The organism is Silvibacterium dinghuense (assembly GCF_004123295.1).
In the GTDB taxonomy this organism is placed as follows: domain Bacteria; phylum Acidobacteriota; class Terriglobia; order Terriglobales; family Acidobacteriaceae; genus Silvibacterium; species Silvibacterium dinghuense.
Genome location: NZ_SDMK01000001.1, coordinates 864,749 through 978,563, shown reverse-complemented (window position 1 = coordinate 978,563; position 113,815 = coordinate 864,749). Strand labels below are relative to the sequence as shown.

Below are 113,815 nucleotides of genomic sequence, written 5' to 3'. Positions count from 1 at the left end.
GCCATCCGAGCCATCGCCCGGCTCCGTCCAGACGATCTCCGCGCCGTAGGCCTGCAGGATGCGCTTGCGTTCCGGCGAAACATTCGACGGCATGCACAGCGTGACGCCAAAGCCCATGGCCGAACCGAGCATGGCGTAGGCGATGCCGGTGTTGCCGCTGGTTGCGTCCAGCAGCCGCTTGCCCGGCGTCAGCAGCCCGCGTGCCTGCGCGTCGAGAACAATCGACGAGGCCGCGCGGTCCTTGACCGACCCGCCCGGGTTCGCCCATTCGGCCTTGCCCAGAATCTGGACGCCAGGCAGGTGCGCCGTCAGACGCTCGAGACGAATCAGGGGCGTGTTGCCGATGCGTTCCAGCAGCGGTGTTCCCAGCCGGGATGTGGTTGTAGCGCTCGCCAAACTCATGCTTTTCTTCGGCCTGCCTTGATTCCTGCTCCCGCTCCGTTGCAGCCCATGCTGCCGCTGTGCGAGAGTGTTGGTGAACTCGGACGCCGGCTTTTAGTGTATCGTTGGCGCCCCGGCATCACAAAACTGGTACCCCTGCGAGACTCGAGAAGCTATGCCGAAGAAAGTCGCACCGCGCTCCTACGACGAGATCCTGAATCAGTTCCGCAGTTCACAATTTGATGTGCAACCCGTCCCCGGCGTCGCAAACCAAATCCGGGTTTCGAAGTACGGCGCTGCCGCCATCATCGCTCCCGGCCCCAGCGGCAAAGGCGCGGCGCTGGTTGCCCGTCCTGGCCTGGTTTTTAATGGCGAAATTGCCTACGTGCTCGATCGCGGATTCCAGAAGTTCTTCCGTACCAGCCACTTCGAGTTTCCGGCTACGGCCGAACGCCTGCGTACCGAGCATAAATTCTCGGAAGAGTTTGGCGAGATTGCTGGCGAAACCAGCCTCTATAACGAGTCCCTTGGCTCGGTCAGCGATGAGTATATGTACGACCGTGTAAAGGGCCGCGACCTCGATGGCCCCAAGAAGGCCGGAGCGCCCTGGGATTCGGCGGCGCACTAAGGATTGGCCGTCCAGGCCCTTTGCCTTCGGCCCTCGCCACCTTTGGTCGCGATTTGGGATTTTCGCAGTGGATCGGAAACGGGTGCCCCATCCAAGCTCCGCTTGGGTGGGACGATACGCTGTCTGCTTATGAGCACAACCCCGGGTGCCCATGTCTCGATTCTGTGACGTGGGATGCAGGCCAGTCCGCGTAGCAGCATCTATGATGGTGTCCCGAGAGGTGTCACCCGGATGATCCGCTTTGCCGCCTTCTGCCTCGCGCTGTTTCTGCCGCTCTCTCTCGCTGCGGATGCGGCTCTCGAGCCTATCCCTGCTGAGCGCGCTGCTGACACCTATGCTATTTACTCCCTGCTGCTTCCCGGCGAGCCCTTCCGCAGTCTGCCTCCGGATCAGGTCAAGCAGTGGGCGATTGCCGATACGACCGTATCCATCGATGACATGAATCCGGCTATCCCGCCGGACGGCCAGCTCAAGGCGCCGCCCGACAGCCCGCGCGGTTTCAATGAGGCTCTTTCCGATTATCAGAGGCGCCGTCATCAACGCTTCCAGCTCACCCGCCAGTTTCAGCTGAGCCACGACTACGCACTCTTCACCGCCTCTCAGGTTGCCGACTATCGCAACCTCCGCACCCATCCCGCGATGGGCTCCGATTTCGCATCGAAATATCAGGGCATCCCCGGCATCACCTTCGTCAGCCAGGTTTTCTTTGACTCCACGCAGTCCGCCGGTCTCGTCTATGTGCACAACTGGTGCACGAATCTCTGCGCCGCCGGCCAGTGGGTCTATGTCGAGAAGCAGAATGGTACGTGGGTACGGCGTTCGGGGATCACGTCAAAGCTGTCGTAGCGCAAACCAGAAACCACTCACTTCCGCCTATCCCATCCTTCAGATTTCATCGGTGCTTTCGGCAGTATCTGCCAGAGTCGCCAGCCTTTTATCGATATGGCAGGTATAGATATGAATGTCCGCAACCTGACCGAGGATGACCTCGATTTGATTTGCCGCCACCGGGAAGAGATGTTCCGCGACGCCGGGCGCGACGAAACAGTGCTCAACCCCATGACCGAACATTTTCGTGCATGGCTGCAGCCGAGGCTCCAGGATGGCTCCTACTTCGGATTTGTTCTCTCAGACGATGAGCATCCGGTAGCCGGGGTTGGTTTAATGCTGATCGATTGGCCGCCACACCCTTCTCATCCGACGCAGGACCGCCGAGGCTATGTGCTCAACGTGTATGTGGAACCGGCGTATCGGAGACGTGGCCTGGCTCGCCGGTTGATGCAGCTTGCCGAAGCTGAGTTTGCCCGCCGGGGAGTCCAGTACGCCGTGCTGCATGCTACAGAAAAAGGACGTCCTCTCTATGCCGATCTTGGCTGGGGTACGACGACGGAGATGGCGAAGGAGTTGGGCATATAGCGCGGAGTGGATTTACAGCAGGCAGCATGGGTTGAAAGTCATGGCTGACTGTGACCGGAGGTCATACTGCTTTTATCTGGATATGAGCCCGAAGAGCGCGGCAACGTGCGCTGTGCTGGCTTCCAGCGAAAGCCTGCTGGTGTCGAAGATCTCCGCGCCCAATGCTTCAGCCTCTTCACGCAGATAGCGTGCCCATCCCATCATCTGGGCAGTCGCCAGCTCGGGTTGCCAGCGCTCGCCGGTAAGCCGGGCTGCACGCGTGGTATCGTCGCAATCGATCAGCACGATGTGCGGTCGCAGATTCTGTTCTGCCATGGCCTCACGGATAAAGGCCAGTCGCATCTGTCCCTCGAAGAGCACTTGCTTCCCTTGCCGGATGTGCGGCTCGATGCGCGCGAACCATTCCAGTGTCATGGCCCGCTGCCATGAGCCACCGGGCTGATGCCCGGGACCATAGGTGGCCATTATCTCTGCGGAGGGCACGCCGATCGTATCGAAACGGAAAACTCTCACCTGCGGATACAGCCGCTCGAATTTCTGAGCGATCGCCGTTTTGCCCGAGCCGGAAGCGCCGGTCAGCACAACAAAGGAATGCCTCATTCGCCGCAGTCTACACACATCCTCTGCCTCCGGTGCTGAAGGACTACACTGTTTCCATGAGCACAGCCACCCTCGAAATCGCCGCACTTACGCACGAACAGAAGCTCGATCGCCTCGCCGAAGTTGCCATCCGCGTCGGCCTGGGGCTCGCTCCTGGCCAGGAGCTTTTCATGACGGCTACCACCGACACGCTGCCGCTCGTCCGCCTCATCACCGAGCACGCCTACAAGGCCGGCGCGAAGCTCGTGACCACGATTCTCACCGATGAAGCCTCCACGCTCGCCCGCTATCAGTACGGTGCGGATGAGGGCTTCGATTACGCTCCCACGTGGTTCTACGATGGCGTTGCCGAGGCTTTCAAGAACGGAGCCGCCCGCCTCGCCGTAGCCGGTGGCAATCCCGCGCTGCTTGCAGGGCAGGACCCGGAAAAAGTGAGCCGCGCCAGCCGCGCTGTTTCGAAGGCTTATCGCCCCGCGCTCGAGTTCATCACTCGTCACGACATCAATTGGACGATCGTTGCCGCCGCCACGCCCGCATGGGCCGCGAGTGTCTTCCCCAAACTGCCCGCGGACGAAGCCCTCGCCCGGCTCTGGGACGCAATCTTTGCCGCTTCGCGCTGCGACCAGCCCGATCCTGTCGCGGCCTGGAGAGTCCATGACGCGCGCCTGCATGAGCGCTCGAAGTTCCTGAACGAGAAGCGCTACGCGGCGCTGCATTTTTCCGGTCCGGGCACCGATCTCCGCGTCGGCCTCGCCGACGATCACATCTGGCATGGCGGCGGCACCACGGCCGGCAACGGCATCTACGCGGTCGCGAATATGCCCACCGAAGAGGTCTTCACCACGCCGCACAAGGACCGCATCGAGGGCACGGTGAGCAGCACCAAGCCGCTCTCCCACCAGGGCACGATGATTGAGGATATCCAGGTTCGCTTCGAGGGCGGACGCATTGTCGAGGCGAAGGCCTCGAAGGGCGAGGCGGTTCTCCTGAAGCTGATCGACACCGATGAAGGCGCGCGCTGCCTCGGTGAGGTCGCGCTCGTGCCGCACAAGTCACCCATCGCGCAGAGTGGCCTGCTCTTCAATAACACCCTGTTCGATGAAAACGCCGCCTGCCACATCGCCCTCGGCCAGGCCTATAGCACCTGTGTGAAGGATGGCGACAAGCTTACTCCGGAAGAACTCGCCGCACGCGGAGCGAACGAGAGCCTGATCCACGTGGACTGGATGATCGGCTCTGCCGAGATTGCGGTCGACGGCATCACGGCAGAAGGGAAGTCCGAGCCGCTCATCCGCAACGGTGAGTGGGTGTAAGCAATTTGTAACCGTATTTGAAGTAAAAGAAAACGCCCGATCCAGTTGCGGATCGGGCGTTTCTGTTTGATAGACCTGTGCGGCCTGTTTGGGCCGCGCAGAGGGTTGGTTAGAAGGTGTACTTGAGCGCCAGTTCCATGTAGCGGTTCTGGGCGCTTGCCTTGTATTGCGCATTACCGTTGGTGGTGGAGTTCTCATTGGTGCCGCCGAGATCGCAGCCCTGTGCGGTGCTGGAGCTCTGGCTGCAGGTCATGTGCAGGTTAACGTCGCTGCCTTCGCCAAGTTCGGGCAGCGGGTGGTTGAGGAAGTTAAAGGCCTGGACGCGGAACTGGATCTGCTGTCCTTCACGGACGTTGAAGCTCTTGTAGAGGCCCAGGTCCGAGACGAAGAAGGCTGGTGTCTTGATGTATGGCATCACCGAGGGGCCGTTGACACCCATCGTGCTCGGTGTCTGGAAGCAGCTGGTGTTGAAGTACCGTCCGCCGCCGACCCGGGGATCGCAGGTGAGGTACGGTACCAGTACCTCGGCCGTGGTGCCGAGCAGGTAAGCTGCGCTGCCCGCCGTGCCGTTGGAGTTGGTTTCGTAGGTAGTGTTGAGGTTGCCCCCCGTGTTCGGCTGGATCGGTGTACCGCTCTGGAACTGCGTATCGCCGGAGAGCTGCCAGCCGTTGAGCGCAGTGCGGATCACGCGATTCGTGCCCTTCACGCTGGGAAGGTTGAGGACGTAGGCCGCATTGATCAGGTGCGTGCGGTCATAAGCCAGCGGACCATAGTTGGCGCGAACACTGAACGGGTTGACGGTGGTGCCGTCGCCGTTGCCGTTGTCCGACTGTCCATCGCGGATACCCATGACTTTGCTGAAGGTGTAGTTGAACAGGAAGGTGGCCGGACCGGTCTGCTTCTGCAGGGCGGCGACCATGCCGTTGTAGTTGGAGTAGCTGCCGTGCCGGATCACATTCAGTACGCCATAGTTGTGGTACGGGCGATAGCCGTTGTAGTAGGTGCTGTTCGGCGCTGCGCAGGAGCCCGCTGCGCAACTCGTGTCCCAGTAGTTCACGCCGGTCAGCGGGTCGGTGCCATAGAACGCGCCGACAGGGATCTTGTTGATGTTAGAGATGAAGTTTTCTGTCGTGCCGTTTCCGGTGAACAGGGCATTGTCCGTGTGGTTGCCGATGTACTGCAGCTCGAAGGTGACGTGCCCAGGCAGTTCCTGGTCGACCATCGCATCCCAGTTCATCGTGTAAGGAGTCTTGTCTTCGCCCATTTGGATGGCGTCAGCGCCGGTGGTGCAGCTGGAGCTGAGAGCGCACCACGATGAGCTGGTGCTGGTGGTGCTGTAGTCGGCCAGCGTAGAGAAGCCGATCTCGCCGGCCGAAGGGGATGCTGCGATGCTCTGCACGTTCAGCGGCGGGTTCAGCGCCGAGTCTACGTCGCCTTCGGAGAATTGCCAGCGGTAGATACCGAAGCCACCGCGGACCACCGTCTTGCCGTCGCCCTTGGTGTCGTAGGCAAAGCCGGCGCGGATATCCGGATCGACAACCTTCGACTTGAAGCCGGACTGCGGAATCTTGCTGTCGATCTGGTGCCACTCCATGCCCGTCCAGGTAGTCGCGCCAGAGGTGTTGTCATAGGTCGCCGGGTCCCATACGGCGAGACCGGGGCTGTGGATGGGATACCACTGGCCGTCGTGATCCAGGCGGATACCGTAGTCGAGGGTAAGCTTCCGGTTAACATGCCACTGGTCCTGCGCATAGAGCGCCCACTCGTGGTAGACCAGGGTGTGTACCGGTGCTGAGCCATACTGTGTGAAGCCCTGGTAGGCGCCGATCAGCATGTCAGCCAGCGGATTACCGGTGGTGTTATAGCCGTAGTTGTCAAAGTCCAGCATCCCCTGCGGATAGCTGCCGGAACCAGTGGTCTGGGTCTGCTTGTTGGCATCCCAGAAGAAGCCGAACTTCAGGCTGTGGGTGCTGACAATTTTGGTGAGATTGTCCTGGATGGATTCGACATACTTTTTGTTGCCGAAGGAGTTATTGAAGGCCTTGATCATGGGAGGCGAATACATGCCAGGGAAGCTGCCGGTGTAGGAGCCGATGTTCGAGCCCCAGCTGATGATGTTGGGCAGCTGATCGAAGGCCAGCGTGCTGCTGGTGTTGAAGGGGGCGTAGGTGGTGTAGCCAGCGGTCGATGCTGTCATCGCCGTCGGATCACTGAACTTCGCCGGGAAGGTGAAGTAGGTATAGGCAGCGTTGAGCTGGTTGGTGGTCGTCGAGTTCAGGATCTTGACGTAGTTGAAGGTGTAGAGGTTGGCCAGCGTCTCCGCGATGATGCTGGAGGGCATGGGGGCGGTTTCGCCCGGCCACCACCAGACGCCATAGTGGCTCAGGTCCGACTCGTTCTGCTTGGTATAGACGAGCGAGAATTTATCGTTCGGCGTGGGATCATAATCACCGCGCAGGCGCAGTTCCCAGCGATTGGTCGGCGGATGTTCGAGGTACTGGAAGTTATAACCGTTGTGGGTTGCAGGGTCTACGTTGGGCGTATCGACCTTGTTCAGGTAAGAGAGCAGCGCCTGGCCGTCGGCGTCCCAGTAGGAGGCAGGGATCTGGCCATTGGGAAACAGTCCCTGTTTTGAGCCACCAGCAGGGCAGAAGGCAGTCCAGCTGGGTGCATCGGCGCAAGGTACTGCGGCGGTCGGCCACCAGGTCGTCGATGAGGTCTGGTCGCCCGGCAGTGTCGCTGAGCTGAAGTCGCCATTGACCATGTTGGTTGTTGGCGTCACGGTCTGGTAGAGATGCGCTGCCGGGTTCTGGAGCATGTATTCGTAGCCGGCAAAGAAGAACAACTTGTCGCGGTGCTTGTTGAAGCTGGTGCCGGGGATGATGACCGGACCGCCGATGGTTCCGCCGGGATAGGTCTGGTGCGAGATGACGCGACCTTGCCCTGGGTCAGCTTCTTTAATGTAAGGATCGTTGGCGTTCATCTGCCAGTTGCGAAGGTAGGTGTAGAGGTCGCCGTGGAAGCCGGCGCCTCCACCCTTGCTGGTGACCTGGATGATCGTCGGACCGCGCGGCGTGTCCGCGCCGAAGGCCGCGTTCATGTAGGTGAACTCCGCCGTCTGGTCGCCATTGACGTTGGCCAGCTGGGTGCCCATGTTGCCGATATCGACAAGGTTGGCGCCGTCGAGCGTCATCTGCATGCCGCCGTAGGGCTGGGTGCCGCTGGCAGCAAAGGCGCCGATCGGGCCGCTGTTGGTCGAGGTCGTCTGGCTATTGAATTCGCTCTGTCCCAGGCCGGTGTTCATGGCCATGCCGGGCATGAACTTCACCAGTTCGGCCGCGTCGCGTCCCTGGATCGGCATGGAGTTGATCATCTCGGTGTTCAGCGTGGTGGTGCTGGCGCCGGTGTCGAGCGGAATCACGCCGGCCTGCGAGGCAATGACGGTGACATCGGACTTGGCTGTGGCCACCGGAAGCGCGATCTGCGGGATGGTGTGGCTCTCGCCGAAGTGCATGATGATGTCGGTCGCTTCCCAGTTCTCAAAGCCGGAAGCGGTGATGGTGACGGTGTAGTCTCCCGGAGGAAGATCGGCGAAGCTGAAGAAGCCCGCGCCATTACTGGATACGTGTGTCTTGACCTTGGTCTGCGTGTCAGTGAGTGTGACGCTGGCGTGCGGAATGACAGCGCCGGTGGTGTCCATGACCGTGCCGCTGATACTGCCGTTCGCAGCCTGGCCATGCAGCAGAGGAGCGCAGGTGGCCAGTAGCAGGAGCAGCGCGAAGGTCGCGATCCGGCATGTTTTCGTTTTGCAGGTGAAACGGGTAAAACACTGCTCCAGACGCTGGCGCAGAGTGCTCGTTGCATTCATATGGAAGTGCCTCCAAATGGAACGTGGGCTACTTCGCATTTCCTGAAGCTCGTTCGGTGCGTTTCGCTGGAGGGGGTGTGCGCAAACGTTTTAGTTCATGGCGTCAGGAATGCGAAATTTTTGTTGATCGTGATAAAAGCATTTAGTGAAAACCACTGTCAAGCACCCTGTGCGGCGGTTTGTGTAAATGTCTTATCCGCGCATGGAGACTTGTTCCAGGAAGGCTTGGCGGTAGCGTTACCACTCGGAAAAGCCCGTTTGGGAAGTTCCTTGATCTGTGTCCGCAAGCGCGATGAGAGAGGTGGCTGAAAACGCTGAAAGGGAAGCCGGGAGGCGGGAATCACGTGCGGGATTGGTGCAGATGGTGAAGCGCGCGAGAAGCTTGAATTCGGCCTTCTCGCGCGCTTCGGAGATGTATCGGTTTTACTGCGCGAGCGTTTTCTCGATGGCTCCGGTCACCAGCGCATCCTCAGCGGTCACTTCCGGAGAGAACCGCGCGACGACTTCACCTGCGCGATTGAGCAGAAACTTCTCGAAGTTCCAAAGGATGCCGGGTTCGGGATTCGCTTTCAACCCGTAGCCCTCCAGCTTGGTGCGGAACTCGCCCGGTGTCGGCGTCTGAGCCTTGGGCTCGGCCGCGATCAGCGCCTTGTAGAGGGGATGCGTTTCCTGGCCAGTGACGGCAATCTTTTCGAAGAGCGGAAAATCGACGTGATAGGCCAAGGAGCAGAACTGCTGAATCTCTTCGTTCGTGCCCGGCTCCTGCCCGGCAAAGTCGTTTGCCGGAAAGCCCAGCACCACGAAGCCCTGCTCGCGGTACTTCTGGTAGATCTTCTCGAGACCCTCATACTGCGGAGTCAGTCCGCACTTCGAAGCCACGTTCACCACCAGCGCCACCTGCCCCTGGTAGGCGCCAAGCGTTGTCTCCTCGCCATCGATCCGATTTACCGGAATGTCATATACGGATGCGCTCATCTGCTCTTGCTCCTTGCTGGAATCGTTGCGACCTCACAGCATAGAGCATTTCGCCGCAGGCTGTGGAACGGTGGCCAGTCGCAAGAATGGCTGGTAAAAAGCGGCCAGTAAAGATACGGCCAGTGAAAGTGCGAACGGCTTCGCAAAAAAAAAAGAACGGGCAGGGAAGCGAAGCTCCCTGCCCGGATGAAAAAGAGGCTGGCCGTCTTGTGACTGATCACTGGCCGCTTTATCGCTGCTTCTTACGCCTTCCCAATCCCCACATGGCTCTGCAGCGGGATACCGGCCCGGCTGGTGATGTTGAAGCGCAGCTGGTCTTTCTGCGTATCGGCGTCGATCGTGACATGATCGCCGTGCAGTATCTCGCCATCGAGAATCTTGATGGCAAGAGGATCCTGCACCAGCCGCTGCAGTGCCCGCTTCAGCGGACGCGCTCCATAGGCCCGGTCATAGCCGCTGGTAAACAGCAGATGCCGTGCTTCGGGCGTCAGCGTGATCGTGATATCCCGGCCTTTCAGTAAACGCTCCAGGTCCTTGAGCCGCAGGTCGACGATGTGTGTAAGCTGCTCCTCGCCCAGCGGACGGAAGACCACGATATCGTCCACGCGATTCAGGAACTCCGGCCGGAAGTGCTGCTTGAGTACGTCGAGCACCTTCTCGCGCGCCTCCTCGTATCCCTTCTCTGTCTCCACGGCCTCGCCCTGCAGCGCATGCGCGCCCAGGTTCGAGGTCATGATCAGCACCGTGTTCTTGAAGTCCACCGTGCGTCCCTTCGAGTCTGTCAGCCGGCCGTCGTCGAGCACCTGCAGCAGCACATTGAATACGTCCGGATGCGCCTTTTCGATCTCGTCGAAGAGCACGACCGAGTAAGGACGCCGCCGAACCGCTTCGGTCAGCTGACCGCCTTCATCGAAGCCGACATAGCCCGGAGGTGCACCAATCAAGCGCGCCACGGCATGCTTCTCCATGTATTCCGACATATCGATGCGCACCATCGCCGACTCATCGTCGAAGAGGAACTCGGCCAGTGCACGTGCCGTCTCCGTCTTACCTACGCCCGTTGGGCCTAGGAAGATGAAGGAGCCGATGGGCCGCTTCGGATCGCTTAGCCCTGCGCGTGAGCGGCGAATGGCATTGGCGACGATCTTCAGCGCCTCGTCCTGGCCGACAACCCGGTCGCGAAGACGGTTTTCCATGTCGATGAGCTTCTGTACCTCGCCCTCGAGCATCTTTGAGACCGGAATGCCGGTCCACTTGCTCACGATGCTCGCCACGTCTTCCTCGTCCACTTCTTCCTTCAGCATGCGTGGACCGGTGACGCCTTCCTGCTGGGCAGTTAACTGTTTGAGCTCGGCTTCGAGCTTCGGCAGTTCTCCGTACTGGATCTGCGCCGCGCGCTCCAGGTTGCCGCGCCGTGTCTGCTCCTCCATGTCGAAGCGCAGAGCTTCCACCTGCTTCTTTAGGTCGCTCAGCCGCGTGATGGCTTCGCGTTCTTTCTGCCATGCGGCGCGCAGGCCGGTAGCTTTCTCCTGCAGCTCAGCCAGTTCTTTCTCGACCTCGGTGAGCCGCTTCTTCGAGTTCTCGTCGGTCTCGCGCTTCAATGCCGTGCGCTCGATTTCGAGCGAAGTAGCCTCGCGCTCGATCTGATCGATCTCCTCCGGCACCGAGCCGATCTGGATTGCCAGGGCCGCTGCTGCCTCGTCGACGAGGTCGATGGCCTTGTCTGGCAGGAAGCGGTCGGAGATATAGCGGTGCGAGAGCGTGGCCGCGGCCACAATCGCCGCGTCTTTGATGCGCACCTTGTGATGCGCCTCATAGCGCTCCTTCAGTCCGCGCAGAATCGCGATCGTGTCTTCCACGTTCGGTTCACCGACGAAGACAATCTGGAAGCGCCGCTCGAGTGCCGCATCCTTTTCGATGTACTTGCGGTACTCGTTCAGCGTGGTCGCGCCGATGGCACGCAGTTCGCCGCGCGCCAGCGCCGGTTTCAGCATGTTCGAGGCGTCGATTGCGCCTTCGGCCGCGCCAGCGCCCACCAGCGTATGCAACTCATCGATGAACAGAATGATCTGCCCGTTCGAGTCCTCGATCTCTTTGAGGATCGCCTTGAGGCGGTCCTCGAATTCGCCGCGATACTTCGCGCCGGCGAGCATCGAGCCGAGATCGAGCGAGATCACTTTCTTGTCACGCAGAATCTCCGGCACGTCACCCTGCACGATGCGTCGCGCGAGCCCTTCGACGATGGCTGTTTTTCCTACGCCGGGTTCGCCGATCAGCACGGGGTTGTTCTTCGTGCGCCGTGACAGCACCTGCACCACGCGGCGAATCTCTTCGTCGCGGCCGATCACCGGGTCGAGCTTGCCGCGCCGCGCCAGTTCGGTGAGGTCCTTGGCATACTTCTTTAGCGCCTCGTACTTCGCCTCGGGATTCTGGTCGGTCACGCGCTGCGTGCCGCGCACCGTGGTCAGGCTCTTCAGGATCGCCTCATGCGTCGCTCCGAAGCTGGCCAACAGCAGTTGCGCGCCGTCATTCTTCGCATCGGCCAGCGCCAGCAGCAGGTGCTCGGTGGACACGTAGTCGTCCTTGAAATGTTCCGCTTCCTTAAAGGCGCGGTCGAAGACCTTGTTCAGCGCGCCGGACATGCCGGGCTGCGCCGATGCGCCTGAAACCTTGGGCAACTGCGCGACTGCTTCCTGCGCCTTTGTGATTAATTGCTTGGTGGGCACGCCCACCTTTTCGAGGACGGGCACGATGATGCCCTCCTTGTCCTCGACGAGTGCAGCCAGCAGGTGCAGCGGCAGAATCTCCGGATTTCCATTCTCCGTCGCCATCTGGCTCGCCGCCTGGACTGCTTCCTGCGACTTCACCGTAAATTTGTCCCAACGAATTGTCATATCTCTTTACCTGCCTGCCTTGAGTGTGTTCCTGCCTGTCCCGCTGCTGATTCTTTTGATCCCGATAAGGGTACGGAGGGTGTCCGTCCCTCGCTGCTTACTGCGTCTATCCCGGCCCGTAGTCCTGAATTGCAACCACCGGGAGCGGGCAAGCAGCCAGCTCCCGGCAAGGATGCGCCGAAGGCGCGAGTGCCCCAATGGCTAATTGACCTTGATCTGCTTGGGCTTGGCTTCGGGCCGCTTGCCGAGCTCGATGCTGAGCACGCCCGCATCATAGCTCGCCTTCACACTTTCCTGGTTAACCGTCACCGGGATCGAGAAGGAGCGAGCGAAGCTGCCGTAGCGGCGCTCGATGCGGCGGAAGTCCTCTTCCTTCGCCTCGGCGGAGAGCTTGCGTTCGCCGCGTACCGTCAGGGTGTCGTTTTCCAGCTGAATGTCGAAGTCTTCCTGCTTGAGCCCCGGGGCTTCGAGCTGGAGAACGATCTTCTGTTCGTTCTCGAAGATGTCGACCGCGGGGACGAACGAGGCCGGTTTTTCCGCCGTGTCGTTCTGCTTCCCGTTAGCGCGCTCGGAGAAGAGGGCGTTCAGGCGGTTCTGCAGAGCGATGACGTCGCGCAAAGAATCCCGATGAGTGATAACCATGTTGCACCTCCCAGTGCATGTTTCCGGATCAGGTGATCCGTATCTGGGCGGGGATTTCCCGCCTGCACTTCATCTGATGGAGCCCATAGCATGAAAGATGCATAAAACATGAGTGATTTATTATCATATTTTGCAATCTCAATATGAGACAGGGAAGTGTTCTGTTTTCAATCGCTTGGAGAAATGGCGGGGAAACAGCGTTTTTTCTCTTTCCTGGCCAGGTTTATCTAGCTAAGATGGTGCGGTGAGAGAGGAGGGCTGCCATCATGGCTTCAGCAACTGTTTTTGAGGCAAAGACTCGGTTGTCCGAATTGATCCGCAAGGCGCTGGCCGGCGAGACGGTCATCATCACCTCCGGACGCGACAAGAAGCCGGTGGTGCGGCTGGAGCCGATTGAGCCGGTGAAGAAGCCGCAGCGTCTTGGTTTTCTCTACGATCCCAACTTCAAGCTCGGCGATGCCTTCTGGGAGCCGCTCTCGGATGTGGAGATGGGCATCGCATCCGATCCGTTCGATGAGGTGATCCGCGCCGGCATGAGGAGTTCGGAGAGCGACCGCGACTCCGAATGAGATATCTGCTCGATACGCACACCTTGATCTGGGCAGGTGAGTCTCCAGAGAAACTCACCCCCCGCGTGCGCGCGATTCTTGCCGACGAGACCATCACTGCTGTCGTCTCCGCGGTCTCGGCCTGGGAAATCGCGACCAAAGTGCGCCTCGCCCGTCTTCCCGAAGCTGTCAGGCTGGAAGAGGACTTTCTCGGCCATGTCAGCCGTGCGGGCTACGAATTGCTCTCCATCACCCCGGCTGTGGCTCTCCGCGCCGGGCGGCTCTCGGGCGACCATGGCGACCCCTTCGACCGCATGCTGGCCGCGCAGGCGCTGGCCGAGGATATGCCCATCCTCAGCCTCGATGCCGGGCTGGACCTCTTCGGCGTCCGCCGGATATGGCAGTAATCGCATTTCTGTATCGGCCGCTGCCTGATCCGTCAGCCCTGATACCCTAAGAAGGTCATGATGAAAGGCATTACGGCGATACGGCCCGCCAGCTCTCCGGCCGTCTTTGATACGCTCGTCAGCTTCTTTTCCGTCCTTGGTTTCGAGTCCGGCAAGGGCTGGCAGGACGAGGCTGGCCGCGGCCGTCCTTTCCTTGCTCCCATCGGCAACCTCGAATTTGTCGATGGCGAAGTGCCGCACACCGCCGGCGAGGCCGACATCTATATCGAATGCACCCAGCTCGACGAGGTCCGCGGGGTGATCGAGCGCTGGATGGTCCAGTACGAAACCGAGAGCGCTCCTTTCCTCTCTTCGACCGTCGAAACTACCTGGAAATCCCGCGTTTTTGTCGCCGAGCCGGTACCCGGATACCGCTACGCCTTCTGGGAGCACACCGAACCTCTGGCTGGCAGACCGGTCGCGCTCGAAGGCGATCTGGTCGCATCGGACATGAAGTTCGCCATCATCCTTGCCCGCTGGAACGCCGTGATCACCGATCGCCTGCTCCAGGGCGCGCTCGACTGCCTCTACCGGTCCGGCGTCCGCAAGGACCAGGTCAACATCATCCGCGTGCCCGGCGCCTGGGAGATTCCCTCGGCTGCCCGCGCCGTGGCTGAGACCAAGCTGGTCGACGGCATCATCACGCTGGGCCTGCTGCTGCGCGGCGAAACCGCGCACTACGAGGCCATCTATAACGAGGTTTCGCGCGGCATCGGCCAGTCCCAACAGGAGACCGGCATTCCCCATGCCTTTGGCGTGCTCACCTGTGAAACCCTCGAGCAGGCGCTCGACCGAGCCGGTCTGAAAGCCGGCAACAAGGGCTTCGAGGCCGCCTCGGCCGCAATTGAGATGGTGTCGCTGCACCGCAAGCTCGCCCAGCAAACGGCGGAGAAAGTCGAAGCCGCCCAGTGAGCGTAACCGGAAAGCGCCGTAAGTCCCGCGAACTCGCCATGCAGATGCTCTTCCAGGCTGACATGGGCAAGCAGAACCCCGACGAGGTCCGCAAGACCTTCTGGCAGGCCCGCGAAGAGGTGGACGACGATGTCCGCGACTTCACCGAGGACCTCTTCCGCGTGGCAGTTGCCCGCGACGAAGAGATCGACACCATCATCGAGAAGCACTCGCAGAACTGGAAGCTGGCCCGCATGTCAGCCGTCGACCGCAACGTGCTGCGCACCGCAGTAGCCGAAATGATCGGCTTCACCGGCACGCCCGCGCCCATCGTGATCAACGAAGCTCTCGAGATTGCCCGCCGCTACTCGTCGCCCGAGTCGATCAACTTCCTGAATGGCGTGCTCGATGCCATCAACCGGGCTTTGCTGAACGCTCGCAGTTAAAGACAGAAACGAACCTGGGTGCTCCATCCATGACACGTTGTTCGTCATGGATGGAAAGGCGCAGGTCCTCTCATGGCCTCCGAGGTGAATAGGTCCCTCACGCATGCCCAAACTGGGTTTGTATGGCTACCGTCCCTCTGCCTTCTTCCGTATGTTTCCTCGCGCTTCTGCGGTATCCAACCGAAATAATCTTCTGCGCTATCCAACCGAAGTATGGATGCTGCAGGGTTGATCGAGTTCGCCGGTGTTTGGCAGACTGGATGCCGTTTGCCATCTCTATGTCTTTTGACCGGAGGAATACATGCAACAGAGCGAAACGGTTTATTCCGCGCCTGGCCGCCTGAATGGATTGCCGTCCAGGGTTTTGACTGAGCTGGATGGCGCGCACCTGGAATCGCGGGCGGGAGAGGCGATCCGCCTGTCCACGGTCGGTGAGGATGGATGGCCGCATGCCGCGCAGCTGAGCATTGGTGAGGTGCTTGCCCTCAACCCGACGGAACTGCTGGTAGCGATCTGGCCCGAATCGAATACCGCGAAGAACCTCAAGCGAGATGGCCGCCTCACTCTGTCACTCGTATCGGAGGGCGGACTGCTGGAGATGCGGGGCCGCGCTGACGGCCCCGTTTTGTCTAGAGGGCGTGCAGATTCTATTCCTTGCCGCTGTCCTTGGCCTCGGGCACCGAGGGCAGATCCTTGCCATGTTCCGGATCGTAATCGTGTTTGGTCATCCAGTCCTTGAACTTTGCCGTCGGCTCGGTCACCAGGTTGCCCTCGTGCTTCACGTAGACGAAATCCTTAACCATGACTTTCAGATGGCAGCTGTCATAGTTTCCCGGCTTGCCGAATTCCGGCTGCAGGATGATCAGTTCTTCGCCCGGCTTCTTCCACTTCGCGGGAAAGGTCTCGTAACCCGACGAGGTCAGCAGCCGGTGCGTGCAATCGAACTGGAAGTCGAGGCCTTTGGGCTGACCGTTCTCGAAGAGATCTGCGCGTCCCTCGCCCTTGGCCTCATCGGCTGAGCGCATATGGTAGAAGGTGGTTTCGTTCCGCGTGAAAATATGAACCCGCAGCGGATAGTCGGAGGGGGTGTGGCTGTCGGCGAGGATCACGGCGGGCGCGGCGGCAAGCAACACGGCAGTCAGGGTAAGAGAGCGGCGAAGCATCGAGGTCTCCTGCGACGAATCGAGGTGCAGATCATCCTGAGAAGGCCGTGGGTGCGCTTCTCTGGAGAGAGCCTACCACTCTTAGGCATCGTTCGTGGTGAAAAGAAAAGGGCACGATCGCGGATGCGATCGTGCCCGGAGTATTTCCTTGCAGCCCGGTTTAGAAGGTCAGGCGGCCTGCCACTTCAATCGTGCGGGCGTTGGGCAGCACCGTGCTGAAGCGTGTCTTGGTGATGTCGCCGGCTGCTGTGCCGGTGATCGAGTTATTCGGATCGCCGAAGGATGGGTGGTTGAAGACGTTGAAGGCATCGGCGCGCAGCGTGAAGGCCGAGTGGCGATAGCCGAGGTTGAAGGTCTTGAACAGCGACATGTCCGTGCGGTCCAGGCCCGGGCCGGGAACGGTGAGGCGTCCCTGTCCGAAAGGCTTGGTGCCCGCCTGGCTGACCAGGATCACGTTGTCATCGGTGGTCCAGCCAGTAAGCGAAGAGACCGCGGTCGGCGCCTGCGCGAAGGCGCAGGGGTTGAACCAGTGGTCCAGGGTGCGGACCTTGCTGGCGCAGGTAACATTGTGCTGGTTGATGGCGCTCGGCGTGCCGCCGGTGCCGAATGGGTCGCCGACCTTGAACAGGCCGTTGAAGGCCACCGGAGTGCCAGTCTGCGCCTGGAAGATGGCGGCCAGCTTCCAGCCACCGACCACCTGGTTGACTACGCCGCCGTGGTTCAGGAAGTGCTGACCCTGGCCGAAGGGCAGATCGTAGGTAGGCGAGAAGGTGAAGCGGTTACGGACGTCGGTGGTGCTGGCGCCGTAGTTGAAACGCAGGCCAGTGAAGGCCGGGTTGCCGGAGGTCTGGCCGTCCGTGCCCTGGATCGGCTCCACGGCGTCATCGAGGCTGTGCGACCAGGTGTAGCCGGCCAGGAAGTAGAGGCCGTTCGAGTACTTCTTCTCGATCTTGGCCTGCAGCGAGTTGTAGGCGCCCACGCCTTCGTTGATCACGCGATCGATCGTGCCGAAGTCGTAGAACGGCTGGTAGAGCTGCGAGTTTGCGCCCGAGGGAACATTGCCCGGGTACTGGTTGGCGTTGTAGCTCACACGCAGGCGGCGGGTGAGGTTGCCCTGGTAGCTGAGGGTGAAGGAGGTCGTCGAGGTAATGGCCTGCTGCACGCTGGCGTTGTAGCTCATGGTGTAGGTGCTCTTGGCCTTCACGTCCTGCTGGTAAAGCGTCGGCAGGTTCACGTTGGCCGCCAGGCTGGCTTCCGAACCCGGATCCGAGCCGAAGCCGGTCTCGAGCGTCTGGCCGTTGGTCGGACAGACTACGCCGGTCGCAGCGGTGTTGTAGCACTGGTCGGGTGAGGGGTTATAGGTGCTGCTCAGGAAGAAGGGCGGGTTGTTGGCCAGGTTCAGGCCGAGACCGATGTTCTCCTGTCCGCCATAGAAGAAGCCGAAGCCGCTGCGGATCACCATGCCGTCCTTCGGCTGGTAAGCCAGGCCGAAGCGGGGAGCGAACTCCCAGTGCTGCGGCTTCACCAGCGAACGGTCCGAGGTGTACGCCACGTTGATGTTGTCCTTGGCGAAATACGTGGAAAGGGTGCTCGGAATTGCGTAGCCGCTCTGCGACTCGGGAATATACAGCGTGCCCGAACCTTCGTTCATGCCTGTGTAGTCGCCCACGAAGTTCGCCTGCTCGTCGTGCAGCTCCTCGAAGGGCTGCGTGTACTCCCAGCGCAGGCCGAGGTTCAGCGTCAGGTTCGACTTCACCTTCCAGTCGTCCTGCACGAAGGCAGCGTCGTACCACCGCAGGTCGGTGAAGGGGGTATGACTGTTGATGCTCGAGGCGTTCATCATGTCGAGCATGAAGTCCGCCGCGCCCGAACCAGTCACATTCACGAGATCGCCCGGGTCCGAAGTGTAGAGACCGGAGAAGCTCTGCGAGCCGATCGGGTTTGGGGTCTGCAGGCCGTAGAAGCGGATGTGCTGCAGGTTTACGCCGGTCTTGAAGGTGTGCTTGCCCCAGACCTTTGAGACGTTATCGATGAACTCGATTACGTCCTGCTTCTCATCCGAAGGCATGTACGACGGTACGCCGATGCTGTTGATGTAGCCGCCGAAGCTGATATCCGGGAAGCCGCCCAGATCCGTGCTGTAGGGGATGCCACCCAGACCATACTCCGCTGCCAGGTCTTCGGTGCTGTTGTCCTGCAGGTAGGAGGCGTGCAGGTAGTTGTAGCCGATGCGGAATTCATTCGACATCGTCGGCGAGAAGAAGTGCGTTTCGCTGAAGACGCCGCTCTTGGCGTAGTTCGATTCCTGGCCGTCCGAGCCATAGCTGCCGCCGTCGAGAATCGGGAAGGGCGGCGTGTAGGTCTGCGGGTTGTTCGAATAGCTGTAGCGGCCGAAGGCCTGGTCCTTGGAGGTCGGGTTGAAGTCCACCTTCACGTCGTACTGCGTGGTGTCGTTCGTGGCGGCCGTCGCCGGGATGGTGTAGTTGTCGAAGACCTGATGGGATGCGCCCTGGTTTGGCTCGGGAAAGAGCTTGAGGATGCGCTGCGCCACCGAGTTCACCGAACTTGGGCAGATTACGTTTTCTCCCGTGACCGTACCTGTGTAATAACCGGCCGTCGTCGAGCAGGCCAGGTAGCGCGTGGGGTCTTTGGCGGTCTCGCCTGTGCCCACCGCCGAGGTCACGTTACCGCCTGTCTTGTACAGGGCGATGGCGCCATTGCCTTCGGTGTTGGCGGAGTCCAGCATTTCCGAGAAGTCGCCGGTCCGCATCAGGTCGGTCGGCACCGTCTGATTCGGTTCCTCCGGCACAAAGCTCGAGATGCGCGTGCCCTGGCCGTCGGCGAAGACGAAGAGCTTGTCCTTGATGATCGGGCCGCCCAGCGTCGCGCCGAAAGTATTCGCGTGGTACGCGGTGCTGCCGCTGGTATTGAAGTAGTCGTTCGCGGTCATGCGGTCGCTGCGGAAGAACTCCCACAGGCTGCCGTGGATCTGGTTGGTGCCCGACTTGATGCTGGCGTTCACTGCCGCGCCGGTCGAGTGGCCGAGCTCCGCGCTGTAATCGCTCGACTGCACCTTGAACTCCTCGAGCGCATCCGGCGGAGGCGCCACGGCGTAGGTCGCGCCGTTGAGGAAGTCCTGCATGTTCGAGTTGTTGTCCACGCCGTCCAAGATGAAGTTGTTCTGCGCCACGCGGCTGCCGTTCGAGGAGAAAGCACCTGAGCCGGCGGTCTGCGTGTTGCCCTGGTTGGGCGCGTTCACGCCCGTCGTGATCTGCGCGAGGAACAGGTAGTTGCGTCCCTGCAGCGGGCTGTCCTCAATCTGCTGCGTCGAGAAGACCTGCCCCGTCGCAGCATCCTGCGTCTGCAGTTCGGTGGTCGCCTTGACCTGCACCACCTGCGAGACTGCGCCCGGATTCAGCTTCATGTTGACGCCGACAAAACCGCTGACGTCCACGCGGATGCCGCTCCGCTCCACGCTCTCAAAACCATCCGCCGAAATCTTCAGTGAGTAGTTGCCCACCTTCACCGGGGTGAAGTTGTACTGACCTGCGCCATTGGACTTCTGCGTCAGGCTCAGCCCGTTGTCGGTGTTGGTCAGCGTGACTGTTGCGCCGGGGATCACGGCACCCGTCTGGTCGGAGATCGTGCCAGACACGCCACCCTGATCGACCTGGGCGAAGAGCGGGGAAACCGTACAGGCCAGCCCCAGCGTCGCGGCTGCCAGAAGTCGGCCGGCCGGCAGCGTATGGAAAGGCTTTCTCAAACCAGCGGCCAATCCGGTTCGTAAAGCGATTTTGCGTATGTGTCTCATGAATCCTGTTTCTCGTTTTGTCCGCATGGGACTGTGAACTTATATGGATGTCTAGACCGGTAAAGCTCTGCCGAACGCAGAATCCCGGAGAGGAACTGGAGAATACACACAAGGGTAAAGAAAAAATGCTTGAATTGTCACGGAGAATTCACGGGCTTGCTTGAATTTGACTGTTTTGCTAGGGCACCTCTATAAAATCGCTTTATATAGGACAATGATTTGTTCCTGTTACACTCACCGGTCATGACTTTCGAATCCCTGCTTGTCGAGACTCACGAGGCTGTTGTCCGCGTAACCCTCAATCGTCCGAAGGTCCTCAACGCCCTCAATCGGCATCTTCTGGCCGAGCTTGATGCGGTGATCGATGCCATTGCCGCAGATTCGGCCATCCGTGCCGTGATCCTCACCGGAGCCGGCGAGAAAGCCTTTGCTGCCGGGGCCGATATTGCCGAGCTCGCCCGGCTGGGAGCTGCGGAGGGCCAGCAGCTCGCTCTCGAGGGGCAGCGTATTCTTGCCAGGCTCGAAACCCTGGGCGTGCCTGTCATCGCCGCGGTCAACGGTTTTGCCCTGGGCGGAGGCTGCGAGCTGGCCATGGCCTGCACTCTGCGCATCGCTGCCGAAACGGCAAGGTTCGGCCAGCCGGAAGTAAAGCTCGGTCTGATCCCCGGCTATGGTGGCACGCAGCGCCTGCCACGCCTGATCGGGCACGGGGCAGCCCTCCGCCTGGTCCTCACCGGTGAAATCATCTCTGCAACGGAGGCTCTGCGCATCGGTCTTGTCGATGAAGTCGTTCCCGCCGCCGATCTGCTCGCCCGGGTCGAGACCGTGGCCGCAACGATTGCCGCCAACGCGCCGTTTGCCGTGCGGCAGGCGATTGCTTCTCTCTATGGAGGAGCCGATCTGCCTCTCGATCGCGCCCTGGCTCACGAAGCCGCGCTATTCGGCCTCTGCTGCGCGACCGAAGACAAGCACGAGGGTACGGATGCTTTCCTGGCCAAGCGCGCGCCGCAGTGGAAAGGGCGCTGATCTGTGACGGTGGTCTATCGCAGCTCGCGACCAGAGGGAGCGGAGGCCGAAGGCGGGACGCCGGGACGGCCAGTCCTCGAAGGCGGATCGCCCTGCGCGCAGCCGCTGACGTCTGTGATGCCTCCGGCTTTTTTCCTTGATTTCTCTTGATATGCTCAAGCTGGGCCACGGGCCTGCCCATTACTCCATGAAACGATCGCTTCCGCTCGCCGTCGCCTCTGTTCTTTTTCTCGCCCTTTCTGCCTGCTCCCGTGGAAGTCAGAATGAGCCTTCGACCCCGGCTGCCACGCCGCAGGAGAAGAAGGCCGCGCAGCTGGAAGAGAATAATGACCGCCAGCAGCTGGACCAGATTCCCCCGCCTTCGAAGAGCCGCTACCTGGCCATTCACACACGCGAGAGCTGGGCGAATCCCTTCCTGGTCGTCGGCCGCAAGACGGTCGCCATGCGCATGATGTATCCCGAAGGCCCGCAGGCCAGCGCGCTGCCGGGCACCATGCTGCATCCGGCCGGAGCCCGCCGCCGTGATCTCACTCTGCGTCTTTCCGAACTCCCCGAGGCACTGGCTGCGCTGCCCGAAGATGCGTGGCCATACGGTCGAGTCATCGCTCTCGAAGAAGACCCCGCCGCTCCCCGTGCCGACCGCATTCAGGTCCGCCGCAATGTCGAGACCACGATCCAGGTGCTCAACGATCTCGGCGTCGTCGTTTATGAGTGGCCCCCGAACGGCGCTCTGCGGTAGGTCGAGGGCCGGGGGCCTAGCCTTTCGGCTCTGCGGATTTCCGCAACTGGGACTGCGTTCTGATTTGAGATTTACGCATGCCCGGAGGAGAATCTTTTCTTCGCAAGGTGCTGTTCCCTGGGCTCGATTGAGGCATAGTCGAGCTTCGGGACGCGTTCACTCGATGGATTCTGCTGGCGATCGATGCATTCCGAGTCTGTACGGAGGCTGGTCGATCCATGCATTGCAGAAAGTTTGTGTTCTCTCTCCTGCTGTGTTCCGTCGCTGTTCTGGTTTTTGTGCCGCTCGCATTTGCTGAGCTGCCGTCCGCAGCCGCTTCGCCGGCGGAGCCGGGTGGTGGAGTCTCGTCCGGCAGAGTGACGGCACCGGCGCAGGAGAAACCTCTTTCGGAGATGGCGCTGGGCGTCGGGATCTCCCCCCTCGGGATCGGGATGCAGGCGGTAACGAATCTGAAGCCGTACATGAACCTGCGCCTTACCGGCAACGTCTTCGCATACAGCGTGAACAACATCTCCACGAATGGCTTCAACCTCGATGCGTCGCTGAGTCTTGCCTCGACGGGCGTTTCGCTGGACCTGTACCCGTTCCCCGGGCACGGGTTTCGCATCAGCCCTGGGCTGCTGGCGTATAGCGGTAATCAGGCGACGGCAACCGCCAGCGTGGCTGGCGGCTCTGAGCTGACACTGGACAACCAGACCTTCTATGCGGCCAGCAGCAATGCGGCAACCGGAGCGACTCCGCTGGCCGGATCGGCATCGCTCAAGCTGAACAGCAACAAGCCGGCATTCACTATCACGCTGGGATGGGGAAATCACGTGCTTGCGAAGCATCATCTCTCCTTCCCGTTCGAGATCGGAGCGGCGTTTATCGGCTCGCCGGCAGTGAGAATGAACCTGAGCGGCTGGGCATGCACGGATGCGGCCCAGCTTAACTGTGCCAGCGTAACCGGCACCAGCTCCCTGGCCACTCAGTTTCAGTCCGCCCTCAAAACGCAGGAGGCGAAGTGGGACAGCGACCTGAATGTGCTGCAGTGTTATCCGATTCTTTCGATCGGCGTGGCCTATCGCTTCGCCATCCGTTAAAACCGCAAAGGCGCACTCTCATGCAGATGGGAGTGCCGCTGTCAGGTTGGAAAGGCTTGCGAGGCAGGCGTATGGCGCGGTTTAAGATAAGCGCACCGTATACGCTATGCCCCAGACCTCGCACGCTATAGCTCTGATCGTCTTCTGCGTCTGCTTCGCGCTGGTGACCATTGCCGGCTTCTTCGCCTCGCGCTGGCGCCCGGCCGACCTCAACAGCCTCGAGGAGTGGGGGCTGGCCGGACGCAGCTTCGGCACGCTCATTACCTGATTCCTCATTGGCGGCGACTTCTACACCGCGTATACGGTCATTGCCGTCCCTGCCGCGCTCTACGGCACAGGCGCGCCGGGCTTCTTTGCCATCCCGTATTGCATTTTCATCTATCCCTACATGCTGGTGGTGCTGCCGCGGCTCTGGAATGTCTGTCACCGTCACGGTTACGTAACCCTGGCCGACTTCGCCCGTGGGCGCCATGGCAGCCGTGCGCTCTCGATCGCGCTGGCCCTCACCGGCATTCTCGCCACCATGCCCTACATCGCGCTGCAGCTGGTCGGCATGCGTGAGGTCATCAGCGCGCTCGGCATCTACGGCGAGTGGCCGCTCATCGCGGCCTTCGTGATCCTTGCCGCCTATACGTGGACCAGCGGACTTCGTGCCCCGGCTGCCATTGCCATCGTGAAAGACGTGATGCTCTACATCATGGTGATCGCCGCGGTGGTGATTCTGCCGGCGAAGCTCGGCGGCTATGGACACATCTTCGCTACGGCTTCAGCCGCGCTCTCCACGCATAAGCCGGCCGCGTCCATCGTTCTGAAGCCCGCGCAGTACTGGAGCTATTCCACGCTGGCGCTCGGCTCGGCCATTGCCATCGTTCTTTATCCGCACACGGCTACGGGCGTGCTCAGCGCCGGCTCGGGCCGCATCATCAAGCGCAACGCCGCGCTCATGCCTGCTTACAATCTGCTGCTCGCGCTGATCGCGCTGCTCGGGTATATGGCGATTGCCGCCGGCGTCCATACCGCGGACACTTCGAGCGCGGTGCCGCTGTTGTTTGTGAAGATGTTTCCCGGCTGGTTCTCGGGCTTCTGCCTCGCCGCTATTGGTGTCGGTGCGCTGGTGCCCGCGGCGATTATGTCGATCGCTGCATCGAACCTGTTCACGCGCAATCTCTGGGCCGAGCTGCGCCGCACGCCCATGACCCCGCGGCAGGAGTCGTCGGTTGCGAAGGTCGTCTCGCTGTTTCTCAAGTTCGGAGCGCTGGCCTTCGTGCTCTTCGTCAAGGCGCAGTACGCCATCGAGCTGCAACTGCTCGGCGGCATCTGGATCGCGCAGCTCTTCCCGACCATCGTCCTCGGGCTCTTTACGCGCTGGCTCCATGGCCGCGCGCTCTTCTGGGGATGGGCTGCGGGCATGGCCACCGGCACCGGCCTGGCCATTACTCGCGATCTCAAGAGCTCGATCTACCCCTTCACCTTCGGGACGCATATCATCGCGGTCTATGTCGCCATTCCGGCGCTGCTCGTGAATCTCATCGTTGCCGCAATGGTCACGCTGCTGCTCCGTGCCATGGGCAGACCGCATCTGCCCGATGCAACCGAGCCGGAGGATTATCTGCCGGTTGAGGTATAGCCCCATCGCACAGCAAAAAATCTGTCATCCCAACCGAAGCTTTGAAGTCTGCGATTTTTTCTTCCATGTGCAGCCACTTCGCTCTTGCCATGACACATCCATGCGTTAAGCCTTAATCTGACCACGCATGTCTTCATCGTTCCCCATCCTCGGCAGTACTTCGCATCCGCACGAATCCTTTTCCGCCGCACGCGAGCTCGAAGCGCGTCTTTCTCGTGTTGTTCGAGGAGAAGTTCGCTTCGATGCTGGTTCCCGCGCGCTCTACGCGGCCGATGCTTCGAATTACCGGCAGGTGCCTATCGGGGTGGTTGTTCCTCGTGATGCGGCGGATGTCGAGGCGACCCTTGCGGCCTGTCGTGAGCTGGGAGCGCCTATTCTGTCGCGTGGCGCAGGAACCTCGCTCGCCGGCCAGTGCTGCAATGTGGCCGTCGTGCTCGACTTCTCGAAGTACATGCGCAATATCGTTTCACTGGATGCAACGATGCGCAGTGCTGTGGTTGAGCCGGGCATCGTGCTCGATCGCGTGCGCGAGGCCGCTGAATGGCATCACCTTACCTTTGCGCCCGACCCGGCCACACACTCGCGCTGCACGCTCGGCGGCATGATCGGCAACAACTCCTGCGGCACGCATGCGCTGATGGGGGGCAAGACCGTCGACAATATCCACTCGCTCGATGTGCTGCTCTACGACGGCACGCGCCTTACCGTCGGGCCTACGAGCGACGAGGAGTTTCATCGTATCGTTCGTGGCGGAGGGCGCGCCGCGGAGATTTATCGCGGCCTCGACCGCATTCGCCGGCAGTATGCACAGCTTGTTCGTGATCGATTCCCGGATATTCCGCGCCGCGTCTCCGGCTACAACCTCGATGAGCTGTTGCCGGAGCGCGGCTTTCACGTAGCCCGCGCGCTGGTCGGCAGCGAGGGCACCTGCGTCACCGTGCTCCATGCCACGCTCGATCTCAAGCACAGTCCGCCGTGCCGCCGTCTCGTTGTCGCTGCGTTCGACGATGCGTTTATCGCCGCCGATCATGTGCCCTTCGTGCTCGAATTCAAGCCCATCGGCCTTGAAGGCATCGATGATGTACTCACCAGCTTCATGCTGCGCAAGGGCCTCGCGGTAGAGGACGTGAAGCTGCTGCCGCCTGGCCGCGGTTTTCTGCTGGTTGAGTTCGGCGCGGACACGGAGGCTGAAGTTCTCACCCAGGCTGAGGCCTTTGTTGCAGCCGCGCGGAGCCTGCCTTCGCGTCCGGCCGTCGAGCTGTACTCGGTCGCCGATGCCGCCCGCATCTGGGCGGTGCGCGAGTCCGCGCTCGGCGCCACGGTCTTCGTTCCCGGTGAGCCGCATGGCTGGGAGGGATGGGAAGACGCGGCCGTTCCTCCGGAAAAGCTCGGCTCTTACCTGCGCCAGCTCTTTGCGCTCATGAAGGAGTACGGCTATCGCAGCCCGATGTATGGCCATTTCGGGCAAGGCTGCGTGCATCTGCGCATCAACTTCGATCTCGAGAGCCAGGAAGGTGTACGCAACTTCCGCGAATTTCTCGATCGCGCAACGGACATCGTCATCGCGCACGGCGGGTCTATCTCCGGAGAACACGGCGACGGCCAGGCCCGCGCCGCGCTGCTGCCCAAGATGTTCGGGCCTGAGCTGATGCAGGCCTTCCGCGAGTTCAAGGCATTGTGGGATCCGGAGAACCGGATGAATCCCGGCAAGCTCGTCGATCCCATTGCCGTCTACGAGCCGACGGAGAATCTGCGCGTCGGCCCTAAGACAGATCAGGATCGCAAGCCGAACCCCGCCGCGAAGGACACGACCTTCTTCCGCTTTCCCGATGACGGAGGCTCGCTGGCCGAGGCCACGCTGCGCTGTGTCGGCGTCGGCGCCTGCCGCAAGGAATCGCACGGCACGATGTGCCCCAGCTACATGGCCACCCGCGAGGAGCAGCACTCGACGCGCGGGCGTGCCCACCTGCTGTGGGAGATGCTCGAAGGCGATGTGCTCCCGGGCGGTCCCTCCGGAGGCTGGACCAGTGAGCCGGTGAAGGAGGCTCTCGATCTCTGCCTCGCCTGTAAGGCCTGCAAGACCGAGTGCCCGGTCAACGTCGATATCGCCACGTACAAGGCCGAGTTTCTTGCTCACTACTACCGGAAGCATCGCCATCCGCTGCGGGATTACGCCTTCGGCTTCATGGATCGCTGGGCCTCGATGGCCCATGCGATTCCCGGACTTACGCCTCGCCTCGCCAACCTGCCTCTGCAGATTCCCGGTGTGAGCCATGCCATCAAGGCCGCTCTGCATATCGCGCCGCAGCGCAGCCTTCCGCAGTTCGCAGCGCGCAGCTTCCAGGCGGGGCGAGCATGGCGGGTGCCCCAGTTCTCGCATTTGAGACGTGGGAGTGAGGCCGTGCTTCTCTGGCCCGACACCTGGAACAACTACTATCATCCGCATGCGTTGGATTCCGCCGAAAGCGTTCTGGCCTCCGCAGGATTCGAGGTCGAAGTCCCCGCCGGCCACGTTTGCTGCGGCCGCCCGCTTTATGATTTCGGCTTTCTCGATCAGGCTCGCGCCTATCTTGAGCGCACCATGGCGAAGCTCGCGCCCCAAATCGATGCAGGTCTGCCCATCGTCTTCCTCGAGCCCTCCTGTGCTTCGGTCTTCCGCGATGAGCTGCGCAATTTCTTTCCTCATGATCTCCGCGCTGGCCGCCTCCGCGAGCAGACCTGGCTGCTCGCCGATTTCCTCGTGCAGCGCGCGCCTGGGTATCAACCGCCTGACTTAACCGGCCGTACGCTGTTGCTGCACGGCCACTGCCATCACAAATCGGGAAGCGCGTCGGCAAAAAAGATGACAGCCGAAACGGAGCTGCTGCGCCGCACCGGCGCGAACGTCACGCTGCTCGACTCCGGCTGCTGCGGCATGGCCGGACCGTTTGGCTTTGAAAAAGAGAAGTACGAGGTTTCGCAGACCCTTGGCGAGCGCGTGCTGCTGCCGGCCTTTCGCAATGCTGCGCCCGAGACCATTCTCGTCTCCGACGGTTTCAGCTGCCGCGAGCAGGTGGCGCAGAATCTGACTCGCCACGCACAGCATCTTGCCGAGGTTCTGGATAGCGGGAGAGGGGTTAAGCCGTAACGGCTTCGCCTTCGAATTCTTCCGCCTGCTTGGCTGCGAGAAATTGCGGAAACTGCTGCGGCCGTTCGTCGCCGTTCAGGATGGTTCCCGCCCATCCCAGGAAGCGGTGTCGCTGGTGCGCCAGTTCGGCTGCCCAGCGCAGTGTTTCTTCCGGTGCCTCGCTCACCAGCCGGGTATCCAGCAGCAGATCTTCGTGCTGGCGGCCGCCCATCCGCGCGCAGACATCGGCGGCCCAGGCTGATTGCTGCTCGCTCGATGCCTCAAAATACCCGCGCACCAGGCCCTCGGCGTAGCAGCGGTAAAAGTACTCCGCCGCTGCTTCCTGTCCGCGCTCGAGCCCTTCCAGCGAAATCAGCTCTTTCCCGCTGTACACGCTCTCCGGCGCGTCGATCAGACTGTTTGCCGCCTTGTAATCCACCTTGAGCTGCTGTCCCACCACGGGCAGATAGCTATCGATGCGCAGCATCCAGCGCAGCAGCCGCACCCGTTCCCCGGCCAGCACCGCCATGTTGATCTGTTCCCACTGCCAATGCCCATCGGCGGCCATCAGCGCCTCGCGGTCGGCGCTGGAGAGCCGGTCCCAGATATTCCGGCTGCGCAGCAGCTCGAGATGCACCCGCCGGGAGATGACCTCCACGCCCTCTGGCACCACCTTGGTCTTCAGGTAGCCTTCGCTGCCGCTGCGGTTCAGCAGTACGGCATAAAACAGTGCCAGGTCGGCAAGGTATTTCCGGATTTCTGCCCGTTCTTCGGCGCTCAGCTCTCTGCGCACCGGCTTGTTGTCCGGCAGGATGCTCAGCGATTTGGCTGCTTCCTTGGCGCGCCGTCCCTGCCACAGGGCAATGGCGATGAGGACCGGCAACAGGAACACGGCGCTCCTGCCCAGCAGGATCGCCACGTATGCCCCCACCAGCATGGGAATCGAGATCAGGTAGAGAAATTGCCCGAACTGTTTGCGGGCGCGCCGATCTTTGTGGAAGCGGCGCAGGTTCAGGAAGGCGTTCTTCCAGGTGTGTGGCCGGAAGAGCATCTGCCAGTAGGACCTGGTGAGGAGTAAGCGGATCAGCGAGAGCATGGTTCTGGCAACATGCTATCCGTGCCGTGGGATGGAATGAGCGGATCGAGCCAAAATTGCGCACCTGGGCAAGGTAAAAAGGTGACGCCTCCTGCCCGGAGTGTCATTTTTACATAGCCTTCGGTGGCGGAAGTTATGCACCTTAATTTGTGCAATACGCCAATAAGTCTTTTATTTGCAGCGCAAAAATAATTCTTAACGTGCGTTGGCAAGTTTGGCATGGTGCTTGCTCTTATTCTCCACGTACGGGACGCTGCGCAGCTTCCGACGTGTGCTCTTAGATCATGCCGAGGAAGTTAAAAAACATGAGCGATAAGAAAACGATGATCGGAATCCCCAAACCCATGGCTCTTTCGGCTCTGCTCGTTGCAGCCAGCCTGGGTATGCCTGCGATGGCCCAATCTTCGGGTACGGCGCAGGTGAATACCGGCGCGACCGCCGGTCAGGCGACGCAGGGGCAGTCTGCTCAGCCGAATCCGAATGACAACAGCACCTACGCCACCGGGCAGCCTCTCCAGACGAAGTCGAACGAGGGCTTCTGGGGGCATATGAACCCCTTTGCCCGCAAGAAGTGGGTAAAGCGGCAGCTCGATCCAGTCAAGGATCGTCTGAATGAGCTCGATCAGCTTCAGGCGAAGAATGCCAACGATATTAAAGACGTAGATGCCCGTGCTCAGGCCGGCATCCACCAGGCGCAGTCCACCGCCGACCAGGCCAATCAGACCGCAGTGGCCGCGAATAACACCGCGACTCAGGCGAATCAGCTGGCTACGCAGGCAAGCGACCGCACCGGTCAGCTCACCACAACTGTCAATGGTCTTGACCAGTACCAGAAGGTCAACGACACCGAAATCCGCTTCCGTCCCGGCCAGACTGTGCTGAACGCCAAGGCCAAAGACGCCCTCAGCCAGATCGCAACCCAGCTGCAGGGGCAGAAGGGTTACATCGTCGAAGTCGCCGGTTATTCCCATGCCCGTGGGCAGGCCGGTATCCAGAACTCACAGCATATGGCCGATGCGGTTGTCCGCTACCTGGCCGAACAGCAGATTCCGGTCTATCGCATCCACCAGGTTGCGATGGGCAACGCCCCTCTTGACGATGCAGAAGGCACGCACGGCAGTGTTGTACGCGTGACCCTGATGCAAAACAGTTTAGCGACCTCGAATACGTCATCCTCGAATGGCGGTTCGCCGATTGGTGCGACGCAGTCGTCCACGCAGCCCTCCCCCCAGGGTGCTGCGTCGCAGCAAGCGGTTTCTCAACGGTAACTGGAGAGAACAACAAAAATACCCAGTTTCAAAGGTCGCCACCAAGCTCTCACACAACGAGAGAACCAAGGCAGATTGGCCCCTCACTCGAGGGGCCGTTTTTTTTGCTGTTTTCAACCTGTTCACAACGAATAAGGCGCAATGACTCCGGGCGTGCCCGGAGGGAAGTCTCGCGTGTTTCTCGTGAACAGCGTTCTTCCATCGCCCTGTGCTGTGGCCTGAATGATCGCGTCCGGCAGTTTTATCCGCGTATGCTTCCGTATGGCAAAGGCGCGTTCGGCTACGGCTGTGTCTACTCCCAGAACCGCAAACTGCTGCAGAAAACTCCGCGTCTGAACTTCGTTCGCGGCTGTGGTTCCGGCCATCACCTCCATCCAGGAAATGATGCTGATGGCGCGGTTGCCGTGCTGTTGGCAGACCCGGCGGGCGGCCAGGATGCCGTTCAGGTAGTCGATCAGGATATTCGTATCGAACAGGACAGGAGCGTCTACCACTCGGATCGCATCCTCTCCTGGTAGGCCACGCCGTCTTCGCTCTCGCCGCTATGGGAAGAGGTCCACAGGCCAAAGGCTTCGTGGGTCATCTGGCCGCGATAAGGCGCAAGGTAAGAGGTGATCGCACGCCGTACCAGTTCAGCCCGCGAAATGCCCAGCCTGCCCACAATATCGTGCATGAGATCCAGATCTTCCGCTGGAATGTCGACGAGTGTGCGCATGGAGAGATGATATCACTTGCAGATATCAGTTTAGAGTGCATGACGATATCGATTGCCGTTCCGCCTGCTGGCTGGAAGAATGGTCCCATTCGAGCCGATCCCATTCCAGATGAGGATTTTCCAGCCATGCCGCTGCGTTCTGCCCTGGTCGCTCCCCTTGCCGGTTTTCTTGCGCTGGCCCCGTTCGCATCCGCGCAGTCCTTTACCCTGCAGCAGGTGCTCCGTGCGCCGTTCAGCTCGAACCTGACCGCCGCGCCCCAAGGACACAGCTTTGCCTGGGTTTCCAACGCAGAGGGACGCCGCAATCTCTGGGTTTCGGTCGACGATCAGGCACGCCAGCTTACGCACGATACTGCCGACGATGGCATCGATCTGGGCAATCTGACCTGGACGCCGGATGGCGCATCGGTCGTCTACGTGCGCGGCGGCGATTTCGAGTTTCCGGAGAAGCCCTCGCCGAATCCGGCGCGGCTCAAGGACGGAATCGAGCAGCAGATCTGGATTGCGCCGGTCCATGGCGGAGAGCCTCGCCTGCTCACCAGCGGGCAGGCGCCACAGGTTTCCCCCGACGGTAAGACGCTGGCCTATCTCCTCAAGGACCAGGTCTGGACTCTCGACCTGACTCAGACCGGGGCAAAGCCGGCTCAGCTCTTCGTGGGGCGCGGCAAGGAAGACGATCTCCAATGGGCTCCCGATGGGCATGCGCTTGCGTTTGTCAGCCGTCGTGGAGACCACAGCTTCATCGGGGTGTTTACTCTTTCGGTCGGGCAGGTTTCCTATCTCGATCCGGGCACGGAGGAGGACAGCAATCCCGCCTGGTCGCCCAATAGCCGCCAGGTAGCCTTTCTCCGCGTTCCGCCCGAGGTCGGCAACTCTTACTTTCGCGCCCATCGCACCGATGTGCCATGGTCGATCTGCGTTGCCGATGCCGAGACAGGCCAGGGGCGCGAGCTATGGCGCGCACAGGAGGGACAGGGGAGCGTCTTTCACGACGTCGCCACCGATCGCCAGCTCTACTGGACCGCCTCAAACCATCTCGTCTTTCCATGGGAACGGACGGGATGGCTGCATCTCTACGCGGTTCCGGTGACCGGCGGTGAGGCGACCGAGCTTACTCCGGGAAGCTTCGAGGTAGAGCATGTCGCGCTTGGCTCCGATCACGATTCGCTCGTCTATTCCTCGAATCAGGGCGATATCGACCGCCGCCACGTCTGGCAGGTCGCTGCTGCGGGCGGCACGCCGAAGCCGATCACCACCGGGCAGGGAATTGAGGTCTTTCCTGCTGTTTCCGGCGATGGCGCGATCGCCGTTCTACGCTCGGATGCGCGTCTGCCCATGCGTCCGGCCACGATCGATGGAGACGGCCTGCACGATCTTGCCCCGCAGCTCATTCCTGCGGATTTTCCTGCTGCGCAACTCGTGGTGCCCGAGCCGGTGATGCTCACCGCCGCCGATGGTCTCGAGCTTCATGGTCAGATCTTTCTGCCTGCTGCTGCGCATGATGGCAAGCGCCATCCCGCGCTGATCTTCTTCCATGGAGGATCGCGCCGCCAGATGCTTCTCGGATGGCATTGCATGGACTACTACTCCAATGCCTATGCGATGAATCAGTATCTGGCCAGCCTTGGCTACATCGTGCTCTCGGTGAACTATCGCAGCGGCATCGGGTATGGGCTCAACTTCCGCGAGGCGCTGCACTATGGCGCCAGCGGCGCGAGCGAGTTCAACGATGTGCTCGGCGCCGGGCTCTACCTGCGCGGACGGGCGGATGTCGATCCGGCGCGCATCGGCGTGTGGGGAGGCAGTTATGGCGGCTATCTCACTGCGCTCGCGCTCTCCCGCGCCTCCGATCTCTTTGCGGCAGGTGTTGATTTCCATGGCGTGCATGACTGGAACCTGGAACTTGAGAACTGGCAGGAGCCGACCTACGATCCGAATGCCGATGCCAACGCGGTGCGTGTCGGCTGGGAGTCTTCACCGCTCGCGACGGTGAAGGACTGGCGTTCGCCGGTGCTGCTTATCCAGGGTGACGACGATCGCAATGTGCAGTTCTCGCAGACGGTGCGCCTGGCTGCGGCGCTGCGTGCGCAGCACACGCCATTCGAGGAACTGGTTTTCCCCGATGAAATCCATGGCTTTCTTCTCTACCGCGACTGGCTTGCCGCCTACACGGCCGAGGCGAAGTTCTTTGCCAGGTACTTCCATCCTCAGCCTTAGAAAAGAAACCGCGACGGAGCCGGCGACGACTTGGTCCTTCGGCCGCGGAATCATATCCTGAACATGGATATGTTCGACGCGTGGAATAAGCCGTTTGCAGGTGCGGAACGATGATCATCCGCAACTTTGAGTACCTTCTTGCGCTTGCGAAGGAGCGCCATTTTGCGCGGGCTGCCGCGGCATGCGGTGTTTCGCAGCCTACGCTTTCCGGCGGCATCAAGCAGTTGGAAGAAGACATGGATGTGCTCATCGTGCGGCGTGGCCGCGCGTTCGAGGGCTTCACCGTGGAAGGCGAGCGGGTGCTGGCCTGGGCGCAGCAGATGATGAACGACTGTCTGCGCCTGAAGCAGGAGCTGCGGACCTTCCGCGAAAACGGCATGCAGGGCGCGTTCCGCATTGGTGTGCTGCCGGCGACCACGCCGCTCGGTTCGACACTCAGTGTTCCTTTCGCTGAGCAGGCGCCTGCGCTCGATCTCTCCATCCGCACGGCGAGCGCGCCGGAGCTGTTGAACCTGCTGCGCGCCGGAGAGCTGGACATCGCACTTACCTATGTCGATGAGTCCGCCAGTGAAGGGCTGGCCACGCATCTGCTCTACCGCGAGCGCATGTTCTTTTTCACCGCTGCGCAGGAGCCGCTGGCGGCACGCATCTCCTGGGAGGACGTGGTGACGCAGCCGCTCTGCCTGCTCGCTTCCAGCTTTCCCGCATCGCTGGCCGAGCACCTGGCGCAGGCCCCGAAGGTGCTCTATACGGATTCACCCTCCGTGCTGGCTGCGCATGTGCGGTCGGGGAAGTGGGCGGCGATTCTGCCCCAGTCATTGGCCGGAGCGCTGACGCCGTCACCGAAGCTGCGCGCGATTCCTCTACGCAAGAGCGCGGCGACGGAGGCGAATGTCGGCTTTGTCACCACCCGTCTCACACCGCTTCCCGCGCCGGTGCACGCGTTCATGGAGCTGGCGCACTCGCCGAAGGTGGTCAGCGCGATTCGTGAGATGCTCGATGCGCACAGACCGTATCTGGCTTCGGTGAAAAGGCCCATCGCTCGATAGGAAATGCCGATCGAACATCCGTATTTCCTGTTGGATCGAGCGGATGCTCCGGTGTCATGCTCGTCGAGTGATGACTGTTGCAGAACTCGCTCTTGAACCTCGCACGCTGATTCTCGAAGAACTGCAGCGCTGCATGGATGCTGTTGCAGAGACGGAGCTGCTGGAAGCGCAGCGTGCGATCCTGCATGCGCCGCGCATCTTCACCGCAGGCGCAGGCCGCAGCGGACTTGCTCTCAAGATGGTTGCGATGCGGCTGATGCACCTTGGGCTTACCGTGCATGTCGCGGGTGAGGTGACGACTCCGGCGATCAGCGCAGGAGATCTGCTGATCCTCGCGTCCGGCTCCGGCACGACGTCGAGCGTCGTGCATGCGGCGCAGGTCGCCAAGCATGCCGGCGCGAAGCTGCTCGTTTTCACCACGGCTCCCGAATCGCCGCTTGGCCTGCTGGCCGATTTCCGGATCATCATTCCCGCGGCAGCCAAGCAGGAACATGACGGCGTGCTCTCGCGGCAATATGCCGGCGCGCTTTTCGAGCAGAGCGTGCTGCTGCTTGCCGATGTCCTCTTTCACCAGATGTGGCGCGAGCACGGCGAATCCGCCGCATCTCTCTGGACGCGCCACGCCAACCTTGAATAACGCAACACAACATGGAGTCATATATGAAACTGCAAGTCGCTATCGATCTTCTTTCCACCGCTGATGCGCTTTCTCTGCTGCACAAGGTTGCCGAGCACGTGGACATCATCGAGCTGGGAACACCGCTCATCAAGCAGCAGGGACTCACGGTCGTTACGAATGTGAAGGCTGCCTATCCTGAGAAGCTGGTCTTTGCCGACATGAAGACGATGGATGCCGGAGAACTCGAAGCCGACCTGGCCTTCAAGGCCGGAGCGGACATCATGACGGTGCTCGCTTCCGCGGCCGACAGCACCATCGCAGGCGCGGTGAAGGCAGGCAAGACGCACGGCAAGCATGTGGTCGCCGACATGATCGGCGTGGCCGACAAGGCCAAGCGCCTGCAGGAGCTGAAGGACCTCGGCGTGAGCTGGGTGGAATTGCATGCGGGGCTGGACGAGCAGGCCCAGGCCGGTTACAGCATCGAGACGCTATTGGAAGCAGGCCGCGCCGCGGAGGTGCCGTTCTCGGTCGCCGGAGGCATCAACACCGAACGCATCGGCGCGGTGGAAGCCGCCGGCGCCACGATCGCCGTGGCCGGTGCTGCGATCTATGGTGCGAAGGACCCTGCCGAGGCTGCGAAGACGCTGCGCAGCAAGATTGAGAAGCTCGGCTAGTTCCGGCGTCATCGATAGCTTTCATCGAACAGTTGTCATTTCGACCGGAGCAGGACGGCTTTATCGTCCTGCGGAGTGGAGAAACCTACAGTTCTGCCTGTACCGGCGAAACTGCAGGTTCCTCCACTTCGGTCGGGATGACAATTTTTTAGGGGATAGATTCTCGTTCCATCTCACGGTTCGTCGACAGCCGTGCGCACGTCCTTGTTTTCCTTCGCGCGCGGATTCACCCCGAACGACCACACATCCAGGTTGATCTCACGCGTCGAGAGCCGCTCCATCAGGGCATACTCGCCGATCAGCAGCGGCGTGACCGGCGTCAGCTTCATCCAGCGCGCGCCGGGCAGCAGCTCCTTCTTCGTTTCGATGATCTCTTCGGTATGTCCTGGCTCGGCCATGCGATAAATCTGCGCTGCCGTGGCCGTGCGCAGGTTGTGATTGCTGGTCAGACGCACAAGAACGTAGCTGCTGTCCGGCGAACTGTGCGCATTCTTGCTCTTCATCGCTGCGCTGGCTCCGTGGGTGTCCACGGTCATGGCCGAATCCGGCGCCTCATCTTCACCGGGCACATCCAGGCTTACGTAGATCACCGGATCGTTCACATGCAGCTGTACCGCGGCATACGCGCCTTCGATGCGGATCAGCTCCTTTGCTCCGCCCGCTGCGCCGGTCTGTGTTCTGATCTGGGCCCGCACCACACTGTGCTCGTTTGTCCGGTCCAGATCGCCGTTGGCCTGTAAGGCATGTACCAGCTCCGGCTGGCTTTCGTAGGTGTCCAGAATCCATACGCCGGTCTCATCCGGAAGACGCAGTCCGGGTGAGATGAGCGGCATGCGTGCCATCTCGTCGTTGCGCGCCGCTGTTTCCTCGGCATCGAGCCGCGCGGCTTCGGCGGCGTCGGGATTCTGCGTGTCCCCGGCCTGTCCGGGCTGCTGGGTGAGCTTCGCCGCGTCCGGATCGTGTGCCCGGTTCCATGTTTCCGTCGCCTTCCAGTCGACGAGCGAGGTAGGCAGCTCTTCCCACTGGTCGCGCTCGGCGCTGAAGTAGCGCACCCGGTCACCCTTGATCTCGTAGCGGGTGATGAGCTGATAGCTGCCGTCCTTCAGGATCAGCCGGTCGCGATTCGGCTGCGCGCCGGCACACAGGCTACCCGCGAGCAGCACTCCTGCCAGTCCCCAGCCCGCCAGCTTTCCTGTCTTGCGCATTGCCCGGTCCTTTTGCTCCAGATATCCGCTCCTATCCTACGTCCATGAGGAGCCTGTTTCACGCGTCCATGAGGAGCCTGTTTCACGCGTCCGCGAAGAGCCTGTTTCACGGATATGGTGACGCCTCCTCGCCTGCCGCGTCTTTAGCGATGAAGGCTTATGTCCCATCCCACGAACCCACTCTTTCCTGCTCGGCCAGGCGACTCTCTCTCGCCCCGGACCGGGCCAGCTGACCCCGGCGCAGTATATCCTCGAAGCATGCGTTTTTCTTCTGTTCTGCTGGCAGGCGGCGCGATGCTGTCGCTCTGCACTGTTTCGTTTGCCCAAACGGCCACTGACCCCGCTGCTTCCACTGTTCAGAACACGCAGACCACTACGGCGGCTCCTGCCACGTTCGGAACTCAGTCTGGAACCCCGGCCAACACGAATACCGGCTCCATGCCGGGCCTGCATCTCCAGGATCTGCCCTCCGATCCGCACACCCTCACGCCCGAAGAGAAGGCTGCCCAGGAAGCCGAGCTCCAGCGTATCCGCATCCAGCAGATCGCCGTGGCCATGAACAAGTGGGGGCCTGAGGATTCGACCACGGGCAACGCGCTGACCCTCAAGGAAGTCAACCGCGCCAAGGTGGGTGACGCGACCCAGATCACCTACCAGCTTCAGGCCACCGGATTTACCCCGGACATGAAGCTCAACCTCCTGCGCTGGCCGCTCAATTCCGCGATCGGTACGGTGATGGATGGTGTGGTCATCAATGCTGCCGGCATTGCTGTCTGCGATGAGGCTGTCACCAGCTCTTGCACCAAGGTCGTAAAGCCGCAGGCTCCCGTTGAGGTCACGGTCTCCGTCGCCAAGGGCGAGGCGGTCCGGCTGGCGCTGACCACGGGCGACAAGAAGCACATCGCCGCTGCTTCGCTGGTGCCTTTTCCTATTCGCTCCGAAGATCGCGGCTGCAGCCTCGAGATTATCCGTGGGGCGAAGGATGACGAGCTGGTGCTCGTAAGAGGAGACGGCTTCAAGGATGTCGCCAACTTCAACGGCGGCTCCGAGTCCTTCGGCGAGAAGCATCCCATCACAGGCAAGCCGACGGCGGATGGACACATCGCCGTCGCTATTACTCCCTGGGTGCAGGGACATGACGCCGGCGACACGGTGATCTACGCCCAGACGTCCACCTGCTCGCCGACTGTCTCCTTCCACTGGGGCAAGGACACCTACAAGGTGGAGTAACTTTCGTTTTGCCGGACAGACGGGCGCGTGCGGAATTCCCGTGCGCGTCCGTTTTGCGTTTGCCATAATCGCCTCCTCCGCGCACCCGTTCTTCCGGCGGCAGATGCGCGTGCAGGAGCGACTGCGATGGCGAGCTTCGAGCAATTTCTTCCCATGCTGCTGAAGTTCGAAGGCGGCTACGTGATGAATCCCGATGACCCGGGCGGGGAAACGAACAAAGGCATTACCCTGCGCACCTTTACCTCCTGCGCGCGAAGCCTGCTCGGCCTGGAGCCTACATCGGCCAACCTCCGTGCCCTGACGGATGCCCAGGTGGGGATCATCTACCGCGCGCAGTATTGGAATGCCATCCTTGGCGACGAAATCGCCAGCCAGGAGCTGGCCAATATTGTTTGCGATTTCTATGTGAATGCGGGTGAGCACGCGACTCTGCTGCTGCAGACGGTCATCAACGAAGTTGGCAGGGCCGGCGGCATCGCCGTCGAAACGGATGGCTCGATCGGGCCGGCCACCCTCAAGGCGCTGCAGGCGCTCGATCCGGCAGCCGTCTACCGCGCCTACAGGAGTGCGCGCATCGCCTACTATCAGCAACTCGGACAGAAATACCCGATGTTTCTCGCCGGATGGCTGAAGCGCGTCGAGTCCTTTCCGGATATCTTGCCGGCATTGGAGGCTGCGGCAGCCGATATCCTGAGTCTCGCCTGATCTTAAAACTGCGGCGTTGCACCCGGCAGAAGATGCTCCAGGGGGATTCGGAGAAACCCTGCTTCCATTCCCCCGCCTCCCCGGCTATACTTGATTGTGCCCGCCAGGTACGCCAATCAAAAGACATTCAGGGAAGGTGAAGCAGAAATGTCTTCCAAGTACATTTTTGTCACAGGCGGCGTTGTGTCCAGCCTCGGAAAAGGTCTGGCTGCGGCCTCCATCGGATGCCTGCTCGAAAGCCGTGGTCTCAAGGTCAACCTCATGAAGTTTGACCCCTACCTCAACGTCGACCCGGGAACCATGTCGCCCTTTCAGCACGGTGAGGTGTTCGTCACCGACGACGGCGCGGAGACCGATCTCGACCTCGGCCACTACGAGCGCTTTACGCACGCCCACCTCACGCGCGACAACAACCTCACCACCGGCCGCATCTACGAGCAGATCATCACCAAGGAGCGCCGCGGTGACTATCTCGGCAAGACCGTGCAGGTCATCCCGCACGTCACCAACGAGATCAAGAACGCCATGCGCAAGGTGGCCCCGCATAACGACGTCACCATCGTCGAAATCGGCGGCACCGTCGGTGACATCGAATCGCTGCCCTTCCTCGAAGCCATCCGCCAGATGCGCCAGGAGCTGGGCCGGGAAAACACGGTCTTCGTCCACGTGACGCTGGTGCCGTGGATCGCCGCGGCTCAGGAGCTCAAGACCAAGCCCACGCAGCACTCGGTCAAGGAGATGCTCTCGATCGGCATCCAGCCCGACATTTTGCTCTGCCGCACCGACCGCTTCCTCTCCCGCGAGATGAAGGGCAAGATCGCCCTCTTCTGCAACATCGAGGAGCGCGCCGTGATCACGGCCAAGGACGTCGCCTCGATCTATGAGGTGCCGCTCAGCTTTGCCGAGGAGGGTGTGGACGAGCTCGCGCTCAAGTACCTGCACATTGAGGCGAAACCGCGCGATCTCTCCCGCTGGGAAGAAATTGTTCGCCGCGCCTACAACCCGAAGGACGAAGTCTCGATCGCCATTGTCGGCAAGTATGTCGAGTACGAGGACAGCTACAAGTCGCTCAAGGAAGCGCTCGTGCACGGCGCGCTGGCCCATAACCTCAAGCTGCGCGTGACCTGGATCGAAGCCGAGGGCCTCGAAGTCGAGAACTACCAGGAACAGCTTGCCGGATTCGACGGCATTCTCGTGCCCGGCGGCTTCGGCAAACGCGGCATCGAGGGCATGCTCAACGCCATCCGCTACGCGCGCGAGAACCAGGTGCCGTATTTCGGTATCTGCCTCGGCATGCAGACCGCCTGCATCGAGTTCGCACGCAACGTCTGCAAGCTGGCCGATGCGAATTCGAGCGAATTCGATCCCGCGACCGCGCACCGCGTCATCTACAAACTGCGCGAGCTGACGGGCGTGGAAGAGATGGGCGGAACCATGCGTCTTGGCGCGTGGACCTGCGTGTTGACCCCCGGCACCCTGGCGCATGAAGCCTATGGCGCGACCGAGATCAGCGAGCGTCACCGTCATCGTTACGAGTTCAATCGCGAGTACGAGTCTCTGCTGACCGGCGCGGGCCTGCGCATCTCCGGCACCACGCCGGACGCTACCTACGTCGAGATCGTCGAGATCCCCGGCCATCCGTTCTTCCTCGGCTGCCAGTTCCATCCGGAATTCAAGTCGAAGCCGCTCGAGCCGCATCCGCTCTTCAGCGCGTTCGTGAAGGCGAGCTATGGGAACCGCACGAAACAGCTCTCAGCCGCGCAGGAGACTGTTGCTGCCAAGGCATAAGCACTTTTGGGGAATGAAACTGAAAAGCCCGGCCAATCTGGCCGGGCTTTTCAGTTTCTATGAGGTTTTAGCGCGGATGGACCGCCGCCTGAACCGCCAGCAATGTCTCCAGAACACCCTTCAAGTTCTTCAGATCCAGCGCGTTGGCGCCATCCGACTTGGCCTCGGCCGGGTTGTCGTGGACTTCGAGGAAGACGCCGTCCACGCCTGCGGCCACGGCTGCGCGCGCCAGCAGGGGAATGAACTCCGGCTGACCGCCGGAGACGCCGCCAGCAGCCGATGGGGTCTGCACGGAGTGCGTGCCGTCGAAGATCACCGGCGCGAGCTGGCGCATGATGGCCAGCGAGCGCATATCGACAACCAGGTTGTGATAGCCGAAGGTGGTGCCGCGCTCGGTCAGCGAGACACGGGCGTTGCCGCTCTCAGTCACCTTTTCGACGGCGTGCTTCATGTCTCCCGGCGCGACGAACTGGCCCTTCTTCACGTTCACCGCCCGGCCGGTCTCGGCGGCGGCAATGAGCAGGTCGGTCTGGCGGCAGAGGAAGGCCGGAATCTGCAGCACATCCACGCCCTCGGCGGCGATGGCGCAGTGACCCGGCTCGTGTACATCGGTGAGCGTGGGCAGGCCGGTGGCCTCCTTCAGGCGCTTGAGGATGGCCGTGCCCTCGACAATGCCGGGGCCACGGAAGCTCTTCACCGAAGTGCGGTTCGCCTTGTCGTAGGAGGACTTGAAGATGTAGGGGATGCCGAGATCGGAAGTGATGCGCTGGATGGCGTCGGCCATCTTGCGCACATGCGCTTCGGACTCGATAACGCAGGGTCCGGCGATGAGGAAAAGCTGGCCCCGGCCAACGGGCACGGGTCCGATATCGAATGCATGGCTCACAAGCAAGATTTTAGTTCACCAGCGGGGATGCTCCACCTCGTGGATTTGGAGGCTGGTGGACTTAGTTTACTAAACTTAGTTTACTGGACTTAGTCCACTTGTGCCTGGTCGAAGCCGAGGCTCAGGAGCAGCCGGGTCACGGTCGATGCCGCATTGGCGTGTGCCGTGGCCAGGATGCCGGCGGCCATCGCCGAGTCATGCAGCTCCTGCTGCGCCTTCTCGCGCACTTCGCTTTCGAGGTTCGGATCGGCCTGGATGAAGAAGCCCGTCGCCCGCGAGAAGACCTTGGTCTTCGAGTCGTCGAGTGCGGTGACAAAGATCTGCGCCGGCGGCAGGTGCACGTGCACGCTTTTGCCGGTTACCGTCACGTCGGAGGGCTTCAGCTGGCCGAGATCGACCCCGGCGATGGCCTGTCCGTGGACATTGAGCAGCAGCTTGTCGCCGACCAGGAAATCCGGCAGGATCGCGCTTGTCCGGTCGCCTTCCACGGTCTTGTCCATGGTGTAGGTTACCGATTCCAGCCGGGACAGCTTCTGAATCCGGTCCACCACCGTGGGTTGCGAGGTGTCGATGCTCAGCGCTCGCCCTGTCACCTTGGTCGCCACCTGGTTCCAGATGCCGTAGGTCGCTTCGCGTACGAAGACTGCCAGTGCTCCCATGCCAATCAGCAGCCCCAGGAAGACCGCCAGCAGCACTGTGCCCGCTCCTGAGGAGGCGCGATGGGCGGTTTGCTGTCCTGTCGAAGAACGGGTTTCGATCGCCATACTGGTTTAGATGCGCTTCCGGGAACTGTCCGTCCAGGCCTTTTGTGCCTCCGCTCCGCATGACCAGAAGCAGAAAGCGGTCCTGCGGAGTGGAGAAACCTGCGGTTCTGCTGCGCGCAGGGCGAATGTGCCTTCGGCCTCCGCTTCCGTTGGTCGCGAGTTGGAGTGTTGCGGGCTAAACAAAACCGCAGGCCCCTCCACTGCGCTTCTCCACCCCAGTGCGCCAACATCGGGCGCGCCGGGGACCCCGGTTCGCTCCGGTCGGGATGACAACGATAAGGGCAAGTTCTTTAGTTTCAGACCAGCTCTATGGGGATACGAACTAGACCGGCAGCATACCCATTCCTGCGATCGCGACGCTGTCCCGGGTCATTCCTTTGACGAGATACATCATTTGATCGGCTGCCCGGATGATCTCCTGTGCCGTCGCGCCATCTTCGGGATAGGTGGCAACTCCCATGCTCGCCCGTATCTGCAGTTCGGGACCGTCGCTCATGGGGAAGGCTTTTTCCCGCAGGAAGCGATTGAGGCGGATGGCTGTCTCCCGTGCTGCGAGCTTGTCGGAGCCGGGCAGCAGGACGGTGAATTCGTCGCCGCCATAGCGGAAGACCGAATCCACGCCGCGGACCTGGCTGCGCAGCGCCTGGCCGACCTCGGCCAGCAGCTCGCTGCCGATCAGATGTCCGTAGTGGTCGTTCACATCCTTGAAGTGATCGAGGTCGATGAAGATCAGGCTGAACATGGAGCCGAAGCGCTGGGTGCGCTCCATCTCGGCCTCCATCTGCCGGTAGAGATAGCGCAGATTGTAAAGCCCGGTGCAGTCGTCGGTGATGGTGAGTTCCTGGATGCGCTCGACCGCGCGCGCATTTTCGATGGCAATCGCGGCGTAGTCGCAGAGCAGATGCAGAAAGGAGATGGTGTAGTCGCTGAGTGTCTCCACCCGGCAATTGATCAGCTGGATCACACCCAGCGTCTCCCGGCGCACGCGCAGCGGCATGCAGATCGCCGACCGCACCCGGGAATTGTCGTCTGTGCGCCCGGCCAGATGCATAAAGCGGCCGTCCAGCTCGACCTCGGGCACGATCAGGCTTTCACCATGTTCGGCAACCCAGCCGGCAAAGCCTTGTCCGATGGGGATGCGCATCTCGCGCAGCGTGGCCTCGGTCGCGTCGGTGGGCATGGTGCCACCGGCCACTGCGTAGAAGAGCTCGCGACGCTGTTCATCCACCAGTAACAGGGACCAGGTCTCCGCTTCGAAGAACGGCTCCATCTGCTGCATGATGGTGCGCAGGATTGTGTCCCGGTCCAGCGAAGAGGTAAGCGCTCTCGCCACACTATGGAAGATTTGCAGGTCTCTCAAGCTTGAATCTGGGGGAGCCGGATCGTTCTTGGCCATAACTGCGCTCTCGTTATCTGCTGATTCTCACACACATCTGCGGAAGCGCCATGATCGCGTGTTCCCCGGCTGGTCGGTGCTCCGGTGCGGTGATCGGGCCGGAAACGCTCCCTCTTGGGTATGTCTTTATTGGGCGCGTTCCTGTTCGCTGTGTCAATTCTTCATTTTTGGTTTTTCATTCCTGTCTCGTTGGTATGCGGGGCGCAGTTTGTATTCTTTTCTGCATATCGCGCGGATTTTTCTCGTCTATCCCAGCATGCCCACATCCTCCAATCACCTACTGCACCGCTGGACCCGGCGCCGCGTACTGACTGCGGGTGCGGCGGCCGCCGGTCTTGCTTCGCTCCGTCTGGGCGCGCCCGGTTCCGCGCTTGCGTTTGCCGCTGCTCCCTGCACGCTTACCCCGGAGCTTGAAGAAGGCCCCTTTTACGCCGACTATGAGCTGCTCCGCAACGATATCCGTGAAGGCAAGCCTGGTCTTCCGCTGCATCTTTCCATCGTGCTGCAACACGCCCGTACCTGTGCTCCGATTTCCGGAGCGGCCATCGATATCTGGCATTGCGATGCCCTCGGTATCTACTCCGGTTATACGAAGGTCAAGATGGAGCAGATGGGCGCCGGTGGCCCTCCAGGCGGCCCTGATGGTCAGGGTGGTCCACCTCCGGGTGGTCCGCCGGATGGCATGCAGGGCCCGCCTCCCGATTTCAACGGTGGAGGCGACCATCATGGACCTCCCGGCATGGGCCGCACCGACAACGAGACCTTTCTGCGCGGTGTCCAGCTCAGCGGCACGGATGGCTCTGTCGGATTCCTGACCATCTATCCCGGCTGGTACGTGATGCGCGACACGCACATCCACGTGAAGGTGCATATCGGCGGCAGCGAGGCAGGGAAGAAGTATGCGGGTGGGCACGTCTGCCATACAGGGCAGATCGCTTTCCCGGATGAGCTCAGTGACCGCGTCGGACAGCTTGAACCCTACGCGCAGCATAAGGTCACGCGTACCCGTATGACCCAGGATATGGTCTTCCACGGCGATGCCGATACCTTCACGCTGGCGTTGACGCAGCTCGATGCGAAGAACCTGGCTGCCGGTTTCCGTGGCGTCATCACCCTGGCTGTCGATCCCGATGCGACGCCTGCGCCTACAGGCCCGGGCGGACCCGGAGGGCCAGGCGGTCCGCGACCGGGTGGTCAGGGGCAATCCGGCGATGCGGGCGGCATGTCGGAACCTGCTTCGGGGTTGTAGCGATTTGTTTTTTTAAAGAGAAAGAGCGGTGCAGAACAAGACTGGGATACGCTCCAGGCCTTGTTCTGCACCGCTCTTTTCTCCACCTGCGATTCGCCCTGGAAGCGGTCGCACTTCTTTTGCATTCGATTGCGGCCCGCTCTCATCTAAAAACCGATACGGAGAACAGAAACGCTATGGACCCGCTCTCTGACGTGCTTTCGCTCCTCCGCCCCCGCAGTTATACCTTTGGCGGAATGGACATTGGCAAGCCGTGGTCGGTGAGTTTCGGCCGGCATCAGGGCATCAAGTGCTATGCCCTCTACTCCGGAGAGTGCTGGCTGACCGTGGACGGGATCTCCGAGCCTACCCATCTGGTTGCGGGCGATTGTTTTCTGCTGACGCATGGTCGCCCTTTCGTCCTCACCAGCGATCTCACGCTTCCTCCCGTCGATGTGGTCCAGTACTTCAGCCGTCCGGCGAACGGAACGGTACGCACGTTCCACGGCGGCGGCGATTGTTTTTCTGTCGGCGGTCATTTTCTTCTCGATGGCCCGGCCGCGGGTTTTCTCCTTGAAGTGCTGCCACCGGTTGTCCATCTTCGCAGCGAGCAGGATCGCGCCAGCCTGCGCTGGTCGCTGGATCGCATGCGTCAGGAGCTTCGCAACCCTCAGCCCGGTGGCCTGCTCCTTACCCAGCACCTGGCTTCCATGATGCTGATTCAGGCTCTGCGCCTGCATCTGAACGAGGGCACCGGCACCGGCTGGCTTGCCGGCCTCGCCGACGCGCAGATCGGGCAGGCTCTTCGTGTCCTGCACGGCCGTCCCGCACATCGCTGGACCTTGCACGAACTCGCAGCGGAGGCCCGCATGTCGCGCTCTTCCTTTGCCCAGCGCTTTCGCGAACTGGTAGGCGCGTCGCCCATCGACTACCTTGCCCGTTGGCGGATGCTTCTTGCTGCTGACCGTCTCCGGACGACGACCGATTCCATCGCCGCCATTGCCTTTGGGCTGGGGTACGAATCGGAAAGCGCCTTCAGCACCGCTTTTCGCCGCATTATGGGCAGCTCCCCGCGCCGTTATGCCCGCGACGGGCTGATCTCGGATGAGGCTCAGATCCACGAAGCGGCACGGAAAAGCATCGAAGACCTGCCTTCGCACGAGCCCATTCCGCTGGCCGGCTGAACGGGTAAGCGCATCGCTACGCCATCACTCGCTTTTCCCCCTTTCCGCATGCCTGTTTTCTTTTCCTCTTGACCATCGAGATGAGTCATCGTAACCTCTCGATTATCAAGAGGAGAGTGCAGGGTGGGCGAAAGAGATGTGGTGCAGGGCACGCTGGAGATGCTGATTCTGAAGACGCTGGCTCTGGAGCCGATGCATGGTTACGGAGTTGCCGCGCGTATCGAGCAGGTGAGCCAGGGCGTTTTTCGCGTCAACCCCGGATCTTTGCTGCCTGCACTTGCCCGCATGGAGCGCGCCGGCAGTGTGAAGAGCGAATGGCGCGCCAGCGAGAATAACCGCCGCGCGAAGTACTACCTGCTTACCGCACGGGGCCGCAAGGCGCTGGCTGCCGAGTCCGAGAGCTGGAACCGGCAGGTTTCGGCGATCGCCCGCATCATGGAAGCCTAGCCGGGAAGCCTGACTCGTTCGGGAGAGTTTGTCATGTCCATGGTTACGAATATGATCCGCGCACTTCGCGCGCTCTTCCGCAGCGGCGAAGTCGAGCGTGAGCTCGACGAAGAGCTTCAGGATTTCCTCGCTGCTTCCATTGCCGAGAAGATGCGCCGCGGCATGACTCCCGAAGAGGCGGCCCGCGCCGCGCGCGTTGAAATGGGTAGCAGCAACGTAGTGAAGCACCGCATCCGCTCGATTGGCTGGGAGGCCACGATGGAAAATCTCTGGCACGATCTTCGCTACAGCCTGCGCACGCTGGCCAAGAGCCCGGCCTTCACGCTGGTCGCAGTTCTTTCGCTGGCGCTCGGCATCGGCGCGAACACGGCGATCTTCACCCTGGTGCGGCAGGTGATCCTGCAACAGCTTCCGGTGGGCGACCCGGAGCAGCTTGTGAGCTTCGGCAACCTGCATGCCAGCGGCATGCTCGGCGGCGTAGACCTGAGCTTCCTCGACATGTACACGTATGACTTCGCGCGGCAGCTGGAGGCCGCGCCCGGGCCATTTGCCGGTGTGGGTTCCTACGCCAGCATGTCGCCCCGCGTGAACCTGCGCGTGCCGGGAGCGGCGCTCGCGATCCAGCGCGAGGCCACGCTGGTCTCCGGCAACTTCTTCCAGGTGCTCGAGGCCCGGCCGATGCTCGGCCGCACCATCCAGCCCTATGACGCCGACGCGCCCGGCCGCAGTCCGGTCGCTGTTGTGGGATATCGTTTCTGGCAGCAGTCGCTCGGCTCGGACCCGAATATCGTCGGCAAGACGATGGACCTCAATGCCGCCCGCTTCACCATCGTCGGCGTGATGCCGCAGGGTTTCCACGGCCTCAAGCAGGAGGCCGACCCATCCGATCTCTGGGTGCCGGAGACCATGGCCGACGCGGTGTTTCTCTCGTCGAACCTGCTCGAACCGCGCTCCAACTACTTCCTGCAGATGTTCGCCCGCAGCCGGCCCGGGGTTTCGATGGCCGCCGAGAGCGACTGGCTCGACCGCCAGATCCGCGCCTACGTGCGCGCCGGCGAGAGCAAGACGCCGACAGCGGACCGTGAGAAGGAGATCGGGCGCCTGCATCAGCCGCTGGTGCCAGCCGCCGAGGGCGTCTCCGAAATTCGTAACCGTTACAGTGACGCATTGGGAATCCTCATGGCGATCGTGGCGCTGGTGCTGCTGATTGCCTGCGCGAACCTGGCGAACCTGCTGCTGGCCCGCACCGTGATCCGCGAGCGCGAGATCGCCACACGCCTGGCGCTCGGCTCGAGCCGCTTGCGCATCGTGCGCCAGAGCCTGATGGAGGCGCTCGTGCTCTCGCTCACCGGCGGCGCGATGGGTCTGGCCGTCGCATTCCTCGTCACCCGCGGGCTGATCGCCTTTGTCTCCCGGGGTACCAACGGCATCCCGCTCTCGGCCGTGCCGGACGCGGGCACTCTTCTCTTCACCCTGGGTGTTTCGCTCTTTGCCGGGCTGCTCTTCGGGCTTGCGCCGGCGCTGAGGATCGCGCGCAGTTCGGCTGGTCCCGTGCTCAACGCGGGCACGCGCACTGCGGGCAGCGCCGGCGGTCGCGACGGCCGCTGGTGGCCGCGCGCGCTGGTTACCGGGCAGATCACGCTCTGTTTGCTGCTGCTGGTTGGTGCGGGGCTCTTCCTGCGCACGCTCGCCCGGCTCGAGGGGCAGAACTTCGGCTTCGACAACACGCACCTGGTTTTCGCCAACGTGGACGCTACGCTTGCCGGCTACAAGCCCGAGCAGGCCCCGGCGCTCAACCGGCGCATCCTCGAGCGGCTCGCCGCGATCCCCGGCGTGCGCGCGGCCGCGCTCTCCGATACACCGCCGATGAGCTACGGCTCCTGGAACTCGAGCATCCATCCGCAGGGCTATACGCCGGCTCCGCACGAGGACATGTCGCCCATTCTCAAGCGCGTCTCCGGAGACTACTTCGCCGCGACCTCGACGCCGATCGTCGCCGGCCGCGCCATCACGCCGGAGGACACGGCCTCGAGCCAGAAGGTGGTCGTCATCAGCCAGGCCGTGGCCCGCCACTACTTTCCCAAGGGCGATGCGCTGGGCCACACTCTCACGATCGATATCGACACGGCAGGCCCGTGGATGATCGTCGGCATCGCCGCCGACACGCTCGGGCTCGGCCCGCGCCGCGACCGCGCGGACACTCTCTATCTGCCGCTTGCGCAGCTCGTCGGCCCGCACGGCGAGGGCACGCAGGAGAGCTTCGCCTCGTCGGTGACGCTGCGCACCACGGGCTCACCGGACCAGGCCGTGCAGGGGTTGCGCGCAGCTATCGCCTCCATCGACCCGAACCTGCCGGTGCTCGACGTGCGCACGGTGCAGGAGCAGATGAGCCTGTTCCTCAGTCAGGAGACGCTAGTCTCACGGCTGGCCGCGCTCTTTGCCGGCCTCGCAGTGCTGCTGGCGGCCATCGGCCTTTATGGCGTGATGAGTTTCAACATGGTGCGTCGCGTGCATGAGATTGGCATCCGCATGGCGCTCGGCGCCGGCACCGGCGCGGTGCAGTGGATGGTGCTGCGCGAATCGCTGGTGCTTTTCCTGGCGGGTATCGCCATCGGTCTGCCGGCTGCGCTGGGGCTGGCGAACCTGCTGCGCCATCAGCTCTTCCAGATGAGCCCCTTCGATCCGGTGACCTTCGCCGTGGCTATCGGCGGCATCGCCCTGGTCACGCTGCTCTCTGCGTGGCTGCCCGCACGCCGGGCGGCCCGTGTCGATCCTATGACTGCTTTGCGTTGCGACTAGTTCAGAACAGGGTATAGGGGGGTAGGGTGTAGTAAAAGCGGGCCGGTGGGGCACGAACCCGGGTTCTCTCCTCCCGCCCAAGCAGAGCTTGGACGGGGCACCCTCATCCTCAATACTTCTATCTGAGCCTTCAGCTGAATTTTGTCCGCTTCCAGAGCAGGCTGCCGCCCCAGATCAGCATGGCCAGCACCGCTATGGTGAGCATCGAGACCCATGCGAGGTTGAGCGTCAGCGGAGGCCGCTTTGTGCCGATCGCCAGCCAGGCGAAGAGCACCAGTCCCAGTGCGACGATCAGGTAATCCCACCATGCCCGCGCGTTTCCGTGCTCTTCAAGACCGGCCTGCAGCAGGACGGCTTCGTCGTAGTCGAGGCCATAGCGCTCGCATTCGCGGGCGATGGCGAGATTACGCGAGTGGTGTTCCTTGGCTGCGGCCGACGCGCTGCCGATGGCGATCGCTCCTACGATCATCAGGAGGGAGCTGGCTACGATCACGATGCGGTTTGTGCCGCTGACTCCGTGCAACTCGCCGAAGACCATCGCTCCCCAGGCGAGACCCCAGAGCTGATTCGTGTTGGCCAGCGGAATGCCGCGTCCGATGCCTACGTATTTCGCAGCGTACTGCTGGAACATGTCCCCGATAACCCAGCAGAAGCCGCCGAGAAAGAGCCAGAAGATGGCCGGACGCAGCAGGTGCAGCTGCGTGCTGAGCGAGGCGCCCTGTCCGGGCATGAGCCAGGCCAGCAGGGACATGGTGCCCAGCTCTCCGACGGTGAAGACGGTCACGAAGGAGAGCGGATTCATGCCGCTGAGATAGGCCTTGCGATAGGGCAGGTACATCGTGCCCCACATGAGGCTTGCGCCCAGCGCTGCCATCACGCCTGCTCCGCCGCGGGCGGCGTGCTCGCCCGCGGCCGGATGGACGGAGGCCAGGCCCAGCGCGATGGTGGCTGCGACCACGGCCACGCCGCCGCCGACCACCTTGATCCAGTTCTTCATGCCGCCGCCGCGCAGCTCACGAAAGAGCAGGCAGCCCCACAGCAGGCCGACGAGCGAATTGGTGTTCCAGAGAGGAAAGGCGATGGAGAGGCCGACGTCTTTGATCGCGTACACGGTGAGCGTGTTGGCTACGGCCCACAACGCTCCAGCAAGGATGCCCCACACGATCAGGTGTGAGCGCTTGCGCAGGTCGGAGAAGACGTAGCGCGTGCCTTTCATCAGCGTGGGCAGCGTCCAGCGCGCGACGAAGACACCGGCCACCATGCAGAGCGAGATCACCATGGGCGAATAACCCGCGGTTACCAGCTTGGTCGGCGCCTCGGCCGTGCCCAGCCACGCACCCGCGGCTACACCGCAGGCAACTCCCAGTCCGTGCATGGAGCGCAGTGGTCCCTGGTTTTGTGGTCCCAGGTTCTGCGGTCCCAGGCTCTCTTGCTTGTCATTCATGAATGGTCACTCAACTCAGGTGCGCCAGCAGCGCGATGCCCAGCAGCAGTACTGCCAGAGGAATCCAGAAATGGCTATCCGAGAGGATGGCCCGTGTCATGCCGCGCTTCATCTGTGCACCTGTTTCTATCTCCGGAAGGCAAAAGGCGAGTCTACGCGAATCACAGGACGAGGCACAAAGGCAGGGTATGGGAGACCGGGTGTGGGGTGTAGAAGAAACCGGGTTCCTACCCTCCCGCCCAAGCAGAGCTTGGACGGGGCACCCTCATTTTTCCTTGTTCCCGAGAGAACAGGTCCTTCGATCGCGACCAGCGGGAGCGGAGGCCGAAGGCGGATCGCTCTGCGCGTAGCAGCCTCTTACTTCTTCACCGCGGCTGCTGCGGCGTCCGCGTTCAGCATGTCCGGCGGCAGCAGGACGTTGTAGCCGCCCTTGAAGACATAGCGCTGGCTGGTCTGGTCGCCGTTGTGGAAGCGCGTGACGCTGTAGGGAGTCGGAATGCCGTCCACTGGATGGTAATCGTCGTACTCTTCGCGTTCCTCGTTCTTGTCCTTGTAAAGCGGGTCGCGCCACTGGAAGGTTCGGCTGCGCGGCAGGTGCGTGTCGGCGTCGACCTGGATGGTGATCGATTCATTCTCCGCCGAGATCAGCGTGACCTGGTCGGTTAGGTGACGCTCGCTGAGCGTCTGTCCCTCGTCGATGAGGATCGTCTTCGGGTTCTGCAGCCATTGGCGCACGGCCACGTCGATGGAATGCGCGCGGCGGCGCTGGTAGTCCTCGCAGACATCCTTGGGCAGCGCCTTCTTGCCTTTGTAGGTCGCCTCCCAGCAGTTGCCGGCGGTAAAGATCTCGATGTCGTCGTGCTTCTTGCCGAGTTCGACGCGCTCGTCGCCGTTGGTCATCCGCCATTGGCGATAGTTCATGATCATGCCTGTCGGCTTGCCCTGGTAGTAGCCCGAGACCCGGCCTTCGATATAGACGTTGCTCAACGCGAGCCACTGGTCGCCGCCGAGGGCTTTGACCATGGCATCGAGCACCGCGCGGGCTTTCTTCGCATTGGCGTCGCCGGTGGGGTCGCTCGCCTGCCCGGCGGTCGATTGCGCGGGTGGTTCATCCTGCGCGCAGGCCCGCGTGGCCACTCCGCTCAAGATCATGCCTGCCGCAATCAGGAAAAACCACGCCCGCGTCTTCATCCGACCAGCACCGCGCCTCCGTTTACATTGACGATCTCGCCGCTCATAAAGCCTGCATAGGGCGTGCATAAAAACACTGCCGGACCTGCAATTTCGAGGGGTTTCGCCACACGCCCCAGCGGAATGGTGGCGAAGATGCGCTCGCGCACCGGAGGATCATTCAACGCGGGCGCGGACATATCGGTCTCGACCCAGCCAGGAGCGACGCAGTTGACATAGATGCCCTTGCCTGCGAGCTCGGAGGACAAACTTTTTGTCAGGCTGATGAGCGCGCCCTTGCTGGCGGCGTAGTCGGCGTGGTTCGCCTCGCCGCGCTGTGCGGCGGTGGAGGCGATATAGACGATGGAGCCGGCGCGGTCACCTTCCCCGCGATCCTGCCTGAGCATTGCGGCGACGGCGGCCTGCGTAAGGCCGAAGACGCTGTCGAGGTTGATGGAGAGTGTCGAGCGCCACTGCGTCTCGGCCATCTCGGCGATAGGGGCGTCGACCGGCGGCCATACGCCGTGGTTCACCACCATGGCGTCGATGCGTCCAAAGGCCTCGACCGTTTTGGCGACGAGCGCGCGGCCCTGCTCGGGCGTGCTCAGTTCCTGCTCGACGGCGACGCAGTATTCAGGACCGCCGACTTCGGCAACCAGTGCATCGGCTGCGGCCTTGGCCGACTTGTAGTTGAAGACGACCTTCGCCCCGGTCTCGCGAAAGAGCCGGACCGTGGCTGCGCCGATGCCGCGCGATCCGCCGGTGACCAGCGCGACCTTGTTCTCCAGATTCAGACGAACCCCATTCATGGCTTGAAGCTATCGGAGGGGTGTGTCGTAGCGCAAGCAGGCTGCGAAAAGGGTGTAGGGGATGGGGTTTAGGGTGTAGAAGGGCTTTGCGGCTGCGTGCGGCACCTACTGGCTCATTTGCAGATAATGACAGAATCGTCTTCTGCACGGGCCGACTGATACAGGGTCACCGACATAGTGTCAGCCAAATGGAACAGGCGTGGGTAAAGCTGTGGATCGAAAATCCTTCCGACACCGAGTTCATCCCAATAGAATTCCTGCGTATCACTCAGTGGCTTTTCAGTGATGTAGTCGACCTGAACGATTTCCTTCTTTAGAAAGGTCGTCGCGTTCCCAGATTTGTCCGCAAGTGTAATCTGCTCCGCAGATACTCCATTAAGAATGCCTCGATGAATTCTTCCGTCTTTTGTGGTTAGCGTGAAACGGAATGCGGCGTATGGATGCACTTTTGATTGAAAGGGTACGAAGGCCAAGATGTCTGACCAAGAGCTTCTACCGCTGTAGAGGGTGAAAAGCGGCAAATTAGGATTGTCGTTCGCTACTGCGTGTCCACCAAATCCATATCTAATTCTCATCAAATCTGCTTTATGAATTATCTCGGTACCTTGTTTCGTCTTGATCGAAACATTCGTATCCGTGACTTTTTCAAGTTCGCCATACTGACAAGTCAGGCTGCGCTCGATGAACACAAAACCGAGGCCCGGCTTCAATTGTTTTAGTGACTGCCATGGGTCACTCTCACCAAAACAAGGCTTGGCTAGCATGAGAGAACAACATACATAAAAGGAAATTCTTAACAGCCGCAGGTTTCCGAAGAGTGCCAGCTTCATAAGGCAGAGCATAGATCCTTCGACAGAAAGACTACAGACATTTCTATCTTTAGAAGTTTGATTTGCTCTGTCGAAAGCGTATGTTCCCCACTCAAGCAACAGAAGCTTGAGTGGGCCACCGTCGGGATTTGTGGAGATAGAAAAGACAACGGTCACGGAAGCTGACGCTTCCGTGCCCGTTTTACTGAGCCCTGTGCTCTGAGCCCTGACTACTTGCCTTTCGCGAAGAGCTCTTCGATCTCCTCGAGCGTCTTGCCCTTGGTTTCGGGCAGGAAGAACGTTACGGTGAGGAAGTAGATCACGGTGAATCCTGCCGAGAGCAGGAACATGGCCGAGTAGCCGTACTTGCTGGCCACCGGCAGGAAGAGAACCTGCAGGGTTGCTGCTACGACCTGGTTGAGGACCAGTGCGATGCTCATGCCGTTCGAGCGGATGCGGGTCGGCATCAGCTCGGAGAGCGCGATCCAGACGCATACGCCGGGGCCCGAGGCGTAGAAGCTCACGAAGACGAAGAGCACAACCGCCATCAGCCAGCCGTGGCTCGCCTCCGGTACACGGCCTACCAGCGCGCGCTCGATCTTCAGCGGAGCGGTCTGCGCGGCCTGCAGGTCGGCAAAGGGATTCTTGAAGATGGCTTCGACCTTCGAGGTTGGGAGGCTGTCGGCCCGCGTGATGTGGATCGGGCTGGCGCTGCCATCGGCGGCGCGCACGTAGGTGGTCTCTCCGGTGAAGCCGCCATAGGAGTAGATCACGGCCATCGACGAATCCTCGGCCGGGATCGCGCCTGCGTGGCCGGAGGCTGCCAGCAGCTTCGCCGCGATGTCAGGCGTCAGCTTCAGGTCAAGCGACTGGTCCGGGGCAACCATGGCCTGCACCGCGGATGCGCAATCCACGTTCTGCTTCTCCATGCGGAGGAAGAGGACGGCGGTGACGATCAGCGTGAGGATGATGCCCGAGGTGCCCATCTTGAGCAGGAAGCGGCGGCCTTTTTTATCGACCAGCTGCATGCCGATGATGGTGGCGAGGAAGTTGACCAGCGTGAAGAGCACGTAGCCCCAGTGCGCCTGCAGGTCGCTGAGGCCGCTCTGCATGAGGATGCTGGCGTTGTAGCCGATGACGGAGTTGATGCCGGTGGCGGTGTTGCAGGCCAGGATGACGCAGGCCAGGATGAAGGGCACGATGTACTTGCGCTGCAGCAGCGCATCCTTTACGCCGGTGCTGTGGCCGCTGGTGGGAGCCTTCTGCGTTTCGGCCATCTCCTGCAGCTCGTGTTCCGCCTGCTCGGGAGTGCGCGAGCGCTCGAGAGCGGCACGCGCCTTTTCCACCTGTCCGCGACGGAAGAGCCAGCGCGGCGACTCCGCCACCAGCAGCGAGCCCGCCACAAACAGCAGGCCAGGGGGCATGGAGACCCAGAAGATCTCGCGCCACGCCATGTCCTTGAAGTGGAAGAGCGCAGCCGGACCGGCGTTGTGCACCATCGCTTCGACGCGATAGCTGAAGTAGATGCCGATGAGCGCGGCTACGAAGATGCCCAGTGTGAGCATCCACTGGAAGATGCCGGTGCCCTTGCCGCGTACCTTCGAGCCCAGGCATTCGGCGAGGTAGAGCGGGACGACTACTCCGATCAGGCCGCCGCTGGTGCCCTGCAGCAGGCGTCCGAGAAAGAGCGGCCCGTAGCCGTGCGAAAGAGCGATGACCGGGATGCTCAGCACAAACAGGATGCCGCTGAAGATCATCAGCTTCTTGCGGCCCATCCAGTCGGCCAGTGCGCCGGCAAAGAGGGTCGAAAAGACCGAACCCATCAGCACGGCGGCCACGATGACCGAGAGCTGCCCGGCGCTCAGCCCCGAGGTGGCCTCCAGATACGGCAGCGCGCCGCCGATGAGGCCTACATCCACGCCATAGAGCAGGCCGCCGAGTCCCGCTACGAAAAGCAGAAGCGTGTTCTGCCGCTTATAGTTCGCCGCGGATGCCGCGACACTGCCATTGCCGGTGGATGACTGAGCCATTCGCCCCTGATCTTTACCTGTAGAGTCTGTGCCGTGAAGCCGTCAGAGCGCATCGCCGCAGGCCCCAGCATGCAAAATGCTGATGGAAACGCTGGCCTGTCTATACATCTGCGCGCTGCAAGCATCATAGAGCCTCGCTGCAGCTTTTCGCACGCAATCAGTGTTGCGGGGTATGCGGCAGGCTCACGGCGTAGAGGTACCAGGCGGCATGCGGCAGCCACTGTTCGGTCCAGCGCCAGTCCTCGTCCTTGCCGGTGACGGCGAAGCCCTGGTTGAAGGCGATGCCGTCCTCGTTGTCTTCGGCGGCGGTAATGCCGTTTACGATTCCGCCCGGCGCATTGCGGTATTTCCACGAGCGGAAGAACATGTACGCCTGGTCGCCGTGCCCGCTGCCCTCGAGCAGGCTCACGTCGTAGGGATTTCTGCCCAGAATCCAGTGCAGCTGGTTCCATGCGTAGTCTTCGAGACTGGCCTGGAAGGCTGTGTCGTCCGCGAAGAGCGGGGCTGCGAGGCGGGCCGCGGCTGCCAGTGACGCCAGCCGCGCATCCTCGCCCTGCCACCACGGCGCGGCCTCGGTGTCATGGGGAAAGAAGAAGGCCGTCCGCACGGTTCCGTCGCCCATGCGGACGAGCTGGCGCGCATAGCCGAAGGGATTGTTTTCCTCTTCCGTGACGCCCAGCTCGAATGCGAGCGACCGCTTCACCGTCTCGCGCACCTTCGCCTGCGTCGCCGCATCGGCAATCTGCGCGTAGGCGATCAGGCTGACTACGGGCAGGCCCGCATCTGCAGGATGAAAGAAGGGCCGCGTTCCTCCGTCGGCACGCCAGTAGTCGCGGTACCTGCCGTTCGAGACCAGCCGTGCCATTAGACTCGCGGCACGCGCATCCGCCGCTGTCTTGTATTTCGTTTCGTGCGAGGCCCGATAGAGTTCGGTCGCAGCTATCAGCGCGCAGTAGTCGTCGAGGATGTTTTCTACTCCGTCATTCAGCAACTCGCGGTTATGCGCTGCCAGAAAATCGAAGGCCTCTTCTGCTGTCTGGAGATAGGTTGCGCGGGGAAAGTCTCCGTCGGTCGGCATGGTGCTGGCCAGCGCAAGCGCGGCAATCGCCATGCCGCCGCCGGCGCGGAAGCTTGCCTCATAGGCATGCGGTCCCTCGGCTGCGCCGATGTGCTCGGTGGAGTCCGCCGTGTTTTTCTTGATCTGCGTCTTCCAGTTCGGATTCCCGATCACCCGGTCTTCGGCCAGCTTCTTCGCACCCGGCGCGGTGATGCTCTCATAAAACGAGCCGCCGGGCCGCTTTATCCGTACCAGGAAGTCTGCGCCGAACAGCCCCTCATCCAGCAGCCGCCGATCGATTTCAGTGAAGTTGTCCTCGCCGCGCGCCTCCAGTGCGCGATAGCTGGCAAGCGCGCTCCACGCTACCAGCGGCACCTGCTGCGGGTTGAAATACGAGGTCGGATTCTGGTGCGAGAGATGGATGCCGTAGTCGCCTGTCGCGTCATACCAGCCGCCATGCACGTCGATGGTTCCCGGTCCGTTCGGATTCTTCAGGTGCCGGTCGGCCGCGTCATTCAGGCCGCTCGAGCGCTGTCCCTTGAAGTAGTAGAGGACATTCGACAGCGTCTCTTTCTCGAGCAGGTCGTCTTCAATGGCGAAGCCGCATGAGTGTGCCCCATCTGTCTCGAGCTCATATTCGCCTTTTTCATGAAAGGCAGAGAAGTCTGCTGTCCAGTATGTGCCACCCCACTGGTCTATCTTTCCCGCTGCAGCGACGCTTCCGGAGAAGACCGTTCTGCCGGTCGAGACTTCTTTCAGCACAAACCGCGCCGGATGATCCTCCGCCGTGCCCTTGACCAGAGCGATCTTCGCCGCGCCCGGTTCGTAGCCTACCTGGTCCACCAGTATCCGTACCTCGGCACGCGCACTCTGTGCCAATGCCCCGGCGCAGCAGAGCGCCAGTGCCCATCTCATGCTGAGTCCTGTGATCGCAGCCATATCACCGGGATTGTAGAGCAACGGGAGGTGAGCGATGCGAACGGCGATCGAGTGAGGCCGGTATATTGGCAACACATCGCTTTTCGGAGGCAGTCTTGTTCCAACGGATCGCATCGCTCGCCGTGCTCGCCGCAGCGTTTAGCCCCTTCGCGCCTGCTCAGTCTCGCGGCGAACAGATTATCGGCTATGTTTTTCCGCAGGAGCAGCGTCTCCAGCCCGGCGATATCTCGCCCACGGCGATGACCCGCATCAATTTCGCCTTCGCGAAGCTCGATGACAATCGCATGGTTCCCGGCCGGCCTGTAGATGCGGACAATTTGGCTACGCTGGTTGCGCTCAAGAAGCAGAACCCTTCGCTGGCTATTCTTGTTTCTGTTGGAGGATGGTCCTGGTCGGGCGGCTTTTCGAGCATGGCGCTCACCCGCCAGAACCGCTCCGCGTTCATCGAGAGCGCTGTCGAGTTTCTTACGAAATACAATCTCGACGGTCTCGATATCGACTGGGAATATCCTGCGATGGAAGGCGCTACGAAGCACTTCCGTCCCGAGGATACGCAGAACTACACCCTGCTCCTCAAGGAATGCCGCGAGCGCTTCGATGCCGAGCAGGCGAAGCTGCACCGTCGTCTCTATCTTTCCATTGCCGCCGGCGGAGACCAGAGCTTTATCGACCACACGCAGATGGCCGAGGTCCAGAAATACGTCGATACCGTAAACCTGATGGCGTATGACTTCTATGAGCCCGGTGATGGCGCGGGCACCGGCCATCACGCTCCGCTCTTCACCAATCCCGATGACCCGAAGAAAATATCGGGCGCGCAGACTGTCGAGAACTACGAGCATGCCGGAGTGCCTGCGGAAAAGCTGGTTCTCGGACTGCCCTTTTATGGCCACGCGTGGGGAAATGTTGCGGCGAAGAACCACGGTCTTTATCAACCGGGGAAGGTTATCCCCAACGTTTACGCCAGCTACGGCAACATCACCGGCACCATGATCGGCAAGGGCTATACCCGCTACTGGGATAAGACTGCTTCTGTGCCGTATCTCTACAGCGAAGAGAAGCATGTCTTTGTTTCCTATGACGATCCCGAGTCACTTGCACTGAAATGCAAGTTTGCTCTTGAGCATCACCTGGCCGGGGTCATGTTCTGGGACTATGAGAGCGATCCTTCGCATGCGTTGCTGGATGCTGTCGACCGCTCCATCCATGCAGGCGCAAAATGACCGCACGCACACCGGCTGCTCCGACTGCATCTTCGCGCATCGTTTCGATCGATATCTTCCGTGGTCTCACCATGACGGTGATGGTCTTCGTCAATGCGCTTGCCGAGATACGCGGCATTCCGCAATGGAGCCGTCACGAGCCTGCAGTTGTCGACGCGATGACCTATGTCGACATGGTCTTTCCGTTCTTTCTCTTCCTCGTCGGGCTTTCGCTGCCCCTTGCCATCCGTGCACGCCTGAAGAAGAACCCGTCCATGCCTGCACTCTGGCTGCACGTTATTCTGCGCTCGCTGAGCCTTGTCGTCCTCGGCCTCATTCTCGCCAACGCGGATGCCGGCAGCCGTACGCTCATGGGCCTGTCGCCGGGCGTCTGGGGTTTGCTTGCGCTCGGTGGAGGCATCCTGCTGTGGAATGTCTATCCCGGCTTTGCTTCCGGCTCGCGCCTGGTGCTCGGCCTCAAGCTCCTTGGACTTGCGCTGCTGGTCGTGATGTATGCGATCTTCCGGCGAATGGTGCACACTCCGGATGGCACGGCACACGCTGCATGGCTCGACTTCTCTTATCCCGAGATTCTGGGCATCATCGGTTACACCTATTTCGCTGTCTGCGTGCTCTATATCCCCACGCGCCGATGGGTCTGGGCGCCGCTTGCCTGGTTCGCGGCGCTGATTGGCTTTAACTGCGTTTCCACGGCGGCGCATCTCGGCTTTGCCGACCACCCGGCGTGGTATCTGTGGCCATTCAACAATGGAGCCTTCGGGGCCATGGTCATGGCCGGTGCTGTCGTCTCGACGATCTTTCTCGGCAAGCATCGCTGGCATGCGCATGGGCAGAAGAGCCTGCTGGCCATCGCCTTCGGCCTGGCCACGCTTGCCAGCGGAGGGCTGCTCGCGTCGCTCGGCATCTCGAAGATCCGCGCCACGCCTACGTGGGCGCTGGTTTCTGTTGGAGCAGCCACGCTGTTCTTTACGCTGATCTACTGGATCTGCGATGTCCGCAAGCATTCCCGCTGGGCTGCGTTTGCGCATCCTGCCGGCGCCAACACACTGATGACGTATCTGCTGCCCGATCTCTGCTACTACGGATTTCTGGCTACGGGCAGCACATTTTATGCCACCCACTGGAGCAGCGGCGCTCCCGGAGCCTTCAAGTCGGCACTCTTCACCGTATGCATTCTTGCGCTCTCGGCTCTGCTCACGCGCTGCAAAGTCCGCATGCAGCTTTAAAGCGGCACACAGAAAAGCCTCCGGCGATTGTGCCGGAGGCTTTTCTGTGGAGAGTTGTCTTTTAGACCGCAATGACCGGGACGCCGACCTGGGCAAAGGACTCGATCGTTTCCGCTGCGACGCTGTCGTCGGTGATGATGGTGTGAATCTTCTGCGGCGGGCATACCTGCGAGGTGCTCACCATGCCCAGCTTGCTTGCATCGACGACAGCGATGACCTGCTTGCCGTGCTTCACCATCTCCGACAGGATGAGCGCCTCGTCCGACTCGATAACAGTCAGTCCGTGCTCCGGATGGATGCCGGTGGCGCCCATGAAGACCTTGTCGAAGAACAGCCGCTGCAGCGCCTCATAGGCGGTCGCGCCCACAAGCGAAAACGAGCCCGGCCAGCGGATGGCTCCGCCTGTCACCGTGACTTTCATGTTCGGCTGGCTCGAGAGCTCCATGCCGATGTTGATGGCGCTGGTCACGATGTGAATGCCTTCGCGATGACGCAGGCTGCGCGCGATCTGTGTCGTTGTCGTGCCGGGAGAAAGCGCGATGGTGTCGTTCTCGACGACCAGCTCCGCCGCAGCCAGCGCAATGCGCCGCTTCTCATCGGCGAAGCGCTCCTCGCGCAGCGAAAAGGCTGCGTCGAAGCGGAATGGCTTGTAGGAGGTTTGTCCGGGCACCTCGGCGCCGCCGTGGGTGCGGTTGATCAGCCCGCGCTGCTCGAGTTCAATCAGGTCGCGGCGAATGCTTGCCGGAGAGGCGTTTACTGCGGCGGCCAGCTCGTCTACGCTGCCCTTGCCCTTTTCGAGCAGCAGGTGCAGGATGCGCTTGGCGCGGTCGTGCTGTTTCAGGGCCATGCTGAATCTTCCTGTGGTTGCGATTTCCTAGAGTCTGTTATGGACTTTCCCACGGCGGCGCTGGGCGCCAATTTTTCTGAGGTCGAGGAGCGAGTTGCGACGGATATCGGGCCATATCCTAGCAGCGAGCGACGAAGAGGTCGGGAAAATTGGCCCCAGCCCTGAAGGGTTGCGGGGAAAATCGGCCCATACTTCGTTGTCGGCCTCGCCTAGGAATAGCCTATGTCTTCGTCCTCCGTCTCGTCTGGGCCGATTTTCCCCAGCAACGCCGCTCGCGCGAAAGTTCATAACAGGCTCTAGATGCGCAGGAGGCCTGGGGTCGGCCTCCTGCGCATTGCTCTGCATTATAGCCAGCACGCTACTTCGCGGCTGTCTCCATGCCTGCCTCGTCCAGATGGAAGAGCTGGAACTCGCGAATACGCGCCTGTCCTGCCGCGGCCACGATGTTCAGCCGCACGCGGTCGGTGATGACGGCAGGGAAGCGGTCGATCTTCATATGGCCGATGGCGAAGTCCGAAACCACAGGCACCCACCTGCCATCCTTCCATGCCTCGATCCGGTACTGCTGGATGAGCTGCCCGTCGTTGAGCCACTCCATCGTCAGCGCGTGATCGATCGTCTCCGGATGCGCGAAGCGCACCTCGAGTGTTGCCGAGCGCGAGCCTTCAGGTGCGGACCAGAAGGTGTCGCGGTCGCCGTCGAGTGCGTTGGTGGTATTTTCGTCGGTGGAGAGGTGATGTTGCGCGAGATTATTCGAATAACGCTGGCGGAGCGTGTCACCCAGCTCCTTCAGGCGCTTCACATCGGCCTCGGGCAGCAGGCCGTCACTGTTCGGAGCCGCGCCCAGCATCCACTGGCCTCCGTGTCCTACTGAGTTCTCCCAGCTGTTCACCAGGTCGTCGAGGCTGCGCAGCGTCTGGTCGCTGTTCGGATGCCAGAACCATTGCAACTTGTGCAGCGGTGTATCGGCTTCGATGGGCCGCCAGCGCAGATAGCCATGCCGGTCGATGACGTTCCAGTTCTCGTAGTTGATGAAGCCTGACTCGGTGCCGACCCAGCGCGCGTCCGCGTACTGGAAAAGAGCGGTGTCGGCGAAGACGATAGTATTCGGCTGGTAGGTGCGCAGTGTTTCGACGATCTTCGGGAAGTCGTAGACGTGGCCGCCGCTGCCGGCGCCATCCAGCCAGAACTCGGTCAGGTCACCGTACTTTGTCACCAGCTCTTCGAGCTCCGACTGGTAGTACTTGTCATATTCGGTAGTGTCCTTTTCCTTGTAGCGAGGATCATGCCGGTCCCAGGGGGAAAGATAGATGCCGAAGCCGAGGCCGTTGGCGCGAGCTGCCTTCGCCACTGCGCCGACCACGTCGCCCTTGCCGTCCATCCATGGGCTCGCCTTCACGCTGTAGTCGGTCTGCTCGGTGGGCCACAGGCAGAATCCGTCATGATGCTTGGCGACCATGACTACGTACTTCGCACCCGAGGCTTTGATGGCCTTCATCCACTGGTCGGGATCGAAGTGCTTCGGGTTGAAGGTCTGCGGCGTGGCTGTGCCATCGCCCCATTCACGGTCGAGAAAGGTGTTGGTGCCGAAGTGGATGATGACGCCGAACTGAAGATCCTGCCACTCCAGCTGCTGCGGCGCGGGTTTGATGTCGGCAAAGTTCTGCGCCGATGCGGCGGCTGCGCCGGTGAGAAGCGCGGCCGCTAGGGCCAGCCCTGCGAGTCTCTTCATTGTCTGCCTGTTGTTTCGCGCTGCGGTCATGCTCAACCTCTCTTCATCGTGGAACTGTCCGGATATAGCTTAGAGCCCGTTTACGAACTTCCCTCGGCGGCGCTGGGGAAAGAAAAGCATTGCACCACAGAGAGCACAGAGGACACAGAGGGAGTCGTGCCGCTACCTGCATCCCGTTTCCACGCGAAGAGCGCAAAGCCTGGTGAGGATGCCTCTGTGCTCTCTGTGTCATCTGTGGTGAAAAGGTTCCAGGCACTCCGCGCAAGCCAAAATCGGGCTTGAGTGGGCCACCTTTGGGGCTGGCGCTCAGCGGGCCATGATCCTTTCCAGCAGCCCGCGCTGCCTGAGCTCGTTCATCAGGCCTTCGATGGCCCAGTCCAGCGATTCGGTCCCGTCCATCACGATGTCTGCATGCTGTGCCGATGGGCGGACGTATTTTTCCGCCATCGGCCGTACTGTTTCGGTGTAGTGCTGCGCGACGGATTCTTCTGTCCGCCCGCGCTGGCATACATCGCGCCGCAAACGGCGTTCGTAACAGACTTCGTCCGGGGTGTCGACGTAAATGCCGAGATGGTAGAACCTGCGCAGCCCAGGATAGTGCAGCGCGAAGATGCCGTCGATGATCAGCAGGTGTCCGGGCTCCATCCTCGTGATGGCATTTTTCCTGCGGGTGTGCGTGGCGAAGTCGTATTGCGGATGCCAGATGGTCTCGCCCGCGGCCATCCGTCCGACGTCGCGGATCAATAGATCGCTTTCGATGATGTCCGGGTCGTCGAAATTCTGCTGACATCGCTCCTCGTAGCTCATGTGCGCGAGGTCGCGATAGTAGTGATCCAGGTGGAAGTGTGTGCCTTCCAGCTCTCTTGCCAGCTCTTCGGCCAGCGTCGTTTTCCCCGAGCCCGAACAGCCCGCGATTCCCAGTACAACCGGTTGCCTCACTACGCCTTTCCGCCTCCTGCCTGCACCAGCTTCGCGATCTCCGGCAATGCGCTCTTCAGAATCGCCGCCAGCTGGCCTTCCACGCGTTTGCCCGTCTCCATGACTTCCTCGTGATTCAGCGGCTCTACCTGGATGCCCGCTGCCATGTTCGTCACGCATGAAATTCCCAGTACCTCGATGCCCATGTGCCGCGCGGCGATGGTCTCGAGCACGGTGGACATGCCCACCAGGTCGGCGCCCAGCGCGCGGAAGGCGCGGATCTCGGCCGGTGTCTCGAAGCTCGGCCCCGGCACGCCGATGTAGACGCCTTCCTGCAGGGCAACGCCGTTCTCGTTGGCCGCGGTATGCGCCAGCTGGCGCAGGCGCCGTGCATAGGCTTCCGTCATGTCGAAGAATCGCTGCCCCAGCCGTTCATCATTCGGTCCGGTGAGCGGGTTTACTCCCATCAGGTTGATGTGGTCGGAGAGCAGCACCAGGTCACCCTGTGCGTAGCTGGCGCGGATGCCTCCGGCCGCATTCGTCAGCGCCAGCGCCTTTATCCCCAGCATGCCCAGCACGCGCACCGGGAAGGTCGATTCGGCCGCCGAGTAGCCTTCGTAGCCATGCACCCGGCCCTGCATCACCGCGACCGGTGTTCCGGCAACGGTGCCGATCAGCAGCCGCCCGCTGTGACCTGCCACGGTCGAGCGCGGAAAGTGCGGAATCTCGCTGTAGGGAATGACCGCGGCCTGCTCGATCTCCGCCGCGAAGCCGCCGAGCCCGGAGCCGAGTACCACTCCGACCAGGGGCGTGTGCCCTGTATGCGATTGCAGAAACTTCGCAGCTTCCGATGCGCGCTCATAGAGCGCAGTGGAGGAAATCACGGTGAAAGACATGGGGAGGGCGACGCTTTCTGGGGTGTTTCTTCTATTTGAGCATGATTCCGACAATGGAGGCAGACATGAGGTTGGCCATGGTGCCGGCGAGCATGGCCCTCAGGCCCAGCCGCGCGAGATCGTTCCGGCGGTTCGGAGCCAGCGCTCCGATGCCTCCGATCTGGATGCCGATGGAGCTCAGGTTGGCAAAGCCGCACAGCGCGAAGGTGGCAATGGTGAAGGAGCGGAAGTCGAGCGCCGCCTTCTGCGCGCCCAGCAGCGAGTAGGCCACCACCTCATTGATAACCATGCGTGTGCCCAGCAGATTGCCGACGATCCGCGTCTCATGCCAGGGGATGCCGATGAGCCAGGCAATCGGGGAGAAAAGCACGCCGAGAATGGAGTCGAGGCTGGAAGGGAAGTACGCGAAATGCCGCGCCGCCAGCCAGTTGTGCACGCCGCCCAGGATGCCGTTCAGCAGGTGGATCAACGCCAGGAAGGAGATGAGCATGATGGCCACGTTGAAGGCCAGCTTGCCGCCGTCGATGGTGCCGCGGGCGATCGCGCCCAGCAGGTTCTCGTCCTTGTGTTCTTCTTCCCTGGGCATGTGGACGACGCCCTCGGTTGCCGGCGTCTCCGTCTCCGGCACCAGCATCTTTGAGATAAGGATGGTGCCCGGGGCGGTCATGATGACCGCTGCCAGCAGGTGCTGCGCCTCGATGCCGTAGAGGATGTACGCCGCCATGATGCCGCCCGAGACGTGCGCCATGCCGCTGGTCATGATGGTCATCAGCTCGGAGCGCGTGGCCCTGGGCAGAAACGGCCGGATGGTCAGCGGAGCTTCGGTCTGGCCCATGAAGATGCTGGCCGCGACGTTCAGGCTTTCGGCGCCTGAAACGCGCATGGTCCACAGCATCAGCCGCGCGAAGAGCCGGATGACCAGCTGCATCACGCCGATGTGATAGAGCACCGAAAACAGGGCAGAGATGAAGATGATGGTCGGCAGCACCTGGAAGGCGAAGATCATGCCCAGCGAGGAATGCTGCCTGCCCAGCTCGCCGAAGACCATCTCCGAGCCGGCAAAGGAGTAGGCGAGCATGCGCGTGATCGCCGCGCCCACCGTGGCCAGGATCTTCTGGCCCACCGTCCACTTGAGCACGAGAAAGGCGAAGACAATCTGCAGGCTGAGGCCCCAGATCACGGTCCGCCACCGGATCGCCCGCCGGTTCGTCGAAAAGATCCATGCCAGCGTCAGCATGGTCAGCAGGCCCAGCACCCCGGTGAATCGAATCAATGTCGCTCCTTTGTTTCTCTCATCCTATGGGCGGACCCGGCCTTCCTCAAGCGGATTCCTCGGCCGCAGCGCTTCAGGCTTGGGCCGTGCCTATTGCGCCGTGATGACTTCGCCGATCAGCGCCGGTACGTCCGCAGCCTCGTCCCGGATCGCCAGCGCCCGCCGCAGGAGCGCTTCCGGCTCGGCAAAGCGCGATTCTTCGTCTGCAAACAGCTCCGCCAGTACCTGCCCGCGCTCGATGCGGTTGCCCAGTTTGACCTTCATCTCCAGGCCGGCATGCGCCGCTACCGGCTCGCCGGCCTTTTCGCGTCCGGCGCCCAGCCGCTGCACGGCCCAGCCCACCAGTTCGCAGTCGCAGAAGGCAAAATACCCGGCCCGGTCGGCTACGAACTCCCGCCGGAATTTCGGCTGGTGGAACTTCTCCGGCTCGTCCAGCGCCTTGAGTTCGCCGCCCTGCGCCGCGACCATCTCGCGGAAGATGCGCAGCCCGCTGCCGTCTTCGAGGCGTGCTTCGGCCATGGCGCGGCCCTCGTCTGCCGTCGCTGCCTTGCCGCTCAGGTGGATCATCCACCCGGCAAGCACCAGGGAAAGCTCGCGCAGGTCTTCGCTGAGCGGATGCCGCTCGCCGCGCAGCAGTTCGATCGACTCCCAGATCTCGATCCAGTTGCCGGCCATCCGCCCCAGCGGCTGGTCCATCGAGGTCATCACCGCGGCCGTGCGCGTGCCCGAGCGCTCGCCGGTCTCGACCATGAGTTCGGCGAGGAAGCGCGACTGCTTCGGGTCCTTGAGAAATGCTCCCGAGCCGGTCTTCACGTCCAGCACGAGGCCATTCAGTCCGGCAGCCAGCTTTTTGCTCATGATGGAGGCGCAGATCAGCCATGGGCTTTCGACCGTGCCGGTGCGGTCGCGCAGATCATAGAGCACGCGGTCGGCGGGGACGAGGTTTCTGGTCTGCCCGATGATGGTCGCCCCGCAAAGGTCTATTACAGCGCGCGCTTCGGTGAGGGATAACTGTGTCCGGTAGCCGGGAATGCTTTCGAGCTTGTCCAGCGTGCCGCCGGTGTGGCCGAGCGCGCGTCCGCTGATCATCGGCACGGCCACGCCTGCGGCCGCCGCCAGCGGAGCCACAAGGAACGATGTCTTGTCGCCCACGCCGCCGGTTGAATGTTTGTCTACCGTTGGCTTACCCAGCCCTGCGTGGTCGAAGACCTCGCCGGAGTAGCGCATCGCCGCGGTCAGGTCGGCGACCTCGCGCCGGGAGAGTCCGCGTATCCATGCCGCCATCAGCCATGCCGCGAGCTGCGCTTCGGGAATCGTCTGCCGCGCCGCGCCTTCGGCCACGAAGCGGATTTCCTCCGTCGTCAGCTCGGCGCCGTCGCGCTTCTTCCGGATCACGTCAATTGCGTGGATCATGCTCTCGCTCATATCGTCCGTCTATACTCCGTCGAGCCGGAAGCCATAGGGCAGCAGCTCTTCGAGTTTTCGCTCCACAATCTCCACGCCGTGCGCGGTTTCACCAGGAAAGAGCACGACTGCTCCCGGAGCCGCGAACTCCGCCATCACCTGGCGGCAGGCTCCGCAGGGCGGAGAAGCCATGTTGTTCAGATTTGTGACGGCCACGGCGAGGATGCGCCGCTGCTCGCCATTCTCTGCCACTGCGCCGCGCTCGCTTATCGAACGGAACAGCGCATTCCGCTCTGCGCAGCTTGTCAGCCCGAAGGAGACATTCTCCACGTTGCATCCCGTGACCAGAGAGCCGTCCTCAAATAGAAGTGCTGCGCCTACGCGAAATCTGGAGTAGGGAGCATAGGCGTGCGCGGCTGCGGCACGCGCCGTCTCAAGCAGCCGTTCTCGCATCAGACGGTCGAGTTCTTTTGGTTGGCCAGCCATGGTACCTCGAGGCTAACGGAGCGCCGCTGTCACCGCAAATATGTAGCCTGCAGCTCTCTCAGCCTTCCGCCGGATACACTGGAGGGCACCATGACATTCAGGGGTGGAATCCTCCTCCTGGCGACGCTTCTCTCCGCCTCGCTTCCTCCGTTTGTGCAAGCCCAGCAGATGAGTCTCGAACGGCTCGCCAGCCCGCCTGCGCTCGTGCCGTTGAAGATGTCTATCCACGGCCGCGTCCTGAATGCTCCCGCTGCCGGACCGGAAGCGCCCGGCTTCGCCTCGCAGTGGCCAGGCATTTACTATCAGGCTGCCTTTCGGGGAGCCGAGGTCTTCTTCCGCGTTGGCGTCGCGCATGAAATTCTGCACGTGGTTGTCGACCATCAGCTGCCCCTCGTCCTCAAAGATCCTCAGCCCGGTGTCTACGCGGTTACCGGTCTGGCGAAGGGCCGTCACGCGGTCGATCTCTACATCGCCACGGAGAGCCAGTCCGCTCCGAACCACTTCGGGGGATTCGCTCTTTCTGCCCAGGAGAAACCGCTCTCCCCTCCGAAACCCAGCCGGCGCCAGATTGAATTCATCGGCGACTCGCACACCGTAGGTTATGGCAACACCTCTCCGAAGCAGGCCTGCACTGCCGACGAGGTCTGGGCCAGCACCGATAACACACAGGCCTTCGGTCCGCTGACCGCCGTGCACTTCCATGCCGACTATGAGGTCCATGCCATCTCCGGCCGCGGCATCGTTCGCAATTACAACGGCTTTGCTGCGGATACGCTGCCAGAGGCGTATCCCTATGTGCTCTTTGATAAAAAGCAGGAAGCGCTGGATTCTACATGGAAGCCGCAGCTGATCGTGATCGCGCTCGGGACCAATGATTTTTCCACCCCGCTCCACGACGGAGAAAAGTGGAAGACCCGCGACGCGCTGCATGCGGATTACGAAGCTACCTATCTTCGATTCCTCAAAGGCCTGCGCGAGCAGAATCCGCATGCCTTCTTCCTGCTCTGGGCTACCGATATGGCCAATGGTGAAATCGCCTCCGAGGAGCAGCGCGTCGTCGATCGTTTCAAAGCCCTCGGCGATCCGAACATCGCCTTTATCCCTATCCATCACCTAGCCTTTACCGGCTGCCATGGACACCCTTCTATTGCAGACGATCGCGCTATCAGCGATCTGTTCGTGCAATTCGTGGAGGCTCATCCGCGCATCTGGAAGGGCAGATAATCTTCTTCTCCGATGGCAGCGAAATCGAAATCCTCCAGTCCGGCCGGCAAGCAGCCTGCATCGCGCGCAAAGGGCAGGCCTGCCCTCGACGAAGCTGCTGTTGCCGGGCAGGGTGATACTGCGCTTGCGCTCTTTCATCCCGTTACGGCTGCATGGTTCCGTGCTGTCTTCGGTCGCCCGACCGCGCCGCAGCGTCTCGGCTGGCCGGCCATCGCCGGCGGCGAGAGCACGCTGATCCTCGCTCCCACGGGTACTGGTAAAACGCTCACCGCATTCCTCTGGTGTCTTGACCGCCTCATGCTGCGGCGCACGGCGGATGAAGTGCAGGGCTGCCGCGTGATCTACATCAGCCCGCTCAAGGCGTTGGCCGTCGATGTGGAGCGCAACCTGCGCTCTCCGCTCGCGGGGATCGAGGAGATGGCGCAACGCATGGGCGTATCTGCGCATATTCCGGAGATCGGCATCCGTACCGGGGATACTGCGCAGCGAGAGCGGGCGCGCTTCCGGCGCAATCCGGCCGAAATCCTCATCACTACGCCGGAGTCGCTCTACCTGCTGCTCACCTCCGAGTCGGCTGCGCAGCTGCGCACGGTCGAAACGGTCATCATCGATGAGATTCACGCCCTCGTTCCGACCAAACGCGGTGCGCATCTTGCGCTCTCGCTCGAACGCCTCGAGGCCATTACGGCAAAGCCTGTGCAGCGTATCGGGCTCTCGGCCACGCAGCGCCCGCTCGAAGAAGTGGCGCACTTTCTCGCCGGTGTCGAACCCTCTCCGAAAGCAAATATCGAGGATGCGGGGCTGGCTGTGTCTTCCATCGTCAGCGACGACGAACCCGCACAGCGCTTCCGGCCCGTCACCATCGTCGATGCCAGTGAGCCCAAGCATCTCGAGCTGCGCGTCGAGGTTCCCGTCGAGGACATGGCCCACCTCAGCATAGACAGCCAGGGCCAGATGGAGGATCTGTCCGGCGGTGCGGCCTCGCAGGCGCCGAAGCGCACTTCGATATGGAGCGCCATCCATCCGCGCCTGCTGGAGATTGTCCTCGAACGTCAGTCCACGCTGATCTTCGTCAATAACCGCCGCACCGCCGAGCGGCTGGCCGGTGCTCTGAATGATTTGGCGCAGGAGCGAGCTGCGGAGGCTGGTGAGCCCTTTCAGGTCCTGGCTCGCGCCCATCACGGTTCGCTTGCCGCCTCGCAGCGATCGGAGATAGAAGAGCAGCTCAAAGCGGGCAATCTGCGCGCTCTCGTCGCGACTTCGTCGCTTGAGCTTGGTATCGATATGGGCGCCATCGATCTCGTCATTCAGATCGAAGCGCCGCCTTCGGTAGCCAGCGGGATGCAGCGCATTGGCCGTGCAGGCCACCGGGTGGGAGCGGCGAGCGACGGCATCATCTTTCCGAAATACCGCGCCGATCTTATCGCCTGCGCTGCTGTGACACGCGCCATGCATGAGGGGCTGGTCGAGTCCACGCGCTACCTGCGCAATCCGCTCGATGTGCTGGCACAGCAGATCGTCGCCACAGTTGCGCATCCGCCTGCGCTTGCCGTGCCGCGCCGCCGCGGTGAGGCGCCTGCGCAGGCGGAGATCGGCGTCGAATCGCTCTTTCGGCTGGTGCGATCGTCCGCGCCCTTCGCCTCGCTCACTCGTGCTTCATTTGAAGGCGTTCTTGACCTGCTTGCGGGACGCTATCCGTCGGACGAGTTCGCAGAGTTGCGTCCGCGCATCACCTGGGATCGTGCCGCCCATGTGCTCACGCCGCGCGAAGGCGCGAAGAGCCTGGCCATCCTCAATGGCGGTACCATTCCTGACCGCGGCCTCTACGGGGTATTCCTGTCGGGTACGGACAAGCCTGTGCGCGTGGGTGAACTCGATGAGGAGATGGTCTTCGAGAGCCGCGCCGGCGAGGTTTTTGTTCTTGGCGCATCGTCGTGGCGCATCGATGAGATTACGCATGACCGCGTGCTCGTTTCTCCCGCACCCGGCGAGCCGGGCAAGATGCCCTTCTGGCACGGCGACCAGGCGGGCCGTCCACTCGAGTTCGGCCGCCGTATCGGTGCTTTGGTCCGCGAACTGCGCGAGCTGCCTCGCAATGCGGCGCTCAGCCGGCTCACGCGTGAGCATGATCTTGATCTGCAGGCGGCCGAAAATCTGCTGCACTTTCTCGCCGATCAGGAAACTGTCACTACGGTTGTTCCAGATGACCGAAGCATCGTCATCGAACGCACCCGCGACGAGCTGGGCGACTGGCGCGTCTGCGTTCTTACTCCCTTTGGTACGCGTGTCCACGCTCCCTGGGCCATGGCCATTACTGCCCGGCTCCGCGCCGCGGGCCAGCCGGATGTCGAGACCATGTGGGCAGATGACGGCTTCGTGATTCGCTTTCCGGATACGGATGCCGCGCCTGATTCCGATCTGCTGCTGATTGATCCAGCTGAGGCTACCGATCTTGTTCTGCGCCAGCTCGGCTCCACGGCGCTGTTTGCCGCGAAATTTCGCGAAGCCTCTGCCCGCGCTCTGCTGTTGCCGCGCAGGAGGGCGCAGGGCCGCGCACCGCTGTGGGCGCAGCGAAAGCGCGCATCGGATCTTCTCGCCGTAGCCGCGCGCTATTCCTCGTTTCCCATGCTCCTCGAGGCCTATCGCGAATGTCTGCGCGATGTCTTCGACATTCCGGCCTTTCTCGAAGTCCTTCGCGCCGTCAAAACGCGCCAACTCGGCGTTCATGTCGTCGATACGCGCACGCCTTCGCCTTTTGCCTCTTCCCTGCTCTTCAGCTACGTGGCGAACTACATCTACGAAGGTGATGCGCCGCTCGCCGAGCGGCGCGCACAGGCGCTCTCCATCGATCAGGATCAGCTTCGCGATCTTCTCGGCGATGCCGATCTTCGCGAACTGCTCGACGCCGATGCCATTGCCGAGGTGGAGGATCAGCTACAGCTGCGCGGCGAGTCGTTCCGGGTCCGCAATGTCGATGGCATCCATGACCTGCTGCTGCGTCTCGGCGATCTTACCCGCGAAGCTGTTATCGAACGCCTCGCTTCGTCCGATCTCATATCCGGCATGGACCGTCTTCTCCGTGCGCGCCGCATCCTTGAAGTGAAGATCGCCGGGGAGAAGCGCCTCATCGCGATCGAAGATGCTGCCCGGTATCGCGATGCTCTCGGCCTTCGGTTGCCGTCCGGGATTGCAGCCTCGCTGCTTGTGCCTGTCGCTGCGCCTGCTCTTGAGCTGATCCGCCGTTATGCCCGCACCCATGGGCCGTTTACGCTGCCCGAAGTGGCCACGCGTTTTGGCCTCGATGCGCGCCTTGTCGAGTCCACGCTGCATGCACTGGTGCTCGATAGCCGTATCGTGGAAGGCGGATTCCGTCCCGGTGGTGTCCATCGTGAGTGGTGCGATCTCGACGTTCTGCGCCAGATCCGGAGAAAGTCACTGGCACGGTTACGAAAAGAGATTGAGCCGGCCGACCAGAGGCTTCTCTCCCGTTTCGCTACGCACTGGCAGGGAGTGCTGCAGCCGCGCCGCGGTCTCGATGCACTGCTCGATACTATTGAGAACCTGCAGGGTGCGCCACTACCGGCATCCATTCTCGAATCGTCCATTCTGCCTGCGCGCCTTGCGAAATACTCACCCTCCGATCTCGATACTCTTATCGCTGCGGGGGAGGTGGTATGGTGTGGTCTCGATCCGCTTGGAGAGCACGATGGCCGCATCGCACTTTACCTTGCCGATCGCCTGCCCGACTTGTTGCCGGCGCGTCCCGGCCGGGAGGCAAATCCGCTCACAGAAAAAGAGGAGAGAATCCTCGATCAGCTGCAGCGCGGCGGAGCCATGTTTTTCGCTCAACTGCACGACGCCATCGGCGGAGGCTATCCGGGTGAGACCCTCGATGCGCTCTGGAGCCTTGTCTGGCGCGGCTTTATCACCAATGACACACTGCATGCTCTGCGCGCCTACGTTGCAAAGCCTGCGAGTGCGCGTACCGCGAAGCGCCAGCACAACGTGCCGGTCTTTCGTTCACGACGCACCACACCGCCTGCGGCGCAGGGACGCTGGACTCTGATTCCTGCATCGGAGCGAAGTACTCCCGCAGAGCAGACCGCCTGGTCGCACGCGCTTGCGCTTCAGTTGTTGAACCGCCACGGCATTCTTACTCGTGAGACGCTCGCGCAGGAGAATATCTTCGGCGGCTTCAGCGCGGTGTACGACGTTCTCCGTGCCCTTGAAGAGTCGGGCCGCGTTCGTCGCGGCTATTTCATCGCGGGCCTCGGAGCTGCGCAGTTCGCGTTGCCCGCTGCCGTCGATCTTCTCCGCTCGCTGCGCACACAGCCGGACAAGGCCGAAATTCTCTCTCTCTCTGCCACCGATCCTGCCAGCGTCTATGGCTCAATCCTTCGCTGGCCACAGGCGGATGCCGATTCAGGGGCGGACTCAAGCCCGCGCTCGCTCACGCGGAGCGTTGGAGCCTCTGTCCTGCTGCGCAACGGGGATCTTGTCGCCTATCTTCGCCGCGGCAATACGAATATTCAGGTTTTTCTCCCTGCCGATGAGCCGGATCGCTCCACCGCTGCCCGTGACCTCGCCCATTTCCTTGCGCATGCTGCGCAGGCTTCCATGCAGCATGATGCGACCAGCCATCACAGCGGCCTGCTCATCGCCACTATTAACGGGCAACCGGTCCATGAGCACTTCCTCGCCCGTTTTCTTGTGGACGCGGGTTTCGCACCGGCGCCGAATGGCTTCAACGTGCGCCGTATTTCTCCATCTGTTCGCGGCCATGCTGCTGAAACGGAATGATCTCCTTTGTTGCCCGGACTCTGTGCCTGGATCGTCAGCCTGTCCGATACAATTTCTCCATGGCCAATACCGGCGTTACGCGCAAGCGGCAGAAGACTCCACCTTCCGGCACTACCGGGCAGGAAGCCCTCTATTTGCGTTCTCTCAGCGAGCGCCAGGTTCCTGTCACGGTCAAGCTGCGTGATGGCGAGTCCGTCTCCGGATGGATCGAATACTTCGACGACCGCATGATCCGCCTCACCCGCGACGGCAAGCCCAACCTCTTTATCTACAAGCAGCAGATCCGCACCATTACCGAACTCACCGGCCGCGCCCGCACCTCGCGACGCTCCTCCGCAAATGCAACGGATACGGTTACAGATCAAGGGGCTCAGGCGTGACTCATTCTTCAGACTTCCTCTTCGTTCCTGCTGCTACTCCCATCGCCCGCGAGGCCGGAGCCCTGCTGCGCGAGTATTATCGTCGCGGTGTTGCCACCGAGTACAAGGGTGATGTCGATCTGGTCACCGAAGCCGACCGTGCCAGTGAGAAGCTCATCGTCGAGCATCTTGGCCAGGTCTTCCCCGATCATGGTGTCTACGGCGAAGAGGGAACGCGTTCGCAGCTTACGAATGAATACCGCTGGTATATCGATCCTCTCGACGGCACCACGAACTTTGCTCACGGCTTTCCTGTCTTCTGCGTCTCCATGGGGCTCGAGCATCGCCCTGCTTCGCTTGCTCCTGAGGAGGATGGCGAGATCGTCGCGGCAATTATTTACGATCCGCTCCGCGATGAGCTTTTTACCGCTGAGCGCGGGCGCGGAGCCTTTCTTAACGGCGCGCCCATCCACGCTTCGCGTACTCCGCACCTCGCCGAATCGCTCGTCGCTACCGGCTTTCCCAGCCGCAAGCGCCATGACAATCCGAACATCCACTTCTACCAGGAGTTCACGCTGCGCTCGCACGGTGTTCGCCGTGCCGGATCGGCCGCTATCGATCTCGCGTATGTTGCCTGCGGCCGTCTCGAAGCCTTCTGGGAGTTCAATCTCAACCCATGGGATACCTCTGCCGGCTCGCTGCTTGTGACCGAGGCCGGAGGCTCCATGTCCGGCTTCACCGGCGAAGCGTTTCGTCTCGACAGCAGGGAAGTCCTCGCCACCAACGGTCTCATCAAAAACGAGATGGTGAAGCTCTTCGCTGACCTGTTCGAAGGCCGCATCGTAGATCCGATTCCGACGCCTGCCGAGTTTGCCGCGAGACGGAAGGCTGCTGCGCAGGGATCAAAAAGTTAGAGCTTTCCTCCGCATGCCCCGGACACTACGGCGCGCGTCGCAGGCGTCCGGGGCATGCGGAGGAAAGCTCCGAACAGAGTCTTGCGGCGAAGAGCCTCATTTCCTTCAAAGGTTCACAGACGTCCCGCCCCAGCTCTCCGGTTCTATATCTGCGATCGTCTCGGTGAAGTTCCACTGGTGGCCGAAGAAGTCCTGCGCCGAGTATTGGCGCTCGCCATAAGGGAAGTCCTGCGGTTCGGTCAGAATTTTCGCGCCCGCGGTGCGTGCGTGTTCGCAGTGTTCCCATGCATTTTCGATGCGAACCTGCACGAGTGCCGATGCATTGGGCGCGATGTCGCCCTCTCCGATGGTGAAGCAACCCTGGCTGGCGTACATCTGGATACGATGATTGGCGATGCGCAGTCGCACCGTGAAGCCGAATGCCGCCTCCAGCCATGCCGCTGCGACGCCGGGGTCAGGGTAGCGTAGAACGGGAATCACCGGACAGGGAGGAACAGAACGGTTGGAACGCATGGCGGCCTCCGGAGCTGCGCGGTCAGCTTAAAGCATTTTTCCTGGTCCTGTGTAGTTGTCAACGAACGTGCCATACCGTTTTCCTTGAGAGAAAACGGCACCGGCGATCTCGCCATACCCTGCACCTTCAGGAAAAATGCTATAGCATGCTGCCGCTTGCCCTCGTACCCCGTCGATGGCTACTCTCAGTGCGAACACAGGAGCCTGCCATGAGTGCTTCCGAAGCAGTAGAATCCGCCTCCATGCTGATCGATCGCAGGATCGAAGAGCTTGGCGACTGGCGCGGTAAGACGCTCGCGCATGTGCGCGCCCTCATCCATGAAGCCGTTCCCGGCGTGATCGAAGAGTGGAAATGGCGAGGCACGCCCGTTTTCTCGTATCACGGCATCCTTTGCACCGGCGAAACCTACAAGTCTGTCGTCAAGCTCACGTTTGCAAAGGGCGTTGCGCTCGAGGACTCTGCCCATCTCTTCAATTCGAGTCTCGAAGGCAATGTCCGCCGCGCTATCGATATTCACGAAGGGGAAACCGTCGACGAAGCCGCGCTGAAGGCGCTCATCCGCGCAGCAGCCGCGCTCAATGAGGCGGGCAGGGAGGCGGGAAAGCGCAAGGCAAAAGCACGCTGATCGCAATCCGGTCTTTTGACTGGCCGGGGACGAGGCTTTATCTTTCGCTCAGTCCTCCTATGGAGATTTTCATGCGCGTACCTCGCCCGGGCCTGGCAGTGCTTCCTCTGTTCGCTGCCTCGCTCCTGATGGCCCAAACGGCTTCCCCAACCGCTCCTGCAAAGGCGTCTGCCAGTACAACAGGAACGGCAAAGCATTCGACCGCTCACACCACCACGCATACCGCGACCCGGCGCACCGTTGTGCATCGTGCTGCGCCATGCCCAACACCAAAGGAGACCGTACCCGTGCTGCCCAAGAATATTCCCCCCGTGACATCTGACGTTCAGACTGGCTTTGCCCTGCGCTACCAGGACATCCAGGTAGGCACCGGCGATGAAGCCCAGCCGGGGTGGTACTACACCGTGCATTACACCGGATGGCTGGCCTCGGACGGCACGAAGTTCGACTCGTCGGTCGATCGCGGCACGCCGTTCGATTTTCCGCAGGGCATGCATCGCGTAATTACCGGCTGGGACGAAGGTTTCGCTGGGATGAAGGTGGGCGGCAAGCGGAGGCTCTTCATCCCCTGGCAGCTGGCTTACGGCGCGCAGGGCCGCGGCCCGATTCCTCCCAAGGCCGACCTGATCTTCGATATTGAACTGATCGCGCAGAAGGACCCGGCGACGTTGCAGTAAAACAGCTCTTAGCTGCCAGCTCGTCTTCCCGGTGCTCAAAGTATTGCCTTCCCACGTCTCAGAAGCGAGACGTGGGGCACCCGGCTTGGGTAGGAGCACCCGTTTTGTTTGCGCTAGAAGCTGTTCTTAAAACAGCCCCGCCTGTGTCTCTTCCGCCATGTAATCCACCACGGCCTTGAGATCGCCGGTCTCTTCGAATTTCTTGAGCTGGCGGTCGGCGCCTGTGCCTTCGCGCAGGATGGTGTGGATGTAGGCGATGGCGTCGCGGCACTGGAGTTCGTCAACCACCTCATCCACAAAGTCGATGTACTCGACGATGAGTTCGCGCTCTGGAACTTCGATTTGCTTGCCGAAATCGATCAGTTTGCCGTCGAGGCCGTAGCGGACGGCGCGCCACTTGTTCTCCATGATGAGCGCGCGGGAATACTGGCGCCAGTCCTGGTTGCGCTCATGCAGGCGGTAGAGCTTGGCCGCCGTCGCCTGGATGAGCGCGGCGATGGCCAGCGTCTCCTCGGCGCGCATGGGGATGTCGCAGATGCGGACCTCGATGGTGCTGAAGAAGGGATGCGGGCGGATGTCCCACCAGATCTTCTTGGCGTTGTCGAGGCAGTTGGTCTTGATGAGCAGGTTTACGAAGTCGTCGAACTCGCTGTAGCTGGCAAAGCTATCGGGGATATTCGTGCGTGGGAATTTGTCGAAGACCTTGGCTCGATAGCTTTTGAGGCCGGTTTTGTCGCCGCGCCAGAAGGGCGAGTTGGTGGAGAGCGCCAGGATGTGCGGCAGGAAGTAGCGCATCGAGTTCATGACGCGGATGGCGGCTTCCTTGTCTTCGATGCCGACGTGGACGTGCAGGCCGAAGATGAGATTTTCACGGGCGACTGATTGCAGATCCTCGACGACGCGGGCATAGCGTTCGTCGGGGTAGATCTCCTGCTTGCGCCAGTCGGCGAAGGGATGCGTGGCGCCGGCGACGAGCAGCAGGTTATGCTCGCGGGCGAGCAGGATCATCTGGCGGCGCAGATCGTAGAGATCGATGCGGGCCTCGCCGATGGTGCGGCAGACGCGGGTGCCCACTTCGACGACAGACTGGTGCATCTCGGCCTTAACCCGCTCTTCGAGGCGGATTTTGCCTTTGGCCAGCATCTCGGTGGAGATGTGGGAGCGCAGGTCGCGGGTGACGGGATCAACCGTCTGGTATTCCTCTTCGATGCCGATGGTGAAGGTAGGCCGCATGCGCTCTGTCTCTGCCGATGGCTCAATTCTAGCTGTCGGCGGGCTGTGCATCGGCCAGTGGGGGCTTCTTTGCCCTGGATTTGGCCTTTGCTGGTTTTTGGGCTGCTTTTTTTACGGTTTTGACCGAAGATCCGAGGAGCACGGAGGCCTGCGGGGCCGGTGCGTCAGGAGCCTTCTTCGCCTTTTTCACGGCAAGCTCGGCGACCTGCTGGACGATCCACTCAAAGTTGGCGGCGCCGACCGAGTGCAGGTCGGCGTCAGGTGCCGGGTTCATGAAATCGATAGCGTAGGGGATGCCGTTTTCGACGGCGAACTCGACCGTGTTGAGGTCGTAACCGAGGGCGCGGCAAAGGGTGAGGGCATCCTTCTCGACGCGCTTGAGGAGCTTCTTGCTGTAGGCCGGCGGGTCCTGGAGATAGCGCTCATGGTGCGGGCGGCGCGGGTCGTAGGGCATGATGTGCACCTTGTCCTGCCCGACCACGTAACAGCGGAAGTATTCGTCGAAGTGTACGGCGCGCTGCAGGGTCATGCAGAGATCCCGGCTCTGGTCATAGGCGCAGAAGAAATCCTCGCGGTTGTGGACGTGGTACACGTCGCGCCATCCGCCGCCGTCGACCGGCTTGAGGAAGGCCGGGAAGCCGACGTAGTCGAAGATCTCATCCCACTTGAGCGGGTACTCGAGGTTGCGCATGGAGCGCTCGGTGGTGCCCTGCGGAAAGTGCTTGTGCGGCAGGATGACGGTGGGCGGCACGGCCACGCCCAGCTTCGCGGCCAGCGCGTAGTTGAAGAACTTGTCGTCGGCCGACCACCAGAAGGGGTTGTTGATGATGGCGGTGCCATGCAGCGCGGCGTGCTTGAGGAAGGCCCGGTAGAAGGGGATATCGTGCGAGATGCGATCGACAATGACCGCATACCTGGGCGGAACGTCGAGGCGGACCGCGCCGGTTTCGACAAACTCGGCGGAGATGCCGTCAAGGTTCATGGAATTGATGCGCTCGACCAGCGCACCGGGAAAGGTGTTTTCCATGCCGAACAGAACGCCGATTTTCTTCACCACGCCTACCTCTGCCCTGGAGGGGACTGTGCCGGATGCCATGCGATCATGCGCCCCGGCCTTTCCCCCTCACCATAGCCCAGCGGCGGCTGAGCGCAAAAGGAATATCTGAAGAAATCGTAAAAGGAGTCACCGGAGAACGATGAATGTGCGAGGAAAACGCGAGGGGAACGGCCTGAGCTGCTCCCCTCGCGTTGTTTTAGGCGCTGCCGGCATCAGTAGCGCGGATGTAGTCGACAACGGCTTCGCTCCAGCCGTCGATGTGCGTCCAGACTCCGTAGCCGACGCCGTTGCGGGCAGAGGCCACATTGATCACGTAGCCGCGTCCGCGCGGCGCGGGCACGCGGTCGTGCGACTGCTCGTCAGTGATGATGACGAGGCGGTCGTACGATTCGCGCAACTCGCCCAGTGCGCGTCCGAGCTGCGTACCGCCGTGCGGCTGCGAGTGCACGATGGCATCCCGCAGTGCGAAGCCGCGGCGCGGAGACACGGCCTTGAGCGCGTCCGAAAAGGTATAGACGCTCACCTTTGCGGAGACTTCGCGCAGCAGTACCGCGAGACCTGCAGCCGCATCCATGCGCAGCATCTCCGAACGGCTGGAGAGCCGTGCACCCATGCTGCCGGAGACGTCGACCAGCAGCACGGTGCGGCCCGCGAACGGCGCCTGTCCGATGACGCTTGCGAACATGGCCTGTTCCAGCTCCGGCTCCCACTGCGGCGCATAGCGCGCCGCGGCAAGGAAGCGGAAGGGCAGCACGCGCTCCACGCGGATCAGCTCGAGCGCATGACGCACGAGCGCCTCGTCCACGCCCGCAGCCTGCATGTTACGCAGGTTGCGGAGCAGGGCCAGCGCACCGAGCGAGTTCTCGCGCAGCATCGACTCCCAGACCTCGCGCTTCTGCTCGCCGCGCGAGAGGCGAACTTCCCACGTCTCGGGCGAAGGCAGCGTGCCGTCGATGAGTTGACGCCACACGAGCGCCTGCTCGGAGCTGACCGGCTTGGCGTGCGAGAGAAAGAGCACGTCGCGGAGCTTTACCGCGCCCTCGCGGTTGTACTTCGCGAGCGCGTAGGAGTCGAAGCGCGTGAAGGCCGCGGCCAGCCCCTTCTTTACCTGCGCGGAGAGTGGCTGGCGGCCGTCCTTCCAGTAAATGGCGAGGAACTCCGCCAACTCATCGGCGCGCTGGATGACGCGGGCCAGCGTTGCCGCCACCAGTCCGCGATGCGTCTCGTAGCGAGCCATCTCGCGCACCAGCAGCAACGGCACATGGCGCAGCTTCATCCGTTCGCGGGCTTCCACGGCAAGCGCGGCCACTGTCTCCGCGGCGACGCGCGGCACCAGTGCCGAAATGCGCGTGGCGATCGACTCGCCGTCTTCGTAGAACTCGTTCTCCCACAGCATGCAGGCGAGAACGGCACGACGCAGCTGCTCTTCCGCGCTGATGACGGCAGCGGGCGCGCCCTCATGCGCGCGCAGCGCGGCTCCGCGGAATCCAAGGTGGCTCAACTTCAGAATGTTCAGGCGCGCCATGGCGCCCTCCTTCCAGGACACATCGTGAATGCGATCCGCACGCTCTTCCGGTGTCCGGTTCGGAGAGAGTGCGTTAAGAATCCAGCGGGTGTGCGCACCATGGTGCGCACGGGGCATGACAATCAGTCATCGTCTTCCTCAGGCTTCGTGACCTTGATGGCCGCTTCGCCGAAGCCGGCAATTGCTCGCGTCTTCTTCACGTCGATGAGGAATGCGATCTTCTGCATCTCGTAGAGCGTGGGCGAGAGCTTGTCGAGGAAGTCGGTGCACTGGTTCACGGCGAAGGGGATGAGCCGCGGCTGGTCGTAGAAATAGCCGCAGCGAACCTCCTCCTCGCTGTCCGCGTAGCCGGTCTGAATGTGCGCGTGGCGGCAGGTCCGGCAGAGCGACTCCTGCCCGACGGCCGTTCCGTTGCGCACGGTAAACGTGGTGCTCATGATGCCTTCCTCACGCACAGGTTGGGCGCATCGCAGGATGCGCGTTGATGGTTTTGCGCCGGGGTATTGCCGGAGCGGGTTTACGGCTGCTCTAACCTGTTGAGCTAATCGGCCTGCGCCGATGCAGGGTTCGAACCTGCGGCCTGCCGTTTAACGAAGGAACCCACTCACACGCCACCGGCACAGCTACAAATTGCGAGAACCATTGCGATCTCCGGGGATGAGGCAGCTCGGGTTGGAGCCGCACGGACCAGTCTCTTCCGTGCGGTGGGTGGTTTCCTCGTCCACGGTATTCATAGGCAGGAAGTATCCTGGGCTTTCGCCACCGGAGATCGTGTCCCTGGCCTGCTCCGCATGCTCCGGGGATTGAATCGCACACGGGTTCCGGCATCCTCCGCGAAGAGAAGGCCGGGCGGAGTCGAACCGCTTTGCCTTACGGCGTACCAAGAAGTAACCGTGTGCTGCGCCACCGGAGCGCATGCCGATGCAGGACGAGGGACAGCTTCGCTTCCTCGTGCGAGGCATATGCGGACACAGGGGAATGGTCGCGATGCGGAGAGAATCGTGTCACAGACGAAGGATCCGCATCCTTCACCACCCGTGGCCACAGGCCTTATACGGGGAAGAGCTTAAAACAAGGGTTGACGGTGGAGTTCTGCAGAGGAGCCCGACGCTTAGACAGCGTAGGCAGGAAGAATCCAGCCGGCAACACGCGCACGATTCCGCGGCGTCAGCATCTGGTGACCGAATTGGAGTTTGATGGTCATTGCATTCTTCCTCTGCTCGACTACAGTGCCACAGGTCGAGAGCCGAGATCAAGGGGGATTCTGCAAATATTTTTATTTGTCACTGTTACGGTGACGTATTGCCACGACACGGTGGATACGTATTGGGGGGATTTTTAGACAGATCTAGCAGGAAAACCGGTCGCGGAACCAATTCCGGAAAGACTGCGTACTCTCTTCAGGCCCTATTCCGGCGAAGGAGTTCGATCGCGATGCTTAAGTTTCTTCTCTGGTGCTTGCTCTTTATCCTGTGCTGGCCGCTGGCTCTGCTGGCGCTGATTGCGTATCCGTTCGTGTGGCTGTTGCTGCTGCCTTTTCGCATTGTTGGCATCGCCGTGGGCGGCGTGCTCGAACTGGTAGCCGCGATCCTGTTCCTCCCCGGACGGATGTTGCGTGCAATTTAGGCGCGCGATTATTTCTGTGCTTCTAACGTTTATGACGATGGGCGCGGTCCTGCGCGCGCAGACGCCGACGCTGCATGTCGAAACCCATCTGGTCACGCTCACCTTCAGCGCACGCGATGGGGGCGGAAAGTTGGTCGGTGACTTATCGCAGGACGATTTCAAGGTTTATGAGGATGGCGTCGAGCAGAAGCTGCGTCTCTTCTCGCGTGAGTCCGAGCTGCCGCTCACGCTCGGACTTGTGGTCGATGCCTCATCGAGCCAGGACAAGTTCCTCATGCAGCATCTGCGGGACATTGAAACCTTCCTGCATCGCGTTCTGCGTCCGCAGGACCAGGTCTTCGCGCTGTGCTTCGGCAATCATCTGCGACTGGCGAGCGATCTCACCTCAAACCCTGCGCAGGTGATCGATGGGCTTGAACGCTACAGCAAAGTGAAGAAGGGCGATTACGATTTTCCCGAGCTGGCGCCGGACGAAACACGCGAGGGAGGCAGCGCGGTGTATGACGCGATCTTTGCAAGCGTGACGGAGAAGCTGGCGCCGGTCGAAGGGCGGCAAAAGGCGCTGATCCTGTTCACGGACGGCGAGGAGAATGCGAGCGCGCACGATGAGATCGAGGCCATTGCAGCAGCGCAGCAGAGCGATGCGCTGATTTATGCGATCCGCTATACGGAGATCAAACACGATAAGCTCACCGCCGATAACCGGCACGGCATCGCGGCTCTGCGCCACATCAGCGAGGAGACAGGTGGTCGCGACTTCGACGCGCTGCACATCGACCTGCCGCAGGCCTTCACGCAGATTGGCGAAGAGCTGCGCTCGCTCTATTCGATCGGGTACTACTCGACGAACAAGCAACTGGACGGGCGGTTTCGCAAGGTGGTCATCGAGCCGGAAAAGGAAGGTGTTTTGATCCGGTCACGATCGGGGTATTACGCAAAATAGATGCTGCAATTGTTACAAATACTCGCGCATCATCGCGCCCCAGGTGGGCCAGTCGTGACTGTTCCATGTCTCCCATATCCATAAGCGGTGCGGGATGCCGCGTTCGCCCATCAGGCGGGCGAGGTGCTGGTTGGCGCCGAGGCAATGGTCGTCCCATCCGGTGCCGAGGATGTAGGTATTGCGGCGATAACGCTCGTAGTACCAGGGATCGCTCAGGTTGGCGAGGAAGTGCATGGGCGTGTGGAAGTAGACGTCCTCGTCGTAGTGACCATGCAGAAAGCGGGTCATGTCGAAGGCGCCGCTCATCGCGAGGCACCCGGTAAAGCGGTCGGGGTGGCGGAGCGCGATGTTCATCGCGTGGTAGCCGCCGAAGCTCGCACCCAGGCTGATGAGATACGGATTCCGGTTTTTGGCGCGGACCAGCGGCAGCACTTCTTGGAGAATGTAGTCCTCGTACTGGACGTGACGCGCGATGCGCCAGCGCGGTGGTACGTTGCGGTTGTACCAGCTCTCGGCGTCCACCGAATCGAGACAGTAAAGCTGGATCTCGCCGCGGTCGATCTTGTAGTCGATAGCGCCGACGAGGCCGCGATCCTCGAACTCATAAAAGCGGCCCTGTGAGCTGGGAAAGACGATGACGGGCACGCCGCTGTGGCCGAAGACGAGCAGTTCCATGTCCCGGCCGAGCCGGGGCGACCACCACTTGTGATATTCGCGATGCATACAGGCTCTTACGCCTCGATTCATCTGGCGTTGATTTTCCTGCTACTGTAACAGGCAGGTGTTTCGATTCCACCCGGGTGGAGACCGCGTGCCTCCCCGCACAGATTTTCGGCAAAGGAAACCGCGCAGCAGGTTGGGAACTCAGACCGCATCACAGGCCGTACCGGCACCACTTCCCGGCGCTCCGCCGGCGGTTACTCCTGAGCCAGAGCACCCCCGGCTGCGATTGCACCGCGACTTTCCCAGCCAATGGCTGGGCCGGGATCGGGATGTGTGGGTCTACCTGCCGCCAGGGTATGAGGCCGAGCCGGATCGTCGCTATCCCGTTCTTTATCTTCAGGATGGGCAGAATCTCTTCGACCCGCGAACCTCGTTTGCGCCGGGTGTGACCTGGCAGGTGGCCGAGACGGCGGATGCAGCGATCGAGGCTGGTGAGGTCGAGCCACTGCTCATTGTGGGCATCGCGAATACCGGCGAGCACCGCCTGGCCGAGTACAGTCCCACGGCTGATCCGGAGATGGGCGGCGGTGAGGGCAGCCGCTACGGGCAGATGATGATCCGGGAGTTGGCACCGTTTCTTATGTCTCGCTACCGCGTGCTGGCCGGGCCGGAGCACACCGGGGTGGGTGGTTCATCCATGGGCGGACTGATTTCTCTCTATTTAGGGCTGAAATTTCCCGGATTCTTCGGGCGGCTGGCGGTGCTGTCGCCGTCGGTGTGGTGGGATCGGAAGTGGATTCTCCGCTGCGTGGAGGAGACCGGCGCACGGGTGTCTCCGAAGCCGCGCATCTGGCTGGATGCGGGCGACGCCGAAGGCAGCCGGACCCTGGAAAACACACGGGCTCTGGCCGAACGGCTGCGGGCCGCAGGCTGGCAGGACGATGTGGATCTGGATTTCGAGGCTGTGCCCGGAGGGCGTCACGACGAGGCGTCCTGGGCGGTGCGGGTCGGGCCGATGCTGCGGTTTCTGTTCCCGGCAGGATGAGGGGCCTGAAAAAGAGGCGATTCCTGCTATACTTGATTGCTGGGAAGCCGTGTGCATGCAGCCCTCCTGAAGGGCTCCACGAGCCAGGTCCCAAAGTTTCAGTTGTCTGGAAAGGATTTTCACTGTGTTGATGATTCGCCTGGCGCGTGTTGGCGCCCGCAAACAGCCTTACTACCGTATTGTCGTTATCGAGAAGGATCGCGCCCGCAACGGCCGCTCCATCGAGGTGGTGGGCACGTACAACCCCCGCACGAACCCCGCTTCGATCACCCTGAAGCATGATCGCGTTGACTACTGGAAGAGCAAGGGCGCCCAGTACTCGGATCGCGTCGCCAAGCTGGTAGCCCAGCACCCTGCACCGACGGCCGCTGCCTAAGAGAGCTGCGGCCTCTCTCCCCCCTGACGGCTCTTTCTGTCTTCCGGCTCTCTCCAGCGCTAGAGTTATCCCGTTTTGAAGCGCCTTGCCAGGCGCTTCAAAACGGCGTGTTGCCATAGATCGAAATCAGAGCAATGCGTAACGATGCTTTGCGCATTTCCTCTATGCTCGGTTCCCGGTTGCTGATAAGATGGCGCGAGCCCGAGAGCGAAAACCCACGTCCTCAAGGGAGGCTAAGGAATGACGCACCAAGAACGGCCGGACAATATGCAGGAGCTGGTGACTGAGATCGCTCGCGCTCTTGTCGATGAGCCCGAAGCCGTCATCGTTGAAGCAGTTGAGAGAGAAGAGAGCACGGTGTTAAGGCTGCGCGTCGCGCCCAGCGATGTAGGCAAGGTCATCGGCAAGCAGGGTAGAACTGCGCGCTCTATGAGAACCATCCTGGGTGCTGTCAGCATGAAGCATCATCACCGCTATACGCTGGACATCCTCGAAGAGCACAAGAACGAGGCATCCGACGAGTAGCGCAGCGGCAATATCGGGATGGGCCCTGCTCGCCCATCTTGTGCGCCCGCAAGGTCGGCACGGAGAAATCCTGGCCGACATCCTTACTGATTTTCCGGAGCGCTTCTCCGACCGCAGGCGACTGTTCCTGCTTCCTCCCGGCGCTGAAGCCACTCCTACGGCCAAAAATCAGGCGCCTCCCCGCGAAATAGAACTTGAAGATTTCTGGCTGCATCAGGGCCGCATCGTGCTGAAGTTTGCCGGCGTGGATTCCATCGATGATGCCGAGAAATTCCGTGGTTTTCACGTAGCGATTCCCGAAAGCGAACGCGCAGAGCTGACCGACGGATCGGTGTATATCAGCGACCTGGAAGGCTGCACGGTGATCGATCTGGCTACGGAGGGCGCGCCTGCCATCGGCACGGTGGTGGAAGTGGATCGCAGTGCGTCGCTGCTGGTGCTCAAAGGGACGGACGGTAGCGAGGTGCTGGTTCCGTTTGCCAAAGCCTATCTCGAAACGATCGATATCGCAGCGAAGCGGATCGAGATGCGGCTGCCGGCTGGGCTGCTGGAGATCAATGCGCCTCTGACAGCCGAAGAGCGGAAGCTGCAGCAAGCCGCCGCGGCAGAAGAGGGAGCACCGTCTCCAACTGCGCCGAAGAAGTGGACCAAGCATCGGCCGTGGAAGAAGAAGCCGCAGAAGTAGACATGCGCCCCGGTCGCGGGAAAGTTCATAACAGGCTCTAGGCGACTCCTCATTCATGCAAAACATGCGTTTCGATATCATCACGATCTTTCCGGATTTTTTCACCGGCATCTTTGGCCATGGGGTCATGAAGCGGGCCATGGCGCATGGGCTCATCGAGGCCCACACGCACGACCTGCGCGGCTTCACGCACGACCGGCATCGCACTGTCGACGACCGCCCCTTCGGCGGCGGCGAGGGCATGGTGCTGAAGCCCGAACCGATGATGGATGCGGTGGAATCGCTGGGCATTGCGGCCAAGGCGGAGCGTGATCCGTCGCGCGAGACGGTGGTCCTGCTGTCGGCGCAGGGTTCGCGATTTACGCAGCCGGTGGCGCGGGAGTTGTCGCGGCTGGAGCGCGTGGTGCTGCTGTGCGGCCGCTACGAAGGCGTAGATGAGCGGGTGAACGAGCTGGCCTGCGATCGCGAGCTCTCGATCGGCGACTACGTGCTCTCGGGCGGCGAGCTGGGTGCGGCGGTCATCATCGATGCGGTGATGCGGTTGATCCCGGGCGTGCTCGGCAACCAGGATTCGAGCGCCTACGAGAGCTTCGGCGATGGCGATGAGCAGTTTCCCGCACCGGGCGGTGGGAGCGGTGAGGTTCCCCGTTCGACGCATGGCTCGGGTGGGCTCCTGGATTATCCGCACTACACGCGCCCCCCGGAGTTCCGCGGCCTCGCCGTGCCCGAGGTTCTGGCCGGTGGCGACCATGCGGCCATCCGCAAGTGGCGGCGTGAGCGGGCGCTCGAAAAAACGCTGCGCAATCGGCCTGACCTGCTTGAAAAAGCGGCGCTGTCGAAGGAAGACAAGGCGTTTCTGGACAAGCTGAGATAAGACAATCACCCGGTTCTTACTCTGGAGACTGTGTGAGCCGCCCATGACCCACTGCGCTGGTCATGGGGCACCTGGCCTGGCTGGGTTTTGCTACACCCTATCCCCTACACCCTCGCTACTCCGTCCTGAGCGCCACCATCGGCTCGATCGACGCAGCACGCCGGGCGGGCAGCAGCGCAGCGCCGAGGCCGGTGACGAGCATGGCGACAGCAAGACCGGCAAGCAGCCACGCCTGGTGGCCGAAGTCGATGACCGTGACCGAGGCGATGAGCTGCTTCGCGGCGTAGGCAATCGCAAGACCTCCACTCACTCCGATGAGCAGCAGGACGACCACGCGGCGCAGGATCATCTGCAGGACAGAGCCCCGGGTTGCGCCGAGCGCCATGCGCACGCCGATATCGCGCGTGCCCATCTCGACCTCGTGGCTGATGAGCCCGTAGAGACCAATGACGGCCAGCAGCACGGCCAGCCCGGCAAAGATGCCGAAGAGCCAGGTCGCCATGCGTTGCATGACCAGCTGGTCGGCGATGATCTCATCCATGGTCTCTGGGGCACGGAAGGGCAGAGTGGGATCGATCTGATGAAGGACTTCACGCAGAGCGGGAATGATTGTGTGGGGATTGCCCGCGGTGCGAACCACCAGGCTGGTGCTCATCAGGATATCGCTGTATTGCGCAGGCAGTTCCGTGTAGAGATAGTCCATCTCCGGCATGGAGGGCTGCGATAAATCCTGACGGACGTTGGTCACCTCGCCGACGATCCGCGTTTTTTCGTCAGCCTTATCGCTGTCGTCGATGTGCTGTCCCTCGGGGTTCATGCCCGGAGGCATGAACTTCTTGACGAATGCCTGGTTGACGACGATGGCCTGGGCCTTGTTCGTGGGGATGTCAAGACTGGGTGAGAGCATGCGGCCCTGTACGAGGCGGATGCCGAGAGCATCGAAGTAGCCCGGGGAAACATAGCGATCCTCGGCGAGCGTGATCTCGTTCGCCGGTGTTGGCGGTTGGCCGGAAACGTGAATCTCGGTGTTCCAGCCCCAGGCCTGGATGGGCACGAGATTGATGATGCCGGCGGCACGCACGCCGGGCAGGTGGTTCACGCGTTCCAGCATGGGCTGGTAGAAGTCGGCCCAGACGTTGTGGTTCTGGTAGCGCCCGGGAGAAAGGTCGATTTCGGCTGCGAGGATGTGCTGTCCATCGAAGCCGAGGTCGGTATTGCTACTGCCCGCCACCTGGCGCAGGAGCACCCCTGCCACCACCAGCAGGACCAGCGACAATGCCACCTGCGAGACGATGAAGACGGAACGCAGGCTGTGATGGGCGCGCGAGGTTCCGGCTGAGCCGCCGCTGCGCAGCGCCTGACTGGGCTCGACGCCGGCGAGACGCAGCGAGGGGTAAAGAGAGGCGGCAATGCTGGTGCTGACGGACAGGGCAAGCGCGATCAGCAGGACAGTAACGTCCACGTGGACGTCGGCCCCGCGCTGCATGGCATGAATAAGGAAAGTGCGAAAGGCGGCGAGCAGAAGCCAAGAAAGGAAGACGCCACCTGCGGCTCCGAGCGCGGCGAGTACCACGCTTTCTGTAAGCCCTTGCCGGAGAATGCGAGCGCGCGAGGCGCCGACGGCGGCTCGCAGGACCATCTCACGCTGGCGCTTTACGCCGCGGGCAAGAAGCAGTCCGGCGACATTGACGCAGGCGATCAGCAGTACCGCGAGCACGGCGGCACAGAGCACCCACAGGGTTCCGGAGACCTTGCCCGAGACCATGTCCGAGAGGCCGATGAGCTGTTCGCGACGGCCGGCGTCCGTATCGGGATAAGCGCGGCCGAGATTGTTGAGGACGGCATCCAGGTCTGCCTGAGCCTGCAGGCGAGTAATTCCGGGCTTCAGTCTGCCGATGGCGGGCAGCCAGTGGGAGCCGCGCTGGTCCGCGATGAGCGGATCGGGATGGAGCGGAGTGTAGATGCCATGCTGCACGCTGAGCGGATAGCGGAAGCCGGCGGGCATCACCCCGATGCAGGTGTAGGGATGCCCATTGAGCTCGAGGACCTGCCCGAGGATGTCGGCGCGTCCTCCGAAGTTGTTCTGCCACACGTTGTAACTGAGAACGGCGACATCGTTTTTGCCTGGCTCGTCTTCTCCTGGGCGATAACCTCGTCCGATGAGAGGCGCAACGTCGAAGACGTCGAAGAAATCATCCGAGCCTTGGACCCAATCGAGGGCGACAGGGCCGGAGGGTGTCTCCAGGTTGGCGCCGCCCATCCTTGTCGAGACGCCGGAAACGGCGGCGAAGACGTGGTTCTGGGCGCGAAAATCCTTGAAACTGGGCAAGGAAAATGGCTGTGTGTAGCCCTGGTGCGAAAGAGTCTGGGGAACGAAGATGCGTTCCGGCTGCCCATAAGGCAGCGGGCGCAGGATCACCGCATCGACCACCGAGAAGATGGCCGTGGCCGCGCCGACACCGAGGGCGAGGGTAAGGACGGCGATCAGCGTGAAGCCGGGCTGTTTGCGGGCCTGGCGCAGAGCGTAGTGAATGTCCTGAAATAGGGTCGACATGGCTTTCCTTGCAGATCCAAAAGCAATCCGGGGGCCAGAAGGGAAGCCACCACGGACGGCCAATATCCTGTAAAATCAAGGACGCGGGTTAGTCCCGGCAAGCCGAAGCTGTCCGTTGTCCAGTCATGTTGTATGAAAATGGACAGTGCGGAGACCGTCGGCCGAACCGGCACCGTGCGCTCCATGCCGAGAGGCAGCGGCGTATCCCGGCAAACTTCTACAGGATTGCCACAAAAAGGGCGTGGATTCAGGTACACTAAAAGTTCTGAATCAATCGCCAGGAAAGTACTATGTCTATTCATCCCGTCATGCAGCGGCTTGCTGAGAAACTCAATCGGACCGACCTGCCCGCGTTTGTTGCGGGAGATACGGTGCGTGTGCAGGTCAAGATCAAGGAAGGCGACAAAGAGCGTCTTCAGGCATTCGAAGGCATCGTCATTGCCAAGAAGAACGGCGCCCAGGGCAGCTTCACAGTTCGCAAGATGAGCTTCGGCCATGGCGTCGAGCGCATCTTCCCCTTCAACTCGAAGGTGGTGGACAAGGTCGAAAAGATTCGCTCGGCCAAGGTTCGCCGCGCCAAGCTCTTCTACCTGCGCGGACTGCGCGGCAAGGCCGCCCGTCTCAAGGAAGTCGAGCGCGCTTAGGCTCCCTTTCCGGTTTTCCGGAAATGCCCCGGCTGCGAGCTTCGCACCGGGGCGTTTCTGCGTCTGGGCAGCCTGACCATGGCCCTCAAGCCTCCTTTGCTTGGCGGGGGACATCATTCCTTCTGTCTCCCTGAAGGTCACAGCGAAGATTTCTGCCTGCCACCCAAGCAAAGCTTGAGTGGGGCACCCATTTTCGTTTCCCTATACACATCCCTTACCCGAACGGTGCGACCACCCAGCCCTTGATCGCGACCAACGGGAGCGGGGGCCGAAGGCGAAAGGCCCGGACGGCCAGTCCTCACCCTGTGCGCAGCAGCGGCGGTACACTGGCTGTATCTCCATGCCTCGCAAGACGTCCTCATCCCCTGCGAAAACAGAAGTTGGCCGCGAGCTTTCCGCCGCGACGCGCAAGCTGCAGATGCTGCGCACGCTGGTCTGCGGCAACAAGTATGAGAAGGTCGCTCGCGAGCAGGGTGCGTTGCATATCGCCGGCGTGGACGAGGTGGGGCGCGGATGCCTCTTCGGGCCGGTGGTGGCCGCCGCTGTCATCCTGCCGCCAGAGACGGACATTCCCGGCCTGCGCGACTCGAAACAGCTGACGCAGAAAGAACGGGAACGGCTGAACGAGGTGGTGCGCGGAACAGCGCTGGGCATGGCGATCGTCGAGGTGGATGTGGAGACGATCGACCGCGTGAATATTTATCAGGCGACGCGGCTGGCGATGACCCGCGCAGCTCTCGCTCTTTCGCCCGAGCCCGATCATCTGCTGATCGACGCCATGCGGCTGGAGCTGGGGCCGGGGCGGAGTTGCTCGCAGACCAGCATCACCTATGGCGACTCTCTGTCGATTTCCATTGCTGCGGCTTCGGTGGTGGCAAAGGTTTATCGGGACAAACTGATGTGCGAGCTGGATACGCAGTATCCGGAGTATGGCCTCGCCTCGCACAAGGGCTACGGTACGCCTCCGCATCTGGCCGCACTGAGAGAGCATGGTCCTACGCCGCTGCACCGGAGGAGCTTTCGGCCGGTGGCGATGGCTTTGCTGCCCTGAGACAGCATTCACCATGGCACCCAGCTGTTGTTACTCGAAGAACCCGCCGACGAAGCGAGCGAGTCGACGCTCATGGCCGAAGCCGCGCTGGGTGAGAGTGGGTTATCGGCATCTGCGCTACAGTGACTGCCTGAAATTAGCCTTCCATTCCCTCTCCAGCATTCGATAAAGTGTGCGCGTGACTGCTCAAGAAGCCTCTCGTGTCATAGCCCGCTGGGCTGCCCTCTGTCCACCTTCTCAACCCCAACTTCGTCGCATCGCTTCTAAGCGCGCAGCCGCGCTAGAAGCAACGTCATGGAAGCCAATGCAACGGCTTATCGATGCTGCATGCCAGTATGGCGAGTCGCTGCGCGTACCGCTCGAAGAAGCGTTGCGCGATTCAAATAGGAATTTCGCCCCACTGTGCGATCCACTAAACGACAAATTGGGTACACATCGATGGCTGAAGTCTGCCCGCGAGGAAGTCTATTCGGATTGGCTGGCGTGGATCTTCGAAACCATCACCGATGCGGCAGACATTCGGAGCATCCTCAACCTCGAAGCTTCTGACGCACCTTCTCTGAGCCAGCCTAAAGTCGCGCGTGAATTATTTGTATGGATTCCAAAGAAAGATGCAGAACAGCTCGCATGCGCAACTACAAGACAACGAGGTACAGGCCGGCTAGACCTTGATATCGACGTGGGGGACGGCTCGTGGATGCTTATTGAAGTCAAACTCGATCATCCAGACGAAGTGAAAGGCCTGAATTGCCAAATTGTTGGCTATAAAAACGCTCGAGATTCGAGTGGTAGAGGATTTAAGCAGCACATCAAGCTCGTCATTGCAGCCGGTGAGCCCGGAAATCTCTCCAAATACGACTCCGACTATCACTTTTCATCGTGGGCCACGGTATGTCAGGGTATCCGACGTGTCGTGAGGCGAAGACTCGCTGACGGCTCCCGCACATACATGCAACTTGCTCTCGCGCTCTCATTTGCGGGAGCGGTAGAACGCAACCTCTTGAAGCTTGCGACACCTGGCAAAGCACATCAGCCTTTGCAGTACGCGCAAACCTTGCGACATATTCAAAGATCGGAGAGATCGAATGCCTGAACCTGCGATATCGGAACTGGAGTTCTTGTCTGAAGGATTGAAGTCGTACCCGCAGGCGCTAGCCGCGCTGCGTGACTTTCGCGAGTCCATCGTAACGCGCTGCAGGGCTTCGTTTGACTTGCACTTTGATCAAATCGCCCGGGCGATGGGAGAGAAGCTGGTCAAGACCAAGATCGAGATTCGCCGCAAACCGGACCGCATCGAGAGTAGCGATGTCGACGGCGTCACGGCCGACCTGGGAGTAAGGCTCAAATCGCAGGGTTGGAGGGTCTATCACAATGTCACATGGGAGCAGGGCAACAAAGCCGCTGCATGCTTTTCAATTTGGGTCAGTGATGGCAACCGCGCGAACGACATCTACGCCAAGATCGGAGCTGTCTTCGAAAGTACGAAGTTCGAATTGACCGGTCCACAGCTGTCTCCAAATGAAGTGTGCCTTGGATTTGCCATTCACGATGGAGCAGAAATCGAAAATGCTCTCGACGCCGTCTGCAAAGAATGGATTCGCATTTGGACCGAAATCGGGGGGCTTAGCAAAATCTCAACAATCCCTTAGCCTAGAGAGGTATGTCTTATCGCCTGCTTTGCATCACTGCACATCCTGACGACGAAAGCGGCGCCTTTGGAGGCGCGCTGCTCACTGCGCACCGTGAGGGTGCTGCCACACACCTGGTCTGCCTGACGGACGGGCAGGCGGCGCACTATCGCGGCAATGCCGCCGACGGCGCGGAGCTGGGACGGCTGCGCCGGGCCGAACTCGAAGCGGCCAGTGAGATTCTTGGCGTGACCAGCCATGAGGTGCTGCATTATCCCGACGGCGAGCTGCTGCGCATGAATCTGTACGAGCTGATCGGTGTGCTGGTAGAACGCATCCGCACGCTGAAACCGCACGTGGTGCTGACCTTTGGCGGCGATGGCAACGTGAACCTGCATCGCGATCACACCGTGGTGTCGATGGCCGCGACGGCGGCCTTTCACTGGGCTGCGCGCGATTTCTATTTTCCCGAGCAGCTGGGACGCGGGCTTACGACCTGGACGGCGCAGAAGCTTTATTACCACAGCACGCCATTTGTGAGCGTGCGGGACTGCCCCGAGCTCGATGTCATGCCGACGGTGCCGTATTCGCTGACGCTGGACCTGAAAGGGGAACTGGCGGAGCGCAAGAATGAAGCCTTCGCGCTGCACTCGACGCAGGCTGGTGTGCTCGAGCGGGTGCGGGACTTCCTGGAGCCGCACAAGGCGACGGAGCGGTATCTGCTCGTCGCGGCGCGGGGCGCGATCGCGGCGCACGAGGATACATCCTTGTTTGCCGGCGTGGTCGAGGATTAAAGCAGAAGCTGCGCATGAGCCTGTTCTACCAATGCGTGCTTTCGCCGGTGGGAGAGCTCACGCTCGTGGCGAGCAGCCGCGGGCTGGTTGCGGTTCTCTGGGAGAACGACGATCCTCTGCGTGTGCGGCTCTCCGATCTTGCCGAGGACCCGCAGCAGCGCATCCTCGTGCAGGCCGAGTCTGAGCTGAAAGAGTATTTCGCGGGGCAGCGTCGGGCGTTCTCCGTGCCGCTCGATCTGCGAGGCACGAGTTTTCAAAGACAGGTATGGGAGGCGCTGCTCGGCATTCCGTTCGGAGAGACGCGCACCTATGGACAGCTGGCTCGGACGCTCGGCAATCCGAAGGCCAGCCGCGCTGTGGGCTCGGCAAACCGCTGCAATCCGGTGTCGATCATTGTTCCATGCCATCGCGTGATCGGCACATCCGGAAAGCTGACCGGTTTCGCCGGCGGTCTCGAAGCAAAGGCGTATCTGCTCGACTTCGAGAACCGCGATAAAGCATTCAGTACAGCTGAAATTCGGGTGAGCCGAGGAGCAGCGCGGCAATCGTATTGAGAGCCTGCGCGGGGTCCTGCGGCTGTGTGGATTGCGGTGCCGGCATGTTCGCATTCGCTCCGGTCCCCGCGGTTACGGGCATGCTCAGCTCGTGGCGGATGACGGCGCTGGTCTTCTCTGAGATCTGTCCGGAGAGCAGCATCTGCTCCATGAGGGCAAGGGCTTCATCCTGACCGCTGGGGATCTGGCCGGCAGGGAGCGTGCTGGTGGTGAGAGCTACCGTCTTTTCTCCGTAGGGGGTGCGCATCGCGCGCGGCGTCTCTGCCGGACGGGCGAGCAGTCCTTCGGCCAGCAGGCGGGGCGCGTCAAAGTGCAGGCCGCCGATTTTGCCCTGCGTGAATTGCAGGGAGAAGTTGAGGCGCGAGACAAGGGCTGCGGTGTTCATCCAGTGGTCGGCGGTGGTGGCATAGCCGGTGGGTGGTTGATCCTGATAAAGCGGCTCACCCATCTGCGCGATGACCTGCGTGAGGGCGCCGAGGCTGCCGGGGGTCGTAGCAACGTCCGTGTCGGTGGCGCGCAGAGTTGAGGCCACAAAGCCGAGCGGTGTCTTGACCAGGTTGTGCGTATAACGGCGGGAGCGGAACTCCGGCGAGTGCACCATGGTGAGCAGCACCTGGCGGATATCGCCGCCCGTGGCGAGCCAGGTCTTCGTCATGCGATCGACGAGCGCAGGCGGCGGATCATCGGCGATGAAGCGCTGCGCGAGCTGGAAGCTGATATGGTGCGCGGTCTGCGGCTGCGCGGCAAGCCAGAGGAGCGCCTGGCGCCCTTCTTCGAAGCCATTGTCCTGCACGGTGTGGCCGAACCATGGGATGGAGCCGGGTTCGTGGCGTCGTTCGTCGAAGAGAAAGCCTCCGCCCTGCTGGGGCTGGTCGATGGTCCAGCCGGTGAGAATCTTCGACAGGTTGGTGACATCGGCCTGGCTGTAGCCTCCGTCGACGCCGACGGTATGCAGCTCCATGACTTCGCGGCCATAGTTCTCATTGAGGCCGCGCTCGGCGCCCTTCTTGTTGGTTTTGCCTCCGGCACGCGAATCCGGACCGAAGCTCGACCAGTTGTCGAGGTAATAGAGCATGGCCGGATGCTGGGCCGTAGCGAGGAGCAGGTCGCTGAACTTGCCCAGGGCGTGAGCGCGGATGGCGTCCCGTTCGTAGGTGGGCGTGTACCACTGTGCGGCGTCTTTGCGGATGTCGACGTTGAAGTGGTTGAACCAGAAGTCGGTCATCACCTCGAGGAGCTGACGCTGGCTGGCAACGGCGCGGAGCAGTTTGGCCTGCTGGAGCTCGCCATCGATCACGTGCAGGGCATCAGGGCCTCCGGCGAGGACGGCGAACTGCTCTTTTTCCCGTGTATTGAAGTCACGCAGGAGCAGGCCTTTTTGCGGATCGGGGACAAACTCGGCCAGCGTGGCGCGCTGCTCGACGGGCAGGGCAAAGATGGCCTGCATGCGCTGTGCGCGAGGCACGGCGAGCATCTGGTCGGCAAGAGCCTGCGCCTGATGGGCAGATGCTTGTCGCTGCTGCTTCTTCTGGTCGTCGGTGGGCTCCTGCGCGGTTCCGGCGGCGACGGCGGCCTGCTGGGCCTGGCGCTGCTGATACTTCCAGAGCAGGGTTTCGTAGATCGGTCTGAGAGCCGGGTCGGTGGGCAGCGGGCGCTTGCCTTCGGCGATCTGGCGAATGAAAAAGTTGGAAGGGAAACGCACCAGAAGCTCGGAGGGAGGCAGATAGAGCGAGGGGAAGCTGCCCATGGCGCGGTCGACGGCAGGATCGGGGATCGTATCCGGCTGGAGCTGCTGGGCGAACCATGCGTCAGGGCCGAGCTTCGCGACGGCATCGACTTCGCCGGGCTGCGCGCCGAAGGTGAAGCGGGCGAGCATCTGTGCGGCGAGCTCATGGTTATTGAGCGGTGCCGAAGGGGGCTCAGACGTCGCTGCGTGATGCCCGCTGCCGTGATGGCCGGCCGTTCCGGCGGTCTGTCCATAGAGGCTGACAGCCAGAAGGCTGGAAAGCAGAACGCCGGAAAGAGCGCGTGGGGAGGGAACGGGCATAGGACACCTTCACGCCGATCCTAACCCGGCTTTCCATGCGAAGTTGCCGCTGGCAGCGTGATCTTTATAGAGTCCGTTTCATCGCATCGGAAGGCGATTGCGCTTTCCCCATGGCATGAAAGAAGCCCCAGAGCGGCCGCACGATCAGCAGGACTGCGAGAGTGAGGGTGATGGCAAAGGGGGAGTGGACGCCCTGTTTGACTCCCCACCAGTAATGCACAACACCTGCGATGGCAGAGAGATAGGCCAGTCGGTGCAGGCGGTTCCAGGCTTTGCCGCCCAGCTTGCGGATGGACCAGGCCGTCGAGGTGAGCGCCAGCGGCACCATGAGCGCCCATGACGCCATGCCGGCAAAAATGAAGCGCCTGCGGCTGAGGTCGTCGAGCATCGCGTCTACGCTGAAGCCGGCATAGAGCGCGATGTAGGTGAGCAGATGCAGGCAGCCATAGGCAAAGGCCCAGAGCCCGAGCATGCGGCGGAAGCGGATGAGCCAGCTGAGCCGGGGAGAAAGGCGACGGACAGGCGTGACGGCGAGCGAGAGCACCAGCAGCCGCAGCGTTCCCTTGCCCGTAAAGAAGGTGACGGTGTGCGTCGGGTCCGGGCCGAGATGGTTTTCGATGGCCAGCCAAAGCAGCCAGACGAGCGGTGCCGCGCAGGCGAGGTGAGAAAGAATCTTGAGGACCTTGAGCGTGCGGTTCGACATGCGTGCCTTTCAGTAATTCCTGCGCAGGTCCATGCCTTTGTAGAGGCCGGCGACCTGATCCTCGTAGCCGTTGAACATGAGTGTGGACTGGCGCTGATGAAAGAGAGAAGCACCGATCACGCGCTCGGTCTTCTGGCTCCAGCGGGGATGGTCGACATTCGGATTCACGTTGGAGTAGAAGCCGTATTCATCCGGGGCAAGATCATTCCAGGTGGTGCGTGGCTGCTTATCGAGAAAGCGCACCTTGACGATGGATTTTGCCGACTTGAAGCCATATTTCCAGGGCACGACGATGCGCACAGGAGCGCCATCCTGATTCGGCAGGGTTTCTCCATAGAGGCCGAAGGTGAACAGGGTGAGCGGGTGCATGGCCTCATCCATGCGCAGGCCTTCGGAATACGGCCACTGGATAGAGGATTCGCCAAGACCTGGCATCTGCTTGGGATCGGCAAGCGAGAGGAACTGGACATATTTCGCCGAAGGAAGCGGGTCGCACTGCTGGATGAATTCGGAGAGCGAGTATCCGACCCAGGGAATGACCATGCTCCAGGCTTCGACGCAGCGGAAGCGATAGATACGGTCCTCGAGCGGGCGGAGCTTCATCAGGCTGTCGATATCGAAGGTCTTCTTCGTCTTGACCAGGCCCTCGACGCTGACTGTCCAGGGGCGGGTCTTCAGGCGCCAGGCATTGCGTGAGGGATCGCCTTTGTCGGTGCCGAATTCATAGAAATTGTTGTAATGGGTGATGTCGTTGTAGGCCGTCTCCGTGAGTCCCCTGCCGGAGAGCGGACTGGAGACCGTCGAGAGCTTGGTATCGGCATGGACTCCGTCTGGATGTGCGAGCCGTTCGAGGTCCTTGCCTGCAACCGCGGCTAAACCGGCTGCGCCGGCGGCGGCCATGAAAGCACGGCGATTCAGCCAGGAGGACTTCGGCGTGATCTCCGAGGAGGGAATCTCGCTTGCCTTCCTTATCCACATGGGCCTGTCTCCTTTGCATAGGGCGAATACGGCAAACCTGCTCTTGAGACGTTACACGGGCCTTCCTGGTTACGGCAGAATGGAAGGGGACTGCGGAGATTCTCCCGGCTCCAACCCGGCAGGGGCAATTCTCATCTTTTTGCATAGCAACCCAAGCGGAGAAGTGGCATGAACGAATGGAACCCGGCCGGAAAACATCTTTCGGCGCAAGAAAAAGACCGTTTGCGGCAAGCAGCGGAGATCCTGCTGCGTGCGCGGCGGGAGCGGACGCCGGTTGCGGCTCTGCCTGAAGATCTGGCTCCGCATGACCTGGACGAAGCCTATGCGCTGCAGTCGATTGTGGCCGAGGCATTGGGCCCGGTGCAGGGATGGAAGGTCGGCGCTCCTTCGCCCGAGGCGATGCCGCTTTTTTCGGCCATGCCGGCTTGGGGTGGATTCACCCCGTCGGGTGCCCATGTCTCGGAACACTTCCGGCGGCTGCGCGGGGTCGAGGGAGAGATCGCCTTCCTGATCGGCAGCGACCTGCCGCCGCGGAGCACCCCTTATACGCGCGAGGAAGTCATCGCGGCCATTGCCAGCGCGCATCCGGCGATCGAACTGTTGGAGTCGGCCTTCGAAGATCCGGACAAGACGCCGCGATTCTCGACGATCGGCGACCTGCAGTCGAATGGCGGCTTTATTTATGGGGCGGCACTTGAAGGCTGGCAGAGCGTGGATCTGACCAGGGAGTCGGTCTCAGTGGTGATCGACGGCGTGGTGCGCTTTGGAGGCACAGCCTCGAACTCGGCGGGCACCGACCTGCTGCGGCTGGTGACGTACCTCGCCAATGAGGGCAGCTATCGTACGGGCGGCCTGCGCGCGGGTGACTGGGTGACGACGGGAAGCTGGTCCGGCAAGGAGCTGGCGTTGCCGGGCTCGCGCGTGGACGTGGAGTTCTCGACCTTCGGGACCGTGACGTTGCACTTCTGAGAAGACTCCGATAAGAGCGTAAAACAGGGTTGCCCCATGTCTCAATGAGACATGGGGCAACCGGATTCTTCCTATTCAGTAGAGAACGGTCTCAGGCCCGCGACCAGCGGAGGCCGAAGGCGATCCGCCCTGCGCGCAGCAGTTTAGGCCTTGGCGGTCTCGACGAAACGGGAGAGGCTCTTCTCGATCGTCTCTTTGGGGACGTAACCGACGATCTGGTCGGCAACCTTGCCGTCCTTGAAGAGCAGCAGCGCGGGGATGCCGCGGATGCCATAGCGCATGGGGGTCGCGTTGTTGCGATCCACGTCGAGCTTGGCCACCTTCACCTGGCCGGCATACTGCGTCGCGAGCTCATCGACGATGGGAGCCAGAGCCTTACAGGGACCGCACCATGCCGCCCAGAAATCAACCAGAACCGGCTGCTCCGACTGCAGGACTTCCTGCTCGAAGTTTGTGTCCGTTACCTCAAGAATTCCTTGTCCCGCCATGCTCCTCCTTAGGGGGCCTGTTTGGCCCTCGCGACCGATGGACTATTCCATCAGTTTACCGGATGAGTAGATGCGGGAACGGAGCAAAAAGTCGCAGGAGGGGGATGCTGAGGGGATGGTCCGGTGCGGGATAGGACAGGCAACCCGAAACATGGAGCGTGCTTCTGATGCATACAAGCATAAGAAGACCCTAACGTTAGAGCGCCCGGGCCTCCTTTTCAGGAAACCCGAGCGCTAGAGCAGCCCTCCCCCAGAACTGCCCACGTGCTGAAGGTAGAGCTTTTGAACGCGCCCAGCAAGCAATCTTAGGTAATTTTAAGGTAATGCTTTCTATAGGTTACGTGCGTGGGAGGCTATCTTGCTCCGGTCTCTCCGGCGCCGGCTCCAAAACTGCACCGCAGAATCTCGGCTACTTCGCCAGACTGGGTGCGGCGGCGAATCTCGGCTTCCACCGATTCGAAGGCTGATTCCGATTCGAGGATCAGCAGGATGGCAGGACCGGCACCGCTGAGCGCAACGCCCAGCACGCCCGGCGTTCCAGCCAGCGATTCGAGCGCAGGGAGCAGCGGGCAAACCTGGGAGCGATAAGGCTGATGGATGCGGTCGCGCATGGCATCGGCTACGAGGTTGGCGCGGCCTGCGGCAAAGGCGGCCGTCAGCAGCGAAGCGCGCTGCAGATTGAAGACCACGTCGGCGCGGGTATAGCTTTCCGGCAGCACGGCACGCGAGGCAACCGTGGCGAGCGGCGCCGTGGGAATCACAACCAGTGCACGCCAGGCCTCGGGCAGACGGAAGCTGACGGTCTGCAGACGAGGGCCATCCCCATGATCCGCAGTCCAGGACCCGGCCACGAAACCGCCCAGCCAGCAGGCGGCGGCATTGTCCGGGTGACCCTCGAGCCGTACGCCCTCGGCGAGGATGCGGTCGCTGTCCCAGCCAAGCTGGCCGAAGTGCGCAGCGAGGGCTACGCCTGCGAGCCGCACGGCTGCAGAAGATCCCATGCCCATGCCGAGAGGAATCTCGTTATGGACACGCAGTGCAAGCGGCTGCACCTCTTTGCCGTTGGCCGCGAGGGTCTTGCGATAGACATCGAGCAGCAGGTTGCGGCCGAGCGATCCGCAGACCTCGGGATGACGGCCGGTGGCCTCGATGGAAAACTCGGTGCCTGTCTCCGCGCTGACTTCGAGATGGCGGTCGAGCGCGACGGCCAGCGTATCGAAGCCGGGACCGAGATTGGCCGAGGTTGCAGGCAGATGGATCGAAAAGGCACTCACGGTTGTACTGCCTTTTCGAGCGCGCGCAGCACCTGGTCGACGTCGGCATCGAGCTCGACCGTGTTGCGGCGGGTGGACTCGATCTCCGGACGCAGCGGCGCAATCTCTTCTTCCGTGAGCAGGTCGCCGCGATGGTAGCGGATGGTGTAGTCCGAATCTTTGAGCGTGTGCCCGGTGAGCAGCAGGACGACCGATTCCGATGGCTGTACGTGTCCCTGCGCGACGAGCTTCTTGAGGCCGGCGAGGGTGACGGCGGAAGCGGGTTCGCAGCCGATGCCTTCGGCGCCGATCTCGGCCTTGGCCAGCGCGATCTCGGCTTCGTTGACCTGCTCAACCCAGCCGCCGGTCGCTTCGAGGATGCGGACGGCCTTGCGCCACGATGCCGGGTTGCCGATGCGGATGGCGGAGGCGCGCGTGTCGGCTTCGACCGGGGTCAGCTCCTTGCCGCCATTCTCCTGCATGCTGCGGTAGAGCGGATTCGCGCCTTCGGCCTGGATGACGGAGATGCGCGGCACGCGGTCGGTGAGGCCGAGCAGCTTCATCTCGAGGAAGCCCTTGCCGAGCGCCGAGCAGTTGGCGAGATTTCCGCCGGGGACGATGAGATGGTCGGGCAACTGCCAGTCGAGCGATTCCGCGATCTCAAAGGCAGGAGTCTTCTGGCCTTCGACTCGATAGGGATTGACCGAGTTGAGCAGGAAGACGGGCGCGCGGCGGACGACCTCGGCCAGCACGCGGACGCAGCCATCGAAGTCGGTGCGGAGCTGGCAGGTGAGTGCGCCGTAGTCAAGCGACTGCGAGAGCTTGCCCCAGGCGATCTTGCCTTCGGGAATCAACACCAGGCTGCGCATGCCGGCGCGGGCTGCGTAGGCGGCCATGGCTGCGGAGGTATTGCCGGTGGAAGCGCATGCTACCCAGGAGAAACCGCGTTCGTGCGCGACGGAGAGCGCCGTGGTCATGCCGGCATCCTTGAAGGAGCCGGTCGGATTCATGCCCTGGTGCTTGGCATAGACGCGCTCGACGCCGATGGAGCGGGCCGCGCGGGGGAGCTCATAGAGCGGTGTGTTGCCTTCGCGCAGCGTGACGATATTGGCTTCGTCCTTGAGAATCGGCAGCAGGTCGCGGAAGCGCCAGATACCGCTCTGGTCCTTGAGCTCGAGCGAGGTGCGGCGCTCTTTCCAGAGCCAGCGCAGGGCGCTGGGGTTGGGCAGGTTCCGCTTGCTTGCGGAGGTATCGGCAGCGGAGCTTGCCGACCAGGCCGGATACTCCACTTCGTAAAGATGGCTGCACTCGGGGCAGCGGAAATCTTCCTTCAGGGCTTCCTGTGCGATCACACGGCCGCAGCCGGTGCAGCGCAACTGATGTTCGACTTGCATCATGGCGGTGCTACTAGGGTAACAGCGGAAGCAGCGATGAAGCGCGGAATGGTGCGGAGAGCGCGGCAGGAGTTCGTATAGACTCGTCGCATGACGGAGATGCTCACTCCACGCGAAGCCGCGCTGCGGCTGGGTATCGCCTATCCGACGGTCAAGCAGTGGATCTATCACGGCAAGCTGAAAGCGGTGAAGACGCCGGGCGGCCACTACCGCATCGCCGAAGACGAGCTTGACCAGTTTCTGCACAAGGTGAAGAAACCCGATTCGCCGAAACGCGAGATGCTGCGCACAGTGAGCGGGCGCAATCAGCTGGTAGGCCGGATCGTGGAGCTGAAGGTGGAAGGGCTGATGGCGCAGGTGAAGCTCTCGATCGGCGGACAGATCATCACGTCGATCATCACCGCGGATGCGGTGCGCGAAATGCGTCTGAAAGTGGGAGAGACGGTGGCTGCGCTGATCAAATCGACTGAGGTGATGGTGCTGCGTGTTTGAGATGAGAAAAGCGGTGGTATTGTCCTTTGTCTTTCTGCTGGCGCTGGCGGCGCATGCTCAGCAGGTGCTGCACGTGGCCGCGGCCGCCGATCTGGAGCCGGTGCTGCCGAAAATTCTGACTGAGTTCACGGCGGCAACGGGCATACAGGCGGATGCTTCGTACAAGTCGTCCGCTGTGCTGGCGACGCAGATTCTTAATGGCGCGCCGTTCGACCTGTTCATGGCGGCGGATCTGAGCTTTCCGGAGAAAGTGATTGCGGCGGGCATGGCTGAGGAGACGCAGCCGGTGGTCTACGCGCAGGGCACGCTGGTGTTGTGGACGCGCAACGATACGCCGTTCGCGAAACTCTCGCCCGCTACGCTCGAAGCCACGTTGCGCGATCCGGCGGTGAAGACGATTGCCGTGGCCAATGCCGAGCACGCGCCGTATGGACGCGCAGCACAGGCGGCGCTCACGCACATGGGACTCTACGACACGCTGAAGCCGAAGCTGGTGGTGGCTGAAAACATCGCGCAGACGGCGCAATTTGTGGAGAGCGGCAACGCGCAGCTGGGGCTGATCTCGTTGACCTCGGCCAAGACAGCACGGCTGGCGGCAAGTGGACATTATGCGGAAGTGCCGCGGGAGGATTATCCGCCACTGGAGCAGGGCGCGATTGTGGTGAAGCACGCCGGCGCGAATGCGGCAGCCGCGCGCCGGTTTCTCTTGTTCCTGGCTACTCCAAAGATCGTGGATGAGCTGAGGGCCGGCGGACTGGCGCCTGCAACTATTTCACGGGTGAAGTAATTGGACTGGCAGGCGTTGGGTCTGACGCTGCGGCTGGCCGCCGTGACGACGGCTCTGCTGCTGGCGCTGTCTGTGCCTCTGGCGTTCTGGCTGGTAAGCACGCGCTCGCGGCTGCGGCCGCTGGTAGAGGCCCTCACGACGCTGCCACTGCTGCTGCCGCCGACGGTGCTGGGTTTCTACCTGCTGGTTCTGATGGGACCGCGTACGCCGGTGGGCCGTGCGTGGATCGCGCTGACCGGGCACCCGCTGGCGTTTTCGTTCTCCGGGCTGGTGGCGGGATCGATTCTCTACAGCCTGCCCTTTGCCGTGCAGCCGCTGACCGCAGGCTTCGCAGCCGTCGACCCGGCTCTGCTGGAGCAGGCGCGGCTGCTCGGCGCGGGTCGATGGCGCATCCTGCGCGAAGTGCTGCTGCCGCTCTCCGTGCGCTCGGTGGTGACGGCCGCGGTGCTAGCCTTCACGCATACGGTGGGTGAATTCGGCGTGGTGCTGATGATCGGCGGAGATATTCCTGGCTCGACGCGTACGCTTTCGATTGTCATCTACGACCAGGTGCAGAGTTTTGCGTATGCGGAGGCCAATCGCACCGCGCTGATGCTGGTAGTGGTGGCGCTGGCAGGGTTGATCGCGCTCTCGATGTTGCAGCGAACCACATGGCTGGCGCCGTCAGCGGAGGTGCGGCGTGACTAGCGCACCCTTTCTGGATGTGGACGCAGGCTGGCGGCGCGGCGGCTTCACGCTGGAGGCGAGCTTTGTGTTGCGCGCGCGCTGGAATGTGCTCTTCGGGCCTTCGGGTTCAGGCAAGACGACGCTGCTGCGGATCATCGCGGGACTCACAACCGAGCGCGACGGGCTGGTGCGCGCACAAGTGCGGCTTAATGGGCGGGTGTTGACGGAGGCAAGCGTATATCTGCCTCCCGGCCAGCGCAGGATCGGCTTCGTGACGCAGCAGGCCTCGCTCTTTCCTCATCTGACCGGCCGCGGAAATGTCGGCTTCGGGCTTGCGCGATGGCGCTTGCCCGAGCGAGAAGAACGCATCGGCGAAATGCTGGCGATGTTTGGCGCAGAAGAGCTCGCCGATCGGAAGCCCACAGGCATGAGCGGAGGCGAGCGGCAGAAGATTGCGCTGGCGCGGGCGCTGGCTCCGCGGCCAGAACTGCTGCTGCTCGACGAGCCGTTTGCCGCGCTCGATGCCGAGTCGCGGCGGAGGACGATCGATGCGCTACGGGCTGCGGAGGTGCCGGTACTTTATGTCTCGCACGATCTTGCCGATGCCTGGCAGGCCGACGGCGAGGCGCTGGTGCTCGAAGCGGGACGGATCACCACGCAGGGGGCGGCACGTACCGTGCTGTCCCCTGCGCGGACGAGGCTGCTGACGCAGCTTGGAGCGCGAGCGGATTAGCTAGAGCGATACACCCTAGTTGTGGGATGGGCCGAGCCACACCGGCTCCGGTTCGAGAGGAATGCCGAACTTCGCTTCGACCGCGGCGATGATGGTGTCGCGCAGGGCGAGAATATCGGCGGCAGTGGCATTTCCACGATTGATGAGCGCGAGCGTGTGGCGGCTGGAGATGCCTGCGCGTCCCTGCGCGAAGCCCTTGTGGAAGCCGGCCTGGTCGAGCAGCCATGCGGCGGGAAGCTTCACATGTTCAGCATGCGCGGGATAGCTCGGGATGGCGCTGCCGTGCGCAGTAGCCAGGCGCGCGTAGTGCCCGGCGGAGATCACTGGATTTTTGAAAAAGCTGCCCGCGCTGCGGCAATCGGGATCGCCGTCCACGAGCAGCATGCCTTTCTCGCGGCGGATGGCGCGGACAGCCGTGGCAACCTCTACGAGCGATGGTTTCGGCTGGTTCACGAAATACTTCTTCAGATCGGCATAATTGAGCCGGGGCTGGCCGTTGTGCGTAAGGCGGTAATCGACACGCGTGACGAGATAGCGGCCACGCGCCGTCGAGTTGAAGAGGCTGCGGCGATAGGCGAAGGCGCAGTCCGCAGCTTCCATCTCTGTGAAGGCGAGTGTTTCAAGATCGAGCGTGCGGACGCGAACGATGGTCTCCGCGACCTCTTGCCCATATGCGCCGACATTCTGCACTGGCGTACCGCCGACGGTGCCGGGAATGCCCGCGAGGCACTCGATGCCCGCATAGCCAAGCGAGACTGCATGGCTGACGAAGCTATCCCAATTCTCGCCCGCGGCGGCGCGGAAGAGACCGCCGTTCTGTTCGATCCCTTTGCTCGCGAGATGAAGCACAAGGCCGGGAAAGCCCTCATCCGAGACGAGCAGGTTGCTGCCGCCGCCGAGGAGGAAGAGCGGCAGGCTGCGCTCGCGCGCGAAGCGGACGGCCTCGAGGGCTTCGTCCTCATGCACGGCTTCGGCAAACCACCGCGCCGGACCTCCGATGCCGAAGGTCGTGTAGGGCGCGAGCGGAACATGTTCACGGAACTGCATGGTTAAGCTGTGACGATTTCCGAGAAGTCGGCGATGGACGAGAATGAACCTTGGATCTGCGCAAGCAGCGCGAGGCGGTTGCCGCGCACGGCTTCGTCCTCCACCATCACCATCACCTTATCGAAGAAGAGATCGACGTCCGGCCGCAGTGTCGCGATGCGTTCGAGTGCTTCACGATAGTTGCGCGACTCGCTGAGAGCGACCACCTGCGGATCGACCTCGGTGATATGTGCATGCAGCGTGCGCTCGGAGTCGTCGGCAAAGAGCGTGGCCGCGAGTGTGGATGCGGTGATTTTCTTTTCTTCTGCCTGGCGCAGGATGTTCTTGATGCGCTTGAACGCAGCCGAGATGGCGATGAAGTCAGCCGAGCCGCGCACGGCGGTCAGTGCTTCGGCGCGGGCAATCGCATCGCGTACGTCGTCGCAGCCGGCGGCGAGCACCGCATTCACCACGTCATAGGCAAAGCCCTTCACCTCGCGCAGGTAGAACTCGACACGCTCGCGGAAGAAGGCGGCGAGTTTTGCCTTCACGGCTTCGTCGGTGCCTGCAAGCAGGTCGCTGAGCTTCAGCGGCAGGCCACTCTCGGCGAGGATCTTCACGATCCCGTTCGCGGCGCGGCGCAGGCCGAAGGGGTCCTTCGAGCCGGAGGGCTCGAGGCCGATGCTAAACATGGCCTGAATGGTCTGGAAGCGGTCGGCGAGGCCGAGGAGCTGGCCTTCCGCGGTCGGCGCAATCGGATCATCGACGCCGGCCGGTGAGTACTGCCAGTAGATGGCCTGCGCGACGGACTCGCCGAGTCCCTGCGCGCGTGCATAGAGGCCGCCGACAATGCCCTGCAACTCGGTGAATTCCTTCACGAGTTCCGCCGTAAGGTCGGTTTTGGCGAGGCGCGTGGCGGTGATGAGCGCAGCCGCGTCCACGGCGGCGCCCCGCTGCTGCGCAATGCCGGCAAGGCGCTCGGCGACTGCAATGTTGGCCTCGGTCTTGGCGTAGTAGCTGCCCAGATCCTTCTGGAAGGTCACGGTCTTCAGCATCTCGAGACGCGCGGTCAGCGGAGTCTTCTGATCGACGTCCCAGAAGAAGCGTGCATCGTTGAAGCGGGCGCGCAGCACGCGCTCGTTGCCATGACGGATGATCTCGTCGCCATGCTCTTCTGGTTGCGTGTTGAGCACGGTGAGGAAGTAGGGCGCAAGCTTGCCTGCGGCATCTTCGATGGCAAAGTACTTCTGGTGATCGCGCATCACCGTGACCAGCACCTCTTCGGGTAGCGTGAGATAGCTCGCATCGAAGCTGCCAAGGAGCACGGTGGGCCACTCGGTGAGATGGGTTACGGTGTCGACCAGCGGCTCATCCTCGCGCCAGCGGGCGCCGGGGATGAGCCGTGTCGCAGCGTCGAGAGCCTTGCGGATGCGATGGCGGCGCAGCTCGACATCGGCAGTGACGTAGGCAGCTTCGAGCTGGCCGAGATAGTCCCCGGCGTGCTCGAAGGTGATGCTGCCCTCGTGCAGGATGCGATGGCCGCGGCTGACGTTGGAGGCGGTGACGCCGGCGAACTCAACCGGCACGATCTGGTGCCCGAGGATGGCGACCAGCCACTTGAGCGGACGCACGAAGCGCTCGGGTTTGCCTGCGCGCCAGTACATATTCTTCGGCCAGTAGATCGAGGCGATCTCCTTCGGCAGCTGCTCGGCAAGAATCTCGCTGGCGGTGCGGCCCTTGCGGTGCACGGTCGCCGAGACATACTCGCCCTTGGGGGTGACGGTCTTCATCAGCGCGGCGATATCGACGCCGGCCTTCTTGGCAAAGGCCTGTGCTGCGGGCGTGGGCTGGCCGTCCTTGAAAGCAACCGCCCACGACGGGCCGGTGAGCTGTTCCTCAGTATCGGCCTGCGACTCGTGCACGTGCTTCACGAGCACGGCAAGGCGGCGCGGTGTGGAATAGCTGTGCAGCTCGAGCCCCTCCGATGCGTCGATCAGGCGTTCGCGGGTGAGCAGGTCTTCGACGCGGCGGGCAAGCTCGGCCTGCGCCGGCGCGATCATGCGCGCCGGGATCTCTTCAAGTCCGATTTCAAGCAGAAATGCTGGCATGTGTCTTTAGCTTCTAGCTACTAGCCTTTGGCTACTAGCTCGTTTCATTCCTTTGTGGAATGACCCGTCTGCAGCGCAAAGCATACAGAGGGCCACTGTCTTAGCTAAAAGCTAGTAGCTAAGAGCTAGCAGCTAGCTGCTGCGCCGCGTACGCCTTCGCGATACCCACAGCCAGCGTGCGGATGCGGGCGATCACGCCCACACGCTCCGTCACGGAAATGGCTCCGCGGGCATCGAGCAGGTTGAAGAGGTGCGAGCACTTCAGGCAGAGATCATAGGCGCCCAACACCGGGAAGCGCCGCTGCTGGACGCGCACGTCTTCTTCCGTCACAGGCTCGCCGTCATGGATGAGCTTGTCGTGAATCTTCTCATGTCGTTCGCCCTGTTTGGCAGCCTTTGGCCCAAAGCTGTCGTTGTAGCTCGCAATCAGCGTCTGGCACTCGGCCTCGTACAGGTTCAGGTGCTGCCAGAGCTTCTCCACCTCGGCGGCTTCGAAGTTATAGACCGAAAGCTGCAGCTCTTCTTCAAGCCGGATATCGCCGTAGGTGATGGCACGGCCGGTTTTCGGATCGCGTGCCCAGACGATGTCGTAGATCGAATCGACATCCTGCAGGAAGGCCGCGAGGCGCTCGAGGCCATAGGTGATCTCACCGGTGATGGGGTCGAGATCGATGCCGCCGCACTGCTGAAAATACGTAAACTGCGTGACCTCGAGACCGTCGAGCATCACCTGCCAGCCGATGCCCCAGGCGCCGAGCGTGGGCGATTCCCAGTTATCTTCCTCGAACTTGATATCGTGCTCGGAGAGGTCGATGCCGACCGCCTCGAGCGAAGCGAGGTAGACCTCCTGAATATCCTCCGGCGGCGGCTTCAGGATCACCTGCAGCTGGGTGTGCTTGTAGAGGCGGTTCGGGTTCTCGCCATAGCGGCCGTCAGCGGGGCGGCGTGAGGGCTGCGCATAGGCGATCGCGATCGGCTTCGGTCCGAGCACACGCAGGAAGGTGTCGGGCGACATGGTGCCGGCACCTACCTCGGTGTCATAGGGCTGCTGGAGGACGCAACCGCGCTCGGCCCAGAAGCTCTGGAGGCGGAAGAGCAGCTCCTGAAAGGTCAGCGGCTGCGCTTTGGTATGCACGGTGGAGGATGTGATGGTCGAAGGCACGATGCGTTCCGTCTCTCTGTTTCCGACTGATTCCGTCAGTAAATTGCGACGCCCGGCGCCAGCTCTGGCGCGGCTGTGGTCTCCCGCGATTTTATCGTGATCGGTGGACCGGCATAGTCGGGGCGGTTCGTAACCCTGAGAAACCAATCGGCTCAGGAGGCGAGTTTGTTGAGCGCGGCGGAGGTGCGCAGGCGGCGCTCGAGGTGCCGCTCGAGCGACTGGAAGGCGAAGCGGCGCAGATCGGCGGCGAGACCGGAGGACCAGGGATGGCTGATGAGAGCGGCAATTGGAGCGTGAAAGATGCGATTGGCCAGTTCGAGCGAGGGGGCGGCCAGCGCCCGGCTTGAGAGCTGGCGGTGATCCACGCAGAGCAGGCCGTCGGCGTGGGGCTGGTACCAGGCTGGCTGGCCCGCCAGCGCCCGGCCGCAGACGATACAGCGCGAGAGCTCCGGCATCCAGCCCATCAGGCGCAGAATCCAGAGCGCAAAATACGTCACCGGCAGCCAGATGTGGCCGTCGCGGGTCTGCTCGAGCACGGCCAGCGCCAGGCGGAAGACGGCATCCTGCGGATCGCGCTCGGGCAGCGTCTCCTCCAGCACCTCGGCGTAGAAGGCGAGCGCCGCGGCGCGAGGGTAGTCGATGGGCGCGGAGAGTGGCGAGGCGAGAATCTCGCAGGAGTCGAGGCGAACCAGCTCCTGGCGGGGCTTTTCGGCGTAGGAGGCGAGGACGTATGTCATCGGTTCGAGGGCCCCGCCGAAGCGTTTGCGGCTCTTGGCTCCGGACTTGGCGATGCCCTTGATCCGCCCCTGATCGCGGGTGAGCAGGGAGACGATGAGGTCCGCCTCCTGGACCGGCCAGGTGCGGAGGATGAGGGCTTCGGCCTGGTGGGTCATGAGGCTAGGGTATAGGGCGTAGGGGATAGGGTGTAGTGGAGTGGGTCTGCGTCAAGCAGTCAGTCTCCGATACGGCCAGTTTGTATTCCGCTTTCAGGGGCATCCATTTCATGTTCATGGGAAATCGACGGCAGCTTTACTGCGGCATGCTCCACTGGCCGTATTTGTGACTGACTGCTGGCCGTTTCATCGCTTTCCATGCTTCTCCATAAATATCTCGCATGCTCCGAATCACTTTCTTTAATATGACGGCATCTTTACGGACTGGCCCTTTAGTCTGTAATACGACAAGCCACGTCCGGAATTTCGCGCGCATTTCGCGGGTTTCTGCCTGCGGGAGCGGGCGGTCCTTGAGCAATGCAGTGGCAGATAAACATCTGAAGGAGAAGCATGTCCACCGAACTTCGCAATTTTCTTGAGCTGTCGTATGAAGAACTGGAAGAGCTGAACCTGGCTGCCAAGGAACAGCGCCGCAAGCGCGTCCCGGCCGATGTGATCCAGGAAGAGCGGCTGAAGTACCTGACCGACCAGAAGGGCATCAAGGCTGTCACCGTTCTCTTCAGCGACCTCGAAGGCCGGCTGCACACGCTGGACTACGACAAGAAGTTCCTGGTCAAGAGCTTCGACAACCTGACCTTCGATGGTTCCTCGATCCGCGGCTTTACCGCGCAGCGCGAGAGCGACCTGCGCCTGGGCATCGACTGGAGCTCGTTCTACTACGCGCCGGCCGACATCTTCGGTTCGGGCAAGGCCCTGGTCTTCGGCGAAGTCATCGACAAGAACGGCGCCTCCTACTCGGGCGATCTGCGCGGCGTGCTCAAGAACTTCGCCCAGACACTCTTCGACGAGCAGGGCTACACCCTGAACGCCGCCAACGAGATCGAGGGCTTCCTCTTCGCCGGCACCGACGCCGAGAAGAAGTTCCACGAGACCGGCAAGTTTGAGTACGTGAACACGGGCGGCTATTACCACTCGCTCCCCGGTGACCCGCTGCGCACCTTCATCGACACGACCGCTGAAGTGCAGCGCGCGCTCGGCTTCGAGAACGAGAAGGACCACCCGGAAGTCGCGCCCTCGCAGTTCGAGATCAACTACAGCTACGGTGACGTGCTGACCGCGGCCGACCAGATCCAGCTCTACAAGCTGATCTGCCGCCAGGTGGCCACCAAGATGGGCATGACGGCCTCCTTCCTGCCCAAGCCGGTGGTCGGCGTCAACGGCAGCGGCATGCACACCAACCTTTCGATCAGCAAGAACGGCAAGAACCTGTTCTGGGATCCGAAGGGCGAAGAGAAGCTCTCCAGCTTCGGCTGGAAGTTCGTCGACCGCATCCTCTCGCACGGCAATGACATCTGCCTGCTGCTGAATCCGAGCGTGAACTCCTACCGCCGTCTCGATCCGCACTTCGAGGCACCGAACCAGATCAAGGCTTCGGCTGTCGATCGTGGTTCGATGGTCCGCATTCCGATCGGCAACGAAAAGTCGTCGCGCGTGGAAGTGCGCTCGGTGGCTCCGGACGCGAACCCCTACCTGGTGCTGTACTCGATCTTCAAGAGCGGCCTGCACGGCGAGCTGGCGAAGATCAAGAACATCCGCCAGGCGGAGCGCTACCTGCCCGACAACATCTACACCGCGCTCGAGAACTTCCGCGGCGCCAGCTGGACTTCGACCCTGCTGGGCGAGGATGTGAAGGCCCGCTACGCCGACCTGAAGCAGGCCTCGGCGGACCGTTGCCCGCGCCTGCTCGGCACCTTCGTCAAGCCCTCGGAAGTCCAGTTCCACCACGAGGTCTACAACCAGTTCCTCTGGAACCAGTTCTGAGCTTCGCGCTCGGCGACACGCTCGCTTCGCTCGCATCTTGCGGACGCTAGCGATTGTGGCGCTCCCGCTGGTCGCGGTCCTTGGATCGCGGCTGGATCGGAACAAAGAAAGCCCCGGCTCAGGCCGGGGCTTTCCGTTTGCAGATTTCGGGTGGTCCATTCAAGCCCGGTGTTGGCTTGAGTGGAGCGGCGCCAGCCCGGGTGCCCCATGTCTCGATTCTGAGACGTGGGAAAGCACGAATCTACCTTCCCGGATATTTTAAGAAGATGCTCAAGAGCGTTAACTCCCGCTTCACTGTATACGTCCGCCTTTTGAATGAAGGAACGCCGTGCTCGCGTCCGACCTCAGCCGTACACCTAAAGAATGGCGCATACAGCCTGCTGCCAACAGCTGACTACGACTCCAACGATGAGGAGTGGGAGTTCGTTCCCGGCTCGATTGTTTTTTGCGAGGAGGCGCGTGATGGCGGAAGTGCTTTCCTGCGGGCGGAGAAACTACACCCCGTTCAGCTAAGCGCCTTAGTTGGCTTGCCGCTCATCGGAGCAAACCGTGCGGGAGAGCTGGCGACATTCTCTTTCGGGGCGCTCCGTGAGGTCCAGACATCGCGAGGGGTGCGACAAAAGCCAGACCTTGCTCTGCATCTTCAATGTGCATGGAGATTGGTTGGCGGCGATTCTGTACTGCTAGGAAGCTCAGACCTTTACTATCCGGCAGACGGGCGCGAGGACCGTTCTGACTTCAATTGGGATATCCCTGGCGCGAGCCGTCGCGACGCGCTCATGGAAGAGCTTATGCGAGGCGATGAGCGTCTGACAGTAGTGAACGCGGAACTAGGAATAGCCGGGGCACTAAAAATTCAGTTCAACCAGAACTATTGCTTCGAGATCATGCCGAACAACTCAATAGATGATGAATACTGGCGTCTGTTTAAGCCGGGAACTGATGACGAACATCTAGTCATCGAGGGCTGACCCAGAGCTTCCGCCCCAGCACCCGCACTACCGACCCCGGAAGATCCTCAATCTCCGCTTTCAACTCAGGATCGGGCACAGGCGTCTCGACCACGGTCCTGAATGGCAGCACGCCCGCCCAGACACCGAGCGCGTAGTCTTCCTCGTCATCATGCGGAGGGCCGGTGCGGATCTTCGCCGAGGCCTCGTCGATGGGGAACGACAGTACGGTCGTGGCCTTCAGTTCCTGCGAGGTAGGAAGACGCACCTCGTCCCAGCGGCCTTTCAGTATCTGGTCGGAGATGATGCGCAGCGCGTGGTTCTTCGCGTCCTCGCCTTCGATCAGCGTCGCGGTGCCCAGCATGACGACAGAGCGGTAGTTCATCGAGTGATTGAAGGCTGAGCGGGCGAGCACCAGGCCGTCGAGCAGCGTGACCGTGATGCAGGCTTCCACTCCTTTATCCAGGTTACGCAGCATGCGGCTGGCGGCTGAGCCGTGGATGTAGAGGGTGTCACCCTCGCGGCCGTAGCCGGTGGGGATCACATAAGGCTGGCTGTCCACGACGAAGCCGACATGGCACAGAAATGCCTCGTCGAGAATGGCATGGATGGTGGCTTTGTCATAGTCGCCGCGCTTGGGCAGACGGGCAACGCGGGTGCGGGGACTGGGCGGTGGCGTGGGCTCGGGCATGGGCGAACTCTGTATCGTGGTGGATTCAGGATGGACAACGGCTGAAAGCGAATTGCCGGAAAATGCGAAGACCGGCCGCATTGGCCGGTCTTGCTTGCATCGTGGTTAAGCCACAGAAGTCTTCCCAGGCTGCGCATGCTCCGTTGGCTTAGCCTTGCGCCAGGAAAGCCGACAGCCTTACAGCGATCTAGCGGCCGTAGTGGGTCGCGTTCTTCTGCGCGTAGCTGGCCCAGTTCTCCGGCAGGTCGTCGGAGGCGTAGATGGCCGAGACGGGGCAGACCGGGACGCAGGCGCCGCAATCGATGCACTCGACCGGATCGATGAAGAGCTGGTCGACGTCGCCGTGACCGGATTCATCCTTCTTGGGGTGGATACAATCCACCGGACAGGCATCGACACAAGCCGTGTCCTTCGTGCCGACGCAGGGTTCCGCGATTACATAAGCCATGGAGAAGTCCTCTTCTTCTGGTGTGTGTGGTTAGACAAGGTCATTGTAACCGAGGCTGGGGATTCGGCTGGAGAGGAATTGCAGAAGACGCGGGAAGAGCGGAGCAAAAAACGGGAATTGCCAGCGATAAAAAGCAGGCCTTAGAATCTTTCGCGGTTTGGGTTGACGATATTTCCAGCAT

The 113,815-nt window shown here is 61.9% G+C and carries 103 protein-coding genes (1 of these 103 only partly in view); 55 read left to right on the top strand and 48 right to left on the bottom strand.

The window, feature by feature from the left end; all coding sequences use genetic code 11:
• Positions 1 to 402, bottom strand: the 5' end (the start) of a protein-coding gene (locus ESZ00_RS03825; protein WP_129206846.1) for a PLP-dependent cysteine synthase family protein. It extends 543 nt beyond the left edge of the window; the window shows 402 of its 945 coding nt (coding positions 1-402); its start codon is at positions 400 to 402; its stop codon lies beyond the left edge, outside the window.
• Between the two features lie 154 nt (positions 403 to 556).
• Between ESZ00_RS03825 and ESZ00_RS03820 the strand changes: the two genes are divergently transcribed.
• The 3 genes from ESZ00_RS03820 to ESZ00_RS03810 all read left to right on the top strand — a co-directional run bounded on the left by ESZ00_RS03820 (position 557) and on the right by ESZ00_RS03810 (position 2,425).
• Positions 557 to 1,009 (top strand): hypothetical protein, encoded by a 453-nt coding sequence (locus ESZ00_RS03820; protein WP_164981334.1) that lies wholly within the window; start codon positions 557 to 559, stop codon positions 1,007 to 1,009.
• A gap of 231 nt (positions 1,010 to 1,240) precedes the next feature.
• Positions 1,241 to 1,855 carry a hypothetical protein gene (locus ESZ00_RS03815; protein ID WP_129206845.1) on the top strand — a complete coding sequence of 205 codons (615 nt, stop codon included), beginning with the start codon at positions 1,241 to 1,243 and terminating at the stop codon, positions 1,853 to 1,855.
• A 111-nt stretch (positions 1,856 to 1,966) separates the two neighbouring features.
• The gene (locus ESZ00_RS03810) at positions 1,967 to 2,425 is read left to right on the top strand and encodes a GNAT family N-acetyltransferase (RefSeq protein WP_129206844.1); all 459 of its coding nucleotides are present in this window, start codon (positions 1,967 to 1,969) and stop codon (positions 2,423 to 2,425) included.
• A 72-nt stretch (positions 2,426 to 2,497) separates the two neighbouring features.
• On the opposite strand, the gene ESZ00_RS03805 is transcribed toward ESZ00_RS03810, so the two are convergent.
• Positions 2,498 to 3,025: a P-loop nucleotide/nucleoside kinase family protein gene (locus ESZ00_RS03805; protein WP_129206843.1), complete on the bottom strand. Its 528-nt coding sequence runs from the start codon at positions 3,023 to 3,025 to the stop codon at positions 2,498 to 2,500.
• 56 nt (positions 3,026 to 3,081) lie between these two features.
• On the opposite strand from ESZ00_RS03805, the gene ESZ00_RS03800 reads away from it, so the two are divergent.
• Positions 3,082 to 4,338 (top strand): aminopeptidase, encoded by a 1,257-nt coding sequence (locus tag ESZ00_RS03800; RefSeq protein ID WP_129206842.1) that lies wholly within the window; start codon positions 3,082 to 3,084, stop codon positions 4,336 to 4,338.
• Between the two features lie 109 nt (positions 4,339 to 4,447).
• Here the strand turns inward: ESZ00_RS03800 and ESZ00_RS03795 are convergent, their stop codons facing one another.
• The 4 genes from ESZ00_RS03795 to ESZ00_RS03780 all read right to left on the bottom strand — a co-directional run bounded on the left by ESZ00_RS03795 (position 4,448) and on the right by ESZ00_RS03780 (position 12,717).
• Entirely contained in the window at positions 4,448 to 8,206 is a 3,759-nt protein-coding gene (locus ESZ00_RS03795; RefSeq protein WP_164981333.1) for a carboxypeptidase-like regulatory domain-containing protein, read from the bottom strand.
• Between the two features lie 423 nt (positions 8,207 to 8,629).
• Positions 8,630 to 9,181, bottom strand: coding sequence for a glutathione peroxidase (locus ESZ00_RS03790; RefSeq protein WP_129206840.1), 552 nt, complete (start codon positions 9,179 to 9,181; stop codon positions 8,630 to 8,632).
• A gap of 242 nt (positions 9,182 to 9,423) precedes the next feature.
• Entirely contained in the window at positions 9,424 to 12,075 is a 2,652-nt protein-coding gene (gene clpB / locus ESZ00_RS03785; RefSeq protein ID WP_129206839.1) for an ATP-dependent chaperone ClpB, read from the bottom strand.
• Between the two features lie 201 nt (positions 12,076 to 12,276).
• Entirely contained in the window at positions 12,277 to 12,717 is a 441-nt protein-coding gene (locus ESZ00_RS03780; RefSeq protein WP_129206838.1) for an Hsp20/alpha crystallin family protein, read from the bottom strand.
• A gap of 266 nt (positions 12,718 to 12,983) precedes the next feature.
• Here ESZ00_RS03780 and ESZ00_RS03775 point away from each other — a divergent pair, with 266 nt between their 5' ends.
• The 5 genes from ESZ00_RS03775 to ESZ00_RS20435 all read left to right on the top strand — a co-directional run bounded on the left by ESZ00_RS03775 (position 12,984) and on the right by ESZ00_RS20435 (position 15,787).
• Positions 12,984 to 13,286, top strand: a complete 303-nt coding sequence (locus tag ESZ00_RS03775; RefSeq protein WP_129206837.1) for a type II toxin-antitoxin system Phd/YefM family antitoxin — start codon at positions 12,984 to 12,986, stop codon at positions 13,284 to 13,286.
• Positions 13,283 to 13,672: a type II toxin-antitoxin system VapC family toxin gene (locus ESZ00_RS03770; protein WP_129206836.1), complete on the top strand. Its 390-nt coding sequence runs from the start codon at positions 13,283 to 13,285 to the stop codon at positions 13,670 to 13,672. The genes ESZ00_RS03775 and ESZ00_RS03770 overlap by 4 nt, the downstream gene beginning before the upstream one ends.
• A 57-nt stretch (positions 13,673 to 13,729) precedes the next feature.
• Positions 13,730 to 14,623, top strand: a complete 894-nt coding sequence (ribH, locus tag ESZ00_RS03765) for a 6,7-dimethyl-8-ribityllumazine synthase (RefSeq protein ID WP_129206835.1) — start codon at positions 13,730 to 13,732, stop codon at positions 14,621 to 14,623.
• The gene (nusB, locus tag ESZ00_RS03760; protein ID WP_129206834.1) at positions 14,620 to 15,048 is read left to right on the top strand and encodes a transcription antitermination factor NusB; all 429 of its coding nucleotides are present in this window, start codon (positions 14,620 to 14,622) and stop codon (positions 15,046 to 15,048) included. Before ribH ends, nusB begins: the two co-directional genes overlap by 4 nt.
• A gap of 301 nt (positions 15,049 to 15,349) precedes the next feature.
• Entirely contained in the window at positions 15,350 to 15,787 is a 438-nt protein-coding gene (locus tag ESZ00_RS20435) for a pyridoxamine 5'-phosphate oxidase family protein (protein ID WP_129206833.1), read from the top strand.
• On the opposite strand, the gene ESZ00_RS03750 is transcribed toward ESZ00_RS20435, so the two are convergent.
• Together ESZ00_RS03750 and ESZ00_RS03745 are read right to left on the bottom strand one after the other, a co-directional pair.
• The gene (locus ESZ00_RS03750) at positions 15,696 to 16,211 is read right to left on the bottom strand and encodes a hypothetical protein (RefSeq protein WP_129206832.1); all 516 of its coding nucleotides are present in this window, start codon (positions 16,209 to 16,211) and stop codon (positions 15,696 to 15,698) included. The two genes, ESZ00_RS20435 and ESZ00_RS03750, sit on opposite strands and share 92 nt — an antisense overlap.
• 160 nt (positions 16,212 to 16,371) lie before the next feature.
• Positions 16,372 to 19,974: a TonB-dependent receptor gene (locus ESZ00_RS03745; protein WP_164981332.1), complete on the bottom strand. Its 3,603-nt coding sequence runs from the start codon at positions 19,972 to 19,974 to the stop codon at positions 16,372 to 16,374.
• A 267-nt stretch (positions 19,975 to 20,241) separates the two neighbouring features.
• Here ESZ00_RS03745 and ESZ00_RS03740 point away from each other — a divergent pair, with 267 nt between their 5' ends.
• The 6 genes from ESZ00_RS03740 to ESZ00_RS03720 all read left to right on the top strand — a co-directional run bounded on the left by ESZ00_RS03740 (position 20,242) and on the right by ESZ00_RS03720 (position 27,623).
• Positions 20,242 to 21,048 (top strand): enoyl-CoA hydratase-related protein, encoded by an 807-nt coding sequence (locus ESZ00_RS03740; RefSeq protein ID WP_308419039.1) that lies wholly within the window; start codon positions 20,242 to 20,244, stop codon positions 21,046 to 21,048.
• Positions 21,049 to 21,235: 187 nt separating this feature from the next.
• Positions 21,236 to 21,787 (top strand): hypothetical protein, encoded by a 552-nt coding sequence (locus ESZ00_RS03735; RefSeq protein ID WP_129206830.1) that lies wholly within the window; start codon positions 21,236 to 21,238, stop codon positions 21,785 to 21,787.
• Between the two features lie 236 nt (positions 21,788 to 22,023).
• Positions 22,024 to 22,869, top strand: a complete 846-nt coding sequence (locus ESZ00_RS03730; RefSeq protein WP_129206829.1) for a hypothetical protein — start codon at positions 22,024 to 22,026, stop codon at positions 22,867 to 22,869.
• A 106-nt stretch (positions 22,870 to 22,975) separates the two neighbouring features.
• On the top strand, positions 22,976 to 23,137 hold the full coding sequence (locus ESZ00_RS20245) for a hypothetical protein (RefSeq protein ID WP_229740936.1): 162 nt from the start codon (positions 22,976 to 22,978) through the stop codon (positions 23,135 to 23,137).
• A 6-nt stretch (positions 23,138 to 23,143) separates the two neighbouring features.
• Positions 23,144 to 24,496, top strand: a complete 1,353-nt coding sequence (gene mctP, locus ESZ00_RS03725; RefSeq protein ID WP_308419057.1) for a monocarboxylate uptake permease MctP — start codon at positions 23,144 to 23,146, stop codon at positions 24,494 to 24,496.
• Positions 24,497 to 24,623: 127 nt separating this feature from the next.
• Positions 24,624 to 27,623 (top strand): FAD-binding and (Fe-S)-binding domain-containing protein, encoded by a 3,000-nt coding sequence (locus ESZ00_RS03720; RefSeq protein ID WP_129206828.1) that lies wholly within the window; start codon positions 24,624 to 24,626, stop codon positions 27,621 to 27,623.
• Here the strand turns inward: ESZ00_RS03720 and ESZ00_RS03715 are convergent.
• A complete protein-coding gene (locus ESZ00_RS03715) occupies positions 27,613 to 28,698 on the bottom strand; it encodes a hypothetical protein (RefSeq protein WP_129206827.1) in 1,086 nt (361 codons plus the stop codon). The genes ESZ00_RS03720 and ESZ00_RS03715 overlap by 11 nt on opposite strands.
• A gap of 305 nt (positions 28,699 to 29,003) precedes the next feature.
• On the opposite strand from ESZ00_RS03715, the gene ESZ00_RS03710 reads away from it, so the two are divergent.
• Positions 29,004 to 29,966 carry an OmpA family protein gene (locus ESZ00_RS03710; protein ID WP_229740935.1) on the top strand — a complete coding sequence of 321 codons (963 nt, stop codon included), beginning with the start codon at positions 29,004 to 29,006 and terminating at the stop codon, positions 29,964 to 29,966.
• A gap of 122 nt (positions 29,967 to 30,088) precedes the next feature.
• Here the strand turns inward: ESZ00_RS03710 and ESZ00_RS03705 are convergent, their stop codons facing one another.
• Entirely contained in the window at positions 30,089 to 30,460 is a 372-nt protein-coding gene (locus tag ESZ00_RS03705; protein WP_129206826.1) for a type II toxin-antitoxin system VapC family toxin, read from the bottom strand.
• On the bottom strand, positions 30,454 to 30,681 hold the full coding sequence (locus tag ESZ00_RS03700) for a CopG family transcriptional regulator (RefSeq protein ID WP_129206825.1): 228 nt from the start codon (positions 30,679 to 30,681) through the stop codon (positions 30,454 to 30,456). The genes ESZ00_RS03705 and ESZ00_RS03700 overlap by 7 nt, the downstream gene beginning before the upstream one ends.
• 126 nt (positions 30,682 to 30,807) lie before the next feature.
• Here ESZ00_RS03700 and ESZ00_RS03695 point away from each other — a divergent pair, with 126 nt between their 5' ends.
• The 4 genes from ESZ00_RS03695 to hxlA all read left to right on the top strand — a co-directional run bounded on the left by ESZ00_RS03695 (position 30,808) and on the right by hxlA (position 35,240).
• Entirely contained in the window at positions 30,808 to 32,898 is a 2,091-nt protein-coding gene (locus ESZ00_RS03695; RefSeq protein WP_129206824.1) for a S9 family peptidase, read from the top strand.
• A 110-nt stretch (positions 32,899 to 33,008) separates the two neighbouring features.
• On the top strand, positions 33,009 to 33,947 hold the full coding sequence (locus ESZ00_RS03690; protein ID WP_129206823.1) for a LysR family transcriptional regulator: 939 nt from the start codon (positions 33,009 to 33,011) through the stop codon (positions 33,945 to 33,947).
• A 70-nt stretch (positions 33,948 to 34,017) separates the two neighbouring features.
• Positions 34,018 to 34,584, top strand: coding sequence for a 6-phospho-3-hexuloisomerase (gene hxlB, locus ESZ00_RS03685; RefSeq protein ID WP_188590829.1), 567 nt, complete (start codon positions 34,018 to 34,020; stop codon positions 34,582 to 34,584).
• 23 nt (positions 34,585 to 34,607) lie between these two features.
• Positions 34,608 to 35,240 carry a 3-hexulose-6-phosphate synthase gene (gene hxlA, locus ESZ00_RS03680; RefSeq protein ID WP_129206821.1) on the top strand — a complete coding sequence of 211 codons (633 nt, stop codon included), beginning with the start codon at positions 34,608 to 34,610 and terminating at the stop codon, positions 35,238 to 35,240.
• 173 nt (positions 35,241 to 35,413) lie between these two features.
• Here hxlA and ESZ00_RS03675 read toward each other — a convergent pair whose 3' ends face one another.
• A complete protein-coding gene (locus ESZ00_RS03675) occupies positions 35,414 to 36,445 on the bottom strand; it encodes a hypothetical protein (protein WP_129206820.1) in 1,032 nt (343 codons plus the stop codon).
• 258 nt (positions 36,446 to 36,703) lie between these two features.
• On the opposite strand from ESZ00_RS03675, the gene ESZ00_RS03670 reads away from it, so the two are divergent.
• From ESZ00_RS03670 to ESZ00_RS03660, 3 genes are all read left to right on the top strand, one after another.
• Entirely contained in the window at positions 36,704 to 37,675 is a 972-nt protein-coding gene (locus ESZ00_RS03670) for a hypothetical protein (protein WP_129206819.1), read from the top strand.
• Positions 37,676 to 37,801: 126 nt separating this feature from the next.
• Entirely contained in the window at positions 37,802 to 38,380 is a 579-nt protein-coding gene (locus tag ESZ00_RS03665) for a glycoside hydrolase family 108 protein (RefSeq protein ID WP_129206818.1), read from the top strand.
• A gap of 147 nt (positions 38,381 to 38,527) precedes the next feature.
• Complete coding sequence (locus ESZ00_RS03660; protein ID WP_129206817.1) at positions 38,528 to 40,168, top strand: CTP synthase; 1,641 nt, start codon at positions 38,528 to 38,530, stop codon at positions 40,166 to 40,168.
• A 67-nt stretch (positions 40,169 to 40,235) separates the two neighbouring features.
• Here ESZ00_RS03660 and kdsA read toward each other — a convergent pair whose 3' ends face one another.
• The 3 genes from kdsA to ESZ00_RS03645 form a co-directional block, all read right to left on the bottom strand.
• Positions 40,236 to 41,054, bottom strand: a complete 819-nt coding sequence (gene kdsA, locus ESZ00_RS03655) for a 3-deoxy-8-phosphooctulonate synthase (protein WP_129207910.1) — start codon at positions 41,052 to 41,054, stop codon at positions 40,236 to 40,238.
• Positions 41,055 to 41,143: 89 nt separating this feature from the next.
• On the bottom strand, positions 41,144 to 41,818 hold the full coding sequence (locus tag ESZ00_RS03650; protein ID WP_129206816.1) for a DUF4230 domain-containing protein: 675 nt from the start codon (positions 41,816 to 41,818) through the stop codon (positions 41,144 to 41,146).
• 322 nt (positions 41,819 to 42,140) lie between these two features.
• On the bottom strand, positions 42,141 to 43,178 hold the full coding sequence (locus ESZ00_RS03645) for a GGDEF domain-containing protein (protein WP_229740934.1): 1,038 nt from the start codon (positions 43,176 to 43,178) through the stop codon (positions 42,141 to 42,143).
• A gap of 292 nt (positions 43,179 to 43,470) precedes the next feature.
• On the opposite strand from ESZ00_RS03645, the gene ESZ00_RS03640 reads away from it, so the two are divergent.
• The 4 genes from ESZ00_RS03640 to ESZ00_RS03625 all read left to right on the top strand — a co-directional run bounded on the left by ESZ00_RS03640 (position 43,471) and on the right by ESZ00_RS03625 (position 48,872).
• Positions 43,471 to 44,463: an intradiol ring-cleavage dioxygenase gene (locus ESZ00_RS03640; protein ID WP_129206814.1), complete on the top strand. Its 993-nt coding sequence runs from the start codon at positions 43,471 to 43,473 to the stop codon at positions 44,461 to 44,463.
• A 176-nt stretch (positions 44,464 to 44,639) separates the two neighbouring features.
• Positions 44,640 to 45,626 carry an AraC family transcriptional regulator gene (locus ESZ00_RS03635; RefSeq protein WP_129206813.1) on the top strand — a complete coding sequence of 329 codons (987 nt, stop codon included), beginning with the start codon at positions 44,640 to 44,642 and terminating at the stop codon, positions 45,624 to 45,626.
• A 123-nt stretch (positions 45,627 to 45,749) separates the two neighbouring features.
• The gene (locus tag ESZ00_RS03630) at positions 45,750 to 46,073 is read left to right on the top strand and encodes a PadR family transcriptional regulator (RefSeq protein WP_129206812.1); all 324 of its coding nucleotides are present in this window, start codon (positions 45,750 to 45,752) and stop codon (positions 46,071 to 46,073) included.
• A 33-nt stretch (positions 46,074 to 46,106) separates the two neighbouring features.
• Positions 46,107 to 48,872 (top strand): ABC transporter permease, encoded by a 2,766-nt coding sequence (locus ESZ00_RS03625; protein WP_129206811.1) that lies wholly within the window; start codon positions 46,107 to 46,109, stop codon positions 48,870 to 48,872.
• A 130-nt stretch (positions 48,873 to 49,002) separates the two neighbouring features.
• Here the strand turns inward: ESZ00_RS03625 and ESZ00_RS03620 are convergent, their stop codons facing one another.
• The 7 genes from ESZ00_RS03620 to ESZ00_RS03590 all read right to left on the bottom strand — a co-directional run bounded on the left by ESZ00_RS03620 (position 49,003) and on the right by ESZ00_RS03590 (position 57,106).
• Entirely contained in the window at positions 49,003 to 50,316 is a 1,314-nt protein-coding gene (locus tag ESZ00_RS03620; protein ID WP_129206810.1) for a GRP family sugar transporter, read from the bottom strand.
• A 10-nt stretch (positions 50,317 to 50,326) separates the two neighbouring features.
• The gene (locus ESZ00_RS03615) at positions 50,327 to 50,428 is read right to left on the bottom strand and encodes a translocated intimin receptor Tir (RefSeq protein ID WP_129206809.1); all 102 of its coding nucleotides are present in this window, start codon (positions 50,426 to 50,428) and stop codon (positions 50,327 to 50,329) included.
• A gap of 245 nt (positions 50,429 to 50,673) precedes the next feature.
• Positions 50,674 to 51,507 carry a hypothetical protein gene (locus tag ESZ00_RS03610; RefSeq protein ID WP_129206808.1) on the bottom strand — a complete coding sequence of 278 codons (834 nt, stop codon included), beginning with the start codon at positions 51,505 to 51,507 and terminating at the stop codon, positions 50,674 to 50,676.
• Positions 51,504 to 52,295 carry an SDR family NAD(P)-dependent oxidoreductase gene (locus ESZ00_RS03605; protein ID WP_129206807.1) on the bottom strand — a complete coding sequence of 264 codons (792 nt, stop codon included), beginning with the start codon at positions 52,293 to 52,295 and terminating at the stop codon, positions 51,504 to 51,506. Before ESZ00_RS03605 ends, ESZ00_RS03610 begins: the two co-directional genes overlap by 4 nt.
• A 113-nt stretch (positions 52,296 to 52,408) precedes the next feature.
• On the bottom strand, positions 52,409 to 53,125 hold the full coding sequence (locus tag ESZ00_RS03600) for a hypothetical protein (protein ID WP_129206806.1): 717 nt from the start codon (positions 53,123 to 53,125) through the stop codon (positions 52,409 to 52,411).
• Between the two features lie 209 nt (positions 53,126 to 53,334).
• Positions 53,335 to 55,134, bottom strand: a complete 1,800-nt coding sequence (locus tag ESZ00_RS03595) for an MFS transporter (RefSeq protein WP_129206805.1) — start codon at positions 55,132 to 55,134, stop codon at positions 53,335 to 53,337.
• Positions 55,135 to 55,291: 157 nt separating this feature from the next.
• Positions 55,292 to 57,106 carry a glycoside hydrolase family 9 protein gene (locus ESZ00_RS03590; RefSeq protein ID WP_129206804.1) on the bottom strand — a complete coding sequence of 605 codons (1,815 nt, stop codon included), beginning with the start codon at positions 57,104 to 57,106 and terminating at the stop codon, positions 55,292 to 55,294.
• A gap of 119 nt (positions 57,107 to 57,225) precedes the next feature.
• Between ESZ00_RS03590 and ESZ00_RS03585 the strand changes: the two genes are divergently transcribed.
• Entirely contained in the window at positions 57,226 to 58,353 is a 1,128-nt protein-coding gene (locus tag ESZ00_RS03585; RefSeq protein WP_229740933.1) for a glycoside hydrolase family 18 protein, read from the top strand.
• Positions 58,350 to 59,579 (top strand): DUF5009 domain-containing protein, encoded by a 1,230-nt coding sequence (locus ESZ00_RS03580; RefSeq protein WP_129206802.1) that lies wholly within the window; start codon positions 58,350 to 58,352, stop codon positions 59,577 to 59,579. Before ESZ00_RS03585 ends, ESZ00_RS03580 begins: the two co-directional genes overlap by 4 nt.
• Before the next feature lie 61 nt (positions 59,580 to 59,640).
• Here ESZ00_RS03580 and ESZ00_RS03575 read toward each other — a convergent pair whose 3' ends face one another.
• The 7 genes from ESZ00_RS03575 to ESZ00_RS03545 form a co-directional block, all read right to left on the bottom strand.
• On the bottom strand, positions 59,641 to 60,426 hold the full coding sequence (locus ESZ00_RS03575; RefSeq protein ID WP_129206801.1) for a DeoR/GlpR family DNA-binding transcription regulator: 786 nt from the start codon (positions 60,424 to 60,426) through the stop codon (positions 59,641 to 59,643).
• A 358-nt stretch (positions 60,427 to 60,784) separates the two neighbouring features.
• Positions 60,785 to 62,158 (bottom strand): alpha-L-fucosidase, encoded by a 1,374-nt coding sequence (locus ESZ00_RS03570; protein ID WP_129206800.1) that lies wholly within the window; start codon positions 62,156 to 62,158, stop codon positions 60,785 to 60,787.
• Between the two features lie 306 nt (positions 62,159 to 62,464).
• Positions 62,465 to 63,097, bottom strand: a complete 633-nt coding sequence (gene udk / locus ESZ00_RS03565) for a uridine kinase (protein ID WP_129206799.1) — start codon at positions 63,095 to 63,097, stop codon at positions 62,465 to 62,467.
• Positions 63,097 to 63,972: a purine-nucleoside phosphorylase gene (locus ESZ00_RS03560; RefSeq protein WP_129206798.1), complete on the bottom strand. Its 876-nt coding sequence runs from the start codon at positions 63,970 to 63,972 to the stop codon at positions 63,097 to 63,099. The genes udk and ESZ00_RS03560 overlap by 1 nt, the downstream gene beginning before the upstream one ends.
• Positions 63,973 to 64,003: 31 nt before the next feature.
• Entirely contained in the window at positions 64,004 to 65,245 is a 1,242-nt protein-coding gene (locus ESZ00_RS03555; protein ID WP_129206797.1) for a NupC/NupG family nucleoside CNT transporter, read from the bottom strand.
• Between the two features lie 90 nt (positions 65,246 to 65,335).
• Positions 65,336 to 66,658: a thymidine phosphorylase gene (locus ESZ00_RS03550; RefSeq protein WP_229740932.1), complete on the bottom strand. Its 1,323-nt coding sequence runs from the start codon at positions 66,656 to 66,658 to the stop codon at positions 65,336 to 65,338.
• A gap of 21 nt (positions 66,659 to 66,679) precedes the next feature.
• Complete coding sequence (locus tag ESZ00_RS03545; RefSeq protein WP_129206796.1) at positions 66,680 to 67,135, bottom strand: cytidine deaminase; 456 nt, start codon at positions 67,133 to 67,135, stop codon at positions 66,680 to 66,682.
• 90 nt (positions 67,136 to 67,225) lie between these two features.
• Between ESZ00_RS03545 and ESZ00_RS03540 the strand changes: the two genes are divergently transcribed.
• From ESZ00_RS03540 to ESZ00_RS03525, 4 genes are read left to right on the top strand one after another with little or no spacing between them, the layout of a single operon-like run.
• Positions 67,226 to 68,359, top strand: a complete 1,134-nt coding sequence (locus tag ESZ00_RS03540) for an SGNH/GDSL hydrolase family protein (protein WP_129206795.1) — start codon at positions 67,226 to 67,228, stop codon at positions 68,357 to 68,359.
• 12 nt (positions 68,360 to 68,371) lie between these two features.
• The gene (locus ESZ00_RS03535; protein WP_129206794.1) at positions 68,372 to 73,159 is read left to right on the top strand and encodes an Lhr family helicase; all 4,788 of its coding nucleotides are present in this window, start codon (positions 68,372 to 68,374) and stop codon (positions 73,157 to 73,159) included.
• Positions 73,156 to 73,539, top strand: coding sequence for an RNA chaperone Hfq (locus ESZ00_RS03530; RefSeq protein ID WP_229740931.1), 384 nt, complete (start codon positions 73,156 to 73,158; stop codon positions 73,537 to 73,539). The genes ESZ00_RS03535 and ESZ00_RS03530 overlap by 4 nt, the downstream gene beginning before the upstream one ends.
• Complete coding sequence (locus ESZ00_RS03525; RefSeq protein WP_188590849.1) at positions 73,536 to 74,432, top strand: inositol monophosphatase family protein; 897 nt, start codon at positions 73,536 to 73,538, stop codon at positions 74,430 to 74,432. The genes ESZ00_RS03530 and ESZ00_RS03525 overlap by 4 nt, the downstream gene beginning before the upstream one ends.
• 105 nt (positions 74,433 to 74,537) lie before the next feature.
• Here the strand turns inward: ESZ00_RS03525 and ESZ00_RS03520 are convergent, their stop codons facing one another.
• Positions 74,538 to 74,945: a VOC family protein gene (locus tag ESZ00_RS03520; RefSeq protein WP_129206792.1), complete on the bottom strand. Its 408-nt coding sequence runs from the start codon at positions 74,943 to 74,945 to the stop codon at positions 74,538 to 74,540.
• A 209-nt stretch (positions 74,946 to 75,154) separates the two neighbouring features.
• Between ESZ00_RS03520 and ESZ00_RS03515 the strand changes: the two genes are divergently transcribed.
• A complete protein-coding gene (locus tag ESZ00_RS03515; protein WP_129206791.1) occupies positions 75,155 to 75,571 on the top strand; it encodes a DUF1801 domain-containing protein in 417 nt (138 codons plus the stop codon).
• A 311-nt stretch (positions 75,572 to 75,882) separates the two neighbouring features.
• A complete protein-coding gene (locus tag ESZ00_RS03510; RefSeq protein WP_204520148.1) occupies positions 75,883 to 76,248 on the top strand; it encodes an FKBP-type peptidyl-prolyl cis-trans isomerase in 366 nt (121 codons plus the stop codon).
• 126 nt (positions 76,249 to 76,374) lie between these two features.
• On the opposite strand, the gene ESZ00_RS03505 is transcribed toward ESZ00_RS03510, so the two are convergent.
• From ESZ00_RS03505 to ESZ00_RS03490, 4 genes are all read right to left on the bottom strand, one after another.
• The gene (locus ESZ00_RS03505; protein ID WP_129206790.1) at positions 76,375 to 77,481 is read right to left on the bottom strand and encodes a carboxylate-amine ligase; all 1,107 of its coding nucleotides are present in this window, start codon (positions 77,479 to 77,481) and stop codon (positions 76,375 to 76,377) included.
• Between the two features lie 28 nt (positions 77,482 to 77,509).
• Complete coding sequence (locus ESZ00_RS03500; protein WP_373283888.1) at positions 77,510 to 78,577, bottom strand: ATP-grasp domain-containing protein; 1,068 nt, start codon at positions 78,575 to 78,577, stop codon at positions 77,510 to 77,512.
• 157 nt (positions 78,578 to 78,734) lie between these two features.
• Positions 78,735 to 80,180, bottom strand: coding sequence for a TROVE domain-containing protein (locus ESZ00_RS03495; protein WP_229740930.1), 1,446 nt, complete (start codon positions 80,178 to 80,180; stop codon positions 78,735 to 78,737).
• Positions 80,181 to 80,185: 5 nt separating this feature from the next.
• A complete protein-coding gene (locus ESZ00_RS03490) occupies positions 80,186 to 80,500 on the bottom strand; it encodes a hypothetical protein (protein WP_129206789.1) in 315 nt (104 codons plus the stop codon).
• A gap of 997 nt (positions 80,501 to 81,497) precedes the next feature.
• On the opposite strand from ESZ00_RS03490, the gene ESZ00_RS03485 reads away from it, so the two are divergent.
• Together ESZ00_RS03485 and ESZ00_RS03480 are read left to right on the top strand one after the other, a co-directional pair.
• The gene (locus tag ESZ00_RS03485; RefSeq protein ID WP_129206788.1) at positions 81,498 to 81,689 is read left to right on the top strand and encodes a hypothetical protein; all 192 of its coding nucleotides are present in this window, start codon (positions 81,498 to 81,500) and stop codon (positions 81,687 to 81,689) included.
• Positions 81,690 to 81,705: 16 nt separating this feature from the next.
• Positions 81,706 to 82,632: a VWA domain-containing protein gene (locus ESZ00_RS03480; protein ID WP_129206787.1), complete on the top strand. Its 927-nt coding sequence runs from the start codon at positions 81,706 to 81,708 to the stop codon at positions 82,630 to 82,632.
• 12 nt (positions 82,633 to 82,644) lie between these two features.
• Here the strand turns inward: ESZ00_RS03480 and ESZ00_RS03475 are convergent, their stop codons facing one another.
• Entirely contained in the window at positions 82,645 to 83,355 is a 711-nt protein-coding gene (locus ESZ00_RS03475) for an esterase family protein (RefSeq protein WP_129206786.1), read from the bottom strand.
• A 133-nt stretch (positions 83,356 to 83,488) separates the two neighbouring features.
• On the opposite strand from ESZ00_RS03475, the gene ESZ00_RS03470 reads away from it, so the two are divergent.
• The 5 genes from ESZ00_RS03470 to trmD all read left to right on the top strand — a co-directional run bounded on the left by ESZ00_RS03470 (position 83,489) and on the right by trmD (position 86,800).
• Positions 83,489 to 84,340, top strand: a complete 852-nt coding sequence (locus ESZ00_RS03470; protein ID WP_164981330.1) for an alpha/beta hydrolase — start codon at positions 83,489 to 83,491, stop codon at positions 84,338 to 84,340.
• Between the two features lie 130 nt (positions 84,341 to 84,470).
• Positions 84,471 to 84,716: a 30S ribosomal protein S16 gene (gene rpsP / locus ESZ00_RS03465; RefSeq protein ID WP_129207904.1), complete on the top strand. Its 246-nt coding sequence runs from the start codon at positions 84,471 to 84,473 to the stop codon at positions 84,714 to 84,716.
• A 240-nt stretch (positions 84,717 to 84,956) separates the two neighbouring features.
• Positions 84,957 to 85,241 (top strand): KH domain-containing protein, encoded by a 285-nt coding sequence (locus tag ESZ00_RS03460; protein ID WP_204520147.1) that lies wholly within the window; start codon positions 84,957 to 84,959, stop codon positions 85,239 to 85,241.
• A 10-nt stretch (positions 85,242 to 85,251) separates the two neighbouring features.
• Complete coding sequence (gene rimM / locus ESZ00_RS03455) at positions 85,252 to 85,926, top strand: ribosome maturation factor RimM (RefSeq protein ID WP_129206784.1); 675 nt, start codon at positions 85,252 to 85,254, stop codon at positions 85,924 to 85,926.
• A 64-nt stretch (positions 85,927 to 85,990) separates the two neighbouring features.
• Positions 85,991 to 86,800, top strand: a complete 810-nt coding sequence (gene trmD, locus ESZ00_RS03450) for a tRNA (guanosine(37)-N1)-methyltransferase TrmD (protein WP_129207902.1) — start codon at positions 85,991 to 85,993, stop codon at positions 86,798 to 86,800.
• A 115-nt stretch (positions 86,801 to 86,915) separates the two neighbouring features.
• Here trmD and ESZ00_RS03445 read toward each other — a convergent pair whose 3' ends face one another.
• Positions 86,916 to 89,354, bottom strand: a complete 2,439-nt coding sequence (locus ESZ00_RS03445; RefSeq protein ID WP_129206783.1) for an ABC transporter permease — start codon at positions 89,352 to 89,354, stop codon at positions 86,916 to 86,918.
• 290 nt (positions 89,355 to 89,644) lie between these two features.
• Here ESZ00_RS03445 and rplS point away from each other — a divergent pair, with 290 nt between their 5' ends.
• From rplS to ESZ00_RS03415, 6 genes are all read left to right on the top strand, one after another.
• On the top strand, positions 89,645 to 89,998 hold the full coding sequence (gene rplS / locus ESZ00_RS03440) for a 50S ribosomal protein L19 (RefSeq protein WP_129206782.1): 354 nt from the start codon (positions 89,645 to 89,647) through the stop codon (positions 89,996 to 89,998).
• A 340-nt stretch (positions 89,999 to 90,338) separates the two neighbouring features.
• Positions 90,339 to 91,049 carry a ribonuclease HII gene (locus tag ESZ00_RS03435; protein WP_129206781.1) on the top strand — a complete coding sequence of 237 codons (711 nt, stop codon included), beginning with the start codon at positions 90,339 to 90,341 and terminating at the stop codon, positions 91,047 to 91,049.
• Between the two features lie 304 nt (positions 91,050 to 91,353).
• Positions 91,354 to 92,142: a hypothetical protein gene (locus ESZ00_RS03430; protein ID WP_129206780.1), complete on the top strand. Its 789-nt coding sequence runs from the start codon at positions 91,354 to 91,356 to the stop codon at positions 92,140 to 92,142.
• Positions 92,135 to 92,698 carry a glycosyltransferase family protein gene (locus ESZ00_RS03425; protein ID WP_129206779.1) on the top strand — a complete coding sequence of 188 codons (564 nt, stop codon included), beginning with the start codon at positions 92,135 to 92,137 and terminating at the stop codon, positions 92,696 to 92,698. Before ESZ00_RS03430 ends, ESZ00_RS03425 begins: the two co-directional genes overlap by 8 nt.
• Positions 92,699 to 92,709: 11 nt before the next feature.
• Positions 92,710 to 93,471, top strand: a complete 762-nt coding sequence (locus ESZ00_RS03420) for a PIG-L deacetylase family protein (RefSeq protein WP_129206778.1) — start codon at positions 92,710 to 92,712, stop codon at positions 93,469 to 93,471.
• Between the two features lie 14 nt (positions 93,472 to 93,485).
• Positions 93,486 to 94,025: a methylated-DNA--[protein]-cysteine S-methyltransferase gene (locus tag ESZ00_RS03415; protein WP_129206777.1), complete on the top strand. Its 540-nt coding sequence runs from the start codon at positions 93,486 to 93,488 to the stop codon at positions 94,023 to 94,025.
• On the opposite strand, the gene ESZ00_RS03410 is transcribed toward ESZ00_RS03415, so the two are convergent.
• From ESZ00_RS03410 to msrP, 3 genes are all read right to left on the bottom strand, one after another.
• Positions 93,973 to 96,072 (bottom strand): DUF1800 domain-containing protein, encoded by a 2,100-nt coding sequence (locus tag ESZ00_RS03410; protein ID WP_129206776.1) that lies wholly within the window; start codon positions 96,070 to 96,072, stop codon positions 93,973 to 93,975. The two genes, ESZ00_RS03415 and ESZ00_RS03410, sit on opposite strands and share 53 nt — an antisense overlap.
• 64 nt (positions 96,073 to 96,136) lie before the next feature.
• Positions 96,137 to 96,775, bottom strand: coding sequence for a protein-methionine-sulfoxide reductase heme-binding subunit MsrQ (locus tag ESZ00_RS03405; protein WP_129206775.1), 639 nt, complete (start codon positions 96,773 to 96,775; stop codon positions 96,137 to 96,139).
• A gap of 9 nt (positions 96,776 to 96,784) precedes the next feature.
• Entirely contained in the window at positions 96,785 to 97,753 is a 969-nt protein-coding gene (msrP, locus tag ESZ00_RS03400) for a protein-methionine-sulfoxide reductase catalytic subunit MsrP (protein WP_129206774.1), read from the bottom strand.
• A 222-nt stretch (positions 97,754 to 97,975) separates the two neighbouring features.
• On the opposite strand from msrP, the gene ESZ00_RS03395 reads away from it, so the two are divergent.
• The gene (locus ESZ00_RS03395) at positions 97,976 to 98,722 is read left to right on the top strand and encodes a 2-keto-4-pentenoate hydratase (protein WP_229740928.1); all 747 of its coding nucleotides are present in this window, start codon (positions 97,976 to 97,978) and stop codon (positions 98,720 to 98,722) included.
• A gap of 143 nt (positions 98,723 to 98,865) precedes the next feature.
• Here ESZ00_RS03395 and trxA read toward each other — a convergent pair whose 3' ends face one another.
• From trxA to thrC, 3 genes are all read right to left on the bottom strand, one after another.
• Positions 98,866 to 99,210 (bottom strand): thioredoxin, encoded by a 345-nt coding sequence (gene trxA, locus ESZ00_RS03390; protein WP_129206772.1) that lies wholly within the window; start codon positions 99,208 to 99,210, stop codon positions 98,866 to 98,868.
• 353 nt (positions 99,211 to 99,563) lie between these two features.
• Positions 99,564 to 100,484 carry a homoserine kinase gene (gene thrB / locus ESZ00_RS03385; RefSeq protein WP_129206771.1) on the bottom strand — a complete coding sequence of 307 codons (921 nt, stop codon included), beginning with the start codon at positions 100,482 to 100,484 and terminating at the stop codon, positions 99,564 to 99,566.
• Positions 100,481 to 101,860, bottom strand: coding sequence for a threonine synthase (gene thrC, locus ESZ00_RS03380; protein WP_308419038.1), 1,380 nt, complete (start codon positions 101,858 to 101,860; stop codon positions 100,481 to 100,483). The genes thrB and thrC overlap by 4 nt, the downstream gene beginning before the upstream one ends.
• Positions 101,861 to 101,947: 87 nt before the next feature.
• Here thrC and ESZ00_RS03375 point away from each other — a divergent pair, with 87 nt between their 5' ends.
• The 4 genes from ESZ00_RS03375 to ESZ00_RS03360 are packed head-to-tail and all read left to right on the top strand — an operon-like array spanning position 101,948 to position 104,535.
• The gene (locus ESZ00_RS03375) at positions 101,948 to 102,349 is read left to right on the top strand and encodes a helix-turn-helix transcriptional regulator (protein WP_229740927.1); all 402 of its coding nucleotides are present in this window, start codon (positions 101,948 to 101,950) and stop codon (positions 102,347 to 102,349) included.
• A 13-nt stretch (positions 102,350 to 102,362) separates the two neighbouring features.
• Entirely contained in the window at positions 102,363 to 103,136 is a 774-nt protein-coding gene (gene modA, locus ESZ00_RS03370) for a molybdate ABC transporter substrate-binding protein (protein WP_164981329.1), read from the top strand.
• Positions 103,137 to 103,823: a molybdate ABC transporter permease subunit gene (gene modB, locus ESZ00_RS03365; protein WP_129206769.1), complete on the top strand. Its 687-nt coding sequence runs from the start codon at positions 103,137 to 103,139 to the stop codon at positions 103,821 to 103,823.
• A complete protein-coding gene (locus tag ESZ00_RS03360) occupies positions 103,816 to 104,535 on the top strand; it encodes an ATP-binding cassette domain-containing protein (RefSeq protein WP_129206768.1) in 720 nt (239 codons plus the stop codon). The genes modB and ESZ00_RS03360 overlap by 8 nt, the downstream gene beginning before the upstream one ends.
• A 15-nt stretch (positions 104,536 to 104,550) precedes the next feature.
• Here the strand turns inward: ESZ00_RS03360 and ESZ00_RS03355 are convergent, their stop codons facing one another.
• The 4 genes from ESZ00_RS03355 to recO form a co-directional block, all read right to left on the bottom strand.
• Entirely contained in the window at positions 104,551 to 105,582 is a 1,032-nt protein-coding gene (locus tag ESZ00_RS03355) for a UDP-N-acetylmuramate dehydrogenase (RefSeq protein ID WP_129206767.1), read from the bottom strand.
• Positions 105,583 to 105,584: 2 nt separating this feature from the next.
• The gene (glyS, locus tag ESZ00_RS03350) at positions 105,585 to 107,669 is read right to left on the bottom strand and encodes a glycine--tRNA ligase subunit beta (RefSeq protein ID WP_129206766.1); all 2,085 of its coding nucleotides are present in this window, start codon (positions 107,667 to 107,669) and stop codon (positions 105,585 to 105,587) included.
• 118 nt (positions 107,670 to 107,787) lie between these two features.
• Entirely contained in the window at positions 107,788 to 108,831 is a 1,044-nt protein-coding gene (locus ESZ00_RS03345; protein WP_229740926.1) for a glycine--tRNA ligase subunit alpha, read from the bottom strand.
• A gap of 152 nt (positions 108,832 to 108,983) precedes the next feature.
• Positions 108,984 to 109,724, bottom strand: coding sequence for a DNA repair protein RecO (recO, locus tag ESZ00_RS03340; RefSeq protein ID WP_129206765.1), 741 nt, complete (start codon positions 109,722 to 109,724; stop codon positions 108,984 to 108,986).
• Positions 109,725 to 110,114: 390 nt separating this feature from the next.
• Between recO and ESZ00_RS03335 the strand changes: the two genes are divergently transcribed.
• Positions 110,115 to 111,545 (top strand): glutamine synthetase family protein, encoded by a 1,431-nt coding sequence (locus tag ESZ00_RS03335; protein ID WP_129206764.1) that lies wholly within the window; start codon positions 110,115 to 110,117, stop codon positions 111,543 to 111,545.
• A 266-nt stretch (positions 111,546 to 111,811) separates the two neighbouring features.
• Complete coding sequence (locus ESZ00_RS03330; RefSeq protein ID WP_129206763.1) at positions 111,812 to 112,516, top strand: hypothetical protein; 705 nt, start codon at positions 111,812 to 111,814, stop codon at positions 112,514 to 112,516.
• Here the strand turns inward: ESZ00_RS03330 and ESZ00_RS03325 are convergent.
• Both ESZ00_RS03325 and ESZ00_RS03320 read right to left on the bottom strand, forming a co-directional pair.
• Positions 112,503 to 113,186 carry a pyridoxamine 5'-phosphate oxidase family protein gene (locus ESZ00_RS03325; protein ID WP_129206762.1) on the bottom strand — a complete coding sequence of 228 codons (684 nt, stop codon included), beginning with the start codon at positions 113,184 to 113,186 and terminating at the stop codon, positions 112,503 to 112,505. The two genes, ESZ00_RS03330 and ESZ00_RS03325, sit on opposite strands and share 14 nt — an antisense overlap.
• Positions 113,187 to 113,373: 187 nt before the next feature.
• Entirely contained in the window at positions 113,374 to 113,634 is a 261-nt protein-coding gene (locus ESZ00_RS03320) for a 4Fe-4S dicluster domain-containing protein (protein ID WP_129206761.1), read from the bottom strand.
• Positions 113,635 to 113,815 lie beyond the last annotated feature (181 nt).

Coding starts and splice junctions, on each gene's coding strand:
- ESZ00_RS03335 (WP_129206764.1), top strand. CDS start 110,115: ATGTCCACCGAACTTCGCAATTTTCTTGAGCTGTCGTATGAAGAACTG.
- ESZ00_RS03650 (WP_129206816.1), bottom strand. CDS start 41,818: ATGGCGATCGAAACCCGTTCTTCGACAGGACAGCAAACCGCCCATCGC.
- ESZ00_RS03415 (WP_129206777.1), top strand. CDS start 93,486: ATGAGCCTGTTCTACCAATGCGTGCTTTCGCCGGTGGGAGAGCTCACG.
- trxA (WP_129206772.1), bottom strand. CDS start 99,210: ATGGCGGGACAAGGAATTCTTGAGGTAACGGACACAAACTTCGAGCAG.
- msrP (WP_129206774.1), bottom strand. CDS start 97,753: ATGTGGATAAGGAAGGCAAGCGAGATTCCCTCCTCGGAGATCACGCCG.
- ESZ00_RS03605 (WP_129206807.1), bottom strand. CDS start 52,295: ATGAATGGGGTTCGTCTGAATCTGGAGAACAAGGTCGCGCTGGTCACC.
- ESZ00_RS03580 (WP_129206802.1), top strand. CDS start 58,350: ATGACCGCACGCACACCGGCTGCTCCGACTGCATCTTCGCGCATCGTT.
- ESZ00_RS03500 (WP_373283888.1), bottom strand. CDS start 78,577: ATGGCATCCGGCACAGTCCCCTCCAGGGCAGAGGTAGGCGTGGTGAAG.
- ESZ00_RS03325 (WP_129206762.1), bottom strand. CDS start 113,186: ATGCCCGAGCCCACGCCACCGCCCAGTCCCCGCACCCGCGTTGCCCGT.
- ESZ00_RS03505 (WP_129206790.1), bottom strand. CDS start 77,481: ATGCGGCCTACCTTCACCATCGGCATCGAAGAGGAATACCAGACGGTT.
- ESZ00_RS03615 (WP_129206809.1), bottom strand. CDS start 50,428: ATGAAGCGCGGCATGACACGGGCCATCCTCTCGGATAGCCATTTCTGG.
- ESZ00_RS03425 (WP_129206779.1), top strand. CDS start 92,135: ATGCCTGAACCTGCGATATCGGAACTGGAGTTCTTGTCTGAAGGATTG.
- ESZ00_RS03475 (WP_129206786.1), bottom strand. CDS start 83,355: ATGCATCGCGAATATCACAAGTGGTGGTCGCCCCGGCTCGGCCGGGAC.
- trmD (WP_129207902.1), top strand. CDS start 85,991: ATGCGTTTCGATATCATCACGATCTTTCCGGATTTTTTCACCGGCATC.
- ESZ00_RS03690 (WP_129206823.1), top strand. CDS start 33,009: ATGATCATCCGCAACTTTGAGTACCTTCTTGCGCTTGCGAAGGAGCGC.
- ESZ00_RS03620 (WP_129206810.1), bottom strand. CDS start 50,316: ATGAATGACAAGCAAGAGAGCCTGGGACCGCAGAACCTGGGACCACAA.
- ESZ00_RS03355 (WP_129206767.1), bottom strand. CDS start 105,582: ATGCAGTTCCGTGAACATGTTCCGCTCGCGCCCTACACGACCTTCGGC.
- recO (WP_129206765.1), bottom strand. CDS start 109,724: ATGACCCACCAGGCCGAAGCCCTCATCCTCCGCACCTGGCCGGTCCAG.
- ESZ00_RS03775 (WP_129206837.1), top strand. CDS start 12,984: ATGGCTTCAGCAACTGTTTTTGAGGCAAAGACTCGGTTGTCCGAATTG.
- ribH (WP_129206835.1), top strand. CDS start 13,730: ATGATGAAAGGCATTACGGCGATACGGCCCGCCAGCTCTCCGGCCGTC.
- rplS (WP_129206782.1), top strand. CDS start 89,645: ATGTCTATTCATCCCGTCATGCAGCGGCTTGCTGAGAAACTCAATCGG.
- ESZ00_RS03445 (WP_129206783.1), bottom strand. CDS start 89,354: ATGTCGACCCTATTTCAGGACATTCACTACGCTCTGCGCCAGGCCCGC.
- ESZ00_RS03535 (WP_129206794.1), top strand. CDS start 68,372: ATGGCAGCGAAATCGAAATCCTCCAGTCCGGCCGGCAAGCAGCCTGCA.
- ESZ00_RS03460 (WP_204520147.1), top strand. CDS start 84,957: ATGACGCACCAAGAACGGCCGGACAATATGCAGGAGCTGGTGACTGAG.
- ESZ00_RS03540 (WP_129206795.1), top strand. CDS start 67,226: ATGACATTCAGGGGTGGAATCCTCCTCCTGGCGACGCTTCTCTCCGCC.
- ESZ00_RS03805 (WP_129206843.1), bottom strand. CDS start 3,025: ATGAGGCATTCCTTTGTTGTGCTGACCGGCGCTTCCGGCTCGGGCAAA.
- ESZ00_RS03515 (WP_129206791.1), top strand. CDS start 75,155: ATGAGTGCTTCCGAAGCAGTAGAATCCGCCTCCATGCTGATCGATCGC.
- ESZ00_RS20435 (WP_129206833.1), top strand. CDS start 15,350: ATGCAACAGAGCGAAACGGTTTATTCCGCGCCTGGCCGCCTGAATGGA.
- ESZ00_RS03430 (WP_129206780.1), top strand. CDS start 91,354: ATGCAACGGCTTATCGATGCTGCATGCCAGTATGGCGAGTCGCTGCGC.
- ESZ00_RS03780 (WP_129206838.1), bottom strand. CDS start 12,717: ATGGTTATCACTCATCGGGATTCTTTGCGCGACGTCATCGCTCTGCAG.
- clpB (WP_129206839.1), bottom strand. CDS start 12,075: ATGACAATTCGTTGGGACAAATTTACGGTGAAGTCGCAGGAAGCAGTC.
- ESZ00_RS03715 (WP_129206827.1), bottom strand. CDS start 28,698: ATGCTCTCGCTGATCCGCTTACTCCTCACCAGGTCCTACTGGCAGATG.
- ESZ00_RS03710 (WP_229740935.1), top strand. CDS start 29,004: ATGAGCGATAAGAAAACGATGATCGGAATCCCCAAACCCATGGCTCTT.
- ESZ00_RS03600 (WP_129206806.1), bottom strand. CDS start 53,125: ATGAAGCTGGCACTCTTCGGAAACCTGCGGCTGTTAAGAATTTCCTTT.
- ESZ00_RS03435 (WP_129206781.1), top strand. CDS start 90,339: ATGCCTCGCAAGACGTCCTCATCCCCTGCGAAAACAGAAGTTGGCCGC.
- ESZ00_RS03665 (WP_129206818.1), top strand. CDS start 37,802: ATGGCGAGCTTCGAGCAATTTCTTCCCATGCTGCTGAAGTTCGAAGGC.
- ESZ00_RS03575 (WP_129206801.1), bottom strand. CDS start 60,426: ATGGCCCTGAAACAGCACGACCGCGCCAAGCGCATCCTGCACCTGCTG.
- ESZ00_RS03795 (WP_164981333.1), bottom strand. CDS start 8,206: ATGAATGCAACGAGCACTCTGCGCCAGCGTCTGGAGCAGTGTTTTACC.
- ESZ00_RS03320 (WP_129206761.1), bottom strand. CDS start 113,634: ATGGCTTATGTAATCGCGGAACCCTGCGTCGGCACGAAGGACACGGCT.
- ESZ00_RS03485 (WP_129206788.1), top strand. CDS start 81,498: ATGCTTAAGTTTCTTCTCTGGTGCTTGCTCTTTATCCTGTGCTGGCCG.
- glyS (WP_129206766.1), bottom strand. CDS start 107,669: ATGCCAGCATTTCTGCTTGAAATCGGACTTGAAGAGATCCCGGCGCGC.
- ESZ00_RS03375 (WP_229740927.1), top strand. CDS start 101,948: ATGACGGAGATGCTCACTCCACGCGAAGCCGCGCTGCGGCTGGGTATC.
- thrC (WP_308419038.1), bottom strand. CDS start 101,860: ATGATGCAAGTCGAACATCAGTTGCGCTGCACCGGCTGCGGCCGTGTG.
- ESZ00_RS03330 (WP_129206763.1), top strand. CDS start 111,812: ATGCTCAAGAGCGTTAACTCCCGCTTCACTGTATACGTCCGCCTTTTG.
- ESZ00_RS03625 (WP_129206811.1), top strand. CDS start 46,107: ATGTCCATGGTTACGAATATGATCCGCGCACTTCGCGCGCTCTTCCGC.
- ESZ00_RS03800 (WP_129206842.1), top strand. CDS start 3,082: ATGAGCACAGCCACCCTCGAAATCGCCGCACTTACGCACGAACAGAAG.
- ESZ00_RS20245 (WP_229740936.1), top strand. CDS start 22,976: ATGCCCCAGACCTCGCACGCTATAGCTCTGATCGTCTTCTGCGTCTGC.
- ESZ00_RS03570 (WP_129206800.1), bottom strand. CDS start 62,158: ATGAAGAGACTCGCAGGGCTGGCCCTAGCGGCCGCGCTTCTCACCGGC.
- ESZ00_RS03670 (WP_129206819.1), top strand. CDS start 36,704: ATGCGTTTTTCTTCTGTTCTGCTGGCAGGCGGCGCGATGCTGTCGCTC.
- ESZ00_RS03550 (WP_229740932.1), bottom strand. CDS start 66,658: ATGATCCACGCAATTGACGTGATCCGGAAGAAGCGCGACGGCGCCGAG.
- ESZ00_RS03790 (WP_129206840.1), bottom strand. CDS start 9,181: ATGAGCGCATCCGTATATGACATTCCGGTAAATCGGATCGATGGCGAG.
- ESZ00_RS03635 (WP_129206813.1), top strand. CDS start 44,640: ATGGACCCGCTCTCTGACGTGCTTTCGCTCCTCCGCCCCCGCAGTTAT.
- ESZ00_RS03405 (WP_129206775.1), bottom strand. CDS start 96,775: ATGTCGAACCGCACGCTCAAGGTCCTCAAGATTCTTTCTCACCTCGCC.
- ESZ00_RS03610 (WP_129206808.1), bottom strand. CDS start 51,507: ATGAAGACGCGGGCGTGGTTTTTCCTGATTGCGGCAGGCATGATCTTG.
- ESZ00_RS03810 (WP_129206844.1), top strand. CDS start 1,967: ATGAATGTCCGCAACCTGACCGAGGATGACCTCGATTTGATTTGCCGC.
- ESZ00_RS03815 (WP_129206845.1), top strand. CDS start 1,241: ATGATCCGCTTTGCCGCCTTCTGCCTCGCGCTGTTTCTGCCGCTCTCT.
- ESZ00_RS03560 (WP_129206798.1), bottom strand. CDS start 63,972: ATGTCTTTCACCGTGATTTCCTCCACTGCGCTCTATGAGCGCGCATCG.
- ESZ00_RS03420 (WP_129206778.1), top strand. CDS start 92,710: ATGTCTTATCGCCTGCTTTGCATCACTGCACATCCTGACGACGAAAGC.
- ESZ00_RS03495 (WP_229740930.1), bottom strand. CDS start 80,180: ATGCCCCGTGCGCACCATGGTGCGCACACCCGCTGGATTCTTAACGCA.
- ESZ00_RS03640 (WP_129206814.1), top strand. CDS start 43,471: ATGCCCACATCCTCCAATCACCTACTGCACCGCTGGACCCGGCGCCGC.
- ESZ00_RS03750 (WP_129206832.1), bottom strand. CDS start 16,211: ATGCTTCGCCGCTCTCTTACCCTGACTGCCGTGTTGCTTGCCGCCGCG.
- rpsP (WP_129207904.1), top strand. CDS start 84,471: ATGATTCGCCTGGCGCGTGTTGGCGCCCGCAAACAGCCTTACTACCGT.
- ESZ00_RS03530 (WP_229740931.1), top strand. CDS start 73,156: ATGATCTCCTTTGTTGCCCGGACTCTGTGCCTGGATCGTCAGCCTGTC.
- ESZ00_RS03490 (WP_129206789.1), bottom strand. CDS start 80,500: ATGAGCACCACGTTTACCGTGCGCAACGGAACGGCCGTCGGGCAGGAG.
- ESZ00_RS03590 (WP_129206804.1), bottom strand. CDS start 57,106: ATGAGATGGGCACTGGCGCTCTGCTGCGCCGGGGCATTGGCACAGAGT.
- ESZ00_RS03695 (WP_129206824.1), top strand. CDS start 30,808: ATGCCGCTGCGTTCTGCCCTGGTCGCTCCCCTTGCCGGTTTTCTTGCG.
- ESZ00_RS03770 (WP_129206836.1), top strand. CDS start 13,283: ATGAGATATCTGCTCGATACGCACACCTTGATCTGGGCAGGTGAGTCT.
- ESZ00_RS03735 (WP_129206830.1), top strand. CDS start 21,236: ATGAAACGATCGCTTCCGCTCGCCGTCGCCTCTGTTCTTTTTCTCGCC.
- ESZ00_RS03520 (WP_129206792.1), bottom strand. CDS start 74,945: ATGCGTTCCAACCGTTCTGTTCCTCCCTGTCCGGTGATTCCCGTTCTA.
- ESZ00_RS03700 (WP_129206825.1), bottom strand. CDS start 30,681: ATGCGCACACTCGTCGACATTCCAGCGGAAGATCTGGATCTCATGCAC.
- ESZ00_RS03410 (WP_129206776.1), bottom strand. CDS start 96,072: ATGCCCGTTCCCTCCCCACGCGCTCTTTCCGGCGTTCTGCTTTCCAGC.
- hxlB (WP_188590829.1), top strand. CDS start 34,018: ATGACTGTTGCAGAACTCGCTCTTGAACCTCGCACGCTGATTCTCGAA.
- ESZ00_RS03660 (WP_129206817.1), top strand. CDS start 38,528: ATGTCTTCCAAGTACATTTTTGTCACAGGCGGCGTTGTGTCCAGCCTC.
- ESZ00_RS03720 (WP_129206828.1), top strand. CDS start 24,624: ATGTCTTCATCGTTCCCCATCCTCGGCAGTACTTCGCATCCGCACGAA.
- ESZ00_RS03675 (WP_129206820.1), bottom strand. CDS start 36,445: ATGCGCAAGACAGGAAAGCTGGCGGGCTGGGGACTGGCAGGAGTGCTG.
- ESZ00_RS03820 (WP_164981334.1), top strand. CDS start 557: ATGCCGAAGAAAGTCGCACCGCGCTCCTACGACGAGATCCTGAATCAG.
- ESZ00_RS03545 (WP_129206796.1), bottom strand. CDS start 67,135: ATGGCTGGCCAACCAAAAGAACTCGACCGTCTGATGCGAGAACGGCTG.
- hxlA (WP_129206821.1), top strand. CDS start 34,608: ATGAAACTGCAAGTCGCTATCGATCTTCTTTCCACCGCTGATGCGCTT.
- ESZ00_RS03595 (WP_129206805.1), bottom strand. CDS start 55,134: ATGGCTCAGTCATCCACCGGCAATGGCAGTGTCGCGGCATCCGCGGCG.